This window comes from Natrinema sp. CGMCC1.2065 (assembly GCF_051225675.1).
Taxonomy (GTDB): domain Archaea; phylum Halobacteriota; class Halobacteria; order Halobacteriales; family Natrialbaceae; genus Natrinema; species Natrinema thermotolerans.
The window spans coordinates 1-111361 of record NZ_JBPJSJ010000013.1 but is presented as its reverse complement, the minus strand read 5'-3'; the positions used below and the strand labels follow the sequence as shown (position 1 = coordinate 111361).

At 65.9% G+C, this 111361-nt stretch carries 109 protein-coding genes, 1 tRNA gene and 1 pseudogene (1 of these 111 cut by a window edge); 48 read left to right on the top strand and 63 right to left on the bottom strand.

Annotation, left to right across the window (positions count from 1 at the left end; all coding sequences use genetic code 11):
* Window positions 1–1102, bottom strand: partial view of a hypothetical protein gene (locus ACSBP4_RS14045; RefSeq protein ID WP_435552568.1) — the 5' portion only. It extends 1037 nt beyond the left edge of the window; the window shows 1102 of its 2139 coding nt (coding positions 1–1102); it begins with the start codon at window positions 1100–1102; the stop codon falls past the left edge of the window.
* Window positions 1103–1265: 163 nt separating this feature from the next.
* Between ACSBP4_RS14045 and glyA the strand changes: the two genes are divergently transcribed.
* From glyA to ACSBP4_RS14030, 3 genes are all read left to right on the top strand, one after another.
* The gene (glyA, locus tag ACSBP4_RS14040; protein WP_435552567.1) at window positions 1266–2513 is read left to right on the top strand and encodes a serine hydroxymethyltransferase; all 1248 of its coding nucleotides are present in this window, start codon (window positions 1266–1268) and stop codon (window positions 2511–2513) included.
* 198 nt (window positions 2514–2711) lie between these two features.
* The gene (locus tag ACSBP4_RS14035) at window positions 2712–3524 is read left to right on the top strand and encodes an alpha/beta fold hydrolase (protein WP_435552566.1); all 813 of its coding nucleotides are present in this window, start codon (window positions 2712–2714) and stop codon (window positions 3522–3524) included.
* Between the two features lie 95 nt (window positions 3525–3619).
* Entirely contained in the window at window positions 3620–4513 is an 894-nt protein-coding gene (locus ACSBP4_RS14030) for a bifunctional methylenetetrahydrofolate dehydrogenase/methenyltetrahydrofolate cyclohydrolase (RefSeq protein ID WP_435552565.1), read from the top strand.
* Window positions 4514–4579: 66 nt separating this feature from the next.
* Here ACSBP4_RS14030 and ACSBP4_RS14025 read toward each other — a convergent pair whose 3' ends face one another.
* The 3 genes from ACSBP4_RS14025 to ACSBP4_RS14015 form a co-directional block, all read right to left on the bottom strand.
* On the bottom strand, window positions 4580–4945 hold the full coding sequence (locus ACSBP4_RS14025) for a PqqD family protein (RefSeq protein WP_006648876.1): 366 nt from the start codon (window positions 4943–4945) through the stop codon (window positions 4580–4582).
* A 34-nt stretch (window positions 4946–4979) separates the two neighbouring features.
* Entirely contained in the window at window positions 4980–6962 is a 1983-nt protein-coding gene (locus ACSBP4_RS14020) for an OPT family oligopeptide transporter (protein WP_049964374.1), read from the bottom strand.
* Between the two features lie 350 nt (window positions 6963–7312).
* Window positions 7313–8023, bottom strand: coding sequence for a DUF7117 family protein (locus ACSBP4_RS14015; RefSeq protein WP_435552564.1), 711 nt, complete (start codon window positions 8021–8023; stop codon window positions 7313–7315).
* Window positions 8024–8267: 244 nt separating this feature from the next.
* On the opposite strand from ACSBP4_RS14015, the gene ACSBP4_RS14010 reads away from it, so the two are divergent.
* From ACSBP4_RS14010 to ACSBP4_RS13985, 6 genes are all read left to right on the top strand, one after another.
* A complete protein-coding gene (locus tag ACSBP4_RS14010; RefSeq protein WP_435552563.1) occupies window positions 8268–8909 on the top strand; it encodes a hypothetical protein in 642 nt (213 codons plus the stop codon).
* Between the two features lie 91 nt (window positions 8910–9000).
* Window positions 9001–9147 (top strand): hypothetical protein, encoded by a 147-nt coding sequence (locus ACSBP4_RS14005; RefSeq protein WP_006181694.1) that lies wholly within the window; start codon window positions 9001–9003, stop codon window positions 9145–9147.
* Between the two features lie 474 nt (window positions 9148–9621).
* Window positions 9622–9897: a PadR family transcriptional regulator gene (locus ACSBP4_RS14000; protein ID WP_006181693.1), complete on the top strand. Its 276-nt coding sequence runs from the start codon at window positions 9622–9624 to the stop codon at window positions 9895–9897.
* A 119-nt stretch (window positions 9898–10016) separates the two neighbouring features.
* On the top strand, window positions 10017–11315 hold the full coding sequence (locus ACSBP4_RS13995; RefSeq protein ID WP_049964371.1) for an MgtC/SapB family protein: 1299 nt from the start codon (window positions 10017–10019) through the stop codon (window positions 11313–11315).
* A 279-nt stretch (window positions 11316–11594) separates the two neighbouring features.
* Window positions 11595–11843 carry an AbrB/MazE/SpoVT family DNA-binding domain-containing protein gene (locus ACSBP4_RS13990; RefSeq protein ID WP_006648871.1) on the top strand — a complete coding sequence of 83 codons (249 nt, stop codon included), beginning with the start codon at window positions 11595–11597 and terminating at the stop codon, window positions 11841–11843.
* On the top strand, window positions 11843–12271 hold the full coding sequence (locus tag ACSBP4_RS13985) for a type II toxin-antitoxin system VapC family toxin (RefSeq protein WP_435552562.1): 429 nt from the start codon (window positions 11843–11845) through the stop codon (window positions 12269–12271). Before ACSBP4_RS13990 ends, ACSBP4_RS13985 begins: the two co-directional genes overlap by 1 nt.
* Window positions 12272–12299: 28 nt before the next feature.
* On the opposite strand, the gene purD is transcribed toward ACSBP4_RS13985, so the two are convergent.
* From purD to ACSBP4_RS13965, 4 genes are all read right to left on the bottom strand, one after another.
* Entirely contained in the window at window positions 12300–13592 is a 1293-nt protein-coding gene (gene purD / locus ACSBP4_RS13980) for a phosphoribosylamine--glycine ligase (protein ID WP_435552561.1), read from the bottom strand.
* 126 nt (window positions 13593–13718) lie between these two features.
* Window positions 13719–14486, bottom strand: coding sequence for a hypothetical protein (locus tag ACSBP4_RS13975; protein ID WP_233274298.1), 768 nt, complete (start codon window positions 14484–14486; stop codon window positions 13719–13721).
* A 136-nt stretch (window positions 14487–14622) separates the two neighbouring features.
* The gene (locus tag ACSBP4_RS13970) at window positions 14623–15234 is read right to left on the bottom strand and encodes a hypothetical protein (protein WP_049964367.1); all 612 of its coding nucleotides are present in this window, start codon (window positions 15232–15234) and stop codon (window positions 14623–14625) included.
* Window positions 15231–15812, bottom strand: coding sequence for a hypothetical protein (locus ACSBP4_RS13965; RefSeq protein ID WP_006648867.1), 582 nt, complete (start codon window positions 15810–15812; stop codon window positions 15231–15233). Before ACSBP4_RS13965 ends, ACSBP4_RS13970 begins: the two co-directional genes overlap by 4 nt.
* 321 nt (window positions 15813–16133) lie before the next feature.
* Here ACSBP4_RS13965 and ACSBP4_RS13960 point away from each other — a divergent pair, with 321 nt between their 5' ends.
* The 7 genes from ACSBP4_RS13960 (at window position 16134) to ACSBP4_RS13930 (ending at window position 26127) form a co-directional block, all read left to right on the top strand.
* Window positions 16134–16634 carry a hypothetical protein gene (locus ACSBP4_RS13960; RefSeq protein ID WP_435552560.1) on the top strand — a complete coding sequence of 167 codons (501 nt, stop codon included), beginning with the start codon at window positions 16134–16136 and terminating at the stop codon, window positions 16632–16634.
* Window positions 16635–16796: 162 nt separating this feature from the next.
* Window positions 16797–17813, top strand: a complete 1017-nt coding sequence (gene thyA / locus ACSBP4_RS13955; RefSeq protein ID WP_435552559.1) for a thymidylate synthase — start codon at window positions 16797–16799, stop codon at window positions 17811–17813.
* On the top strand, window positions 17810–18370 hold the full coding sequence (locus tag ACSBP4_RS13950) for a dihydrofolate reductase (protein ID WP_435552558.1): 561 nt from the start codon (window positions 17810–17812) through the stop codon (window positions 18368–18370). The genes thyA and ACSBP4_RS13950 overlap by 4 nt, the downstream gene beginning before the upstream one ends.
* A gap of 704 nt (window positions 18371–19074) precedes the next feature.
* Window positions 19075–19641, top strand: coding sequence for a twin-arginine translocation signal domain-containing protein (locus tag ACSBP4_RS13945; protein WP_211249078.1), 567 nt, complete (start codon window positions 19075–19077; stop codon window positions 19639–19641).
* Window positions 19642–20093: 452 nt separating this feature from the next.
* Window positions 20094–22856 carry an aconitate hydratase AcnA gene (gene acnA / locus ACSBP4_RS13940; protein WP_049964359.1) on the top strand — a complete coding sequence of 921 codons (2763 nt, stop codon included), beginning with the start codon at window positions 20094–20096 and terminating at the stop codon, window positions 22854–22856.
* Between the two features lie 187 nt (window positions 22857–23043).
* Complete coding sequence (locus tag ACSBP4_RS13935; protein WP_435552557.1) at window positions 23044–23670, top strand: CHRD domain-containing protein; 627 nt, start codon at window positions 23044–23046, stop codon at window positions 23668–23670.
* A 216-nt stretch (window positions 23671–23886) separates the two neighbouring features.
* A complete protein-coding gene (locus ACSBP4_RS13930) occupies window positions 23887–26127 on the top strand; it encodes a thioredoxin domain-containing protein (protein ID WP_435552556.1) in 2241 nt (746 codons plus the stop codon).
* 83 nt (window positions 26128–26210) lie between these two features.
* Here ACSBP4_RS13930 and ACSBP4_RS13925 read toward each other — a convergent pair whose 3' ends face one another.
* A complete protein-coding gene (locus ACSBP4_RS13925) occupies window positions 26211–26585 on the bottom strand; it encodes a TlpA family protein disulfide reductase (protein WP_435552555.1) in 375 nt (124 codons plus the stop codon).
* A gap of 417 nt (window positions 26586–27002) precedes the next feature.
* Window positions 27003–28523, bottom strand: coding sequence for an aldehyde dehydrogenase family protein (locus ACSBP4_RS13920; RefSeq protein WP_049964354.1), 1521 nt, complete (start codon window positions 28521–28523; stop codon window positions 27003–27005).
* 567 nt (window positions 28524–29090) lie between these two features.
* On the opposite strand from ACSBP4_RS13920, the gene ACSBP4_RS13915 reads away from it, so the two are divergent.
* From ACSBP4_RS13915 to ACSBP4_RS13900, 4 genes are all read left to right on the top strand, one after another.
* Entirely contained in the window at window positions 29091–30815 is a 1725-nt protein-coding gene (locus ACSBP4_RS13915; RefSeq protein WP_049964353.1) for a Na+/H+ antiporter NhaC family protein, read from the top strand.
* Window positions 30816–30961: 146 nt separating this feature from the next.
* Complete coding sequence (locus ACSBP4_RS13910; protein ID WP_435552554.1) at window positions 30962–32347, top strand: aspartate aminotransferase family protein; 1386 nt, start codon at window positions 30962–30964, stop codon at window positions 32345–32347.
* A gap of 89 nt (window positions 32348–32436) precedes the next feature.
* Window positions 32437–33417, top strand: coding sequence for a PLP-dependent cysteine synthase family protein (locus ACSBP4_RS13905; RefSeq protein WP_435552553.1), 981 nt, complete (start codon window positions 32437–32439; stop codon window positions 33415–33417).
* Window positions 33418–33548: 131 nt separating this feature from the next.
* The gene (locus tag ACSBP4_RS13900) at window positions 33549–34331 is read left to right on the top strand and encodes a hypothetical protein (RefSeq protein ID WP_435552552.1); all 783 of its coding nucleotides are present in this window, start codon (window positions 33549–33551) and stop codon (window positions 34329–34331) included.
* Window positions 34332–34355: 24 nt separating this feature from the next.
* Here the strand turns inward: ACSBP4_RS13900 and ACSBP4_RS13895 are convergent, their stop codons facing one another.
* The 6 genes from ACSBP4_RS13895 to cyaB all read right to left on the bottom strand — a co-directional run bounded on the left by ACSBP4_RS13895 (window position 34356) and on the right by cyaB (window position 40585).
* Window positions 34356–34946 carry a DUF5804 family protein gene (locus tag ACSBP4_RS13895; protein WP_435552551.1) on the bottom strand — a complete coding sequence of 197 codons (591 nt, stop codon included), beginning with the start codon at window positions 34944–34946 and terminating at the stop codon, window positions 34356–34358.
* 181 nt (window positions 34947–35127) lie between these two features.
* Window positions 35128–36306, bottom strand: a complete 1179-nt coding sequence (locus ACSBP4_RS13890) for a tRNA sulfurtransferase (protein ID WP_435552550.1) — start codon at window positions 36304–36306, stop codon at window positions 35128–35130.
* A gap of 83 nt (window positions 36307–36389) precedes the next feature.
* On the bottom strand, window positions 36390–37643 hold the full coding sequence (locus ACSBP4_RS13885) for an MFS transporter (protein WP_049905557.1): 1254 nt from the start codon (window positions 37641–37643) through the stop codon (window positions 36390–36392).
* Window positions 37644–37770: 127 nt separating this feature from the next.
* Window positions 37771–38640 carry a hypothetical protein gene (locus ACSBP4_RS13880; RefSeq protein ID WP_435552549.1) on the bottom strand — a complete coding sequence of 290 codons (870 nt, stop codon included), beginning with the start codon at window positions 38638–38640 and terminating at the stop codon, window positions 37771–37773.
* Window positions 38641–38734: 94 nt separating this feature from the next.
* Window positions 38735–39940: a methionine adenosyltransferase gene (locus ACSBP4_RS13875; RefSeq protein WP_006648847.1), complete on the bottom strand. Its 1206-nt coding sequence runs from the start codon at window positions 39938–39940 to the stop codon at window positions 38735–38737.
* A 102-nt stretch (window positions 39941–40042) separates the two neighbouring features.
* A complete protein-coding gene (cyaB, locus tag ACSBP4_RS13870) occupies window positions 40043–40585 on the bottom strand; it encodes a class IV adenylate cyclase (RefSeq protein ID WP_006648846.1) in 543 nt (180 codons plus the stop codon).
* Window positions 40586–40673: 88 nt separating this feature from the next.
* On the opposite strand from cyaB, the gene ACSBP4_RS13865 reads away from it, so the two are divergent.
* Window positions 40674–41630: an FKBP-type peptidyl-prolyl cis-trans isomerase gene (locus ACSBP4_RS13865; RefSeq protein ID WP_049964346.1), complete on the top strand. Its 957-nt coding sequence runs from the start codon at window positions 40674–40676 to the stop codon at window positions 41628–41630.
* A gap of 181 nt (window positions 41631–41811) precedes the next feature.
* Here the strand turns inward: ACSBP4_RS13865 and ACSBP4_RS13860 are convergent, their stop codons facing one another.
* The 3 genes and pseudogenes from ACSBP4_RS13860 to ACSBP4_RS13850 all read right to left on the bottom strand — a co-directional run bounded on the left by ACSBP4_RS13860 (window position 41812) and on the right by ACSBP4_RS13850 (window position 43272).
* Complete coding sequence (locus tag ACSBP4_RS13860) at window positions 41812–42438, bottom strand: RAD55 family ATPase (RefSeq protein WP_049964345.1); 627 nt, start codon at window positions 42436–42438, stop codon at window positions 41812–41814.
* Between the two features lie 202 nt (window positions 42439–42640).
* Window positions 42641–42715, bottom strand: a pseudogene (locus ACSBP4_RS13855) (IS6 family transposase); the annotation flags it as partial.
* 206 nt (window positions 42716–42921) lie between these two features.
* Entirely contained in the window at window positions 42922–43272 is a 351-nt protein-coding gene (locus tag ACSBP4_RS13850; protein ID WP_233274296.1) for a hypothetical protein, read from the bottom strand.
* Between the two features lie 244 nt (window positions 43273–43516).
* Between ACSBP4_RS13850 and ACSBP4_RS13845 the strand changes: the two genes are divergently transcribed.
* On the top strand, window positions 43517–43711 hold the full coding sequence (locus tag ACSBP4_RS13845; RefSeq protein WP_049964343.1) for a hypothetical protein: 195 nt from the start codon (window positions 43517–43519) through the stop codon (window positions 43709–43711).
* Between the two features lie 372 nt (window positions 43712–44083).
* On the opposite strand, the gene ACSBP4_RS13840 is transcribed toward ACSBP4_RS13845, so the two are convergent.
* A complete protein-coding gene (locus ACSBP4_RS13840; protein WP_144240363.1) occupies window positions 44084–45268 on the bottom strand; it encodes a hypothetical protein in 1185 nt (394 codons plus the stop codon).
* Window positions 45269–45680: 412 nt separating this feature from the next.
* On the opposite strand from ACSBP4_RS13840, the gene pyrB reads away from it, so the two are divergent.
* From pyrB to ACSBP4_RS13820, 4 genes are all read left to right on the top strand, one after another.
* Window positions 45681–46625 (top strand): aspartate carbamoyltransferase, encoded by a 945-nt coding sequence (pyrB, locus tag ACSBP4_RS13835; protein ID WP_006648843.1) that lies wholly within the window; start codon window positions 45681–45683, stop codon window positions 46623–46625.
* Window positions 46618–47106, top strand: coding sequence for an aspartate carbamoyltransferase regulatory subunit (pyrI, locus tag ACSBP4_RS13830; RefSeq protein WP_006648842.1), 489 nt, complete (start codon window positions 46618–46620; stop codon window positions 47104–47106). The genes pyrB and pyrI overlap by 8 nt, the downstream gene beginning before the upstream one ends.
* Before the next feature lie 245 nt (window positions 47107–47351).
* On the top strand, window positions 47352–48194 hold the full coding sequence (locus tag ACSBP4_RS13825; protein ID WP_049964340.1) for a hypothetical protein: 843 nt from the start codon (window positions 47352–47354) through the stop codon (window positions 48192–48194).
* 292 nt (window positions 48195–48486) lie between these two features.
* Window positions 48487–49764: a hypothetical protein gene (locus ACSBP4_RS13820; RefSeq protein ID WP_435552548.1), complete on the top strand. Its 1278-nt coding sequence runs from the start codon at window positions 48487–48489 to the stop codon at window positions 49762–49764.
* Window positions 49765–49939: 175 nt separating this feature from the next.
* Here ACSBP4_RS13820 and ACSBP4_RS13815 read toward each other — a convergent pair whose 3' ends face one another.
* The 18 genes from ACSBP4_RS13815 to ACSBP4_RS13730 form a co-directional block, all read right to left on the bottom strand.
* Window positions 49940–50482 carry a hypothetical protein gene (locus ACSBP4_RS13815; protein ID WP_049964338.1) on the bottom strand — a complete coding sequence of 181 codons (543 nt, stop codon included), beginning with the start codon at window positions 50480–50482 and terminating at the stop codon, window positions 49940–49942.
* Between the two features lie 101 nt (window positions 50483–50583).
* Window positions 50584–51345, bottom strand: a complete 762-nt coding sequence (locus tag ACSBP4_RS13810) for an enoyl-CoA hydratase/isomerase family protein (RefSeq protein ID WP_435552547.1) — start codon at window positions 51343–51345, stop codon at window positions 50584–50586.
* 179 nt (window positions 51346–51524) lie between these two features.
* A complete protein-coding gene (locus tag ACSBP4_RS13805; protein ID WP_435552546.1) occupies window positions 51525–52193 on the bottom strand; it encodes a helix-turn-helix domain-containing protein in 669 nt (222 codons plus the stop codon).
* A 133-nt stretch (window positions 52194–52326) separates the two neighbouring features.
* Window positions 52327–53229, bottom strand: coding sequence for an ABC transporter permease (locus ACSBP4_RS13800; protein WP_435552573.1), 903 nt, complete (start codon window positions 53227–53229; stop codon window positions 52327–52329).
* A gap of 26 nt (window positions 53230–53255) precedes the next feature.
* Complete coding sequence (locus ACSBP4_RS13795; RefSeq protein WP_435552545.1) at window positions 53256–54206, bottom strand: extracellular solute-binding protein; 951 nt, start codon at window positions 54204–54206, stop codon at window positions 53256–53258.
* A gap of 163 nt (window positions 54207–54369) precedes the next feature.
* Window positions 54370–54921, bottom strand: a complete 552-nt coding sequence (mobB, locus tag ACSBP4_RS13790; RefSeq protein ID WP_435552544.1) for a molybdopterin-guanine dinucleotide biosynthesis protein B — start codon at window positions 54919–54921, stop codon at window positions 54370–54372.
* Window positions 54922–54987: 66 nt separating this feature from the next.
* Window positions 54988–56259 (bottom strand): P-loop NTPase, encoded by a 1272-nt coding sequence (locus tag ACSBP4_RS13785; RefSeq protein WP_435552543.1) that lies wholly within the window; start codon window positions 56257–56259, stop codon window positions 54988–54990.
* 1 nt (window position 56260) lies between these two features.
* Window positions 56261–56911 carry a hypothetical protein gene (locus ACSBP4_RS13780; RefSeq protein ID WP_049964331.1) on the bottom strand — a complete coding sequence of 217 codons (651 nt, stop codon included), beginning with the start codon at window positions 56909–56911 and terminating at the stop codon, window positions 56261–56263.
* Window positions 56908–57792 (bottom strand): HEAT repeat domain-containing protein, encoded by an 885-nt coding sequence (locus tag ACSBP4_RS13775; RefSeq protein ID WP_435552542.1) that lies wholly within the window; start codon window positions 57790–57792, stop codon window positions 56908–56910. Before ACSBP4_RS13775 ends, ACSBP4_RS13780 begins: the two co-directional genes overlap by 4 nt.
* On the bottom strand, window positions 57789–58820 hold the full coding sequence (locus tag ACSBP4_RS13770) for an ethylbenzene dehydrogenase-related protein (RefSeq protein WP_435552541.1): 1032 nt from the start codon (window positions 58818–58820) through the stop codon (window positions 57789–57791). Before ACSBP4_RS13770 ends, ACSBP4_RS13775 begins: the two co-directional genes overlap by 4 nt.
* Window positions 58817–59518, bottom strand: coding sequence for a TorD/DmsD family molecular chaperone (locus tag ACSBP4_RS13765; RefSeq protein ID WP_049964328.1), 702 nt, complete (start codon window positions 59516–59518; stop codon window positions 58817–58819). The genes ACSBP4_RS13770 and ACSBP4_RS13765 overlap by 4 nt, the downstream gene beginning before the upstream one ends.
* Before the next feature lie 4 nt (window positions 59519–59522).
* Window positions 59523–60704: a 4Fe-4S dicluster domain-containing protein gene (locus tag ACSBP4_RS13760; RefSeq protein WP_006648828.1), complete on the bottom strand. Its 1182-nt coding sequence runs from the start codon at window positions 60702–60704 to the stop codon at window positions 59523–59525.
* On the bottom strand, window positions 60704–63865 hold the full coding sequence (locus tag ACSBP4_RS13755; RefSeq protein WP_435552540.1) for a molybdopterin-containing oxidoreductase family protein: 3162 nt from the start codon (window positions 63863–63865) through the stop codon (window positions 60704–60706). Before ACSBP4_RS13755 ends, ACSBP4_RS13760 begins: the two co-directional genes overlap by 1 nt.
* A 230-nt stretch (window positions 63866–64095) precedes the next feature.
* Complete coding sequence (gene hemA / locus ACSBP4_RS13750; protein ID WP_435552539.1) at window positions 64096–65391, bottom strand: glutamyl-tRNA reductase; 1296 nt, start codon at window positions 65389–65391, stop codon at window positions 64096–64098.
* 4 nt (window positions 65392–65395) lie between these two features.
* Complete coding sequence (locus ACSBP4_RS13745) at window positions 65396–66616, bottom strand: radical SAM protein (RefSeq protein ID WP_435552538.1); 1221 nt, start codon at window positions 66614–66616, stop codon at window positions 65396–65398.
* A complete protein-coding gene (locus ACSBP4_RS13740; RefSeq protein ID WP_435552537.1) occupies window positions 66613–67746 on the bottom strand; it encodes a hypothetical protein in 1134 nt (377 codons plus the stop codon). Before ACSBP4_RS13740 ends, ACSBP4_RS13745 begins: the two co-directional genes overlap by 4 nt.
* Window positions 67743–68885, bottom strand: coding sequence for a hypothetical protein (locus ACSBP4_RS13735; protein ID WP_049964324.1), 1143 nt, complete (start codon window positions 68883–68885; stop codon window positions 67743–67745). The genes ACSBP4_RS13740 and ACSBP4_RS13735 overlap by 4 nt, the downstream gene beginning before the upstream one ends.
* Window positions 68886–68911: 26 nt before the next feature.
* On the bottom strand, window positions 68912–70738 hold the full coding sequence (locus ACSBP4_RS13730; protein WP_049964323.1) for a cytochrome D1 domain-containing protein: 1827 nt from the start codon (window positions 70736–70738) through the stop codon (window positions 68912–68914).
* Window positions 70739–70989: 251 nt separating this feature from the next.
* Here ACSBP4_RS13730 and ACSBP4_RS13725 point away from each other — a divergent pair, with 251 nt between their 5' ends.
* On the top strand, window positions 70990–71415 hold the full coding sequence (locus ACSBP4_RS13725) for a hypothetical protein (protein WP_211249077.1): 426 nt from the start codon (window positions 70990–70992) through the stop codon (window positions 71413–71415).
* A gap of 12 nt (window positions 71416–71427) precedes the next feature.
* On the opposite strand, the gene ACSBP4_RS13720 is transcribed toward ACSBP4_RS13725, so the two are convergent.
* On the bottom strand, window positions 71428–72093 hold the full coding sequence (locus ACSBP4_RS13720; protein WP_049964322.1) for an MBL fold metallo-hydrolase: 666 nt from the start codon (window positions 72091–72093) through the stop codon (window positions 71428–71430).
* A 102-nt stretch (window positions 72094–72195) separates the two neighbouring features.
* On the opposite strand from ACSBP4_RS13720, the gene ACSBP4_RS13715 reads away from it, so the two are divergent.
* The gene (locus tag ACSBP4_RS13715; protein WP_049964321.1) at window positions 72196–72684 is read left to right on the top strand and encodes a DUF411 domain-containing protein; all 489 of its coding nucleotides are present in this window, start codon (window positions 72196–72198) and stop codon (window positions 72682–72684) included.
* Window positions 72685–72851: 167 nt separating this feature from the next.
* Here the strand turns inward: ACSBP4_RS13715 and ACSBP4_RS13710 are convergent.
* Window positions 72852–72925 (bottom strand) — tRNA-Lys (locus ACSBP4_RS13710).
* A 158-nt stretch (window positions 72926–73083) separates the two neighbouring features.
* On the opposite strand from ACSBP4_RS13710, the gene ACSBP4_RS13705 reads away from it, so the two are divergent.
* On the top strand, window positions 73084–74538 hold the full coding sequence (locus tag ACSBP4_RS13705) for a DHH family phosphoesterase (protein ID WP_006648818.1): 1455 nt from the start codon (window positions 73084–73086) through the stop codon (window positions 74536–74538).
* A gap of 21 nt (window positions 74539–74559) precedes the next feature.
* Here the strand turns inward: ACSBP4_RS13705 and ACSBP4_RS13700 are convergent, their stop codons facing one another.
* From ACSBP4_RS13700 to ACSBP4_RS13685, 4 genes are all read right to left on the bottom strand, one after another.
* Complete coding sequence (locus ACSBP4_RS13700; RefSeq protein ID WP_006181638.1) at window positions 74560–74853, bottom strand: PRC-barrel domain-containing protein; 294 nt, start codon at window positions 74851–74853, stop codon at window positions 74560–74562.
* A 499-nt stretch (window positions 74854–75352) separates the two neighbouring features.
* Window positions 75353–76498 carry a phosphotransacetylase family protein gene (locus ACSBP4_RS13695; protein WP_435552536.1) on the bottom strand — a complete coding sequence of 382 codons (1146 nt, stop codon included), beginning with the start codon at window positions 76496–76498 and terminating at the stop codon, window positions 75353–75355.
* A complete protein-coding gene (locus ACSBP4_RS13690) occupies window positions 76495–78606 on the bottom strand; it encodes an acetate--CoA ligase family protein (RefSeq protein WP_435552535.1) in 2112 nt (703 codons plus the stop codon). The genes ACSBP4_RS13695 and ACSBP4_RS13690 overlap by 4 nt, the downstream gene beginning before the upstream one ends.
* 26 nt (window positions 78607–78632) lie before the next feature.
* Window positions 78633–78983 (bottom strand): hypothetical protein, encoded by a 351-nt coding sequence (locus tag ACSBP4_RS13685; RefSeq protein WP_233274294.1) that lies wholly within the window; start codon window positions 78981–78983, stop codon window positions 78633–78635.
* 188 nt (window positions 78984–79171) lie between these two features.
* Between ACSBP4_RS13685 and ACSBP4_RS13680 the strand changes: the two genes are divergently transcribed.
* Complete coding sequence (locus tag ACSBP4_RS13680) at window positions 79172–79618, top strand: hypothetical protein (protein ID WP_435552534.1); 447 nt, start codon at window positions 79172–79174, stop codon at window positions 79616–79618.
* A 6-nt stretch (window positions 79619–79624) separates the two neighbouring features.
* Here the strand turns inward: ACSBP4_RS13680 and ACSBP4_RS13675 are convergent, their stop codons facing one another.
* The 6 genes from ACSBP4_RS13675 to ACSBP4_RS13650 form a co-directional block, all read right to left on the bottom strand.
* On the bottom strand, window positions 79625–80644 hold the full coding sequence (locus ACSBP4_RS13675; protein ID WP_435552533.1) for a metal ABC transporter permease: 1020 nt from the start codon (window positions 80642–80644) through the stop codon (window positions 79625–79627).
* A 2-nt stretch (window positions 80645–80646) separates the two neighbouring features.
* On the bottom strand, window positions 80647–81384 hold the full coding sequence (locus tag ACSBP4_RS13670; protein ID WP_006648811.1) for a metal ABC transporter ATP-binding protein: 738 nt from the start codon (window positions 81382–81384) through the stop codon (window positions 80647–80649).
* Complete coding sequence (locus ACSBP4_RS13665; RefSeq protein ID WP_435552532.1) at window positions 81381–82409, bottom strand: metal ABC transporter substrate-binding protein; 1029 nt, start codon at window positions 82407–82409, stop codon at window positions 81381–81383. Before ACSBP4_RS13665 ends, ACSBP4_RS13670 begins: the two co-directional genes overlap by 4 nt.
* A 254-nt stretch (window positions 82410–82663) precedes the next feature.
* Entirely contained in the window at window positions 82664–83086 is a 423-nt protein-coding gene (locus ACSBP4_RS13660; protein ID WP_435552531.1) for a hypothetical protein, read from the bottom strand.
* A gap of 308 nt (window positions 83087–83394) precedes the next feature.
* Window positions 83395–84558 carry a YhjD/YihY/BrkB family envelope integrity protein gene (locus ACSBP4_RS13655; RefSeq protein WP_435552530.1) on the bottom strand — a complete coding sequence of 388 codons (1164 nt, stop codon included), beginning with the start codon at window positions 84556–84558 and terminating at the stop codon, window positions 83395–83397.
* A 60-nt stretch (window positions 84559–84618) separates the two neighbouring features.
* Window positions 84619–85578 carry a carbohydrate kinase family protein gene (locus ACSBP4_RS13650; protein ID WP_435552529.1) on the bottom strand — a complete coding sequence of 320 codons (960 nt, stop codon included), beginning with the start codon at window positions 85576–85578 and terminating at the stop codon, window positions 84619–84621.
* A 98-nt stretch (window positions 85579–85676) separates the two neighbouring features.
* On the opposite strand from ACSBP4_RS13650, the gene ACSBP4_RS13645 reads away from it, so the two are divergent.
* Window positions 85677–86813 (top strand): hypothetical protein, encoded by a 1137-nt coding sequence (locus ACSBP4_RS13645; protein WP_435552528.1) that lies wholly within the window; start codon window positions 85677–85679, stop codon window positions 86811–86813.
* A gap of 61 nt (window positions 86814–86874) precedes the next feature.
* Here ACSBP4_RS13645 and ACSBP4_RS13640 read toward each other — a convergent pair whose 3' ends face one another.
* The gene (locus tag ACSBP4_RS13640; protein WP_435552527.1) at window positions 86875–88344 is read right to left on the bottom strand and encodes an aldehyde dehydrogenase family protein; all 1470 of its coding nucleotides are present in this window, start codon (window positions 88342–88344) and stop codon (window positions 86875–86877) included.
* A 204-nt stretch (window positions 88345–88548) separates the two neighbouring features.
* Between ACSBP4_RS13640 and dpsA the strand changes: the two genes are divergently transcribed.
* Complete coding sequence (gene dpsA / locus ACSBP4_RS13635) at window positions 88549–89094, top strand: DNA starvation/stationary phase protection protein DpsA (RefSeq protein WP_006181623.1); 546 nt, start codon at window positions 88549–88551, stop codon at window positions 89092–89094.
* 115 nt (window positions 89095–89209) lie between these two features.
* Here dpsA and ACSBP4_RS13630 read toward each other — a convergent pair whose 3' ends face one another.
* The gene (locus ACSBP4_RS13630; RefSeq protein WP_006181622.1) at window positions 89210–89377 is read right to left on the bottom strand and encodes a hypothetical protein; all 168 of its coding nucleotides are present in this window, start codon (window positions 89375–89377) and stop codon (window positions 89210–89212) included.
* A gap of 197 nt (window positions 89378–89574) precedes the next feature.
* Here ACSBP4_RS13630 and ACSBP4_RS13625 point away from each other — a divergent pair, with 197 nt between their 5' ends.
* The 3 genes from ACSBP4_RS13625 (at window position 89575) to ACSBP4_RS13615 (ending at window position 91072) form a co-directional block, all read left to right on the top strand.
* Window positions 89575–89898, top strand: a complete 324-nt coding sequence (locus ACSBP4_RS13625; protein WP_049964309.1) for a hypothetical protein — start codon at window positions 89575–89577, stop codon at window positions 89896–89898.
* 59 nt (window positions 89899–89957) lie between these two features.
* Window positions 89958–90473, top strand: coding sequence for a macro domain-containing protein (locus ACSBP4_RS13620; RefSeq protein ID WP_049964308.1), 516 nt, complete (start codon window positions 89958–89960; stop codon window positions 90471–90473).
* Between the two features lie 176 nt (window positions 90474–90649).
* Window positions 90650–91072 (top strand): universal stress protein, encoded by a 423-nt coding sequence (locus ACSBP4_RS13615; protein ID WP_435552526.1) that lies wholly within the window; start codon window positions 90650–90652, stop codon window positions 91070–91072.
* 98 nt (window positions 91073–91170) lie between these two features.
* Here the strand turns inward: ACSBP4_RS13615 and purM are convergent, their stop codons facing one another.
* The 3 genes from purM to ACSBP4_RS13600 form a co-directional block, all read right to left on the bottom strand.
* On the bottom strand, window positions 91171–92163 hold the full coding sequence (purM, locus tag ACSBP4_RS13610; RefSeq protein ID WP_373630636.1) for a phosphoribosylformylglycinamidine cyclo-ligase: 993 nt from the start codon (window positions 92161–92163) through the stop codon (window positions 91171–91173).
* A gap of 62 nt (window positions 92164–92225) precedes the next feature.
* Window positions 92226–92855 (bottom strand): metalloprotease, encoded by a 630-nt coding sequence (locus tag ACSBP4_RS13605; protein WP_006648800.1) that lies wholly within the window; start codon window positions 92853–92855, stop codon window positions 92226–92228.
* Window positions 92852–94624 (bottom strand): TraB/GumN family protein, encoded by a 1773-nt coding sequence (locus tag ACSBP4_RS13600; RefSeq protein ID WP_435552525.1) that lies wholly within the window; start codon window positions 94622–94624, stop codon window positions 92852–92854. Before ACSBP4_RS13600 ends, ACSBP4_RS13605 begins: the two co-directional genes overlap by 4 nt.
* Before the next feature lie 157 nt (window positions 94625–94781).
* On the opposite strand from ACSBP4_RS13600, the gene ACSBP4_RS13595 reads away from it, so the two are divergent.
* Window positions 94782–95231: an acyl-CoA thioesterase gene (locus tag ACSBP4_RS13595; RefSeq protein ID WP_006648798.1), complete on the top strand. Its 450-nt coding sequence runs from the start codon at window positions 94782–94784 to the stop codon at window positions 95229–95231.
* Between the two features lie 135 nt (window positions 95232–95366).
* Here the strand turns inward: ACSBP4_RS13595 and ACSBP4_RS13590 are convergent, their stop codons facing one another.
* The 4 genes from ACSBP4_RS13590 to ACSBP4_RS13575 all read right to left on the bottom strand — a co-directional run bounded on the left by ACSBP4_RS13590 (window position 95367) and on the right by ACSBP4_RS13575 (window position 97986).
* Window positions 95367–95594, bottom strand: coding sequence for a hypothetical protein (locus ACSBP4_RS13590; RefSeq protein ID WP_049905552.1), 228 nt, complete (start codon window positions 95592–95594; stop codon window positions 95367–95369).
* Window positions 95595–95720: 126 nt separating this feature from the next.
* Window positions 95721–96506 (bottom strand): HAD-IIA family hydrolase, encoded by a 786-nt coding sequence (locus ACSBP4_RS13585; protein WP_049964305.1) that lies wholly within the window; start codon window positions 96504–96506, stop codon window positions 95721–95723.
* 44 nt (window positions 96507–96550) lie between these two features.
* Entirely contained in the window at window positions 96551–96955 is a 405-nt protein-coding gene (locus ACSBP4_RS13580) for an SHOCT domain-containing protein (protein WP_049964304.1), read from the bottom strand.
* Window positions 96956–97035: 80 nt separating this feature from the next.
* The gene (locus ACSBP4_RS13575; protein WP_435552524.1) at window positions 97036–97986 is read right to left on the bottom strand and encodes a hypothetical protein; all 951 of its coding nucleotides are present in this window, start codon (window positions 97984–97986) and stop codon (window positions 97036–97038) included.
* A gap of 119 nt (window positions 97987–98105) precedes the next feature.
* Here ACSBP4_RS13575 and ACSBP4_RS13570 point away from each other — a divergent pair, with 119 nt between their 5' ends.
* The 3 genes from ACSBP4_RS13570 to ACSBP4_RS13560 all read left to right on the top strand — a co-directional run bounded on the left by ACSBP4_RS13570 (window position 98106) and on the right by ACSBP4_RS13560 (window position 99590).
* Complete coding sequence (locus ACSBP4_RS13570; RefSeq protein ID WP_435552523.1) at window positions 98106–98534, top strand: hypothetical protein; 429 nt, start codon at window positions 98106–98108, stop codon at window positions 98532–98534.
* 45 nt (window positions 98535–98579) lie between these two features.
* Window positions 98580–99029 (top strand): hypothetical protein, encoded by a 450-nt coding sequence (locus ACSBP4_RS13565; RefSeq protein ID WP_006648792.1) that lies wholly within the window; start codon window positions 98580–98582, stop codon window positions 99027–99029.
* A 93-nt stretch (window positions 99030–99122) separates the two neighbouring features.
* Window positions 99123–99590, top strand: coding sequence for a hypothetical protein (locus tag ACSBP4_RS13560; protein ID WP_049964303.1), 468 nt, complete (start codon window positions 99123–99125; stop codon window positions 99588–99590).
* A 74-nt stretch (window positions 99591–99664) separates the two neighbouring features.
* Here ACSBP4_RS13560 and ACSBP4_RS13555 read toward each other — a convergent pair whose 3' ends face one another.
* Window positions 99665–99802 carry a rubrerythrin-like domain-containing protein gene (locus tag ACSBP4_RS13555; protein ID WP_136396849.1) on the bottom strand — a complete coding sequence of 46 codons (138 nt, stop codon included), beginning with the start codon at window positions 99800–99802 and terminating at the stop codon, window positions 99665–99667.
* A 386-nt stretch (window positions 99803–100188) separates the two neighbouring features.
* Window positions 100189–100371, bottom strand: a complete 183-nt coding sequence (locus ACSBP4_RS13550) for a DUF7501 family protein (protein ID WP_006181606.1) — start codon at window positions 100369–100371, stop codon at window positions 100189–100191.
* 201 nt (window positions 100372–100572) lie between these two features.
* Between ACSBP4_RS13550 and ACSBP4_RS13545 the strand changes: the two genes are divergently transcribed.
* Window positions 100573–100701, top strand: coding sequence for a rubrerythrin-like domain-containing protein (locus ACSBP4_RS13545; protein WP_006181605.1), 129 nt, complete (start codon window positions 100573–100575; stop codon window positions 100699–100701).
* 63 nt (window positions 100702–100764) lie between these two features.
* On the opposite strand, the gene ACSBP4_RS13540 is transcribed toward ACSBP4_RS13545, so the two are convergent.
* On the bottom strand, window positions 100765–104193 hold the full coding sequence (locus ACSBP4_RS13540; protein ID WP_435552522.1) for a chromosome segregation ATPase: 3429 nt from the start codon (window positions 104191–104193) through the stop codon (window positions 100765–100767).
* 323 nt (window positions 104194–104516) lie between these two features.
* On the opposite strand from ACSBP4_RS13540, the gene ACSBP4_RS13535 reads away from it, so the two are divergent.
* The 4 genes from ACSBP4_RS13535 to ACSBP4_RS13520 all read left to right on the top strand — a co-directional run bounded on the left by ACSBP4_RS13535 (window position 104517) and on the right by ACSBP4_RS13520 (window position 107375).
* Window positions 104517–106028: a phosphoenolpyruvate carboxykinase (ATP) gene (locus ACSBP4_RS13535; RefSeq protein ID WP_435552521.1), complete on the top strand. Its 1512-nt coding sequence runs from the start codon at window positions 104517–104519 to the stop codon at window positions 106026–106028.
* 216 nt (window positions 106029–106244) lie between these two features.
* On the top strand, window positions 106245–106433 hold the full coding sequence (locus ACSBP4_RS13530) for an HEWD family protein (protein ID WP_049964300.1): 189 nt from the start codon (window positions 106245–106247) through the stop codon (window positions 106431–106433).
* A gap of 58 nt (window positions 106434–106491) precedes the next feature.
* Window positions 106492–106794 carry a divalent-cation tolerance protein CutA gene (cutA, locus tag ACSBP4_RS13525; protein WP_435552520.1) on the top strand — a complete coding sequence of 101 codons (303 nt, stop codon included), beginning with the start codon at window positions 106492–106494 and terminating at the stop codon, window positions 106792–106794.
* 92 nt (window positions 106795–106886) lie between these two features.
* The gene (locus ACSBP4_RS13520) at window positions 106887–107375 is read left to right on the top strand and encodes a 50S ribosomal protein L11 (RefSeq protein ID WP_006181600.1); all 489 of its coding nucleotides are present in this window, start codon (window positions 106887–106889) and stop codon (window positions 107373–107375) included.
* 164 nt (window positions 107376–107539) lie between these two features.
* Here ACSBP4_RS13520 and ACSBP4_RS13515 read toward each other — a convergent pair whose 3' ends face one another.
* A complete protein-coding gene (locus tag ACSBP4_RS13515) occupies window positions 107540–108145 on the bottom strand; it encodes a hypothetical protein (protein ID WP_371827945.1) in 606 nt (201 codons plus the stop codon).
* A gap of 276 nt (window positions 108146–108421) precedes the next feature.
* Between ACSBP4_RS13515 and ACSBP4_RS13510 the strand changes: the two genes are divergently transcribed.
* The 4 genes from ACSBP4_RS13510 to ACSBP4_RS13495 form a co-directional block, all read left to right on the top strand.
* The gene (locus tag ACSBP4_RS13510; RefSeq protein ID WP_006181598.1) at window positions 108422–109054 is read left to right on the top strand and encodes a 50S ribosomal protein L1; all 633 of its coding nucleotides are present in this window, start codon (window positions 108422–108424) and stop codon (window positions 109052–109054) included.
* Window positions 109055–110104 (top strand): 50S ribosomal protein L10, encoded by a 1050-nt coding sequence (locus ACSBP4_RS13505; RefSeq protein ID WP_435552519.1) that lies wholly within the window; start codon window positions 109055–109057, stop codon window positions 110102–110104.
* A gap of 18 nt (window positions 110105–110122) precedes the next feature.
* Window positions 110123–110470, top strand: a complete 348-nt coding sequence (gene rpl12p, locus ACSBP4_RS13500; RefSeq protein WP_435552518.1) for a 50S ribosomal protein P1 — start codon at window positions 110123–110125, stop codon at window positions 110468–110470.
* Window positions 110471–110629: 159 nt separating this feature from the next.
* The coding region (locus tag ACSBP4_RS13495; protein WP_435552517.1) for a tripartite tricarboxylate transporter permease at window positions 110630–111361 on the top strand (732 nt) is incomplete at its 3' end.

The following is a 111361-nucleotide window of genomic DNA, read 5'->3' as shown; positions in this document are numbered from 1 at the left end:
CGAGTTCGGAGGTTCGTGGCGTATAGACCATGCTCAGCCGGTCGAGCAAGAACGGCAGGGTCTCGACGCTATCGTACTCGGGTGCGACGTACGTCGAGAGATGCCAGTCGGGGAGGCGATGCTTGATCGCCGCGTAGGGTACGTCGAGATACGCGGCGAGACGCTCCCGCGGATCGGCGTCGTACAGGCGCTCGGCGTCGAGTTCGAGGGCCTCGAGCAGGCTACGTTCCGCGAGGGCCGTCCCGTAGGGACCGACGTTGCGAACGAGGCAATCGAGGAAGAAGGTCTTTCGGAGCAGCCGCTCGACGTCGCCCTCGAGGTCGGGCATCGTGGCGAGTTCGACGTCGATCCCCCGGTCGGGAATGCGGAGCCGCGGTCGGTTGGGGGCTGCGCCGGTGTGGGTTCCGAGGACTTCGTCGGTCGTCCGAACGGTCGCCTGCAAGTAGTACGCCAGCGGTGCCGTGACGAACAGCGACTCGTAGTCGGGCGGGACGACGAGTTCGATCCCGTGATCAGGGGTTGCGACCCGGAGACAGTCGGGAATCTTGAGTTCGGTCCCGCGTTCGATCAACGAGGGGTGACCGCGGAGCGTCGGATAGCTCCGATCCGGGCCGTCGGTTTTGTGCGAGCCGGCCATGTGGGTGATGGCCTCCGCGATCGCCGGCGGGGAGTCGGGGACGGTGATCGTTCCGGCGGGGAACTCGTGTCGGCACCGGACTCCGAGGATGACCCGAGTTCGCTCGGGGAAGGAGACGACGATCTCCTCGTAATCGTCGGTCTTCGCGATCGTCGCGGCCCCCGAGAACCGCAGATAGGACTTGATCTCCGTATCGATATCGACGACGTACTCGTCGGGGGACAACGGGAGGGGCTCGCCGCTGGGGTCGAGTTCGTGACCGTCCTCGACGCCAACCGAGAACGCGTAGACGACCGCGTGCGGGAACCGGAGTTCGTCAGTCGTCACGACGATGGTGTCGTCGACCGGGCGCGGGATGTCTTCCCCGGAGCCGTCGACGACGAGTTCGTCACCGGTGACCGTCAGCTCGGCGTTGTCCGCGTCGGTGACGTGGAGGGTGTCGCCGTCTACCGCCCACTCTATCATTCAGTTGGCTGAATGTCACTCCGACAAGTTAGTTGTATCGGGGCGTGATATCGTCACAAACCCGGCCGGTCGAAGGGCAGGGGCCGGTCGCCGGCAGCCGGTATTGCGGCGCGTATTACCGAGGAAAGGTACACTTATGCGGCCGCCAGTCCCCACTTCGAACATGGACCACGACAAGGTACGGGACGTCGATCCCGCCGTCGCCGACGCACTCGAGGGCGAGGTCGATCGCCAGCGCGAGACGCTCCAGATGATCGCCAGCGAGAACCATGCCAGTGAGGCCGTCATCGACGCGCAGGGCAGCGCCCTGACCAACAAGTACGCCGAGGGCTACCCCGGCGAGCGCTACTACGGCGGCTGTGAGTACGCCGACGAAGTCGAGGAACTCGCAATCGAACGCGCGACGGAGCTGTTCGGTGCCGACCACGTCAACGTACAGCCCCACGCGGGCACGCAGGCAAACCAGGCGGTTTACTTCGCGATGCTCGAGCCCGGCGACAAGATCCTGTCGCTGGATCTCAACCACGGCGGCCACCTCAGTCACGGTCACCCGGCGAATTTCACGGGGCAGCTCTACGAGGTCGAACAGTACGAAGTCGACCCGGAGACGGGCTACATCGACTACGACGACCTCGCGGACCACGCCGCCGAGTTCGACCCCGACATCATCGTCTCGGGCTACTCCGCCTACCCGCGCGAGATCGACTTCGAACGCATCCAGGCGGCCGCCGACGACGTCGGCGCCTACCACCTCGCGGACATCGCCCACATCACCGGACTCGTCGCCGCGGGCGTCCACCCCTCGCCGGTCGGCATCGCCGACTTCGTCACCGGGTCGACCCACAAGACGATCCGCGCCGGTCGCGGCGGGATCGTCATGTGCGACGAGGAGTACGCCGACGACATCGACGCGGCCGTCTTCCCCGGCGGACAGGGCGGCCCGCTGATGCACAACGTCGCCGGCAAGGCCGTCGGCTTCAAGGAGGCGCTCCAGCCCGCATTCACCGAGTACGCCGAGCAGACGGTCGCGAACGCGAAGGCGCTCGGTGAGAGCCTCTCCGAGAACGGCTTCTCGCTGGTCTCGGAGGGAACCGACAATCACCTCGTCCTCGTCGACCTGCGCGAGAGCCATCCCGACACGTCCGGCGGCGACGCCGAGGAGGCCCTGGAGGAGGCCGGCATCGTCCTCAACGGGAACACCGTCCCCGGCGAGACGCGCTCGCCGTTTAACCCCAGTGGGATCCGCGCCGGCACGCCGGCGCTGACGACCCGTGGCTTCGACGAGGACGACTGCCGGAAAGTCGGTGATCTGATCGCCCGTGTCATCGACGCTCCCGAAGACGAAGCCGTCATCGAGGACGTCCGCGCCGAGGTCGCCGACCTCTGCGACGCCAACCCGCTCTACGAGTAGTCGACGACCGCGTCGACTCGGTCGATCCGGACTCGACCACCGTTCTCCCGTTTTTCGGCGCGTTCTTCCTGCAGGCTCGAGGCTGTCGAGATCCGCGACCGCGTTGTACTCGCCCTCGCGTCGCCGGCCGCCGTCCGTTTCGAGCGGGATCGCGTCGGACCGAATACCTTTTGTCACTTACTAATGTGGGTTGGTAGCATGAGTGATGAAACGGCGACGGCGATGTACCGCGCCAGAACCGACGCGCTAACGACCGACGTCGGAGAGGGCCGGCCGGTCGTCTTCGCCCACGGCACGTTGATGGACCGGACGATGTTCGCGCCCCAGCTCGAGGCGCTGCGAGACGAGTACCGGGCGGTCGCCTACGACCTGCGGGCGCGGACGGACCGGTACGCGCCGGGCTACGACCTGTGGGATCTCGCGGACGACTGCGACGCACTGCTCGACGGGATCGGCGAGGACAGCGCCGTCATCGCCGGCATGTCGATGGGCGGGTTCATGGGACTGCGCTTTGCCCTCGAGTATCCCGAGCGGGTCGACGGACTGATCCTGATCGATTCGATGGCGACGCCCCATCCCGAGGACGAGCGGGCGGAGTACGAGGCTCTCGTCGAACCCTATGAGGACACCCTCGAGCCGATGCCCCGCGAGATCGCGGAGGGCTCGACTGCCGAACTGTTCGGCGAGACGACCCACGAGGAAACCCCCGAACTCGTCGAGGCGTGGGTGGATCGCTGGGCCACCTATCCCGGCCGAGCGGTCCACTACGAACTCAACTCGTGGCTCGGCCGCGAGGACGTGACCGACCGGCTCTCGGCGATCGACGTGCCGGTCCTGATCGTCCACGGCGAGGAAGATCCCTCGATCGCACCCGCACAGGCCGAGCCGATGCTCGAGGAACTGCCCGACGCCGAGATGGAACTGATCCCGGAGGCTGGCCACACCTCGAACCTCGAGGGACCCGACGAGACGAACGAGGCGATCCGGTCGTTCCTCGACGAGCGGTTCTGAGGTATATCCATGGACGTGTATATTCCGGTCTGCTCTGTGCCGGTTCTAGGCACGAATCCGGGGATTAATGAGCCTCGCGGCCGCCCACTCGAGTAATGACCGAGATCATCGACGGCAACGCCGTCGCGAGCGAGATCCGAGACGAGCTGACCGAGTCGATCGAGCGGCTCGCCGACGCGGGCGCGCGGCCGGGGCTGGCGACCGTCCTCATGGGCGACGACCCCGCGAGCCAGACCTACGTGAACATGAAACAGCGCGACTGCGAGGAGGTCGGCATCGAGAGCCACCACGTCGACGTCGACGGCGACGCCCCGCCCGAGGAACTGTTCGACACCATCGCCGACCTCAACGGGAACGACGACGTCCACGGCTACATCGTCCAGGCCCCCGTGCCGGACCACGTCGACTACCGCAACGTGATCCGCCGGGTCGACCCCGCGAAGGACGTCGACGGCTTCCACCCCGAGAACGTCGGTCGACTCGTCGCCGGCGACGCCCGGTTCCGTCCCTGCACGCCCCACGGGGTACAGAAACTGCTCGAGTCGGCCGGCGTCGACACCGAGGGCACGGACGTGACGATCGTCGGCCGCTCGGACATCGTCGGGAAGCCGCTGGCGAACCTGCTGATCCAGAAGGCCGAGGACGGCAACGCGACGGTGACGGTCTGTCACTCCCGCACGGACGACCTCGCCGAAAAGACCCGCAGCGCCGATATCGTCGTCGCGGCCGCCGGCGTCCCCGAACTCGTCGACGGGTCGATGCTCTCCGAGGACACGGTCGTCATCGATGTCGGCGTCAACCGGGTCGACGCTGACAACGACAAGGGATACGAACTCGTCGGCGACGTCGAGTTCGAGAGCGCCAAGGCAAAAGCCAGCGCGATTACCCCTGTCCCCGGCGGCGTCGGGCCGATGACCCGCGCCATGCTGCTGTACAACACTGTCAAAGCCGCCGGCCTGCAGGAAGACGTCGACGTCGACCTTCCCTGAACGGGTCCAGGTCGATTCGCTGACAGTCTTTTTCCCGGTCGACGATCCCGTCGAGTCCGGCGTGACTCACTCCCCGGGCGCTCCGCTCGCTTCGAACCGGACGAGGCCCCGTTCCTCGAGTTGCATGAGGAAGTGCGCGAGCGTCTCGTCGACGGGAGCGACACGGTCGGCGTCGTGAGACGCCGCGACGCGCTCGGCGATCTCCGCAACGGTGTGGTCGCCGTCGCAGTGTCGCCACACGGTCGTCCCGACGGGATCTAGCTCGAGTTCCCGCTCCCGATCGGTCCCGAGGAGATCGAACAGGAACCGATCGAGCCGGTTGTGTGGCCGCTTCGTCCAGTGGATCGTGACCCGTGGCTCGCCATCGACGGTCGTTACCTCCCAGTCGTCGGCGTCGCGTCTCGGAACCGCGGTCGGGCCGTGTTCGGTCATGTGGCGACGTTCTCGGTCGTCGTGTCGGACTCGATCACTGGTCGGACGCCTCGGTGTCGGGTGCGTTCCAGAGGACGCTCGCGGTGAAGAGCCCGACGAGCGCGACGAGCGCGACGACGCCGAGGATCGACTGCGTCCCGGCCTCGAGGCCGAGCGGGAACGGCGCGCCGTCGGCGTTTCCGGTCCCGGTGATATAGAGCGCGCCGATGACGATCCCCATGATCGCCTCGCCGGTGATCAGCCCGGCCGCGACGATCCGACCTCTCGAGGTCGCGTGTTCGGCGAGCGTGCCGTCCTCGTCGTCGCGTCGCGCGACGTAGCGGTCGATTCCGGCCCGGAGCAGGCCGCCGAGGAAGATCGGCGTCGCGAGCGTGATCGGGAGGTAGATCCCGACTGCAAAGGGCAGGACGGGGACGTCCATCAGGATCAGGACGATCGCGAAGACGGCACCGATGAGGATCATCCCCCACTGGGCGGTGCCCGTGAGGACGCCCTCGGAGATCAACGCCATCATCCCGGCCTGCGGTGCGGGAATGGGCTCGTTCCCGATCCCGTAGGCCTGATCGAAGAAGGACAGGACCCACCCGGCGAACAGCGCCGAGACGGCGATCCCGATCACCTGTGCGAGCTGTTGGTTCCGGGGCGTCGCCCCGAGGAGGTAGCCCGTCTTGAGGTCCTGTGATGTGTCGCCCGCGACCGCCGCGGCGATGGCCACGACCGACGCAGTCACCAGCACGACGACGGGGTCGGTGACACCGGTCGAGCGCAGCGCCAGCGCCGCGATCAGGACCGTCGCGATGGCCATCCCCGAGACGGGGTTCGAAGAACTCCCGACGACCCCGACGAGATAGGCCGAGACGGCGACGAAGAGGAACGCGGCGATCACCGCGATGAACCCACCCAACAGGCCGACCTGTACCTGCGGGACCGCGACCAACGCGAGCGTGATCAGAATGGCCCCGACGACGACGACTTTCATCGAGAGATCGCGCTGCGTGCGTTTCCGTTCCTCGGTGGCAGCCACCCCGGAATCGCGTATCTCCGTCACGGCGGTACCGAGCGCGTCGGCGATCGTCCCCCGCATGGAGACGACCGCGTAGAACCCGCCGACGATCATCGCTCCCGCACCGACGTAGCGGATGTACGCTTCCCAGACCTCGTTCGCCTGCGTCATCAGTGCCGCGTCGGCGGCCGACTCCGGGACGAACCCGCCCGTGATCAACAGCGGAATCAGCATCATCCAGGAGATCAGTCCGCCGCCGAAGACGTAGCCGGCGATCCGGGGTCCGACGATGTAGCCGACACCGATCAGCGCGGGCGTAAAGTCCCCGCCGATCGCGAACCCGTCGGTTTCGCCCGCCGAGAACGCCGTCTGGATCGTCGTCTGGAAAGCGGCCATCCCGTTGGCCAGCCACATGTAGACGAAACTCACGAGGAACCCGACGGAGATGAGCTTCACGCCCTCGTCGCCGCGCGAGCCGGCCTCGAGGACGTCGGCACACGCGGTCCCCTCCGGATAGGGGAGTTCCTCGTGTTTGTCGACGATGAGATACCGACGCATCGGGATCATAAAGAGGACCCCGAGCAGGCCGCCGAGTATCGCCACGACCGCGGTGTTGACGATGTTGATCGGCTGATCGAGGAACGTGACGCCGGCGATCGTGAAGATGACGCCGGCCGCCAGCGCCTCGCCCGCGGAGGTCATCGTCTGGACGATGTTGTTCTCGAGGATCGTCCCGCCGATGCCGATCCGACGGAGCCCGTAGAACACGCCCATACTGATGACTGCCGCCGGGATGGAGGCGCTGATCGTCATCCCCGAGCGCATCCCGAGGTACATGTTCGCGGTCAGCATCACCACGTTGAGCGCGAGCCCGATCAGGACTGCCTTGATCGTGAGTTCAGCGACACTCCGTCCGGCGGGGACGTACGGCGACGGTCCGTCGCCCGTCGTCTGCTCGCTGCCGATACGACTGCCGTTCGACTCCGTCTGCTCTTCTGGTGATCCGTGTGACATAGTCGATTGCAGCGAACGGCCGCGTCCGTTCGTTCCGTGCCGCTCGAGCGCCGACTCAGGTGCCGACAGTCGGCTCGTCCAGCGGGGAGGGATCGACAGACCGAGCGCGTTCCGATCCGATCTCGGAGGGTCGGTTCCTGACCGGCCGCCGGTTCGAACCGGCGGTCGACACCGGGAGAGCGAGTTCGGGCGGGGCCGTCGCTGCGTTCGTCTGGCAATAATTGGGGGGACCTATAAGAATGAAAAGATTCGGACCGACGGTTGTTGCCGGCCGCCATTCGATTCGGTCTTCGACGCGGTCGCCGGCGGTGCCCGAATGCGGTCGGCGACCCGATCGGGTTCGGCCCACGTCACTCGAGGGCGTCCAGTCGCTCCTGGGCCTGTGAGAAGGCGAACTCGTCGCCGCGGAGCCCGTTTGCCAGGTCGCGCGTCGCCTCGACGAGGCGTTCGGCGGTTCGGGGCTCGACGTCGCCATCGAGCATCCGGATCCGCTTGACGTGTTCGCCAAGCGTCTCGAGGGCCTGCCGTTCGCTGGCGGTCAGGTCGCGGTCCTCGGCCCAGGTGCGAACGTCGCGTCGGTACTCCCGGACGGCGTCGGCGTAGGCGAGCCCACGGGCCGCCCGCAGCGTCGATGGAACGTCCTCCACGGGCGGCCGCTCGCCCTGATCGGCATCGCGCAGCAGGGCGAGGAAGTACAGTTCCTCGCGGTCCTCGAGGCGGATCTCCCGGCCGACGATGTCGGCGACGTGGAGTAACTCGGCCGCGGCGAGGTAGGTGTCGTCGAGGTCCCGGAGGGTACCGGCGTTGACGAACCCGCGGCGGCGGACGTACTCGCGACAGCGTTCGCCGGCCCGCTCGGCGAGGTCGTTGGTGTCGGCCTCGTCGATGGCGTTTCGAACCGGCGTCAGGTCGAACGACACGCGCAAGTCGGTGTGTTCGGTCCGCTCGTCGACGCCGACGCTCCGGAGGCTCCCGCAGGCCGGACAGCCGACGCTGCCCGTCTCGTAGTACGACCAGCGGGTCCCACACTCCTTGCACTCGCGCTCGCCCCGGATCTTCATACGCCGTGGTAGGGTCGGGACCGCAAAAGGCCCACCGGACCCGACTCGCGTACAGTCCCGCACCACCGAATCGGTTCAGTGCTGTCGGGCGGGCAGTGGCGCTGGCGTCAGTTTCGTCTCACAACGGACTGTTGGGTTCCGAAACCGATGACCGTCATCGTTCCCTGGGTGGCGTTCAAGAGGCAATTAACGGCTAGCAGGTGCAGGCCACATCCGGATCGAGGAGACCGTCCAACGAACGGATATGTCCCATCAGCGACTGACCCGACGGACGTTCGTGACCGCAAGCGGAACCGCAGGCGTCGCCGCGCTGGCCGGCTGTGCGAACAGCGGTCCCGGCGACGACAACGAGACGAACGATACCGACGACGGGACGGGCACCGACGGGAACGGCGACGACACGTATACGCTGACGGTCACGGTCGAGGGCGACGACGGCCCGGTCGAAGGCGCGACCGTCACGCTCGAGCAGGCCGGTATGGGCGACATGGACGACGAGGCCGGTGGAACGGAGAACGAGTCGGACAACGGGACGGACGATGCGATGGGCAACGAGTCGGAGAACGAAACCGACGCCGGTGGCATGGAAAACGAGACCGAGGACGGCGGAACGGGCAACGAGACGGCCACGGACGGCGAAGGCACGGCGTTCCCGATGGAGGACGAGACCGACGGTGACGGCGAGGTCGAGTTCGAGGACCTCGAGGACGGCGAGTACACCGTCTCCGCCGAGAACGAGGGCGACGAAACCGAGGACGACGTCGAGATCGACGGCGACGACGCGGACGTCACGCTCGCGTTCGGCGACGCCGACACCGGGGACGACGGAACCGGAAACGAGACCGAAAGCGGCGACGAGAACGCCACCGAAAGCGACGACGCCTAAGCGAACCGCGCCCGCTCCGCTCGAGCGATCGGCGCCAGTGTGAGTCGAGTACGTGCCGGCTTTTTTCCCCTCTCGGTCGGTAGTGACTGGTATGCGAGACGAAGAAGAAATCCGCGAGCAGTACGAGTTCCTCACAGAACACCTCGAGAGCGACGAGATGCGCCACGACGGCGTCGAGGAGATGTTCACTTACTACAAGCGCGCGATCGGCTGGGTCCTCGAGGAAGAACACATCTGATCGCGCCCGGGCGTGGCTTCTCGGTCGACGCCGCCGAGCCGTGTCGTTACATTTAAGTAGACACAACGGAATCTTCCACGTGACGCTTCGCTTGGAGGGCCGAAGCGTCAGCGGGGACCAATTCAGGGCGGCAAGCGATCGCGTGACATTTTTCCGTCACGCGATCTGCTTTCCTGTTTCGAGACGATTGTTCTAGTCCTGACGCATCGGTTCGGACACTACTGGCCAGTCTCTCGTTTGACGAAAAACGACTGCTCGGGCACCGTTCTCGCCAATATAATTGTACGGAAACATAATAGCTGTACTGTAAACATGACCCACTCGTTATGTGTGGTCTGCCGGACGATGCGTCACCGGAGTTATGGATCCCGGTCACTCGAAACGACACCGTTCACTGGTAATACGACTCTTTCGCTCGAAACGACCCGATAGCCTTATTAAAATTCGACAGTAAATGCGATTGGTACTTCCCCAATGTACGACCTGACAGGATTTCAGCGTGACCTGCTCTACGTCATCGCTGGCGAGGAGGAGCCACACGGACTAGCCATCAAAGAGGAACTCGAGCAGTACTACGAAAAGGAGATCCATCACGGCCGCCTCTACCCGAACCTCGATACCCTCGTCGACAAGGGGCTCGTCGAGAAGGGCCGGCGCGACCGCCGAACGAACTTCTATACGCTCACACGGCGCGGCCGCCGGGAACTCGAGGCACGCCGTGACTGGGAGTCCCAGTACGTCGACCTGTAGCGCGTTCTCGATCCGGTTCGGCGTCGCACCGTCCAGTCGGTCACCGCGCATCGAACCGCCACCGAGCCGCCGTCGACGCCGGCGGGCCGCTTATATGCAACCACGGTGAACGGTCGGGAGTGAACGAGGTCCCGTTGCAACTCGCCAACGCACCCCTCGAGGAGACCGTCGTCCGGCTCGCGCTGGCCGGCGCACTGGGGATGTTCCTCGGGCTCGAGCGGGAGTGGTCACAGAAGGCCGCCGGCATTCGGACGTTCTCCCTGATCAGTCTGCTCGGGGCGGTCTTTACCGTGCTGGTCCGTGAGGGCGACGTCGGCGAGAGCCTGCTCCTGCTGGGCGGTCTGTTGGTGATCGTCCAGGGGGTCTTGCTGGCCGTCCAGGGCCTCATGGAAGGCGAGCCGGCCGAAACCGGCCTCTCGCTGACGACCTCGGTATCGATGCTCGTCGCCTACGGCGTCGGCGTGTTAGTCGCGGCCGGGTTCATCCTCGAGGGGGTCACTGTCGCGGTCCTCTCGTCGCTGTTGCTGGTGTTAAAGCGGGAACTCCACGAGTTCGCGTGGGGGCTCTCCCGCGAGGAGATGCGCTCGACGACCGAATTTGCCATCCTCGCGTTCGTCATCTATCCGCTCCTCCCGGCGACCTACGAGCCCGAAGTCGCCGGCATCACCATCCCGCTCGAGCCCCAGGTCATCTGGCTGATGGTCGTCGCCGTTGCGGGGATCGGCATCGCCAACTACGCGATCGTCTCGACCTACGGCGGCCGCGGGATCGCGATCACCGGCTTTTTCGGCGGGCTGGCTTCCTCGACGGCCGTCGTCGGGACGATGCTCGACCACGTCGACCAGCGCCCCGAGGCGGCCTCCTACGCCGTCGCTGCGATCCTGCTGGCCAACGCCGCGATGGCCGCCCGCAACCTCGCGATCGCGGTCGGCTTTACCGCCGGCGGCGAGGCCGGGATCCTCCTCGAGGCGATCGTTCCGCTCGGGGCCGTCATCGTCCTCGCGTTCGCCGTCGCGGCCGCGACCGCCGACTGGAGAGAGTCCGGACCGATGGAACTCGAGAGCCCCTTCTCGCTGAAAAACGCCCTCGGGTTCGGTGCGGTCTTTCTCGTCGTCCTCGTCTTCGGATCGCTGGCCGAGACGTGGTTCGGGACGCTGGGCTTCTACGCGACGGCCGTCGCCAGCGGCTTCGTCTCGAGCGCCGGCGCAACCACCTCGGCGGTCGTCCTCTACCGGGGCGGCCAGCTCGGGCCCGCCGAGGCGACGATCGCCATCCTGCTCGCGACCGTCTCGAGCATCGTCGTCAAGGCCCTGTTGGCCGCGACATCGACGAACGACGGCTTTCGCAACCGGGTCGCGGCCTACAGCACCGTCTTGCTCGTCGGCGGTGCGCTCGCGTCCGTACTGCTCGTCGTCTGAACTGAGACCGAGCATCGGCGGATCGACGTGAGACGGTCCTCGAGACGGCGTTCCGACGCGGGCTGTTGAGCTGGGCTGGGCTACGAGACGCTGCGACTGCTGCCGTCGCTGGACGTGACAAGCGGGAGATCGAGCTGGGGATGGAGCTGTTGCTCGAGGCGATCGATGAGGCCGCGTCCTGAAGCCCGGGTCGGAATCGGTCACGTTTCTGGAAGCCACACTCGATCACCTGAAAATTAGGAGGCAAATTATTTCCTAACCGACCGCGTAGAATCGGGTATGTCACACCGGGTCGAGGACGAAACGACCATAAACGACAGCTATTCCGTCACGGTTCCGGCAGCGGTCCGACGCGAACTCGATATCGAAGCCGGGGACAAAATCCGCTGGCGCGTCACCGAAGACGGAACCCTCTCCGTCGAAGTTGTAACGCAACGGTACGGTGCGTTTTCCGAACTCGACCCCGTTGATATCGGTGAGGAAACCGATGCGGCCGACGATCACGACCTCATCCCCGGAGACTCCTAATGGCTCGAGTCGTCGTCGATGCGAACGTTCTCATCGCCGCTCGGTTATCGCGGGACCAAAACCACGACCGTGCGGTTGCCATCTCGAGAGCGGTCGATCACGGAACTCTCCCGACTGCATACGTGTTGAGCGACGTCCTCGAGGAGGTCATCAACTACCTCCAACGAAAGGGGAAACATGACGTCGCTGTACGGACGCTCGACGCGATCATCGAAAGCAGTGGGTTCGAAATCGTCCATACGCCGAAACGCGATATCGACGCCGGACGATCGCTGTTCCGAAAGTACGAATCGCTCTCGCTGACGGATGCAGTCATCGCGGCGTCGATGGGCCGCCGCGAACTCGAGTTCCTCTACTCGTTCGACGACGGGTTCGATGCGGTCGACGGGATCACTCGTATCACGACGGCAACGAATCCGTTCGAGTAGTTTCTCTCCGTCCAGACGGGGCCGATCGCTACTCGCCGCGGAGTTCGTTCACGTGATCGATTCGCTTCTGGACGAGGTCCGCCTTGCCGATGTCGTGGCGGATCCGCAGTCCCTCCTCGCCGGCGACGGCGAGCGCGTCCTCGGCGATCTCCTCGGCCGCGGCGATCGAGTCCGCGACGCCGACCAGGGCGAACGACCGGGAGGTCGTCGTGTAGATCCCGTCGTCGCGCTCGTCCACGCTGGCGTAGTACAGCAGGGCGTCGCCGGCGCTCTCTTCATCGACCTGTACTTTCGCGCCGGCTTCGGGATCGGTCGGATAGCCGTCGGGGACGGCGTACTTACAGACCGTCGCCTGCTCGGCAAAGTCGAGTTCGGGCGGGGCCTCGCCGTCCCGCGCCGCGGTGAGGACCTCGAGGAAGTCCGTCTCGAGGACGGGCAGGGTGTTCATCGCCTCGGGGTCGCCGAAGCGGGCGTTGAACTCGACGACGCGGGGACCGGTCTCGGTCAGCATGAACTGGCCGTAGAGGATGCCGCGGTAGTCCTCGAGGGCGTCGACGGTAGCCGCGATGATCTCGACGGCGTCGGTGTAGTCGTCCTCGGTCATGAAGGGCAGCTCCGGCGTCGCGTCGGCGTAGCTGCCCATCCCACCGGTGTTCGGCCCTTCGTCGCCCTCGTAGGCGCGTTTGTGGTCCTGCACCGCGGGCGCGGTCCGGAACTCGCCGTTGGCGACGAACGCCTGGATCGTGAATTCCTCGCCGATCAGCCGCTCCTCTAAGACGATCCGGTCGTAGTCGGCGTCGCGGATGTACTCCTTGCCCTCCTCGGCGGTGACCTGATCGCCGATAACTTTGACGCCCTTGCCGCCGGTGAGGCCGGCGGGCTTGATCGCCAGATCGCCGTCGTACTCGTCGATGTAGTCACACGCCGCGTCCATGTCGTCGAAGGTCTCGAAGTCGGGACAGCCCGGAATGTCGTTTTCCGCCATGAACCGCCGCTGGAAGGCCTTGTCCGTCTCGATACGGGCATCGGCCTCTTTCGGGCCGAACGGGTAGACCCCCGCTGCCTCGAGTGCGTCCGCGACGCCGGCCTCGAGGGGCGCTTCCGGACCGATGACGGCGATGGTCGCGTCGACCGCCTCGGCGTAGTCGACGACGGCCTCGGGATCGGTCGTCTCGAGCGTTTCGAACCCGACGGCGATCCGGGCGATGCCGGGGTTCTTGTTGCCGGCACAGGCGTAGAGGTCGGCCTCGCTGTCCTCGAGCGCGCGGGCGATGGCGTGTTCGCGGCCGCCGCCCCCGATCAGCAGCACGTTCTCTCGCATGGTCGATAGCGGAACGCACGAACCTGTAAGCGTTGCTCTTTCCAGAAGTGGAACTATCCACGGTCGTGGACAGAATTTCGTCGCGAGAGCGGTCAGCCGCCGTCACCGACTCCCCGACTCGAAACGCTATCGTAGCGAATCGTCGTCGATGGTGACCGTTTCCTCGTCGATGGGGTCGAATTCGGCAGCCACGAGGTTCCCCACCGGATCGAAGATTTCGGCTTCGTTGCGCATCACGTAGAGGTTGCCCTCCTCGGTCGATGCCCCCTCTTGGGGGAAAAAGAGGAAGCGCCGATTCGTGCCGAAGTACTCCGCGTGGACGGAGTTGTAATCGGTAAAGAGGCCGCTCTGTGCGATGTCGTTGGGCACCCAGCCTTGCGGTCCCGAGACGATCTCGAACGGCGCGCCCGGGAAGAAGTTATCCGGCCGGACGGCGGCCTCGCCGCCGCCGTCGTCGAAGATCTCGAAGGTCTCCTCGGTCTCGAGTTCCAGCGGCAACTCCTCCTCGGTGAGCGGCCGGTACTCGACCCGAACGAGATCCTCGGCCGCCAACTCGTCTTCGATCGGCGACGAGAACCGATCGTCAAAGACGTACTGTTCGCCCTCCTCGATCGCCGTTCCCTCGGGGACGAAGAGGTACTCTTCTTCGTTCGTGTTGAAATGCTGGATGACGCGTACGCTGTAGTTCTGCAGGACCGACGGTGGGTCCGCGATCGGTGCGTCCTCGAGCGGCGGCGAGACCACTCTGAACAGTACTCCCGAGACGTACGCCGACCCCGTCGCGATCGCCTCACGGAACCGGCCGTCGCCGCCGTCGCTTCCCGACTCTTGGGCCCCCGCGTTCCCGACTGCGCCGAGGCTCAGTACGCTCGCTGTAATCGATCCCACCTTCATGAACCGTCGTCGAGACGTTCGATCATACATGGACTTTCGGTGCCTCTCGGACGGTCGGTCGGTTTGCCTCGGCCGAGGATAGTTTCCGTGCCGGCCTTTGCAGCCTCCACCGCAAGTACTCGCCCAGTTCGACCGCCTACCGACCGTCAGAGGGGAGCCGTCGTCGGAAAAAGCCGACGAGCCCGCTGACGTATCCCGTCCCCCAGATCGCCACGAGTACCGCGCCGACGGCGTTGAACACGAAGTCCGTCACGATGTCGTCGATCCCGTAGACGGTGACCAGCCCGCCGAACGCGAATTCGAGGACCTCCCAGACGACGCCAGCCGCGAGGACGAAGACGACGATGAACACCGATCGGAACGCCGGCGGGACATCGATCTCGTCGGAGTGCAACTCGAGCGCCCGGAATGCCGCGTAGCCGACGCCCGCGACGATCGTCGCCGAGACCGCGTGGGTGATCTCGTCGTACCACTGGAACTCGACGTACAGCCAGAGGGAGCCGGCGGTGTGGAGGACGACGGCGACGGCGATCCAGCAGACGAGTCCGGGATCCATCGAGTAGCCGTACTCCCGGCGCAACAGCGCCGGCAGGAGCGTGACTGCGAGCGCGAGCGCTGCCGTCGTCGCGACCGTGAACTCCCCCGTAACGAGGCCGTACCCGACCAGAACGAGCAAGACGAGCTGCAGGGCCCGCGTGATCGCTCGCTCCTGGGCGTCCGAGAGCCCCAGCACGTCGCCGAGCGTCATGGCGACCCCGTTCCGTTTCGGGAGACGCCGCCCGCGGGCTCGAACCGGGCGAAGTACACCTGGAGGAGCGCGCCGAGGACGAGGCCGAGGCCCGTCACGACGACGAAGTCCCACTGGAGTTCGGTCTGGGATCGCAGGTACGCCGTCCCAAGCCACTGGTCCGCGTAGAACTGGACGACGGTCCACAGCGCCTGCAACGCCAGGGTCGTCATCACCGCGAAGACGATGGCGAACCGGCGGCTCAACTCGACCGAGGTGAACGCCTCGAGTTCAGCGACGACGAGCAACGCGAGCGTCGCGATGGCGAGATACGCCACGGGTTCGAACGACGCGCCGGCCGCGCGGGCGACCGCGGCGAACGCCGCGATCGCCATCAGCGGCCAGGGGACCGTCGCGGTCCAGTCGCGGGTCGCGACCGCCGGAATCGACGCCACGGCCACGACGAGCAGCTCGAACCCGCCCCACAGGGGCACGTCGCGCAGGACGCCCTCGAGCCCGTCGACGGCGACGACGGCCGTCAGTAGCCAGCAGACGATATCGCCCCGCCGCTCGTCGTGGCCGAACCGCTCGCGGGTCACGATCGGAGTGGTCACCGCGCTCGCACTAAAATCCGAACCACGATTGCAGCGCGTTAGAACGCTCTAGAACCACTTAATCGGCATTAAAGAACGTCAGTCCGAACAGAACGTTCGGATCGGCGGCGGATCTCGGACCGCCGGTGAATCGACCGGGGACGAACGGTTTCCCAAGGGGTTGCGCCCATCACATGGATCCCGAGCCGATCGATACGGAAGCGTCCGTCTCGGGAACGACTGTGCAGCCCGTTCAGCGGAGGTGGGCACAGTCGTGATTTCAGCTATACGAACAATTATACTTCTTCTTCTCGAGTCCACAAATAGATGCGGACAACAGCGGTAATCGTCACGGTATACGTCGTCGCTGTCGTACTCGTCGGACTCGTCCTCGGGGGGAGTATGGTATTAGACGGTGACGCGTCGGCGGCCGATCCCGTCCACGTCGAGCGGGTTCCGGTCGCGCCGGAACGGCCGGCGGATCTGAACGCGACGAGTGCCGCGGACTACGGGACCGAGTACGAAGAGACCCGTCTCTACAACGACGTCATCGCGAGCCACAACCACACGCTGGACGTTGACGAGAGCGTGCGCACCCAGTGTACTGCGATCTCAGTCGCCGAGACGGGGGCGGACCGGTTTTCCGTCCGCCTCGAATGCAGGGGTGGACTCGAGGTGACGGACGCCCCCGCCGAGTCGGAGGCGTTCATGTATCCCGTCACGTATCGCATAACCGAGACCGAGACGAATCAGACCGGTATTCGGGACTATCCGTTCGGTGAACGCGATACGCTCGAGACCGTTCGTTCGCGAACGCTGGGGCACTGAAATCACGCCCGCACCGTCCCGTCCGCGAAACGGTCGCCCGTGACCGACTCGAGCCACGCGAAGCGGCCGACGACGACGACCGACCCCTCGTCGAACCTGTTCCCAGCGAGATGGGTTCCGGATCGTGCGTTATTATAGTCGTCCGGTCGCACAGTACGAGCAATGCGACAGTACCTCGATCTCGTCGAAACGGTCCTCTCGGAGGGTACCCACAAGCCCAACCGGACCGGCGTCGACACGATCTCGTCGTTCAGCGAACACTACGAGGTCGACCTGCAGGAGGGGTATCCCCTGCTCACGACCAAGGAGATGGACGGCTACCGCTGGAACTCGATGCTGCATGAAGTCTGCTGGTATCTCTCCGGCGAGGAACACATCCGCGACCTCCGCGAGGAGACCAAGATCTGGGACGCCTGGGCCGACGACGAAGGCCGTCTCGATACCGCCTACGGTCGCTTCTGGCGGCGGTTCCCGGTCCCCGAGGACGACGCCCGCCTCGAGGGCGAGTCCTGGCCCGACGAGACCCAGCAGTGGGTCACCGAAGAAGCGGACGGCCGGCGGACCTTCGACCAGTTGCAGTACGTGATCGACACGCTCTCCGATTCGCCGAACTCCCGGCGACTGGTGGTCAACGCCTGGCACCCCGCCAACGCGGCCGTCTCGACGCTGCCGCCCTGTCACTACTCCTTTGTCTTCAACGTCCAGGGCGACCGCCTGAACTGTCACCTGACCCAGCGGTCGGGCGACACCGCCCTCGGCATTCCGTTCAATATCGCGGCCTACGCGCTCCTGACCAAAGTCATCGCCCAGCAGACCGGCTTCGAACCCGGCACCTTCGCCCACACCGTCGTCGACACGCACGTCTACTGCGGCCGCGGCGACCGGGGCGACTGGTACGCCGACAACCTCGAGGCCCTCCAGTCGCGGCTGGCCGGCGTCGACGATCGAGCGGACTACCTGGAGGTCAAGGACTGGCTCGAGTCCGAAGCCCCTGCCGAGGCCGAGGGTGACGAACGCCTCGATCACGTCCCCGGCCTGCTCGAGCAACTCTCGCGGGAGCCGCTGGAACGGCCGACGCTCGCAGTCGCCGACGTCTCGATCGACGAGCTGTCCTACGAGGACGTCGAGCTTCGGGAGTACGAGTCCCACGACGGCATCGAGTTCTCGGTGGCCGAATGAGCGAGGACCGAGACGCAGCCGAGGCGGCAGCCGCCCTCGAGCCCGCCCGCGAACTCGTCGGCATCGTCGCCGTCGCCGACAACGGCGTCATCGGCAGGGACGGCGATATGCCGTGGCACGTTCCCGAGGACCTCCAGCACTTCAAGGAGGCCACGATGGACCACCCTGTTATCATGGGCCGGGTAACGTACGAGGGCATCCTCGAGACGCTCGGCGAACCGCTGCCCGGTCGGACGACGGTCGTCCTGACGAGACGGGACCTCGAGACGCCCGAGGGAACTGTGGTCGCCCACGATCTCGAATCGGCCCTCGAGCGGGCGGAGACGGCCGCGCGCGAGCGCCACGACGACGCCGACCGGATCTTCCTCGCGGGCGGCGCGACCGTCTACGAACAGTTCCTGCCCGCGATCGACCGGCTGATCGTGACCGAGATCCACGACGACCCCGAGGGCGACACCTCCTTTCCGGAGTGGGACCGGTCCGAGTGGGACGTCGTCTCCCGAGACGATCGGGACGGGTTCTCCTTCCTGGAGTACGCGCGTCGGGAAGGGAAGTAGCGCCGTCGGAACCGTCACACAGCTGTTTCTGACCCGCGTCTATCGCCGTAATCCGGGTTTGGTCGATGGCAGCGGCGTATGAGGGGGGCGTGGCGGGACCGCGTTCACGACGCGTGACAATACACGAGCGGAATCCCGGACACCGCCTCTCGCGGGCCAGTTCGCACCTCTGGCCCTGTCACCGGCCTCTGCACTCGAGCCCACAGTAGTCACGTTCGACGGCTACGACCGTGAACAGTCCGAGCGGTCGTGATCGGGGACCCAGTACGGACAGTCACGAAGCGCGAGGAGTAGCGGCTGCTGACTTCCTGCCGAACAGTCCACGGAAAGCGTTTGTTTCGCTATATGGTCAGTTTCAGGTCGCCACTCGCTATCGCAAAACCACGAGAGGGCGGCGCTATCGCCGTCGACTCTTGGAACGAACGACGGTGACCGGCACCCAGTGAGGAGCCATCCACAACCTCACACGTGACGGGGTTTAACGAAACCGAACGACGCCATCGGAATTCCGTTGCGATGAATAAACAATCATTTCTGATAGGTTCCCGCCGGGTCCCGTAACCCGGCGAAATAGGCCACTAAATACCGTATTAGCGGGTCTGTTCGTAGAAAATTCGAAATAGAGTGTGAAACGATGGTTCCGACTTATGCGAAAATCGGGCCAAGGAACGTCTACCCCGAACAGGGGACTCAGAGTGAGAGACATGACAGAAGAAACTGACAGCGGACTATTCGGCGACTCGCGGCGATCGTTCATGAAAAAGAGTGCGCTCACGGCGGGCGCAGTAGCGCTCGGGACTGCGGGCGCGGGGACTGCGACCGCTCAAGACGATGGCGGGAGCGGAAGCGTGGTCGTGTTCGGCGACGACTACGAGCCCGGCGTCGACTTCACCGTCGCGTCGGCGCTGAACGACGGCACGAAAGACGAACTGTTCCAGGAGATCGGTGCCGAAGACGAGTTCGACACGCCCGACGACTGGGACGTCTACCTCATCAACTACGACGTCGGCGGATCCGCGCCGTCGCTGGGCTTCCTGATGACCGAAGACGTCGACCTCAGTGCCGGCGATAGCGAGACGATGGGTGCGGACGGCCAGTTCCGCAACGCCGAACTGGACATGGTCGAGGCCACGCCAGGTGAAACCGGCGGTGGCGGCGACGGCGGCGACGGCGGTGACGGTGGCGACGGCGGCGAACCCGCGGCGGACGAAGAAGACGGCGGGATGGGCGGCGGCAACGAGACCGACGGCGGTAACGGCGGCGGCAACTAAACCGCCCGTTTTTCGATTCACTCCCTTTTGTTCACAGTCGGTAACGGTTCCGGCCGTCGCCCTCGACGCGGAGTTCCGTAGACGAGAGCCCAAGCCGATGCCGAGTCCACGTTCGGTCGAGCGCCCGGTCTTGGACGATAGAGCAGCCGGCGATCGCCATCGTTTCGAAGAAACGGCCCGTTTCACTCCGGCATCGACGAGTCGGTGAGACGACTCTGCGGGAGCCGATTCGCGTACGTTCGTGTCAACGCGACGGGTGTCACACAGCCGATTCGGAGCTGTCGTGGCGGACTCCGATTCGATTCGTTCCCCGACCGATCCGTCCCGGCGACTCGCGACTCCCGTTGCCACCGTCCGGCAGTGGTCAACCGGCACGCCGACAAATAACGGGTCCAGGCCGACATACTTGCGGTTCTCGACGGATTCAAATCACGGGGGCCCCAATTCCGGTCATGGCAACCGACGATTTCTCGGACGCGATCCGGGAGTTCGAACACGACGGCGAGACGTACAAGATGGCCGATCTCACGGTCCTCGAGGAGAAAGGGCTCTGTGACCTCGAGAAACTGCCGGTGAGCATCCGGATCCTGCTCGAGTCGGTGCTGCGTAACGCCGACGGGGAGACGATCGACGACGACGCCGTCCGGGCGGCGGCCTCGTGGGAACCCGACGTTCCGGACGCCGAGGTGCCGTTTACCGTCTCGCGGGTCGTCCTGCAGGACCTGACCGGCGTGCCGGCGGTCGTCGACCTCGCGGCGCTGCGCTCCGCGGCCGATCGCAAGGGCGTCGACCCGACGGTCGTCGAACCCGAAGTCCCCTGTGACCTCGTGATCGACCACAGCGTCCAGGTCGACCACTTCGGCAGCGACGACGCATACGAGAAGAACGTCGAAATCGAGTACGAACGTAACGAGGAGCGATACCGTGCGATCAAGTGGGCCGAACAGGCGTTCGACGAGTTCAACGTCGTCCCGCCGGGAACCGGGATCGTCCACCAGGTCAACCTGGAACACCTCGGCCGCGTCGTCCACGAGCGCGAAGTCGACGGCGAGCAGTGGCTCGTGCCCGACACGCTCGTCGGCACGGACAGCCACACCCCGATGATCGGCGGCATCGGATCCGTCGGCTGGGGTGTCGGCGGTATCGAGGCCGAGGCCGCGCTGCTCGGTCAGCCGATCAACATGTCGTTGCCGGAGGTCGTCGGCGTCCGTCTGTCGGGCGACCTCCCCGACGGCGCGACCGCGACGGACCTCGTGTTGCACATTACCGAGCGGCTCCGTGAGGTCGGCGTCGTCGACAAGTTCGTCGAATTCTACGGTCCCGGCGTCTCGGAACTCTCCGTGGCGGACCGGGCGACCATCTCGAACATGGCGCCCGAACAGGGGTCGACCATCAGCATGTTCCCCGTCGACGAAAAGACCCTCGAGTACCTCGAACTCACTGGCCGCGACGAGGACCACATCGAACTCGTCCGCGAGTACCTCGAGGCACAGGGGCTGTTCGGCGAACAGGAACCGGAGTACACGGAGACCGTCGACTTCGACCTCGGCGACGTCGAACCCAGCCTCGCGGGCCACAAGAAGCCCCACGACCGAATCCCGATGGGCGACCTCGACGACCACTTCCCGGCCCTGCTCGAGGAGGAGGGCGTCATCGGTCCCGGCGGTGAGCCGGCGATCGGCGACGGCAGCGGCGCGAGCGCGGCGGACGCGACCGACGCTGGACCGGGACTCCCGCTCGACGAGAAAGTACCCGTCGAACTCGAGGACGGCACCGAGATCGAGATCGGTCACGGTGACGTCCTCGTCAGCGCGATCACGTCCTGTACGAACACGTCGAACCCGTCCGTGATGGTCGGTGCCGGCTTGCTGGCCCGTAACGCGGCCGAACGGGGACTCGAGGTGCCCGACTACGTCAAGACGAGCCTCGCGCCCGGGAGCCGCGTCGTCACGGAGTACCTCGAGCGCGCGGAGCTGCTCGACGATCTGGAGGAGTTGGGCTATCACGTCGTCGGCTACGGCTGTACGACCTGTATCGGGAACTCCGGGCCGCTCCCGGAGCCGATCGAGAACGCCATCGACGAACACGACCTCTGGACGACGAGCGTCCTCTCCGGCAATCGGAACTTCGAGGCCCGTATCCACCCGAAAATCAAGGCTAACTATCTCGCCAGCCCGCCGCTGGTCGTCGCCTACGGCCTCGCGGGACGGATGGATATCGACCTCGAGAACGAGCCGATCGGCACCGGCGACGACGGCGAACCGGTCTACCTCGAGGACATCTGGCCCGACACCGAGGAGATCCGCGACACGATCCACGACAGCGTCTCGCCGGAGATGTTCGAGGAGAAGTACGCCAGCGTCTACGAGGGCGACGAGCGCTGGGAGGCACTCGACGCACCGACCGGCGCGGTCTACGACTGGGACCCCGAATCGACGTACATCCGCGAGCCGCCGTTCTTCCAGGACTTCCCGCTCGAGAAACCCGGCGTCGACAACGTCGAGGACGCCCGCGCACTGCTGACGCTCGGTGACACCGTCACGACCGACCACATCAGCCCCGCCGGACCGTTCGGCGAGGACCTGCCAGCCGGCCAGTGGCTCAAAGAGCGCGGCGTCGAACCCTACGAGTTCAACACCTACGGCTCGCGCCGTGGGAACCACGAGGTCATGATGCGCGGTACCTTCGCGAACGTCCGCATCAAAAACGAACTGCTGGACGGCAAGGAGGGTGGCTACACCGTCCACCACCCGACCGGCGAAGAGACCACCGTCTTCGAAGCCTCCGAGCGCTACCGCGAGGAAGACACGCCGCTGATCGTCATGGCCGGCGAGGAACTCGGGACCGGCTCGAGCCGTGACTGGGCCGCGAAAGGGACCGACCTGCTCGGTATCCGCGCGACCATCGGCAAGAGCTACGAGCGGATCTACCGTGACAACCTCATCGGCATGGGCGTCTTGCCCCTGCAGTTCCAGGACGGCGAGGGCTGGGAGGAACTCGGCCTCGAGGGCGACGAGTACTTCGAAATCGAGGGCTTGGAGGACGGCCTCGAGCCCAACGCCGAGTTGACCGTGACCGCCGAAGCCAACGACGGCACCGTCACCGAATTCGAGGTCACCGCACAGGTCGACACGCCGATGGCTGTCGAATACGTCGAGAACGGTGGCGTTCTCCACCTCGTACTCCGACGACTGCTGCAGGAAAAGACGCAGTAGCGACCTCGAGACCGACGGATTCGGTCTTCAGTTTGCCGTTCGGTCACCGCAGTGGCCCGTCTGGCCGCAGACGGCGATAAACGGGCGATTGCAGCGCGGAGACCGTCGGATTACTGTCGGACGTATCGCGTCGATGTGTGAGTACTATGGTGTCCCACGTCGTTCGTTGCCGGGAGGTGCCAACGCGATGCACGAACCCGATTCCACTCGACGGACAGCGCTGAAAGGACTCGCCCTTCTCGGTGCCGGTACGACCGGTATCGGCGTCGCAGCAGCCGAGGACCACCGTAACGGCGACGGGAACCACGGTGACGACCCCGGAGACGGCCAGCGGTCTTCCCCCTCCGGCCTCTTCGTCGCCACTCTCGAGCCCCGAGAGGGGGTCGAGACGGACGCACGAGGAACGGCGTTGGTCCAGGAACGTCAGGACGGGCTGAAGTTCGTTCTCCAGGTCTCGAACCTCGAGAACGCGTTTATGGGCCACGTTCACGAGGACGAGACCCTCGGCCCGATCGCCGTCTGGCTGTACGATTTCCTGACGCAGGACGAGCGCCTCGAGGAGGGCCGTTTCTCCGGGATCTTGGACGCCGGGACGATCACCGACGAGGCCGTCGCGGAGGGACGCGTGTCGGAGGCCGAATCGGAGACCGTCGACGATCTGCTCGGCAAGCTCGAGGCCGGCGAGGCGTACGTAAACGTTCATACGGAAGCACATCCCAGCGGCGAAATCGCCGGGGCCCTCGTCCCGTTCGATCCGTCGGACATGATGTGTCGCGGTGATTTCGACGACGGTTCCGAATCGGACGATCCCTGATCCGAATCCGACACGTCCAGCGCGGGGCCGCGAACGGAGGCAGCGGCACCGTTTCGGAGCCGGTCGATATCGGGCGCCGAACTGGCGATGTTTGCGCGAGCGAGTCGTGATCGGTAGGTAAATCGTTTCAGTGGCTCCGATAGCGATGCCGTCCGCCAGTCGCCGACGAGCGGCGGGCACGCCGGCCTTTTACAGCGGCCGGCCGTAGGGCGAGCCATGACCGACCCGACACGGCGCAACCGGCTCGACGAGGAGGAAAGCCCCTACCTGCGCCAGCACGCGGACAACCCCGTCAACTGGCAACCGTGGGACGAGCAGGCCCTCGCGGCCGCGAAAGAGCGTGACGTGCCCATTTTCCTCTCGATCGGCTACTCGGCGTGTCACTGGTGTCACGTGATGGAGGAAGAGAGCTTCGCCGACGAGGCCGTCGCCGAGGTACTCAACGAGAACTTCGTCCCGATCAAGGTCGACCGCGAGGAGCGTCCCGACGTCGACAGCATCTACATGACCGTCTGCCAGCTCGTCCGCGGACAGGGCGGCTGGCCGCTCTCGGCGTGGCTCACGCCCGAGGGCAAACCCTTCTTCATCGGGACCTACTTCCCGCGGGAGGGCAAGCGGGGCCAGCCCGGGTTTCTGGACCTCTGCCAGCGGATCAGCGACTCCTGGGGAAGCGAGGAGGATCGCGAGGAGATGCAACACCGCGCCCAGCAGTGGACCGACGCCGCGACAGACCGCCTCGAGGAGACGCCGGATTCCGCGGGGGTCGACGCCGGCGGCGCCGCGGAACCACCCTCGAGCGACGTTCTCGAGGCGGCAGCCGACGCCGTCCTCCGGAGCGCCGACCGCCAGTACGGCGGCTTCGGGACCGGGCAGAAGTTCCCCCAGCCCTCGCGGCTGCGCGTCCTCGTGCGGACGTACGACCGCACCGGCCGCGAGGAGTACCGCGAAGTACTCGAGGAGACGCTGGACGCGATGGCCGCCGGTGGACTCGCCGACCACGTCGGCGGCGGCTTTCATCGTTACTGTGTCGACCGGGACTGGACGGTCCCCCACTTCGAGAAGATGCTCTACGACAACGCGGAGATCCCACGGGCCTTCCTCGCGGGCTACCAGCTCACCGGCGAGGACCGCTATGCCGAGACCGTCGCGGACACGCTGGCGTTCGTCGATCGGGAGCTGACCCACGACGAGGGCGGCTTCTTCAGCACCCTCGACGCCCAGAGCGAAGATCCCGAGACCGGCGAGCGTGAGGAGGGCGCGTTCTACGTCTGGACCCCCGAGGAGGTCCACGACGTCATCGCGGACGAGACCGACGCCGCGCTCTTCTGTGCCCGGTACGACATCACGGAATCGGGCAACTTCGAGGGGCAGAACCAGCCCAACCGTATCGCCCGGGTGTCTGAGCTGGCCTCGCAGTTCGACCTCGCGGAGAGCGAGGTCTTGAAGCGACTCGACTCGGCCCGGAAGCGGCTGTTCGAGGCCCGCGAGGAGCGGCCCCGGCCCGCCCGCGACGAGAAGATCCTGGCGGGCTGGAACGGGCTGATGATCTCGACCTACGCCGAGGCGGCGCTGGTACTCGGCGAGGACGAGTACGCCGAAACCGCCGTCGACGCCCTCGAGTTCGTTCGGGATCGGCTCTGGGACGACGAGAGTCAGCGCCTCTCGCGGCGCTACAAAGATGTCTCCGAGCCGCGCTCGGAGGCTCGTGAGACGCAGTCTCACGGTGGCGACGTCAAAGTCGACGGCTACCTCGAGGACTACGCCTTCCTCGCGCGGGGCGCACTCGATTGCTATCAGGCCACCGGCGACATCGACCACCTCGCCTTCGCGCTCGAGTTGGCCCGGGTCATCGAGACCGAGTTCTGGGACGCCGACCGCGGAACGCTCTATTTCACGCCCGAGAGCGGCGAGTCGCTCGTGACGCGACCGCAGGAACTGGGCGACCAGTCGACGCCCTCGTCGACCGGCGTGGCGGTCGAGACGCTGCTTGCCCTCGACGAGTTCGCAGCGAGCGAGTTCGGCGACATCGCCGCGACCGTCCTCGAGACGCACGCGAACAAACTCGAGGCAAACGCGCTCGAACACGCGACGCTGTGTCTCGCCGCCGACCGACTGGCGGCCGGCGCGCTCGAGGTGACCGTCGCGGCCGACGAGTTGCCGACCGAGTGGCGCGAGGCGTTCGCGTCGCGGTACCTGCCCGATCGGCTGTTCGCGTTGCGGCCGCCGACCGAGGCGGGCCTCGAGACGTGGCTCGAGACGCTGGGGCTCGCGGACGTGCCCCCCATCTGGGCCGGCCGCGAGGCCCGCGACGGCGAGCCGACGCTGTACGTCTGTCGCGATCGGACGTGTTCACCGCCGACCCACGACGTGGACGAGGCGCTCGAGTGGCTCGGCGAGAACACCGCCGACGTCGGTTCGGCCGAGCCGACCGCCGACGAATCGGGGAGTCCGTTCTAGGGCTGTCGTACAGTCGGTTCGCAGTCAGTATCGGGGACTCCCGACCGAGACGGACGATTCGACCGACTCCGCACCCGCCCTCGTTACGCGAGTTCGTTCTCGAGTTGGTCGGCCAGCCAGACTGCCGGCGGCACGTCTTCTTCCTCGACGAACCGAACGATCTCCTCGCCGTCGTCGGTCTCGACGACGATCGTCGGGATGTACTCGATGTCGTACGCCTCGACGCCCGGTCCCTGCTTGTCCTCATCGACGTTGACCTCCTCGATACGGTCGTCGGGGACCTCGGCTGCCTCGAGTGCCGCACCGAAATCGGGCAGCAGGGCGCGACAGTCCTTGCACCAGTCGCCGCCCCAGATCTTGTACACCAGTTCGTCGTTGTGTGCTTCGAGCGTGTCGACCGCCTCCTCGTAGGACGCCGCGTCCCACGTGGGGTTCGGCCGCATGGTCTCGAGACTCATACGCACGACTTGTCGGTCGGTGGGCTTAACGGCGGTGTTTCCGACGGGAGACTCGCTCGAGGGTCCGTCCCACTGATCGGCACTATTGGAAGTACAGTTATTGGACAACTCCTGCCTCGAACGAAGGGGGATGTGTGTATTGACTGATTGCTTCGGCAGGGATCCCAGCGCGCGTATTTTCAGGTGCCGACTGTCGGCTCCCGCGTTCCGTGGCGGCCCCGCCTTGGTGACGTTGCCGGGGTCCCTGAACGAACGCCGATCGGGGGAGTACAACTCGAATCCACGCTTCGCCATCCGGCCGTTGGCTCGCTTTCTGGCCACACGAAAGCAACCGATATCCCCCGCAATCGACTCCCTGCTCGAATAGCGGTATACTGAGCCGTGAAAAGACGGAATCGTGGCTGTCGGACGCAGTCGCTATAGCTCGGGCTCGTCGAGTCGCATGTTGACCGTTTTCGTCTGCGTATAGTGATCGAGCGTTTCTTCAGCGCATTCACGGCCGATTCCAGAGCGTTTGTACCCGCCGAACGGAACACCGAGGTCATCGCCGGGGTATTTGTTAACTGCGATCAGACCAGCTTCGATATCCGAAGCAGCCTGATGGGCGAGGGATGCGTTTTCGGTGATCACGTATCCCGCGAGACCGTACTCGATATCGTTAGCCATCTCGATCGCTTCGTCGTAGTCGGAGAACGTGAGGAGACACTCGACTGGTCCGAAGATCTCCTCCTGTGCAATTCTCATATCGTTACTGACGTCGTCGAAGATCGTCGGCTCGATGAACCACCCGTCCTCGAGGTCCGGATCGTCTGGAGCGCTCCCCCCAGTCAGTACGGTTGCGCCTTCCTCCGTCCCGAGTTCGATATAGTCCGTGACCTTCTCGTACTGGCCCTGATGTGCCAGGGGGCCCATCATGGTCCCCTCTTCGAGGGGATCGCCAACGGTGTAGTCGGCTGCGTGGTCGAGGAATGCCTCCGTGAACTCCGCCTTAATGTCCTCGTGGAGGAGGATACGCGACGCGGCGTCACACGCCTGGCCGGTGTTGTAGAAGATGCCGTCCGCGGCCGCTTCGGCAGCGGTTTCGACATCTGCATCGGGGAACACGATCATGGGACTCTTCCCACCGAGTTCGAGCGTCACCGGTGTGATGTTGGCCGCGGCTGCCTTCATAATCGTCTCCCCGGTCAGATCCTCGCCAGTGAACGCGAGCTTGCGAACGTCTTCGTGTTCCGTAAGTGGAGCGCCGGCCTCTTCGCCGTATCCGGGAACGACGTTCAAAACGCCGTCAGGAAGAATGCCCTCGGACAGTTGAGCAGCGTATAGAGCAGTCAGCGGTGTGAGTTCTGCGGGTTTTATCACGACGGTGTTCCCGGTCGCTAGCGCGGGGCCGACTTTCCACGATAGAAGATAGAGGGGGAAGTTCCACGGCGTGATCTGTCCACAAACTCCGTAGGGTTCGCGTTGTGTATACACCAGGGAATCCCCGTCAACGGGGATCTGCTTTCCGCCGTGTGACCGTGCGATATCCGCATAATACGAGAGGAAAGCGATCGCACCGTCGATCTCTTCTTTTGCGAATTCGAGCGGTTTCCCCGTGTCGAGGCTCTCGAGAAGACCGAGTGTGTCACGGTGTGCCGAAAGTTCATCGGCCCACTCGTTTAGCAACGCAGACCGCTCAGAGACTCCGAGACTGCCCCATTCGCCCTCGAAAGAGGATTGTGCAGCGTCGACGGCAGTCTCGATATCCTCGCTGGTACATCGTGGGACTTCCGCGATCGTTTCGTCGATCACCGGGTCCGTCGTCCGGAAGGTCTCCCCGGTGCTTGCCGATCGCGTTTCGCCGTCAATCCAAGCGCCGAAGGTGATCTCCGCAGTTGCTTCGTCGATCGCGCGGCGGTGTCGCTGCCGGATCTCTCCGTGGGATTCCTCGTTATCCATACACGGTGTGATTGCTTCCAATCTTATTAAACGTTGTTCATAATTCTCTTATTAAGTTGGCTCTGGGTCGATAATGGGGGTGAAATAGAAACCGATGGCAGCGGTACTGTGTCGGAAATCTCCCGCCTATGTGGTGGGGCATGAGGAACGTCGGGCGCTGTCCGTTCGAGAAGTGAGTGGACCACCGCGAGAAACACGGTTTCCCCGTCGTCGGGTTTCTCGTCGGCCGATCCGGTTCTCGGACTGCTTGCCCTCGAGTCGATCCGGACGACCCAACGATATCGACCGAAACGCGTCGAACAGGGTTCCCCACCGTCAAATTCGGATCGGACGGTTCCGGGGTAGACGAGCGGACGAGGACTCGAGAGGACGATCGAACGGTTGGTGTCGTACTACGATCACCGTCGGCCCCATCGGCGCTTGACGGACGAAGCAAGTCGTGGAGGGACGGTCCCCGACCTCCCCGTTGTTGTATACTGTTCAAATAGAATCAGGTTTGTAGAATATAGACCACATATTGTGCGCTAGTAGTAAACTATATAGTGTGAAACTCTCATATGTTGGACCATGTCAGCCACGACATACGGTGCATGGTCTCTGTTGCCACTGATACTCGCGATCGGTGTCGCCATCAAAACTCGGAAAGCGATTATCGGGCTGTTTTTAGGTGTCTGGTCCGGAGGCGCGATTTATCGCTACTTCGACGGGGTCGATCTCGCCGCAAGTCTCTTTAGCGGGGTCGGACTCCCGTCCTACGAACCGCTCAATATTGTCGTTGGTATCATTATCGCTGGATTCTGGGGTTCGATCGACGCGCTTCAGTGGATCTCGGAGTCAGTCGGTGAAAGCGTGTTCAACATGCAGATCATCCTCTTAGTTCTGTTCTTAGGTTCCGCTATTGCGATGATCTGGAAGTTGGGTGGGACACTCGCCGCCGCAGAGAAGGTCACTGAGTACGTCGATAGCAAACGAAAAGCCGGTCTGGCAGCGTGGCTAATGGGAATCGGGTTATTTTTCGACGATTACGCCAACGCGGCGATCGTTGGGACGACGATGAAAGACATATCGGACGAGCTTAATATGTCTCGCGAAAAGCTGTCCTATATTGTCGACTCTACGGCCGCGCCGGTTTCGACTCTTGCATTATCTTCGTGGGTCGCCTTCCAGATGTCAATGATCAACACCGGCTACGAAGCAACGGATATTCCGGCCAGTGAAGTCCCGTCTTCTTTCTTAATATTTATCAAATCCATCCCGTTCAACATGTATTCTATCTTGGCGATCGTCATGGTTGGGATTATCGTGGTCACCCAGCGCGACTTCGGTGCGATGCTGTCCGCGGAACATCGTGCCCGTGAAACCGGGAAGGTCAACGGGGAAAAGGCGCAGCCGATGCAGGACATAAAAGGAGAACTGGGAGAGCCCATCGAGGGAGCGCCGAGAATGCTCCGGACGTTTTTCGTTCCCGTCCTCGTTCTTCTGGGTGTCGTCACGGTCGGTGCAATCATAACGGGATACGAACCCGGACGAACACTGCGAGAGATACTGATCAACGCGAACTACATTTTCACCATCGTCGTTGGTTCGTTCGCTATGGTCGGGTCGACGTGGTACTACGCATACTTCTACGACTATATGTCAGTCGGGGAGAGCGTGGACACCTCCGTGAAAGGATTTAAAATTATGCTGACGCCGCTGACGATCCTCGTGCTGGCGTGGACTATTGGCTCTGTCGTCGAACAGCTGGGAACTGGCGAATACGTTGCAACGTACGCGACGATGGTATTGACGCCTGAAACGCTCCCCATCGTGGTTCTGCTGATTGGATCGTTCATGGCGTTTACGATGGGCGACTCTTGGGCCGTTATGGCGGTTCTGACTCCCATCGCAGTTCCGCTCGCCTGGGAGCTTACCGCCAGTCACACGATGGTCGCTGTCGTCGTCGGCGCAACGTTCTCAGGAGCCATCTTCGGAGATCACTCTTCGCCAGTTGCTCCAACGACAGTACTTGCAGCGACGTTCACCGGAGCGGACCTGATAGACCACGTCCGAACGCAGGTTTACTACGCGCTCACCGTCGTCGCAGTTTCCACGGTCTTACTCCTGACGTGGGGATACGGTTCCCCCATTTGGGGACGCTCGATCTGGGCAGCCGTCGCACTACTTCTCGTTGGGAGCGTCCTCCTGACCGGTATCGTTTATTTCCTCTCAGGATGGGACGCGAGGCGAAAGAACATCTCGGCTACCGTCACGAATCACGAAACGCATAGCTTGGAGGCCGGTGATGACTGACGCATCTCAGAGAGCTAGTTAGTCGGCCCTCGATCCGTCTGGCCGTAGCCGATCATCTCGTTTGAACAGAGTGCAACTAAAATCCTATTACTCGTCCAATATCCTATATAAGAAAGTTTTATTATATTTGAGTCCAGATAACGCGTATGGACCTGGACAATCCCGACCACAAAGAACTGTACCGTGAACGCACACAGGGTAACAAGGAATTTTTCGAACGTGCGAAGCAAGTGACGCCGCTCGGTGTCGAATCCAACGTGCGACATTTCGATCCGTATCCGATCTACGTGAATCGCGCGGAAGGATCGTACGTTTACGACGTCGACGGGAACGAATACCTCGACTTCTTGATGGCTCTTGGTCCCAAAATCTTGGGTCACAATCACCCTGCTGTTACCGAAGCAGTGAAAGAACAAGCAGAGAGGGCTGATCTAACCGCCACTCCACAGGTCATCAGTATCGAACTGATGGAAAAAATCGTCGAGTGGGTTCCCAGTATCGAGAAGGTCCGTTTGACAAACAGCGGTTCGGAGGCGACCATGCACGCTCTCCGCGTAGCTCGATCGTATACTGGCAACGACAAGATCGCCAAACCGGAAGGTGGCTACGGCGGTGCACACGATTATCTTCTCCAGAGCGTCCTCGCTGACGAAGACGCATTGGGAGACGAAAAACGGCCGAATACGGTGTCATACGGGTCGGGAATTCCAGACCAAATCAGCGATCTCACTGTCGCGTTCCCCTTCAACGATAAGGAAGCGACGGAGGAAATCCTCCGAGAACACGCCGATGACTTAGCCGCAGTCATCATCGAGCCGGTTATGTTTTCAGCTGGCTGTCTGAAACCGCAGGACGGCTACCACGAATTCCTACGTGACCTGACGGACGAGTTGGACATCGTCCTGATTTGGGACGAAGTCATGACCGGCTTCCGTCTCGCTCCGGGTGGCGCCCAAGAGCGGTTCGGGATCGAACCGGACATGACGACGTTCGCGAAAGCGGTCGGCGGGGGATATCAGATGGCCGGGTTCGGCGGAACGGCCGAAATCATGAACGAGATTATCCCACCGGAAGAATCCAACGCACAAAAGAGTTGGCAGACGACGGCGTTCCACGGTGGAACGTACAACGGCCACCCTGTCTCGGCAGCCGCCTCGCTAAAGACTCTCGAGGTCCTCGAGGAGGAGGACGTCTACGCCGACATCGATCGAAAAGGGGAACTGCTCTTCGATGGGTTACAGGACGTCATCGACGACATCGGAATTCCTGCCCACGTCGAGTACATCGGTTCGGCGGGTCAGGTCCTCATGATGGATGACGACCTGGACGGGTTCCGTGATCTGTTCGGCGCAAACGGCGACCAGTTCAACGACTGGTTCGTCGAGGCCGCTGCTCGCGGAGTTCTCTTCGGCATTCCGCCGCAAGGCGAGCGGTTCTTTACTGCGTATAGCCACACCGAGGACGAAATCGAACGCGCCCTCGAGGTAGCCGAAGATGCGTTCAAGGCGGTCGACCACGAGTACGACGAATAAATCGCATCTGTAGGTCCCCGCCTCTAGTAGCCGGCACGTCCTGCCTCTGTCCAGCACGGGTTTACGTCTCGAATCCATATTGTGGGTCAATGAAAGGGAGTATCCTGGACACGATCGGCTCGCCGCTGGTCCAGGTCGACTCGCCGGAGGGCGCGACGGTCGCGGCCAAGATCGAATCGTTCAATCCCGGCGGCTCGGCCAAGGACCGGCCGGCCCGCGAGATGGTACGGGCCGCCGAACGCGACGGGCTGATCGAACCCGGCGACTGGCTCGTCGAACCCACGAGCGGCAATACGGGGATCGGCCTCGCGCTCGTCGCGGCCGCCCGCGACTACGACCTGACGATCGTCATGCCGTCGGACAAATCGAAGGAACGCCAACAGGTCATGGCGGCCTACGGGGCCGACCTCGAGTTGGTCGACGGCGACATGGCGGACGCCCGCGCCCGCGCCGAGGAACTCGAGGCCGAGGGTGCGGTCCAGCTCGGCCAGTTCGAGAACCCCGCGAACCCAGAGGCCCACTACAAGACGACCGGGCCGGAGATCATCGAGCAGGTCGGCGACCGCGAGATCGACGCCTTCGTCGCCGGCGTCGGCACCGGCGGCACCATCTCGGGGATCGGCCGACGACTCCGCGAGGAGTACCCCGAGATGGAGATCGTCGCCGTCGAACCCGAACGAAACGCCGTCCTCTCGACCGGTGAATCCGGCAACGACGAGTTCCAGGGGATGGGGCCGGGTTTCGTCAGCGACAACCTCGATCTCGACCTGCTCGATCGCGTCGAGACGGTGGCGCTCGAGGACGCCGAGGCGGAGTGTCGCCGCCTCGCGCGCGAAGAGGGAATCCTCGTGGGCCAATCGAGCGGCGCGACCAGCCTCGTCTCACAGCGGATCGCCCGCGAGATCGCCGACCCCGCCCTCGAGTGTCCGGAGGTCCCGACGGCGTTCGACGAGGGAACCCAGCCGGCCTCGCCCGAGACCGACGGCGGACGGGCCGACGACTGCCCGCTCGTCGTCACGGTCTTCTGGGACAGCGGCGAGCGCTACCTCTCGACCGGTCTCTTCGACTGACCGGCTCGAGCGGGGCGATTTCGCCAGAGGTCCCATGACCACGTCGACCGCCGCTCGAGTACGGGCTGGTGAAAACGGCTCTTTCACCTAGCCGAACCGCCTTTAGGTACCCCTTCGTACGGTCAGGTAGAATGACACGCCCCTCCAGGCGGACGCTACTGAGTAGCACTGCGGGACTGCTCGCGCTCTCGGCCGGCTGTATCGCCGACGGCACCGACGACTCGCCCGACGACAACGACGAGAGTGACGATCCCAGCGAAGACGACCCCGGATCGGATGACGGAAGCGAGGACCTCCCCGAGGAGGTGACCGGCTACGAGACACAAAACTACCAGTTCTCCACGGATACGGAGACGTCATCTGTCGACCTCGTCCGGGACGCCGACGACGCGACCGAGTGGCTCGAGACGCGTACGCTCTCCAACGTCGACCCCCTCGCCAGCTTCGTCGACGACACCGACTTCGAGACGTCGATCCTGGTCTCGCTCGAGTCCGAAGCACCGAACCCCTGTTACGAGTTGGTCCTCGAGTCGATCGACGTCCGTCCGATCGAGGACGACGAGACCGACGAGGAGTACGAGACCGACGGGGACGGCGACCCCAGCGGCAGCAGTACCGGCGGCGACGGCGAGACCGACAGCGACGGGACGGACGGAAGCGCCGACGAGGAACTCGTCCTCGAGGCAGGTGTACGGGACACGGCGGACGAGAACGAGGCCTGTACCCCGGTGATCACGACCGTCGGCCGGCTCGTTCGGGTGACCTTCGAATCGGAGCCGCTGACGGCGCTTTCCGCGACGGTCGTCGATCACGAGGGCAATACCAGCGGTGCCTCGATGCGCAGCGACAGCGCCAGCGCGTCGGAGAGTACGAGCGTCGAGTCGGACGACGGGACGGCCGAGGACGACTCGTAACCGCTCGAGCGAACGACGGCCCCGCTACGGCGTATATTCCGTCTCGGTCAGGCGGACGACCAGCGTCTCCGCGACGTCCCGGAGGTCGTACTCCGGAAGATCACCGTCCGTTCGCCGGACGTACAGCGGTTCGACGAGCCGATAGGTTGGTTCCCCGCCGGCGCCGCTCGAGGCTGCAGCGGCTCCGTTTTCTTCACCCTCGCTCGCGGCCGCGGACTCGTCAGTCTCGCTCGAGGCCGCCGCATCGGGTTCGGTGCCCTCGTCCTCGACGGCAGGGGCGACTCGCTCGAGGCCGTAGATCTTGCAGAACTCGCCCGTCTCGTCGGCGTCTGCCTCGCCGTTCCGGAGTTGCGTCGCGAGCGAGCGCGACAGCCATTCGTCCCCGCTGACGCTCGGCTCCTGTACCAGCACCTCGTCGACGAACCGGACGAGATACCAGTTCAGGTCGTTCAGCAGCGAGACGGCGGCCCCGACGCTGACCGTCCGCAGGGCCAGCGAGTTCTCGAACGGCCGCTCCAAGTCGTAGGTCGCGAGCGCCTCGCGGGCCGTCTCCCGCGAGAGGAGTTCGTACTGGAGGTCGCTCCCGGCCTCGCCGATGAGACAGACGCGGGTCACTGGTTCGTGGTGTGTCCGACGGCGTAATGGGGGTTTCGGCTTCTCTGCGATGAAGACACGAGTAAATCTGCTGTCGGAGACGCCACGACTACGAAAGCGCGCCAGCCCATTCCAGTCCCACCCGGCCGTGGGTAGGTGAGGTGTCTACGAGCGGCGGGAAAACGGGCGGTTCGAAGCCGACTCAGGGTTCGACCAGAGTCGCGTTTTTCGCCGCTTCCTCGGCCCGCTCGAGCAGGTCGTCCGGTTCGTGCTCGAGCAGGGGCTTCAGGCGGGCGTTGGTCTCGACCTGATCGGGAGTGACGCGGTTGCAGCCGGCGTCGATCGTCGAGTCGCTGAAGGTGCCGATCTCGCGGGCGCGGGCGACGATGTCCTGCTTGTCCCACGTCAGGAGCGGCCGGTGGATCGGGAGCCGGGTCGCGCGGCTGGTGACCCCGAGGTTGCGGACGGTCTGGCTGGACTTCTGGCCGGCGGCCTCCCCGGTGACGATGCCGTCGGCGTTGACGCGTTCGGCAAGCGTCTCGGCGGCCCGGTAGAAAAAGCGCCGCAGGGAAAGCATCCGACCCTGCTCCATCTGCCGGACGAGCAGGTCGACCGTGTCGCCGCCAGGGATCCGGTAGACCTGCATATCGAAGTTCGGCGCGTAGTCCGAGAGGAGCCGGACCGTCTCCATGGCGCGGGCCTCGTGGTCGATCCCGCCGTAGTCACCGAGGTCGACGTAGGCCGGGACGATCGGGCTGCCGCGGCGCATCATCTCGTAGGCCGCGACCGGCGAGTCGATGCCGCCGCTGACCAGGGCGATGACCGGCTCCTGGGAACCCAGCGGGAGCCCGCCCGGGCCATCGCGCTGCTCGAGGTAGTGGAAGGCCGCGTCCTCGCGGACCTCGACGCCGAAGGTCAGGTCGGGATCGTCGAGATCGACGTCGGGTTCGAACTCGTCCTCGACGGCCGCCCAGATGGCGTTGCCCGCCTCGCGGCCGAGGTCCTCGCTGTCGTAGGGGAGGCTCTTGTCGGCCCGGCGGGCCTCGACGGCGAACGTCCCGCCGTCGTAGTGTTCCCGGGCCGTCTCCGCGAGGGCCTCGAGGATCCGTGCTTTCTCCGTACTGGTGGTCAGGGCAGGGCTGGCGGAGACGACACCGAAGGTGTCGGTCGCGGCGTCGGTGGCGGCCTCGACGGCGTCGCTCTCGGTGTGGATCAGCGGCCGGCTCCACCGGCGCTCGACCTCGCCGGGAATCGACCGCGCGGACAGGAGGGCCTCGAGGTTCTCCGCGAGGAGGTCCTCCATGTACCGCTTGACGGTGTTGCTTTTCGTGTTGACGTCCCCGTGACGGACGAGGACGGTGTCGGCTCCCGGGGGGTGCATGGACTGTGATAGATGATCGGAGCTATAAGGGGGTTGCGAGGTACGGTTCGGCCTCGAGCGATCCCGACGAGTCGCGGACGGTCTCAGACGATGGATTCCTCGACCGTCGGGCTCAGGCTGCCGGTGTAGGTGTAGATCCCGACCACGAGAATCGCACCGGCCAGCAGCGGGATGGTCGCGCTGAGCGCGTACAGCACGTCGAAGCCGATCGCCTCGGCGAAGGGCAGCGAGAGCAGCGGGCCGACCGCGCCGCCGACGTCGCCGAAGACGTTGTTGGTCCCCATCGCCCGCCCCATTCGGTCCTCGGGCGTGAGATCGGCCAAGAGTGCGGTCAGCGGACCGCCGACCCCGCCCTGTCCCGCGCCGATCAGGGCGCAGGCCCCGACGACGATCGAGAGCGACGGCGCGAGCGTCAGGACGGCGAACCCGAGACAACTCGTCACGAGGAAAACGAGCAACACCGGGACACGAGCCCCGACGGCGTCGCTGATCTTTCCGCCGAGGATGGTAAAGAGCGCGCCCGACAGCGCCGAGACGGCCATCAGCAGCCCGGAGGTCCCCTGCTCGCCGTACTCGAGGCCGACGCCGGCGAACTCGAGGGTGAGGACCGTCGACTCCGCGTCGAGGTACAAGACGAGCGTCGAGAAGAGGACGCCGAAGTACGCGAAGTAGAGCCCGAAGTTGACCAGGCCGACGGTCAGCGCGGGGAGGGTGGTCTCGAGGTCCCACGGCTTGATCGAGGCGTCGGGGCTGTCGACGTGGGTCTCGGGGACGATGAAGTAGGCGATGACGCTCGCCAGCCCGGCAAAGCAGGCAGCGAGGACGAAGGCCGTCGCGTTGCTGTAGACCTCGCTGACGATCCCGCCCAGTACCATGCCCGCGGGGAAGCCGAACGTGATCCCGGCACGGACGATCCCCATGCTCTCGCCCCGCGATCCGGCGTCGCTGACGTCGGCGGTGATGGTGTAGGCCGTCGCGAACACGAGGGCGCTGCCGACGCCCCAGCAGACTCGCGCGAGGACGAACCAGAACTCGGGCACCGACGACGTGATCGCGACGACGTAGCCCGCGGTCGCGGCCCCCTCGATCGCCAGCCCCGCGACGAACGGTTTCCGGGTCCCGATCCGGTCGACGAGCGCGCCGGCCGGCCCGTTCGCCACCAGCCGCGTCCAGCGGTTGGCCGAGAGGATGACGCCGACCATAAACGCCGAGATCCCGAGTACCTCGCCGAGGTTCGGCAGGATCGGGAAAACGACGCCGCCGCCGAAACCGACGAAGAAGGTACTCGCGACGACGGCGTAGACCACGCGATTCGAACCGCTTGAGGGGAGGTTCACGGATGATCGTTCTCGAGGGATGCCGATTCGTAACGTGCTATCAGTGTTACACACTGTCGTCGCCAAAGGGTCTGTCGAACCCGGCGATCACCCGACGTGGCGGCTCTCGGCCGGTAGCACCGAGCGGTCAGCCCTGCTCGCTCTCGGAGTCGGCGATCACGTACGAATACTCGAGACGTTCCCGCAGCTTCCCCAGGGCGTCGGTAGCCGCGCGCATCGTGTCTCGGTCGGGGAACGCGATTCGGGTCGGGGGAGCCACCGATTCGGGATCGAGCAGGTACCGCAGAATCCGGCGTGGCCACGTATCCGCGGCCGACGGAGCCCACCGGAGGACGAGTTCCTCGCGGTTCGGGACGGGACGAACGCGTCGGAGTCGATCTAGTTCGAACGCCGACCAGCGGTCTCGATCGGCGTCTCCCTCACGCCGGCGCAGTACGTCCCACGACAGTTCGTACCGGTCGCCGTTCGATCGCCACGTAACGAGTCCGTCGACCGGAACGACGGTCGAGCGAGGAATCGATTCGAGTGCGTCGGTGACGGCCTGCAGGAGCGCGTCACAGCCGTCCGCGTGCAGTTCTCGAATATGGGCGTGATGGGGAACCGACCGATAATACCACGTGGCGTCGGTACGGACGACGAACTCCTCGAGGGAGAACACGCGATCGACCCACACGTCGGTATCGTCCGGATCGACGGCCAGCACCGACCGGACGACGTCGGCGTCGTCGGGGAGCGTCGCCCGATACTCCGGCCCGGCACCCGTGAGAACCCGATCTGGTCCGCGGACGCGCTCCAGTCGTCCGTCGGGGTCCAACCGAGAAGCCGCCCCGTCCTCGAGACGCAGATGGACTGCGGTTCCCAAGGACGCCACGGCGTCGACGACGCGGTTCTCGACGGTGATCCAGCCGGCCCCGTCGTCGTCGGCGACGCCGGACGGTTGCCGCGTGATGACCCGGTGGGTTGCCGCGCGCTCGTCGAACGGCTTGCGGAGGGCCATTACCGGACGGCACGCGATCCGTGGACAAAACGTCACCCATCCGACGTGGCGCTATCGGGTCCGGGACTGGGCCGCAGTTCGGATCGAGGCCCGATCAGAACGTCGAGAGTTCGCCGTCGATCACGCTGCGCGTGATTCCGGTGACATCGGCGAGTTCGGCGTCGACGATGGCCGCGACGTCGTCCTCCACGTCCGCGACCGAGACGCCGTCGTCGGTGACGACCTGGACGTCGGCGACGTGGGGCTGATCGATCGGCCGGCCGATCTGGGAGAGCAGTCGCACGCGCAGGTCGCGGATGCCGTCGACCTCGCCGACGACCTCCTCGGCGATCGCCGTCGAGAGCAGGTTGTAGATCTTCCCGATGTGATTGACCGGGTTCTTGCCGCTGGTCGCTTCCATCGACATCGAGCGGTTCGGCGTGATGAGTCCGTTGGCGCGGTTGCCGCGACCGACGGAGCCGTCGTCGCCCTGTTCGGCGGAGGTGCCCGTCACCGTGAGATAGATCGAGCCCTCGTCGTAGTCGTCGGCCGTGTTGACGTGGACATCGACCGCGCGGTCGGTGTGGTCGCGCGCGACGCCGTCGACGAACTCGCGAACCGATTCGACGGCCTCGACGTACTCGTCGAGGTCGGCGACGTACTCGTCGACCATCGCGGCCGCGACGGTGACGTCGATCTCGTCGCCCTCGCGTTTGCCCATGATCTTCACGTCCGGCCCGAGTTCGGGGTGTTCGTCGGCGTACTCGCCGTTCAGCCGTCGCTCGGCCTCGAGGACGATCCGCTCCGTCTCGGTCAGCGGCGCGTGGCCGACGCCGAAGCTGGTGTCGTTTGCCATCGGGACGCTGACTTCGTCCTCGCCGAAGACCTCCTGCAGGTCGCCGCTGCCCTCCCCGAGTTTGACGTCGACGACGACGTCCTCGCCGACGGTCAGCTGGGGGATGTTCTCCTCGAGGTACTCCCGTGCCGCTCGCAGGGCGATCGTCTCGGCGGGGATCGTTTGGCCCTCGTAGTGTTTGGTCGCGCGGCCGACGATCAGTAGATAGATCGGGTCGACGACCTCGCCGCCGCCGAAGGCGGGCGCGGCCTCGCCCGCGACGAGCTGGGTCTCGTCGGTGTTGAAGTGCAGCACTTCGCCGACGCGGTCCAGATACTCGCGGGCAAGCGCCCCGGCGACGCTCTCGGCGATGCCATCACAGATGGAGTCGGGGTGACCGATTCCCTTTCGTTCGACGATTTCGACCTCCTGATCCTCGACCGCCTGCCGGTCGATGGATTCGATACGGATGTTCCGCTCGCTCATTGGCGGTTCTTGACGGACCGCGTTCGTATAACTTGCGGAAACAGATACGGGCCGTAAAATGCCTGTAAGTTATGGATTCGCCGGCGTCGCTTTCGCACTCTCTCAGGACTCGAGCAACAGGCCGAGATACGATGTTCGGAGCTGCTCGTCGGGATCCAGCCCCAGTCGCTCGAGGACGTCGTAGGCCCCCTCGCGGGCGGCCTCGAGTTCGGCTTCGGACTCGAGTTCGGTCTCGACCTCGACGTAGTCGCCGACGTCGGCGACCGAATCGAGGGTGACGGTATACCCCTCGAGCGAGAACCGCTCGCGCTCTTTCCGGACCGTCGCGGCGGGCTCGAAGCCGAGGTTCGTCAGGATCGCATCGACCTTCTCGCCGTCCGCGACGGCGGTCTCGACCTCCTCGCGGGTCTTGGACTCGTCGTCGACGAGCGGCCCCTTGTAGGTAATGTGGGTCTCTGCCTCGCCGTCTTCGGGTCGCTCCGACCGGATCCGCAACGCCTCGTCGGTCTCGACGAACGCCCGATGGGGCGCGTCGTAGTAGGTATCGACCTGCACGACCGCACCCTCGGGCGTCGCCTCGAGGGCCACGAGCCGCTCACGGACGGCCGCGAGGTCGGCGGGGACCTTTGCTTCGACCTCGTACATGCTCGAGTCGACGCGGGGGGATCGTAAGTATCGGTCGCTCTCGCCCGAAAACGTCGTACTTAAATGTAGACGGCCGGACGTACAACGTATGACCGAGGAACAAGAGGCCGAGCTAGACGAGCAGGCCGATGACGTCGACGAAGAAGTAGCCGACGAAGCCGCCGACGGACTCCAGACCGGCGACTTCGTCGAACTCGAGTACACCGCCTACACCGTCGAGGACGACCAGCTGGTCGACACGACCGACCCCGAGGTCGCCGAGGAAGAGGGCGTCGACGAGCAGGGCCAGGAGTTCAAGCCCCGAACGATCGTCGTCGGCGAGGGCCACATCTTCGAGGCCGTCGAGGACGACATCGTCGGCGCCGAGCCCGGCGACTCCGGCACCGTGACCGTCCCCGCCGAGGACGCCTTCGGCGAATACGACCCCGACGACGTCCAGACGGTCAGCGCCGAGAAGATCGACGAGGACGACCGTTACCCCGGCGCGAACGTGCAGATCGAGGGCCAGCAGGGCTACATCAGCACGATCATCGGCGGCCGCGCCCGCGTCGACTTCAACCACCCGCTTGCCGGCGAGGACGTCGAGTACGAGTACACGATCGTCGAGGAAGTCGACGACCGCGAACAGCAGGCCGCCGGTCTCTTCGAGATGTACCTCGGGATGGAGCCCGAACTCTGGATCGAGACCGACGAGGTCGAGGAAGAGGTCCCCGTCGAACCCGATGACGACGACGAGGACGCAGAGCCCGAGTTCGAGACCGAAACCGTCGAGAAGGAGACGCTCTACCTCGAGGCCACGCCCCAGATGACCATGAACCAGCAGTGGATGATGGGCAAACAGCAGATCGGGCAGGACATCATCGAGAAGGTCGGCGTCGACCGCGTCATCGTCCAGGAAGTCATCGACGGCATGGGCGGCATGGGCATGGGCGGTATGATGGGCGGCATGGGCGGTATGGGCGGCGGCGACATCGAGGAGGCCCTCGAGGACGCCGACGTCGATGCCGACGAGATCGTCGACGAACTCGAAGGCGCGGAAGAGTAAGCCGACGCCGCGGACCCGGCCGCTCACCGGTCGTTACCGACGGACAACGAGCATGTGCGGATCGACTTTTTTGCGCGCGTAACCGCCGAAGAGAGGGCGGCGTGTCGAATCGACGAGCGAAGCCGAGGTACAGTACGATGCCCGCACAGGAGGGGTAACGGAATCGGCCGGGCAGCCGGACTCAGGCGATATCGCGGCTCGTGTCGATCGCCACTTCCTCCGTCAGCTCGAGCTTGATCGCGTCGGTCGGCTGGCTCCCGCCGCGGAACTTCGGAATCGTGAGGTGGTTCTCGAGTTCGGTCCCCGAGATCTCGGTCCGCAGGTCGAAGACGGCGTCGGCGGCGTGGTAGGTCCGGGACCGGTTCGGCGGCTCGTCCTCTCCTTTCAGACAGTGGAGGACGGCGATGCTGCCCGTCTCCAGCATGTGCGACTTGAGTTCGTTGAGGAATTCGATGTACTCGTCGGTGTCACAGCGCTCGAGGACGTCCATCGTGTCGATGATGAGGTTCGCCCCGTCGGGCAAGGCACCGATGAGTCGGGTCGCCTCCTCGAGGGTGTCCTCACCAGTGACGTGCCTGACCGTCGGGCTGCCGACCGAGGAGGGCGAGGTCTCGATGGCGTGACGGACGGCGTCGTCGTCGCGCTCAGTGGTGAGATACAGCGTGCCGCGGGCGGCCGTGAGTTCGTAGAGGAGGAGTTCGGACTGGCTGGCCGGCTCGGCGGTGTACGCGACGATACACCCCGGGGGGAGCCCACCGTCGAGCTTCCGGTCGAGGACGTCGATCCCAGTGTCTAACCGGCCGACCATGCGGTATATGCTCTTGCTGTACTGCCCGCATAATTCTTTGCCTTCGTCGGAATGGTATTGTTCAGATTAGCTTGTTCCAACAGTATACGTGGCTCTGCAACCATGTTTCGGATTTTTAGCCCAAAATATATGAAATAGTTCCAAATTAGATGGTATATTTCTTTATCTCTTGAAAGAGTGGTTTGACAGCGTTCAGAACGGTCTAGTTCAGCACCTCCTCGGCTGGTGTTCGGCCATTCAGCGCTTGATTTAGTCGATCGTAATTGTAGTGGTGTTCAGCGGTTGCGTGTTAGAGCCTAAACCGAAGATGTCCGATCCGTGGTGTACCGCGGGACGGACAGTAGGGACAGTCGCGCTCGAGTGTCTACCCAAGTACTGAGGCGCCGTTGACCAGCGGGTCTCTACGGGAGGCTGGCCTCCTATTCCGAGGCGGACTGCTCCCGTCCGTGACGGGTAGTCACCTGCTTGCATCCGGCGCTGTCCTCAGGCACCATCCCGCGAGTAGTACGCTACCACGAGTACCGTTGCGGTGAGCGCCGCAGCGTTCCCCAAGACGACCAAGACGAGTTCGTCAAGCGCTGTCCCGGACCGCAGCAGCGCCGCGCCGACGGCCGCGCTGGCGAAGAATGGACCCACGACTGCCGCCGAAATCAGGATTTGGTAGGTTCCGGTGGCGGTGACGATCGGTAGCCGGTGGGGGACGAGCAGGTCCATGGTGAGAAACGCGAGAAACGTTGCCCCGAACCCGCCCACGAAAAGTACGGGGAGAGCGCAGTCCGGCGCTCGCTCCGCGCCGACCTGTATGAGGACCTCGCCGTTAATGAGTGAGAGCAATGCTCCAACGTCCCACAGCCAGGACCGGTTCCACGCGGAACGAGCGTACAGCCAGCGAGCCGAAAGACGCATACTATCGTTACGGGCATCCGAACAAAAAATTGCGATGGATAATATTTATATCCGATAGCAGACGGCGATCTGTCGATCCTGCTCCAGGGCCTCCGGCTGCACGTACGGATGATTCGGGATTATACAATATACTGACGTAAAAAATATACACCTGGAAGGAAAATGAAAATCCATGTTTAGTACCCTCCGAACGATCCTCGTCGCGTTCGTCGGTATGTTTGTTGGCACTGTGGCGGCAGCGGCGATCGTCCCAGACCCGACCAGTCTGTTGGGAATGACGATCACGCTCGTCCTGGTCGCAGTGTTCAGTTATGCCGCCTACCATCTTGACGAACGTTTCGCCGGGAACTCGAGTACGAACGCCTAAGCTTCCGACTTCTTCACTCTGCCAGATGTGACTGCTCGCGTTCGTGGGATGCCCACGACTCATAGCGGGCCGGAGTTTCCTGTGACATCGATTCCATGCCAGGTTCCGAGGACGTCAACTGCTCGGTCCGACGCACCAGTTCCTGTCTCGCCGTTCGGAACCTCTCCAGTGGCGTCTGACGTTCACTCGCCTACGTGTTCGGCGATCGTCCACAGTGGTTAATCGCGATTGACCGCTCGCGTGGCGGCCGACAAAAGGAACCGCAGTGGGGTCCCGATACGGACTGGATAAACTCGCTTTTACTATAGTAGCAATTGAAACGATTTACACACTGATCGCAATGCCCTCGTGCGATCAGGTGTGCAATGACGTTCAGTTGCTACTATAGTCCGCTCCGATGACGTTGTACGACATGCCGAAGCCCTTGTCGAGGGGGTTGCTTGTATCGGTGAAGTTTATCGTGATCGCCCCAGGAAGCGACAGGTTGGCCAAGTCAACCGCCATTCGGATACCGAACGCGTATGTGTCACCCTCGATCAGTTCCGTGGTGAATTCGTAATCAGTATACGGGGCGTCGTCACCTGGCCCCGCACCGTCCCCTGGTCCCCACTGCTCGTCGATGATGTCGACGGCGTCATACCAATCCGAGCTTAGCGTCCCGAGATGGATCGAATCCTGTGTGTCCTTGTCGACGTTCCTGACGAACCCGAGGAAGTCCGTCCCGGCGGCCATCCCGAGGCTGGAAACCGTCCCTGCAGTATACCCATCAAACGTGATGTCGAAATCACCTGTCTTCATGTCATTGTCGACTAACGTGTAGACTTCTGCGTAGGCATCCGCCTCGATAGAGACGGCAGCGTCAGTCACCGTAACACCACACCGATTGTCGTCTTCGTCGACATCAGTTGCCCAGTTGATCCCCTGCACCCAACAGGGTCCAGGACAGTTCCGGTCACTGTCGCCGTCATCCGCCTCGGTGGCAGAGTAATCGTAGTGGGAAGACGTGGCGCTCAGGGTGGACTTCTTCGATAGGTCCGCAACTTGGTTTTTGCTGGGATTGGCGGAGGCAGCGAAGTCGGCGTCTCTCTCCGAGTGAGCGACGACCTTTTCCCGTTGGTTCTGCTTGAGGGATCCCACGTCGTCAGACGAGAGGATGGTCTTGAACCGCTGGTCATTAATCTTCTTGAGGAACGTGCTGCCGTCGCGGTCCATCGCTGTCGTGACCTCGGCCGTATATCCGTCCTCGAACTCCAATCGCTGGATCATCATCGACCGACCGTCGTCTCGGTTCGCCTTTGCCACCGACGCTAAGCGCTTGCTTGAGTGCGCTACGTTAGTCGGTCCAATCGCGGCATACTCAGTGTCGACGACCTCGCCATGTCGACGCACGGTCGACTGCCACGCCTTCTGGACCTCTTCGTTGATGTCATCAATCTCTAGCCGCTGTTCGCCCTCTGCCGTATCACCGGCAACCAGACCAATACCCAACTGCGCAGTTGCTCCGAGACCGATCGTTCGTAATGCGGTACGGCGTTTCAAACGAGGGGTATCAGACATCCCGCCCTAATATCAATGAGTTATACACATATATTTTACTGAATTAATATATTTAAGTGAACCACTCCCATTCGGTCACTCAATTGAGGTGGGGTACTGCGATCGAATACCCTACCACTGTTCCTATACGATCGTGGATAGCTGTTCGGACGTTTCGTCAACCGGCCGTGGCAGGGTCAGGACCGGCGTCCGGTGCAACTGCTCGTCGCCGTCCGACTGCGGATGGGTGCGACGGTGTGAGACGAACACGCAACGCGTTCGATCGAACGGGTCAGCTGCGGGTCAGGCTCGACTGGCGAGCCACCCGTGTTCAGAATCGAGCGGCTACCGCCTGCGGCCGAGTCGTCGATCGCTATCGACGACAAATGGCGGGATTCAAGGTAGTCCCGAGAGCGTACGCAAACGACAACGAATGCGCCACGATCACCTCATCACGAGCAAACAACTCTCGCGGCCGGACATCGAGACGGTACTCGACCGCGCGGCCGAGATCGACGCCGACCCGTCGGCGGTCGCCGATCGCCACGCGAACACGCTGCTCGGATTGCTCTTTTTCGAGCCGAGTACGCGGACGAAGATGAGCTTCGAGACCGCGATGAAACGGCTCGGGGGCGACGTCGTCGACATGGGTTCGGTCGAATCCTCGAGCGTGAAGAAAGGGGAGACGCTGGCCGACACCGTCCGTGTCATCGAGGGCTATACCGACGCCCTGGTTCTGCGTCATCCCAAGCAGGGGGCGGCGACGATGGCCAGCGAGTTCGTCGACGTGCCGCTGCTGAACGCGGGCGACGGCGCGGGTCATCACCCGACCCAGACGATGCTCGATCTCTACACCATCCGGGAAAACGCCGGCCTGGACGACCTGACGATCGGCATCATGGGCGATCTCAAATACGGCCGGACCGTCCACTCGCTGGCCCACGCGCTGACGAACTTCGAGACCCAGCAACACTTCATCAGTCCGGAGAGTCTGCAGTTGCCCCGCGAGGTCGTCTACGACCTCCACCAGCGACAGGACGGAACGGGGATCAAAGAACACGAGTCGCTCGAGGGGGTCCTGCCCTCGCTGGACGTCCTCTACGTGACCCGGATCCAACGCGAGCGGTTCCCCGACGAGAACGAGTACCAGAAGGTCGCCGGCGAGTACCAGATCGACGCCGAGACCCTTGAGGCCGCAAGCGACGACCTGACCGTGATGCATCCGCTGCCGCGGGTCGACGAGATCGCCCCGGAGATCGACGACACCGACTACGCGGCCTACTTCGACCAGGCGCACAACGGCGTCCCGGTCCGAATGGCGCTGTTGGACCTGTTGTTGAGCGACGACCGGGGGATTCGAGGTGAGACCGATGAGTGACGATCACGACCACCACGACGGCAACGACGACCACGAACTGCGGGTCAGCAAGATCCGTGACGGGACCGTCATCGATCACGTCCGTGGCGGACAGGCACTAAACGTCCTCGCGATACTCGGCATCGACGGGACCAACGGTGAGGAGGTCTCGGTCGGGATGAACGTTCCCTCCAACCGGTTCGCACGCAAGGACATCGTCAAGGTCGAGGGTCGCGAACTCAGTCAGGACGAGGTCGACGTTCTCTCGCTGATCGCGCCCGACGCGACGATCAACATCGTCCGCGACTACGATGTCGTCGAGAAACACCGCGTCGAACGCCCCGACGTCGTCGAAGGTGTCCTCTCGTGTCCCAACGCCGGCTGTATTACGACCGGCGACGAGCCCGTCACCTCACGGTTTACCGTCCTCGAGGACGGCGTCCGCTGTTCGTACTGCGAGACGATCGTCCGCGAGGAAATCGCCTCGCTGATCGAGACGTAACCGCCGCCCGCTCGGCGTCGGATTTTCACGTCCGGATCACTATCCAGAATACCTAAGTATTCGCCGGGCGTATTCTCCCCCGTACATGTCACGTACCGTCAAAGTCGTACTCGCCCTGTTCGTCATCGCCGTCCTCTACAAGGTCGCCTTCGGCGGCTCCTCGGAGGTCGAAGTCGACTACGAACCGACCGAAGAATAGCGCTCGATTCCGAACGGCTTACGGGTGCGGGGCCGGACACTGAGGTATGTACGGCGTCGTCACCCGTAACGCCGAGGAAGTACGGTGGCCGGAGTTCGACCGCGGCTTCTACGAAGTCAAGGACGTGACCGGCCGGTCCGCCGAACCGATCGAAGACGGGGTGAACATGGTCTCGTGTTTCGGCGACAACGCCGCCGCCGACGCCGACCCGTCGCTGGTCCCCGTCGACGACATGGGTCGGCCGGCCGACCGCGAACGGTCCTATTTCGACTGGGCGTATATCTGTCCCTCCCGTAAGGACTACCGGCAGGGCCTGTTCGAGGTCATCGACGACTGCGTCGCCGAAAACGAGGACGTCCGCCTCGACGACATCGGCTTTCCCCGCGCGGAATACTGCCGGTGTGGCGTCTGCGAGCAGGCATTCGCCGAAAGCGAGTACGACGACCGCATGGACTGGCGGGCGAGCGTCATCACGGATTTCGTCGCCGAAGCCGCCGACCGCATCCCCGGGACCGTCTACATGACGCTGTATCCCGATCCCTATCCCGGCCACCTCTACGAGCGCGCCGGCATCGACCTCGAGGCCGTCGCCGAACACGTCGACGAGTTCGTCGTCCCGCTGTACGACACCGCCTACGGGACGACCTACTGGCTCGAGACGATCGCGAAGGGGTTCGAGAGCGCCCTCGAGACGCCCTTTAATATCGAGTTGTACGCCGTAAACGTCGACGTCGAGAACCTGATTCACGCTCTCGAGGTCGCCGAGGAGTACGCCGAGGGAGTCTTCTTCGGCTACGACGCGAGCAAGGGCCGCGCCGCGTTGCGCCGGATGCAGGCCGACGAACGTGAGGGCGTGACCCACGGCGAACCCGGCGATCCGGACGCGTAACCGGCGACTCCGCTCGAGTCCGGCGGTTCCCGTCGCAGCTCCTACTTCTCCGCTCCAACAGACGATTACGCGTCCGTCCAGCGACGTTGTGAGTGATTACGTCTCACCGGTATCGTCTCCCGGTCGTCTGCCGGTTGTTCGCGCTCGCGTCGCCGGTCGCCCGGTTTTCGGAGTTACGAGCGATTGGGGTCGGGCTTCGGATCGGAACCGACGCCGGTCTTTATCTGCGTCTCGGTCGCGCTCTCCCGTGACCGAGGAGCGCCGACGGTAACCGCGTCCTCAGGTGCATACGATGAGAGACCACCAGAGCCAGCAATCCACGGATAGGGAGCGGATGGCGGAGTCGACGATCGAACGGAGTCAACAGACCATGGAGCGGTTGATCGACCTCCAGCGGAACATGGCGGAGATGACACTGAGTGCCCTCGAGTGGGGTGAAAGCGCCCAGCGACAGGGGATGGAGATGACCCAGTCGATGTTCGAGAGCGCGCCGGGGCCGCAGTTCACCGCCTCGATGATGGAGCGCTATCTCGAGGGAATGGAGGCGATCGTGCCGGAGATGGAAGACGCGATGGAAGCGGGAACCCGGGCGGTCACCCATCCCGGAACCCCCGGCGTCGCCGGCACGGGGTACTCGAGCGGGCAGGCGTATCAGGGCCAGCAGGGAGGCGGCGAACGCGGCGGGACGATGGAGCGACGCCAGCGGCCGACCAACCAGTCGATAGGCGAGCAGCCACAGCCGAGTCAGCAGTCGATGGGCGGACGCCAATCGACCGGCCAGCACCGGTCGATGGGAGGCAACCGACCGCCGACCGACCGGCAGCCCACCGGCGGGCAACGGTCGCCCCAACAGCCCATGAGCGGCCAGCAACGCCCGTTCCAGTCGATGGCCGGACAGCAATCGAACCAACAGCAACGCGGCCGGCAAGCCTCAAGCGGTCGCTCCCAGTCACAGTGGCCCCAGCAGTCCGCCCGACCCGGCGAGGCATATCCCGAGACCGGGGAATGGGTCACGCCACAGGAATACGGCGGCGAATCGACGGGGACGGCCGAGTACCAGCAGCGGCCCCTGTCGGCCGCGCCGAATCCGTCGCCGTCGGAGGGCTCTCGAGTGACCGAGGGGCGGCCACAGGGGGGCGAAACCGGGGACCCACAGGAGTCCCAGCGGGGTCGGTCGTCGACCGGGACCGACCGGGGACCGCAGGGACAGCCGCGAGAACCGCAGCGACGACCGACGGCCGACTCACAGCGGGGACACGGCCAGTCCGGCGAGTCGATGGCGGGCGGCGATCGATCACACGCCGCTCGAGCGGGCGACCGACCGACGGAGGGCGGACAGTCGGGGCCGGGACCGGGACGGACCGAGCAGGGTCGGATTCGGGATCAGTACGCACGACGGGCCGACACCGATCGGGGCGAGCGTGAGCAGGGCGGTATCGATCGCGGCGAGGGGACCGAACCGGATCGGTCGTCGGAGCGACGCGGGATGGCGGACACGGACGTGCCGCCCGACCAGCCCCGGCCGCCGACCGAGCGGGCGGCTACCGACGAGCCGCCGGAAGAGGAGTGAGTTCCCCGCCGGCGTGAGAACTCGCGGCTCGTGGCTCGCGGAACGGCCGCGGGCACCCGGCAGTGGTGAGTCATACTCGAGAGCGACGCTGTCGAACGACTGAAGAGAAAACGCTCGTCGTCATTACCGTCCGATAGACGGCCGGCTTCGTGGGCGGGCGGAACGCGGACCGATATTAGCGGGTGCTGCTGGTGCGGTCGTCATCGTCGTCGTCGATCAGCCCGTCATCGTCATCGTCGTCCATGAGCGGGTCGTCCTCGTCGCGACGGACCGCCCCTTCGTCGTCGGCCCCGCTGATGTCGTCCTCGTCCCGATCGATGCCGCGGTCGCTCTCCGTCCCGGAACCACCGGTTCTCGAGTGGGGTTCGGTTTCACCTGTCCCGGTGTCCGTGTCGGCATCGCCCGTTCCGGTATCCGTCATCCCGACGTCGGGATCCGTGTCGGTGGTGCCGCCCGTCCCGGCCGAGCGACCGCTCGAGCGGTCGCCCTCGAGGTGGATCGCGTCGTCGGTAACGTGACCGACCGCGGCTTCCTGCAGCGGGTAGGTATCCTCGCCGCTGTCGGTCCAACCGAGCGCCGCCTTGATCGAGTCCGTGATGCCGGGGTCGGGTTCGACGTGGGCCGTGCCGTGGTCGACGTCGACGACCATGCCGACCTCGTCGCCCGCATCGTTGACGACGTCCTTGCCGACGTCGTCGTCGGTAAACTGTGGGGACATTGCGGTTCGGTTGACGGTCGGTTCGCGCAAGGCCGTGGTGCTTGCGGGTGCTTGCGGTCAGTTCGAGGCACGGAACCGGTCCGCAGCCGCCTTCGGGCGGGTTAGAACTCCGGCTCCCTGTCCTCGAGAAGGGCGGCGACGCCCTCCTCGTGGGCCTCGGACGTCCGGGCCTGGGACTGGAGCAGGTTCTCGTAGTCCAGCGCGTCGTCCCAGGAGCGCCCGAGGTTCTCGTGCATGGCCTGTTTCATCAGTCCGATCGTCTCCGTCGGGCCGGCCGCGAGCGCGTCGACGGTGTCGGCGACGCGAGCGTCCAGTTCGTCGGCGGGCACCGTCTCGTTGACCAGTTCGAGGTCGGCCGCTCGCTCGGCGTCGAAGAACTCGCCGGTGAAGGCCAGTTCCTTGGCCGCCCGCAGGCCGACGATGTGGGGCAGCATGACCGTGCCACCGGTGTCGGGGACGAGCCCGACTCTGACGAACGCACAGGAGAAGGTCGCGTCCTCGGCCGCGTAGGCGATGTCGGAGACGGCGACGAGCGAGAGCCCGGCACCGATCGCGTCGCCGTTTACCTTCGCGACGATCGGCACTCGACACTCGAGCATCGCCTCGACGGCGCGGCCGAAGCTCGCGGTGACTTCCTCGTAGGCGTCCTGTGAGGTGTCGGGCGTCTCCGCCAGCATCTCGAGGTCGCCGCCGGCACTGAACGCATCGCCCGCGCCCGTGAGGACGATCGCGTCGTACTCCGCGGGGGTCGCGTCCTCGATCGCGTCGGCCAGTTCGACGGCCGCCTCTCCGGTGATCGCGTTGAGCGCGTCCGGTCGGTCGAACGTGAGTCGCAACACGCCGTCATCGTCAGTGATTCGCATGCGTCACACATGGGCCCCCCGGATAGTAACTGTGGGCGGTTCGCGGTCGTGTAGCGTCGCTCGAGGCGCACGGATCGGTGGTCGCGCGCTCGAGGTCGCCACTCGAACCGCGATCTCGCTGCTGCTGGCGGTTGAAAACATCGAGTCGGCCGTCACGGGACGACGCGGTCGGAGTGGAATCAGTTCGTAGGGATCGGCGGCGCGGCGGCGTCTTCCTCGGTCACGTTGAGTTCGGCGGTGACGAGCGCGCGGTAGGCCCGGCGTAGCCGTTCGGACAGTGCTTGGTGGGAGATACCGAGTTCTTCGGAGAGCTCCTGCATCGAGACCTCGCGGGGAATCTCGAAGTAGCCGTGATCGATGGCCGCGACCAACGTTTCGTACTGGCGAGCCGTCAGGCCACACTGGGAGTGACTCTCCTCCGCGAGGTCGAACAGGCGAACGATCGTCGGCGTCACGTCGTTGTCGTCGAGTCGGTCATAGAGCGAACTCACGCTCTCGCGGTCGACGACGCGAATGCTGAGCAGCCACGTGCCGTCCGAGGCCGAGGCGCTCAGGACGGTCCCCCCCTCCTCGAGGACGATCTCGAAGGGGTCGACCGTGTCCGGCTCGAACTCGATGTCGTAGAGCCAGCGGTCCTCGTCGCTGCTGATCTGGGAGTACGTTCCGATCGCGTCGGCCTCGTCGAGCGCCGCTTCGATCTCGGACTGGGACGGCCCCGACAGCCAGAGTCCGTGGCCGCTCGAGGCGATTACCCGCTCCATCTCACACGTCAGGGAGGGGACGGCCTCGAACAGTTGACCGGTTCCGGTGCCGTCGGCCGGGATCTCGATGTCTGCGATGGATGTCATGAGTCTCGTTTCTCCGTACAGCGACGATGTCCATAACCGCACTTCCAAAGCACTTAGAAGCGGTTAGAGCGAATGACACGCGATCTGATTTGTTTTCGTTCGGATTCGTCGAGAGCGCCGCCACCGCCGCCGATCAGCCCCGACGAGGGGTGCCGACCAGCAACTGAACGGCCACGACGACGACCACGGCGATCGCGAGCAAGGCGATCGCGATCGGGACGATGGCGTCGATCCCGCGAGCGATGAAGGCGACGCGGATCCGGGTCGGCATCGTCCGCGGCGTGTACGCGACCATCATCGTCGCGCCGAACTCGCCGATCGCCCGGACGAACGTCAGGACGATCCCGGCGGCGATGGCGTTGCGGGCAAGCGGCAGCGAGACCAGCCGTATCGTCCGCAGTCGGCCGTAGCCCATCGTCCGCGAGGCCTCCTCGAGGCGGGGGTCGACCCCGTCGAAGCCGGCACGGGCGGTGACGACCAGAAACGGCGCGGCGACGAACGTCTGGGCGAGGACGACGCCGGCGGCGCTGCCGGTCAGTGGCACTCCGATCGCCGCCGCCGCGGCCCCGATCGGCGTGTAACGGCCGACGACGGTCAACAGCATGACACCGCCGACGATCGGCGGGACGACCAGCGGCAACAGGACCAGCGCCTCGACCAGTCGCTTCCCGCGGAACGAGGCCCGCGAGAGGACGTAGGCCAGCGGCACGCCGAAGGCGGTCGCGACGGCCGTCGAGACCGGTGCCGTCAGCAGCGACGTCGCGATCGCATCGCGGACCGCGGGATCGGCGAGCCCGGCGACGACGTCGACTCGCCGGCTCCGGAACAGAAAGGCCGCGAAGGGGACGACGAAGTACGCGAGCAACACCGTCCCGAGCAACGCGGGGACTGCCAGTCCGCCGGGAGTCCACGGTCGATCGACGCCGAACCAGCCGCGGCCGCCGCTCGAGGCGGTCCGGCGCTCGCGGTCGGCGTCCGACGCGCGCTCGGGCCCGCGGTCCGAGGTGTCCTCGTGACTGCGATCGGGGCCCGACACCTGTTCGGGCTCGCGGTTCGGGGGGGTCACGGCGCGATCTCCTCCGGTGGATCGCCGTGGAACTGGGGGATGGCATCATCCACCCGCAGCCCGTGATCGGTCAGCAGGCCCTCGTTTTCGAGCAGGAAGGAGACGAACGCCCGACCGGCGTCCGGATCGTCGGCATCGGCCGGGATCGTCGCGTTGTAGACGACGGGCGACCCCGTGACGGTGTGGCCGCGTTCGGTGGTGTAACTCGCCCGCGCGTACCGGTCGGCGTTCGCGCGGCTCCCGAAGTTGTAGGCGTCATCCAGCCGCCGCACGGCCGCGTCGCGCTCGACCGCCATGTTGCGGTAGGCGACGACACAGGCCCGGTCGCCGTTCTCGAGTCCGGCGAGCAGTCTGGGTTCGTCGGCGACGTGGGCGACGCGGTCGGCCATCGCCGTCCGGAACCCCTCGAGGCCGTGTTCGCGCTCGGCGAGTTCGAACAGGAGCAGCGCCCGGTAGCCAAGCGGGTCGACGTCGGGGTCGCTGATCGCGATCTCGCCCTCGTCAGCGTCGGCGAAGACGTCGTACCACGGCTCGCCGGCCGCGAGGCGCTCGCCCAGCGCGGTCTCCGGGGCGTACGCGATGACGACTTCGTTGGCCGCGAACGTCACGTCCCAGTCGGCGTGATCGGGATAGAGCCGATCCCGGAGGAGGGCGGCGTCGGCCCCGATCACGACGTCGGGGTGCTTCGTTCCATCAACGACCAGTCGCAACACGGCGTTGGTCCCGTAGTACTCGCCCGCGTAGCCGAACTCGGCGTCGGACTCGAAGGCCGGACCGACCCCGTTCTCGAACGCGCTGGCCAGGCTGCCGGCGGCGAGGACGCGGACCTCGTCGGTGGCACCGAGACAGCCCGCCGTCCCGACCAGTCCCGCCGTCAGGCCGCCGGCCGTAGCGAGTAGCTCCCGACGGCTCGTCGGGTCCGTCCCGTTGCCGTCGTGACTGCGCATGCGTTCCCTTCGAACGGCCGTACAAAGAAAACTGGTTTCCATTCCTATTCCGTGGGAAAGCAATTGAATATGGTTACGCGATGCCGGCGGGGCGGACGGCGACTACGAACCCGCCGACTCTGTCCGTCCCAATCGAGTCGGCGAGCCGACCGCCGTCTCCCGGTCAGTCCGTCGACTCGTCCGTTCGTCCGCCGCCCGCCGGTACTGTGTGCCCCTCGAGCGAGCGGATCGACTCGAGGAGGTCGTCGATCGGGTCGTCGCCGCGACCGATGACGGTCCCGCCGACCGCTTCCGGGTCGCGATCGCCGACGAGGATCGTCGGGACCGATGCGTCGGCGAAGCCCTCCACGATCACGGTGTCGTAGCCCCGACCGGCGAGGCGCTCGAGGGTCCGCGAGAGCGCCCGCAGTTCGGGGTCGTCGGTCTCGAGCAGCGGTTCGTCGACGGTCGGCTCGGGCGGGTTCCGCTTCCCGCGGGCCGTGATGTCGAAGGTGAGTTCGGGCGTGACCCCGACGACGGTTTCGGCACCGGCGCTCCGGTGGCGATGGGTGTCCGTGCCGGGCGTGTCGACCTCGATGTCGTGGTGGATCGACTTGACCGTCGCGACGCGGTCGTCAGCGGCCAGTCGCGGGACCAGTCGCTCGACGAGCGAGGTCTTCCCCGCGTCGCTCGGGCCCGCCAGACAGACGACCCGTAGTCTCGAGTCCTGATTCATACGAGTTCGTTTCGGACGTGGGTACAAGCCCCGTTCGGACCGCCGCCGAAGCGACGCCAGACTCGGCTACCGGGCGACGGCCATCACCCACTCGTCGGGTGCCTGCCTGCGGACCTGATACTCCGCGAAGGCGTCGCCGGGCGCGCCCTCCCGGTCGACCGCCGAGACGAGTTCGTTGGCGAGCGGCGACGGGTCGTGGTCGTTGATCAGGTAGAACGTCTCGCCCGGCTCGGTCGCGCGGAACTCCTCGGTGGCCTGCTCGTGGCGGATCCGCTTTGGCAGCCCGCGCAGGTCCAGTGCGTGGTCGGGCACCGAGAGGTCACCGACCGCCTCGAGTCGCTCGTCGACGGCCCCAGCCAACTCGCGGGCCTCCGGCGGCACGTCGTCGAAGTCCCGAACGCGCTCGTCGAAGGGAAACTCACAGAGGACGGGTTGATCGAGTTCGGCCTCGATGTCGGTCTCTGGGAAGAGGTCGTGTTCGCGGCCGCACTCGCAGCTGAACCCGCGCATGTTGACGACCGTACCCAGCAGCGGGACGCCGTTCTCCTCGAACAGCGTGGCGCTGCGGGACGTGTCGCCGACGCTCGTCGGATGTGGGGTACTCACAAGCACTGCGCCGTCGATCGGCAGCGACTGCAGCGCCGTCAGGACGATGTCGCCGGTCCCCGGCGGGAGGTCGATCACGAGCGTATCGAGGTCTCCCCACGCGGTGTCCTCGAACAGTTCGCTGACGGCCTCGTGGGCCATCGCGCCCCGCCAGGCCAGCGGCTCGTCGTTGGCGATCAGCCCGACGCTCATCGCGGTGAGGTCACCGGCCTCGATCGGCTCGGCGTCGCCGTCCGCGTTGGCTGACACCGGCCCCTCGAGGTCCAGTAGTTCCGGGACGTTCGGCCCGTAGAGGTCGGCGTCGAAGATCCCGACGTCGCGGTCGGGATCGGCGGCCAGTGCCCGGGCGAGCTGGGTCGAGACCGTCGTCTTGCCGACGCCGCCCTTGGCGCTGGCGACGGCGATCACGGTGTCGACGCCGGCCGCGCCGTTGATGTCGTCGTCTGCCGCGCCAGTCGACTCACCCTCGACGGTCGCCCGCTCGACACCGGGCGTCGACAGCGCCCGCCGGCGCATTGCCTCGGTCACGTCCTCGGCCGTCGGCTCGTCGAACCCCGCGAGATCGGCGGCGATCCGGACGGCCCCGCCCTCGGCCGAGACGTCGATCACCAGCCCGGACTCGAGGACGTCGGTCCCCAGATCCGGGTCGTCGACGGCGCGCAGCCCCTCGCGGACGCGGGCCGCGAGGTCGTCGGTCGGTACCTCGTCGGGAACGATATCGTCTTTTGCCATGTTACCAGGCCTCGAACTCTTCTGCGTCGTCGTCGGGGTCGCGCTCGTTCATCAGAGTCCCGCCGTAGGGGCGGAAATCGAGGTTGTACGCGTTCGCGACGTCGTCCAACGCGTCCTCGCGCTCGGCGATCGCCGCCGTATCGAACTCGAAGGTCTCGACGGCGTCGACCAACTCGTCGTCGCTCACTCGGCCCTCCGCGTAGCCCGCCGCGATGCCGTCCCGGACGACGTCGGCGTTGCGACGGAGCCGCTTTGCGTCGTCGAACTGCTCACGCAGGTCGTCGTCGAGGCCACCCCGATCCAGCGGGATCTCCTCGAGCAGCGCGGTGGCTTTCCGATCGAACTGATCGGCCATCTTCAACAGCTCGATCACCTGTTTCCGCGGCTCGAGTCGGTTCCAGGCGTCGCGGGCCTCGTCGGCGACGACGGAATCGATCGCTTCCTCCCACTCGGTCGAGCGCTCGACGTCTTCGAACGCCTGCGCGACGAACGCGCCGACGTGGTCGTCGGGGATCGTCACGCCGAGTGACTCCTCGAGACCGCCGGCGGCGCTGCCGTCGGTCGTACAGCCGTCGTCATCGTGGGCCGACTCCGAGTCGGTGGTCGCGTGCGGTTCCTCGCCCGTGGGTGTGCTGTCGAGTTCGTAGGTCATCGTCGATCACGCTGTCCCTGTGTCAGGCCGTCGATCGAGCCGGCCGGTCCCCGACCCGGGCCGGGGCCCTGTTGCTCCCGTCGGGAGCCCGGCCCGCCGCCGGGCGCGGCGCCGTCCTCGAGTCCGGCATCGATCTGGTCGGGGTCGACGCCGCGGGCCGTCGCGAGCGCCCGCTTTGCCGACCGACGGACGTCGTCGCTGCGGTCGTTCAGTCCGTGGCGCTCGAGGACTGCCTCGGCGCGGTCGGTGCCGAGATCCCCGAGGCTGGTCGCGGCCTTGGCGCGGACGAACGCCTCCGGATCGCGGGCCAGGACGGCCGCGAGGATCCGGACCGCGTCTTCGATCTCGTCGGCGTACTCCCGGAGGTAGTCGGCCGCGTACTCCCGGACGCCGGAGTGGGGATCGTTCTTGATCCGTTCGATCAACAGCTCCTGGGAGGCCGCCCCGGTCTTCGAGAGGGCGATGACGGCGTTGCGCCGTACCCAGCCGCTGTCGTCCTCGAGGGCCGTCCGAAGCGGCTCTTCGTTGCCGGGTTCGGCCCGCGACTGTGCTACGACGGCCTCGGAGCGAACCCACTCGTGGTCGTCGGAAAGCGCCGCCCGGATCGCCTCGCGGGCCGGCTCGGCGTCGCCCGAACTGGCGGCCAACCCGAGGGCTTCGACGGCGAACTGTCGGACGTCCTCGGAGCTGTCGCCGGTCGCCCGCTCGGCCAGCGCTCCGATGGTCGCCGGTGCCAGCCCGCCGTCGGCGGCCGGATCGACCAGCCCGAGCGCCCCGCGTCGGCGATCGCGTTCCCGATCGGACTCGAGCCGGTTTCGAAGCGTTGCCTCGTCGTCGTCGGGTGCCCGGCCGCGGGCACTTCGGTTCGCGTAGTCGGTCATTCTCGGAGCCTCCAGTAGCTGACGAGCCACGCGGCGACCGTCGCGAGCAGCGTCACGGCGGGCCAGTTAGTCGCGGAACTGGCAAGCCAGCCGGCCGTCTCGGTCACGCTGGCCACCGCACCGCCGTCGCTCGCGTCGGTGTCGCCGTCGTCGCTCTCGTCGTCGGCCGCACTGAGCGTGCCGTCGTCGGTATCCAGCGTCAGATACTGGTACGACAGCGACTTCTGGCCGTTCGCCTCATCCGCGCTGCCGTTCCAGACGGCGTAGGTGAGATACATCTGTTCACTGTCCTCAAACTCGGCGTCGTACTCACCGCTGGCGTCGTGTTCGCGCTGGAACACGACCGCCCAGCCGTCGTCGGTCCGCTCGCCGTTGGCCGAGACGGGCTGGGTCTCCGCGTGGGTCAGCGAGCCGTACCCGGTCGCGTAGTAGTTTTGCCCGTATCGGGTGTAGCTCGACTGCGAGAGCGGGTTCCCCGCCGCCTGTCCCGGCTTCGTCCGGTCGTCCGGATGCGGATACGCGTACATGTCGCCGCCCGGATCGGACTCCGAGAACTGCCAGCTCGAGCGCCAGTACCAGATGTTGACCGGGTCGCCGTTCGCGCCCATGACGATCGGCGGCTCGCTCCCGCTGCGGAGCATGACCGCCGCGGCGTCGCTGTAGGCGTTGGGCTCGTTGATCTCGGTGTCCTCGGTCGGGTCCTCCCACTCCAGACGGAAGGCGACGTGCGTGTCGTTCGTGACGGCCTGGACGTCTACTTCGTCGATGCTCCCGCCGCCGTAGGGGGTCGCCATCTGCTGGGCGTCGAGCGACAACGTCTCGGTGTCAGCATCGTCCCACGCGTCGGCGTCGGGCTCCGCGGGCACCGAGTCCACCGAGTCCATCGGCTGCGGGCCGATCGTCAGGACCGCGACGACCGCGACCTGAACGACCAGCACGAGACACAGCACGACCGCGGCCAGCTTCGTCGCGCCGCGTGCAGCGTCGTGTTCGATCGAGATCGGCCCGATATCGGTGCGGTCGCTCACGGAGCCTCACCTCCGCTCGCCGCCTCCGCCGAGACGGTCGGCTCGGGATGTTGCCCGTTGTCGTAGGTCACCAGCTCCTCGACGAGGTCCGCCGCGGCGACGTAGGCGTCCTCGTCGGTCGCCTGCCGCAGGTCATGTGCCAGCGCCGGGACGAACTCGACGAGGTGATCGGCAAGCACCGTCGCCTCGGCCTTCGCGACCCGCTCGGCCGCGACCGGCTCGTCCGACTCGAGCGCCACCGCTCGCTGGCCGGCCAGAACTTGCGCTAACTCGAGTTCGGCGGCGACGTGGTCCTGTCGCTCGGCGAAGTCGTCGCTGGGTTCGAGGCCGAACTCCTCCAGCAGCCCGACGACGGTCGCGATCCGGCGCTGCTCGCTGCTGATCTCGTCGCGGGTCGTGTAGTGGGCTTCGTAGGGGATCACCGCGTACGTGCCGTCGTCGCTCGGGAGGCCGAACAGGTTGTTGTAGGCCACCTGCAAGTCCTCGAGGCCCGTTTCCTCGAGGGCCTCGAGCAGCGTGATCGCCTCCTCGGTGACGCCGACGGTCTCGGCGGCGCGTTCGATCCCCTCGCGGGCCGCGGGATCGAGTAGTTCGCTGACTGTCTCCTCGCTCGGATAGGTAAACGCCGCGGCAGCGCCACAGTAGAGGGTGGCCCGCGCGGCGTGGTACTCGGAATCGGGTGTGTCGTTCGGTGTCATTGGTCTATGGCTGGTTAGTCCACATCTCGCCCTCGCGGACCTCCATCTCCTCCTCGAAGGGGATGTCGACGACCTTGTTCCCCTTGCGGTCCCACCCCTTCACGCGGTGTTCTTTGACGGTGTAGGTCTCGATGAGGCGGGTGGTCGCGCCGAACAGTTGGAGGATGCCGAGGGTGTGGTGGCTCGGGTTGCGGACCCGATCCTGGACGATCTTGACCGACTCTTCGAAGGTGCTGCCTGGCCACTCGTTTTGCTTGTCCTCGGTGTTGGGCGTGAACATCTGGGTGAGGAACTCCGGCGGCACGTGGTAGGGCGGCATGTAGAACACCTGCGGCCGGGTCCCGAACTGCGGGTACAGCGGGAGCGCGATCTTCTCGTCGCTCTTCGCGAGGTAGTTGACCGGGCTCCGGCCGGCCGCCGCCGACGTGTTTCCGCCTGGGTGGCCGGCGTCGGGACCGCGGTTGATGTTGCCGTGCAGGCGCGTCTTCCCGATACACGAGGAGACACAGCGGGGGACGTTGCCCTCCTCGATACGGGGGAAACAGCCGACCGGCTTCTCCGAGACGCCCGTCTCGGGGTTGTACATCGGCTTGTGGTACGGACAGGACTTCACGCACTTGCGGTAGCCCCGACACCGCTCCTGGTCGAGCAGGACGATCCCGTCCTCCTCGCGCTTGTAGATCGCCTTGCGCGGACACGCAGCCAGACAGGCGGGGTTCTTGCAGTGGTTACAGAGCCGCGGCAGGTAGAACTGCCACATGTCGTGGTACTCGTCTTCCTCGAGGTCGCTCTCGACGACGTCGCCGGTGGGGTACTCGCCGTGGACCTGGTCGTCGCCCAGGGCGGGGTACTCCCATTCTTCCTTCTGGGCGATGTAGCCCTTGGCCGCCTCGCCGTCCTCGGCGGCTTCGAAGATGGTCTCGTTCTCGCCTAAGTCGTCGAGCAGGCGCATGTCCCACCCCATCGGGTAGCCGCCGTAGGGCTCGGTCTCGACGTTCATCCACCACATGTACTCCTCGCCCTCCCCGCTCGTCCAGGTGGACTTGCAGGCAAAGGAGCAGGTGTTGCAGTTGATACACCGGTTGATGTTGATGATCATCCCCCAGTGCCAGTCGCGTTCCTCTTCGCGGTGTTCGTAGGGGTAGCTGTGCTCGCGGCCGAGTTGTGGGTTGTAGGTCTCCGGCATCAGCTGTCACCTCCCTGCAGCGATCCGCTCACGTAGTCCTGGAACAGTTCGTCCTTCCGCGCGTCGCCGGGCCACCAGTCCGCCTCCTCGTATTTCTCGACTTCCACGAGGTCGTCGCGGTTCGTTCCCGTCGGTGCCCAGACGGTCTCCTCGTAGCCATGCTCGAGTTCAGCCCCCTTCCAGACGATGTCGTCCTCGACGTGTTCGGAGATGTTCGGATCGCCGAAGACGGACTTGTGGACGAGGTCGTCGGTCTCCTGGGCCGGGTCGAGCCAGATATTGGTCGTCACGTTGTATCCCTTGACGCCGTCGCCTTGCTCCTCGTCGTCGGGGAAGTGCTGGGGCCACCAGCCGTGCCAGATGGTCAGCTGGCCCATGTCGCCGGCCGAGCGGGGGCGCTGGCGCTCGCTGACCATCACGCGCACGACGAGGTCGCCGCGCTTGCCGGTGATCCGGACGTAGTCGCCGTTCTCGACGTCGATGTCCGCGGCGTCCTCGGGGTGCATCTCGACGAACGCCTCGCCAAGCGGCGGGGTCTCCTCGGTCTCGCCCTCGCCCTGCGGGAACGAGAAGTTATCAACTAGCCGCTCGGTCCCCTCGGGATCGGCGTTCGTCGAGCCGAAGTCACGCGACGACCAGATCAGGTTCCAGTCGGTCATCCCCCACGAGGAGTGGGTCCGGTACTTCGGGTGGGGCGTGTTGTAGTAGAACTGGTACTCCTCGTCGTGATACAGCGGGTTCTCCTCGTCTTTGGCCTCGTCCCACTTCTTGTTCACCCCGTAGGGCGTCCCCTCGGGGCTCTCGATGTGGTCGAGGTCGGCCCGGCCCAGTTCGAGGAACCGGTCCTCCTCCTTGTGGAACTCCATCCGGCCGGTCTTGGTGTAGAACGGCCGGTCCTCGTTGATCTGGGAGTAGAAGGGGATCCGCGGATACGTCTTCAGCTGGAGGCGTTCGGGGCCGTCCTCGATGTCCTCGACGTCGATGTCGCGGGTCGTCATCCCCGCGTCCAGCGTCTCCTGGATGTAGTCGCGGACGTCCTTGTCGTCGTCGAGGAACTTCTCGAAGTACGCCCGGTAGGAGTCGACGTTGCGCTCTTCGGGCGGGATCTTCTCGTCTAACTTCTCCGCGACCATCGCGACGGCCTCGCCGTCCTGTTTCGTGTCGTAGAGCGGGTCCATGACCCCGTGGTCCATGTGGATGAAGGGGTTCTCCGGCCCGACCGTGATGTCCGGATACTCACACTCGAGCCAGGAGGGGACTGGGAGTACGATGTCCGCGTGGCGCGCGGAGTAGGTCATGTGCATGTCCGAGACGATCGAGAGCTCGTTGCTCGTGTCCGGATGTTTGACGAAGTTCTCGATGACGTGCTCCTGATGTTTGGTCTGGTTCAGGAGGTTGCAGTTCATCGTCCACAGGACCGTCGGCTTCGACATCGTGTACGACTCCGCGTTCGTCGGCATCACCGGCTCCTCGGCGTCGCCCTGTGGGACGAGGTCGAGTTCGCGGTCGAAGTCCCCGCGGATCTCGTGGGCGTCGAGCTGTTCGCCCCCGAAGAACGCGAACGCGTAGCCGGGATACATCCCGTGGGCCGCGTTGCCGTCGGGGTTGACGTACTCGGGGTAGCCGTCCAGCAGCTCGATCTTGTACTGGCCGGAGTAGTTGTAGTAGCCGGCCCCGCGCTCGCCGATGTTGCCAAGCATCGACTGGATGAAAAAGATCGTCCGCTGGAGCGAGTCGTTGGAGTGGAACCAGTGGTTGATCCCCTCACCGGTGAACCACTGGGCCTTCTCGGCGTCGGCGAACTCGCGGGCGGTCGTCCGGAGCCCGTCGGCCGGGATCGTCGTGATCTCCTCGACCGTCTCCGGATCGTAGTTCTCGAGGATGTTCGACTTCTGGCGGACGAAGTCGGTGTGGACGCCGACCGACTCGCCGTTTGCCAGCTCGAGGTCGGTGTCGACCTCGAGCTGCGGGGTCGCGGGCGTCTCCTCGCCGACCTCCTCGCGGGTGACGGGGACGGGATCGCCGTTCTCGTCGAGGGCGACGAAGTCGCCCCAGTCGTTTTCCTCGTGGCGTTGCTCGCTGTCCTCGGCGGGCGGCTCGTGGTCCTCGAAGACCTCGTGGGCGCGGAGGTACTTCCCGTCGTCCTGCCGGATCAACAGCGGCAGGGTCGTGAACTTCCGCATGAACTCCTCGTCGTAGAGTTCCTCGTCGATGATGACGTGGGCCACGCCCAGGGCAAAGGCGGGGTCGCTGCCCGGGCGGACGGGGAGCCAGCGGTCGCACTTCTGGACCGTCGGCGAGTAGTCGGGGTAGACGCCGACCATCTTGCCGCCGCGCTCGCGGGTCTCCTGTAAGAAGTGGTTGTCCGCGAGCTTGTTGTGGATCAGGTTCTTCCCCTGCATGATCGTGTAGTCGGCGGCCCGCCAGGCCGACGCGTCGGCGTCGCTGGTCTGATAGCCCGTCGTGATGACGTGACCCGGCGGGAGGTCGGCGTACCAGTCGTACTCGGTCCACTCACAGCCGCCGAAGATCGAGGCCAGCCGCCGGCCGGCCCCGTGGCGGGTGATCAGCCCGTCGGACTTGATCGCGTTGAAGATGTGGAACCGCTTCTCGTCTTCCAGACTCGCCATCTTCTCGGCGATCAGGTCGATCGCTTCGTCCCAGGAGACGCGCTCGAACTCGTCCTCGCCGCGACCCTCGGGGTTGGGATCGTCGGGACTCCACCCCTTGCGGACCATGGGATACTTGATCCGGCTGGGCTCGAACGTCCGGCGGTGCAGCGTCAGCCCCTTCATGCAACCGCGCGGGTTCCAGTGGCGGGTGACCCCCGCCTCCTCGTAGCCGCCGGGGCCGCCCGGACCGGGGCTGCCCTCCTCCTCGTGATAGATCTGTTCGGCCCTGATCGGGACCCCGTTTTTCATGTAGAAGTTCAGGGCACACGACTGCGTACAGTTGGGGTGGCAGACGGTCCAATCGACCGAATCGTACTCGTAGATGTCGTGGTAGACCTCCTCCCAGTCACGGTTGGGATAGGCCTTGAGCGGGTTGTCGACCTGTGTGATGGTGTCGACGGATTGGGTCGCTCCCCACGCGGAGCCGAGCAGGGCACCGACCGTCCCCGTCCCGGCAGCCGCCAGGAAATCGCGACGCGAGAGACTCATCGTCGACCACCTCGTGTGGCGGAGCGTTTCGATAGCATACATGACGGCGTTGCTACTCGATTCTTTAACCCGGTCCGCCTGTTCCCACGCGTTGGGGACGCTACCGCCAGAATCCCGCTAATGAGGGGTCTTCAAGTGGGGGCGAGAATGCGTGGCCCACCCTTCCGACGACCCGCCCGCGGTAACCGGCGGCCGCGAACCGACGCTGCCGCGGGCACCAGCACCCGCAGTCACTCCGACCCCTCGCAGTCGAGGTCGAACAACCGATGGGTGGCCTCGATGACCGCGTCGTCGCCGTCGCGGGCGGCCGCCCGGAGGCGCTCGGTCGGCGTGCCAAGCAGCGATCCGGTCAGTGCGCTCGCGAAGTCCTCGAGGACCGCCTCGGCGTCGGCCCCGCTCGCGAGCCGGTCACGGGCCCGCTCGAGTTCGCTCTCGCGGATCGCGGCCGCCGTCCGGTGGAGTTCGCGAAGCGTGTCCTCGGCGCGGTTCTCGCGTTCCCGATCGACGAAGGCTGCGACCGCGTCAGTGATCGCGTCCTCGACCGCCGGCACCGCCGCCCGCCGTCCCGCGACGGCGGCCGCGATCCGGCGCTGGATCGCGTCGAGGGACACGACCGGCACGGCCGATCGGCGGACGGGTTTGGCGACGTCCGGCGGGGTCGCCAGGTCCACGACCGGCGTCTCGGACGCGACCCCCTGTATTGCCTCGAGCGTTACCACCGGGTCCGGCGCGCCCGTCGCCGTTACGATCGCGTCGGCGTCGGAAAGTGCGGCTTCGAGGGCCTCGAGCGGCCAGTACCGACCATCCTCGGTCGGGAGCTGGGACGCGGCCGAGCGGTTGACGGCGTCGACGCGGCAGCCCCAGCGGTGGCCGGCGGCGCTGGCCACTTCGGTCGCCATCTCGCCGGCACCGACGACGACGAGTCGGTCCGGGACCCCGCCCGCCTCGGCGATGGCCTCGCAGGTCGCGCTCCCGTAGCCGACCGTTCCCTCGTCGATGTCGGTCTCGTCGCGGCAGCGCCGCCCCACCGAGACGGCCGCGTCCGCTGCCCGAGTCACCACGCCGCCGGCGAGGTCCGCCTCGAGCGCCGCATCGAACGTCCGCCGGAGTTGGCCGAGGACGTGTGCCTCACCGACGACGGCGCTCTCGAGGCCGCAGGCGACCCGGAACAGGTGTTCGACGACTGCGAGTCCGGTCTCGGTCCGTGCGCCGTCGGGATCGCCCAGTGCCTCGCGTGCGGCCTCGAGCCCCGCGTCCCGGTCGGCGGGCGTCCGCGTGCTGAGATACGCCTCGACGCGGTTGCACGTCGAGAGGACGACCGCCTCGGTGACGCGGTCGTGGGCCGCGATCCGCCGGGCGGCGGCGACTGGGTCGTCCGGAGCGACCGCGCCCAGTTCTCCGGTCGAGCGGCTCTCGTGGTCGAGCCGGTAACACGCGAGTCGGCGGACGCTCTTCGGCACCGCCGCGACCGGCGACGGCTCGGGCTCGGTCCGCGCGTCCGGGGGCGCTGAATCGGGGGCGTACATGGACCTACTCGAGCGCTGCGGTCGCGTCGACCGGTGGCGCGTGATCGGTCGGCAGTTCGTCGGTGCTGTACTCGGCCTCGGTGAGATAACACCGGGGATCCTCGGCCCAGAGGTCGTCGTGGACCGCCGCGGCGCGGGCTCGGGAGTTCCCGCCACAGACCTCCTTCCACGGACAGCGGCCGCATTTCCCCTTCAGGTTGTCGGTCGGTTCGGCCAGTTCGTCCCAGAGGTCGCTGTCGGCGAGGATCTCGTCGAGTCGGCGCTCGCGGACGTTCCCGAGCGTGTACTGCGAGAGGAACATGCTCGGATGGACGTCCCCGCGGTGGTCGACGTTGACGACCTTGGGGCCCGCGTCGCCGTTTTTGACCACACGACCGGGGCCGTCGTCGAACAGGAGTTTTCGAGCCCGGTCCGCGTGGGCCGGCATGTCCTCCCGAATCCGGTGGTAGAGATAGACCGCGTCGGCGTAGTTGCCGGCGGTCAGGATCTGCATGTCGGGATGGGTGTCGGCGAGGGCTTTGGTGCGCTCGTAGAGGGCATCGACGACCGCCCGCGTGCGTTCGAACGACAGGTCGGCGTCGGTGATGTCACCGCCGCGCCCGGAGTAGATCAGGTGAAAGACGTTCACCCGGTCGATCCCCTCCTCGACGGCGAGGTCGATCACGTCGGGGACGTCGTCGACAGTCCCCTCGGTCATCGTACACCGGATGCCGGTCCCCATCCCGGCGTCGCGAGCGTTGCGGAGCCCGTTCCGGGCCCGCTCGAACGCGCCGTCGACGCCGCGGAACTCGTCGTTGGTCGCCCCGACGCCGTCAAGCGAGACGCCGACGTACTGCATCCCCGCGTCGGCGACCGCTTGTGCGCGCTCCTCGGTGAGGAAGGTCCCGTTGCTCGAGGCGATCGGCCGAATCCCCTGCTCGGACGCGTATCGGGTCAGTTCGGCGATATCGTCCCGGAAGAACGGCTCGCCGCCGCTGAACACGAGTACCGGGACGTTCACCGCGGCCAGCGAGTCGATGAACGATTTGGCCTCGGCCGTCGACAGTTCCTCGCTGTCGCGCTCGTCGCAGGCCCCGAAGTAGCAGTGCTTGCACTGTAGGTTACAGGCGGGGGTCGTGTTCCAGACGACCAGCGGAACGAGCGCGTCGCTCGCGTGGCGCTTCTCGTATCGGATCTGTTCCGGTCGGTTGTCGAGTCCTCTGATGAGTCGTGTGAGATCGATCATTGGTCCACCTCCGGGCGGAAGATGCCGCTCGGTTTCGCGCCGAGTCCGTCGATCCGGCGGCCGACGGTAACGTCCGTCGGCCGATCGTCGGCCAGCGGCCGCGTGTCGAGTACTGCGAGATCGGTCCGTTCCATGTTCCCGACGTAACACTCCTCGCCGTCGGGTCCGAAGACGACGTGGAGCGGTTCGCCACCGACTTCCACGCGGCCGGCGACGGTGAGATCGGTCAGGTCCAGCATCGTCACGAACGGTTCCTCGTAGGAGTCGACGACGGCGTAGCGACCGTCCGGCGTCGTCGCGGCGAAGCCGGTCGTCGTCCCGACCTCGAGCAGCCGTTCGGTCGGCGAGTCGTCGCCGGCCGCGACCGCCTCGAGGTCGACGACGGCGACGCGGTCGTCCTCGCGGGCCGGGAACAGGCCGTACCGGTAGTCCGGCCCGTCGGCGACGGCGAACCCGTGGGGGTTCACTCCCGTCTCGGCGGTACAGCGGACGGTCGTAGCGGTCGCATCGACGAACGACGCCGACGATCCGCCGGCGTGGTTGGCGACCACCAGCCCGTCGTCCGCGAGGACGTACAGGTCGTGTGGCTCCGCGCCGACCGGAATCTCGGCCTCGAGGTCGAGCCCGGGATCGGCACCGAGGACGGCGATCTCGTTTTCCGTCTTCTGGCCCACGTAGAGCCGATCGTCCGGCCCGATTCGCATCCCGGAACTCCGCGAGAGCGGGCGCGTTCCCGCGGGGTCGAGCCGGCCGTCCTCGCCGATCGCGAACGCGAGGACGCCGGGATCCGACGACGCCGGCAGGTCGACTGCGGTCCCGACGAACAGCACGTCGCCGGCCGGCCCGAGCGCGCTCCCGACGGGCATCGTCCCGAGCCGCTCGATCCGCTGGACCGTTTCGAGCGCCTCGAGATCGACCACCTCGAGGTGGGCGCTGGCGATGTACAACAGGTAGGCGACCGGCTCGGTCGGGTGAAACAGCGCCGTGTGCGGGTATCGACCCTCGCCGAGGTCCGCGACGACCTCGCCAGCGGCGAGATCGACCGCGCTGAAGTGGCTGCTGGCGGCGTTTTTGACGATCGTCGGCACACCGGACGAGCGGGCGCTCGCGGTGTCGGTGTCTGGTGTCATTGGTAGCTCCCTCTATCGGTACGAAAACAGCCCGCAGGGGCCGCCCCGTCGGGCACGTCGATGGTCGCCGCGATCGGGTTGGAGTCGCCGGCTCGAACGCCGTCGACGTCGACGACGGTCACGGTGTCGGCGTCGACGCTGGGGACGTAACAGACCCGGCCGTCCGCGCTGAATCGCGGGTGACGCGGCGTCGACCCGGTCTCGACGCGCGCGATGACGTCCAGGCTCGCGGGGTCGAGGAACGCGACGCGGTCGTCGTCGTACGCGTCGACGGCGAGCAAGGAGCCGTCGGGGGTAACGTCGGGAAAGGCCGTGGGCGTTCCCAGCGAGACGCGATCCGTGGCTGTCGCATCGGTCTCGCCGCGGCGGACCGACTCGAGGTCGACGACCGTGAGGCCGTCGTCCTCCGTGTCTCCGACGACCCAGCGGTCGCTGCCCGGGACGGCGGTCCCGCCCCTCGGGTTCGGGGCCGGGACCGTCCCGAGGACCGTCGCCTCGAGCGTGTCGACGACGGTCACGCTGTCCCCGTCGGCGTTGTTCACGCCAAGCAATCCCCGGGTCGGTTCGTGGGCCAGGTCCTGTGGCCCGGCACCGACCGCGAACCGATCCAGGACATCGAACGGGGGCGTTGCGCCGATCCGGAGCAATTCGTCGTCGTCTCGCAGCGCGACCCACACGTCGTTGTCGGCGTCGACGGCGAGGCCGGCCGCCTTCCCGATCGGGAGTTCGGCGACCGGTTCGATCCGCTCGCCCGCCGTCCGAAAGACGGCCAGCCCCGGGCGGTCGTCGCCCGGGAGCCCGCCGTAGGTACTGACGAACAGGTACCGTCCCGTCCGACTCAGCACCGCTCCCACGGGCGCAGTCCCGACCGCGTCGACGCGATCCGCGACGGAGAGCGTCCAGCAATCGAGGATCTCGAGCGCGTTCGACCCCATGTAGGGGACGTACGCCCAGCGGCCGCCGGGACGGACGGCCAGCGCGTGTGGCTGGCGGCCGTCGCCGATCCGGCCGAGCGGCTCGTGGGTAGCCGCGTCGATCACCGTCAGCCCCTCCCCGCGGAGGTGCTTGACGAGTGCGAGCGGTCCCGCCGGTCGTCGGTCCGTCCGCGTTCGCGGGGTCGCGTTACTGGTATCGGACATGTGCCTGTGGGAACGGTCGATCGCAGTCAGTGCCCCTCCGCGCGGACGCCGAGGAACTTGCCGGTCGGTGCCAGCAGGCCCTCGATCTGGGTCAGCAGCTCGCCCGTGTTCGGATCGAACACGAGGATCGATTCGTTCTCGCCCTGCCAGACGCTAATGTAGACCTTCTCGCCGTCGCGGCTGAACTCGGGGTGGATCGCGGCCGCGGCACCCCACTGGCTACAGTCGATCTCCTGATCGACCTCGAGGGTCTCGGGATCGATGGTATAGACGTAGGCGTCGTCCTCGCTGTCGGTGAGGATGACGTCGGCCCAGACGTAGTCGCTGTTCTCGTGTTTCCGGATGAACAGCCCGGAGCCCCTGACGTCGATCATCTCCTCCGTTTCCCAGGTTTCGGTGTTCCAGACGCCGACGCTCGGCGCACCGGCGTGGGTGGTAAAGGCGAGGTCTTCGTCGGGATACAGTGCGCCCGGGCCGGGGTGGGGAACCCCGTCCATCGGGATCGCGGCGACGTGGCTCCGTTCTTGCGTGTCGATGATGTCCATCTGGTTGTCCGTCTGCGAGGCGATCATGAAGTAGCGACCGTCCTCCGTGAAGAAGCCGTCGTGGAGGGTACGCCCGCACTCGATGGTCGCGACGACCGGGAACTCGTCTTGCGTGTAGTCGATGAGCCACACCTCGCCGCCCTCTTTCAGCCCCGCGAGGAAGAGTCCCTCCTCGGGGACGTCGTACAGCGAGCAGACGCGGCTCCCCAGACTCTCACCGTCCGGGTTGACGGTGTGGGTCGGGATCCGCTTGATCGGCTCCATCGTCTCGGCGTCACAGATGACCAGATGGTTCGGGTTGTAGAACCCGCCGATCACGTAGTCCCCGTCCCGAGAGACGGCGATGTCCCGGGCGTCCGTCCCGGCGTCGGCGACGGCGACCCGCTCGAAATCGAACAGATCGATCTTGTACATCTCACCCTGTCTAGATTGGGTGTAGACGTACGCGCCCTCGCGCGTTTGCTCCGGCAGGTCGGGGTGGAAGTCGTGGACGTGGATCGCCTTCCCGACGTTCTCGACCCGCTCCATGAACTCGTCGTTGACCGTATCGATCATCGCGACCGAGCCGTTGTTGCGCTCGGTGACGACCATGATATCGCGCAGGTCGAGGTCGTGGCTGGGCTCCTGGGCCAGTTCGCTCTCCTCTTTGAGGATTTCGTGGCGCTCCGTCAGCGTCTCCATGTCGGTAAAGTCCACCTCGTCGACGGACTCACCCTCGGGGACGACGTACAGCTGCCCGTTCATCTGGGCGTGGCCGTCCCCGCAGTAGACCGAACACTCGAAGTCGAAGGTCCCCTCCTCGTCGGTCACGAACGTTACCGAATCGATGACTTCGTCGTCCGTACTCTCGGGCAGTTCGACCGGCCCGACGTCGTAGGGGTCCTCGAGGTAGAACGTGTGCATCGCGAAGTCCTCGTTCTCCTCGAAGGTCGACTGCGTGAACTCGATCGTGAGTTCCGTGTTCGGTGGGACCCGGATCTCCTGGGGATCGAACTCGTATTGCTTGGCGGCCAACTGGACGGTTTCGCTCCGCTCGGCCGACGGCGTCTCTCCGTCGGACTCCCCGTCGTCCGACGAGTCATCGTCATCGTCATCGTCGCCGGCACAGCCCGCCAGCGCAGCCGACGCCGCGACGACGCCGCTGGTCTTGATGAACGTCCGGCGGCCCGGACTGGGCAACCCCATTTCGAAACTGAGGTCGTCATCGAACTCCAGGGTCTCCGCGATCTCCCTCGAAGCGCTCAAGTGACGCTTGATTCGTTCCTCGTGTTCCGCAACCGACTCGGCCGGTGACTCGGATCGTGACATACTGGGCACCTCTCCGGTCGAACGTCTGGGACCCACACCTATAACCCGGCAGCAACGTTTCGAGTTCGCGAGAGGTCACGGGAAGATGTTCGTAGCGGGTTTTTTCAGTCGTGAAAGCATGTCGAACTGCCGGCGAAAACCTGCTCCTTACGCCCTCTAAACTCCATTTTGATCGGTAGCGTTCGATTTCGGTTCCCAGCCCGTAGGATTCGTCGGTACAGCCATTTATAAGGTAATAGATAGTTGAGACCATGACGTCTGACAGTTCCGAGTCGAAACCCCGCGGCGATCGAATGACCACCGACTTCTTCGAGGACGTCCTGACCGAGTACCTCGCGGACGGCCGGATCGAGTCGGGCGTCGTCAGACTCCGGCTGGACGACGGGCGAACCCGCCGGTTCGTCGTCGGCGACGACACCGAGTCGATGCACGCCTACGAGTACGTCCGACGGGAACTCGCGGAGGCACAGCGCCTGATCGAGGGCAACGACGATCGGTTCGACCAGCCCGTCGAGTTCTCGGTGCCGGTCCGCGACGAGGACCGACTCCTCACCGAACTCGAGGACGAGGGTGCCGTCACCACCTGGATCAAACCGGACGGGTTCGGCCTCCTGCTCGAGCATCTCCGGGCGATGGCCGACGAACCCGCGCCTGATCCGTCCGACGCGACCGAGTGAGACGACGGCCGATCAGAACAGTTCGACCCGGATCCCGTCGGCCTCGAGGTCGTCGGCGAAGGCCTCGGCATCGGTCTCGATCGGGTCGAACGTGTCGTAGTGTTCGGGCAGGACCAACTCGGGCTCGACGCTCCGGGCGAAGGCGGCGGCCTCGTGGCGATCCATCGTGAAGTGCCCACCGATCGGCGGGACGAACACGTCGGCCGTAACCGACTCGTGATGGGGCAGGAAGTCCGTGTCCGAGGGGAAAAACACCGTCGTCCCCTCGAGGGCAAGCACTACCCCGATCACCTCCCCATCTGCGTGGAACGGCTTCCCGTCCTCGTCGACGTGGTCGCCCGTGGGGTCGTTGTACGCCGGCACCGTCCGCACGTCGATCCCGTCGACGGTCGCCTCGCCCTCGTAGGGCAGGTCGACGACATCGAACGCGAGGTCGTCGGTGTCGATCTCCTCGTAGGCCGCGACGGTCACGTCCGGCCCCGCGACGGCCTCGATCGCGGCCGCGTCGTAGTGGTCCATGTCGTCGTGTGTGACAAAGACCACGTCGCCGTCCGCGGGTTCGCCCGCGAGGACCTCGCCCCACGGATCGACGTAGATCACGGTCCCGTCGTCAGTTTCGATGCGGACGCTCGCGTGGCCGGGTCGCTCGAACTCGAGTCCCTCGTAGGTGACGGTCATCGTGGCTCGAGAGTACGGTGCGGGTCGTCTTATAGACCGGTTCCCACCAGTCTGGAACGACCACTACGGAAACGAACCCGCGGCGCGACGGTCCGAGTACCCGTGACTCATACGTCGAGACGGACGCTGCTGACGGCCGGTGCGAGTACGATCGGGCTCACCCTCGCTGGGTGTCTCACCGACGGTGCCGGTGAACGGACGCCGGACGAACCGATTCCGGCCACTACCGCGACGATGTACAAGGGCCCGAACTGTCGCTGCTGTGATTCGTACGGAGAGCATCTCGACGCGTCCCTCGAGACCGACCTCGAGACCGTCGTCGCGGACGATCTCACGGCGGTGAAAGACGACCGCGGGATCGACGCCGACCTTCGGAGCTGTCACACGGTGGAACTGGACGGCTACCTCGTCGAGGGTCACGTCCCGGCCGCGACCGTCGCCACGCTGCTCGAGGACGAACCCGAGATCGCCGGGATCGCGTTGCCGGGAATGCCGTCGGGGTCACCGGGAATGGGCGGCGAGAAACGCGGCACGTGGCAGGTGTACGAACTCCGTTCCGGCGACGAGCCGGCCGTCTACGCGGAGTTGTGATTCCCGCTCGATCGGCGTCCACGGATTCGAATCGCTGTCGCCGGGCGCGATTATGAACTACGCCGAGACGTTCCAGTTCGCTCGCTACGCTCGCTCACGGGCTGCGACTCGTCTAGTTCAAATCGCTCTGGCCGCTTTGCTCCTCACGAAAGTGTTCGTCGCAAAAGCGGGCCGGGCGCGATTTGAACACGCGACCGTCTGATTAAGAGTCAGACGCTCTGCCGGACTGAGCTACCGGCCCTGTACCTCCGACTTTCCGTCGGTCCTTCAAATACGTTTCCCTTGGTCGGTGCCGTGGCAGTGATCCACGAGCGTACATCCCTCGAGTCGTGCAGGTCGGCTCTCAGGACGTACCACTCTTCGGGAGGGTTAAGTGCGGTGGGTCCGACCACTCGGGCAATGAGTACGGGGGTTACGATTTCGTCCATCTCCGATTACGCTATCTTGGGTTGCGGGAGCGTGGGATACGCCGTGGCGGAGGAACTCGTCGAACAGGGCAAGGACGTGCGGATCATCGACCGCGACGAGAGCCGCGTCGAGTCGCTGCGCGATCAGGACTTAGACGCCCGTCGGGCCGACATCCGCGAGCCCGAGGCCGCGGAACTGGTGGCCGATCGAGACGTGGTCCTCATTCTGGCCTCCGACGTCGAATCGAACAAACGCGCCGTCGAACACATCCGCGCGGCCGACGACAGTCAGTTCGTCGTCGCACGCGCGAGCGACCCCGTCTCCGGCGACGAACTCTCCGAACTCGGGGCCGACATCGTCATCAACCCCTCCTCGGTGATCGCCGAGTCCGCCCTGCGGGCGCTGGAATCGGGCGAACTCGAGTACAACGCGGGCAAGCTGGCGGATCTCGTCGAGGAGACGGCGACGCGGCTGGCGATCGTCACACAGGACAGCCCCGACCCGGACTCGATCGCGTCGGCGGCGGCCCTGCAGGCGATCGCCGACCACCTCGGCATCGAGTCGGACATCATCTATCTGGGTGACGTGGGCCACCAGGAGAACCGCGCGTTCGTCAACCTGCTGGGGATCGATCTGGTCCAGTGGGACGAGATCGAGGACCAATCGGTCTACGACACCGTCGCCCTGGTCGATCACGGCACCGCGGGCGAGATGGAACTGCCCGTCGACATCGTCATCGACCACAACGAGTCCGAATCCGAGTCCGAACCCGAGTTCGTCGACATTCGGCCGAACATGTCCTCGACGTCGACGATCATGACGAAGTACATCCAGGAGTTCGACATGAACGTCTCCGAGGAGGTCGCCACCGCCTTGCTCTACGGCATCCGCGCGGAGACCCTGGATTTCAAACGCGACACCACCCCTGCCGACCTGACCGCCGCGGCCTATCTCTACCCCTTCGCGAACCACGACACCCTAGAACAGGTCGAGTCGCCGTCGATGTCACCCGAAACCTTAGACGTCCTCGCGGAGGCGATCACCAACCGCGACGTTCAGGGGAGTCACCTCATCTCCAACGCCGGCATCGTCCGCGATCGCGAGGCACTGACCCAGGCCGCCAGCCACCTGCTGAACCTCGAGGGCGTGACCACGACCGCGGTCTTCGGGATCGCCGACGAGACGATCTTCCTCGCCGGTCGCTCGAAGGACATCCGCATCAACATCGGGAAGGTACTCGAGGACGCCTACGGCGAGATGGGCGAGACTGCGGGCCACTCGACGCAAGCCAGCGCGGAGATCCCGCTTGGTATCTTCACCGGGATCGAGATCTCGGAGGACACGCGAGATACCCTGCTCGAGCTGACCGAAGAAGCGGTCAAACGGACGCTGTTCGACGCGATGGGCGTCGAGGGCGGCGGGAGCGAAGGCTCGAACGGAAGCTAAGCGCCGCGAAACGGAATCCGATCAGGCCAGCAGTTCGTCTTCTTCCTCGTCCGGTTCGCGAACCCGTTCGACGACGTCGTTGATCAGGATGATGTCGCCGACCGAGCGGACCCAGCGGTAGGGGACGATGATGCCCTGTCCGGTCCGAGCTTCCTCGGCGAACAGTTCGCTGTTCAGGTTCGCAAGCGCGAGGCCGGAGACGGCCTCGCCGTCGATGTTCAGTCGGAGATCCTCGACTTCGCCCACGAAGACGCCGTTGTTCGAGTAGACCTCGCGGCCGACGAGGGAGGTGATCTCTTGGGGTGTGTCGTCCATGTCAGAGTGCATGCGTGGCGGACTCTTAATTCTTGGTCAGACGTGACAGTCACCGTCCGATACTTGTGGCACGTCATGGACTACCGGCGGCGAATCCGCGTCGCGTGTCACGCCGCCCAGACTGCGACCCCGATAGCAAGAGTGAGGGCAACGAGCCCAAGGATTGCATAGTACAGTTCCGACCGCTCTTCCGAGACGGCCCGAAACCGATCCGAGAAGAGTCTGAGCCCGGAAAGGAGTCCGAGACCAAGAAAGCCGACCGTCAACAGTATATTGCCGTTCGAAAACAGACACAGCCAAAGGACCATGAGTAGCGACGAAACGAGGGCGAGTAGATCACTAACAGGACGCTGCGTCATACTTCGAGCGTATGTTTGAGCGACTATAATAGAACCCATTCAATATGATTAATTAATGCCTCTCATCGATGCGCATCGAAACCGACGAATACGGATCGATAGATCGGCAAGGCGAGCGCCGCTGGGAATCCTCCGGTGGCTTATCCCAGGATCGAGTCGATGTCGGCGTGGTCCGACAGCAGCCGCTGCATGCGGTCGACGGTGTCGGCGGTGTGGGTCCGGCCGCTGCGGACGACGTCTTCCGCGCGCTCGACGGTGGTCAGCGTGTCCGTCCGGACCGACAGGATCGGGACGCCCTTTTCCCGGGCTTTCCCGGTGATCGCGCTCGAGGGCCGGTGACCGCCGGTGAGGATGAGACAGCGGACGCCGGGGGCCTCGAGCGCCGCGGTGTGGATCTCGGCTCGATCGCCGCCGGTGATGACGGCGGCGTCTCGCGTCCGGCGGAAGTGTCGCAGGGCGCTGTCGGCCCCCATCGCGCCGACGGTAAAGCGCTCGACGTAGCTCTCGGCCCCGTCCGCGACGAGCGTCTCGGCTCCGAGTTCGTCGGCCAGGTCCGCGACGGTCACGCCCGACAGCTCCCGCTCGCTCGGGAGGACGCCATGGACCGGAATCCCCCGTCCCTCGAGGAACGGGACGACGTCCGTCTCGAGCCCGTCGTAGGCCGCATCGGAGACGCCGTTGAAGACGACGCCGGCGAGCCGATCGCCGAACCGGTCGGCGGCGGCGATGATATCGTCGACGTCCGCGGGGATCTCGTAGGGGGCGACCAGCAGGACGCGGGCGTCGAGCAGTTCCGCCACGTCGGGGTCCGCGAGGTCGACGATGCCGCCGACGTCGTAGCGGCCGCCACCCTCGACGAACATGCGGTCGCGGTCGGCCGCAAGCGTCTCGAACGCCTCTTGGACCCGCTCGCGGAGTTCGTCGGGGTCCTCGCGGCCGCGGATCGCCTGCTCGATGAACGTCGGCGAGTAGACGACCGGCTCGAGGTCGTGGAGTTCGGCCGCCAGCTCGAGCAGGTCGCGGGCGAGCAGCGGGTCCTCGTCTAAGGTCTTCCCGACGTTGCTCTGGAGGCGGGTCCCCTTGGGTTTCATGTAGCCGACGCTGTCGCCCTCGTCGTCCGCCGCGAGACGGGCCAGCGCCAGCGTGATCGCCGTCTTGCCGGCGCTCGCCTCGAGCGAACTGACGAGCAGCGTGTCGGGGTCGCCGCGAACGGCGGTGGTCGCGTCGTCGGTGTCGGTGGTCGTCTCGCTGTCAGCGGTCGTGGGATCGGAGTCTGGATCGGTCATGGGTCTGTCGTGTCGAGATCGTCCGGATCGACCGTGAGCCGCAGGTCGATCGCCTGTACGCCATCGGGGCCCGCCACGAGCGGGTTGATGTCGAGTTCGAGGATCGACGGGAAGTCGGTCACCAGCTGTGAAAGCCGCTGGATCGTCTCGACGACGCCGTCGATATCGGCCGGCTCGCGGCCGCGTGCGCCGCGCAACAGCGGCGCGGCCTGGATCTCGTCGACCATCTCGCGGGCCTCGGCCTCGCCGAACGGGGCGACCCGAACCGACGTGTCCTCGAGGATCTCGACGAAGATACCGCCGAGCCCGAACAGGACGAGCGGACCGAACTGCGGGTCGCGGTTCATCCCGACGATCGTCTCGGTCGACGCCTCGAGATCGAGCATCTCCTGGATCTGGACGCCGACGATCGTCGCGTCGGGCTGGTAGTTTCGCGCCCGTGCGACCACGTCCTCGTAGGTGTCGGCGACGTCCGCGTCGCTGACGCCGACTCTGACGCCGCCGATATCGGATTTGTGGGAGATGTCGGGGCTGACGATCTTCATGACGACATCGCCCTCGATCGATTCGGCGACCTCGCGGGCGCGGTCCGGATCGTCGACGATCTCGCTCCGCGGCGTCGGGATCCCGTAGGCCTCGAGCAACTCCATCGACTCGACGCCGAGGCGGTTGTCGTCGCGGCGTTTCGTCCGGGCGAGGATCTCGTGGGCGCGCTCGCGGTCGACGTCGAACGTCGCCGGCTCGTCGGCCGTCCGCTCGCGGATATCCCGGAACCGCGCGAGCGCGTCGAGTCCAGAGACCGCCCGCGAGGGATCGAAGTAGTTCGGGATCCCCGACTCGCGCAGCGTCGCCTCGGCGTCGCGGGCCCGCTTGCCGCCCATCAGGCACGTGACGACCGGCGTATCGTGGGTCTCGAGCTTCTCGATGACCGTCTCGGCCAGGTCGTCGTAGGAGAGAACAGCGGTCGGCGCGGCGACGACGACCGCGCTACCGACGTTGGGGTCCTCGAGGGCGATCTCCAAGGCCTCGCCGAACCGTTCGACGTCGGCGTCACCGATCGCGTCGATCGGGTTGTAGACGTTGGCCTCGTCGGGCATCGCCGCGGCGAGTCGATCGATCGTCTCGTCGGCAAAGCTGGCCATCTCGAGGGTCGAGTCGCCGACGGCGTCGGTCGTGAGGACGCCGGGGCCGCCGGCGTTGGTGACGACGGCGACGCCGTCGGACTCGGGTTCGGGCAGGCCGGCCAGCGCCCGCGCGGAGTCGAATAGTTCTTGGACCGAGCGAGCCCGGAGGACGCCAGCCTGCTCGAGGCCGGCCTCGTAGGCCCGCTCGCTGCCGGCGATCGCGCCGGTGTGTGAGGAGGCCGCCTGCGCGCCGGCATCGGTGCGGCCGGACTTGACGAGGACGATCGGGGTGTCGGCGGTGACCTCGCGGGCGGCCTCGAGAAAGCCCTGCCCGTCGTCGATGTCCTCTAGATAGCCGATGATGACGTCGGTGTTCGGATCCGACCCCCACTCGCGGACGAAGTCCGTCTCGTCGAGAACGGTCTTGTTGCCCAGCGAGACGACGTCTCGAAAGCCGATCCCCTGTTCGTTGGCCCAGTCCAGCACGGCGGTGATGAACGCCCCGGACTGACTCATAAAGGAGATCGAGCCCTCCCGGGCGTCTTCGGGGCCGAAAGTGGCGTTCATCCCGTTTTCGGTGGCCATGATACCGAGGCTGTTCGGGCCGACGACGTTGAGGTCGTGTTCGGCGGCGATCTCGCGCAGTCGCCGTTCGCGTTCGGCACCCTCGCCGCCCGTCTCCGAGAAGCCGGCCGTGATGACGACGACGTTCTCGGTACCGGCGTCGGCCACGTCCCGAATCGCCTCGATGACGATGTCGGGCGGTACTACGACCACCGCCAGATCGATCGGCGGCGCGCTCGTCGCGTCCTCGTAACACTCGAGTCCGAGAACCGTCTCGCGCGAGGGATTGATCGGAACGACCTCGCCGTCGAACCCGTCTCGCAGGTTCTCGAGGATCGCCCGGCCGACCGCGCCCTCGCGGTCGGTCGCGCCGACCACGGCGACGGTCTCGGGATCGAAGAGTGCGGATAACCGTCCCATCGATTGATGGTTGTCCGGGTAGCGTGTTAAGCATATGGCGTGTTCCCGCCATCCGGTACCGGGCGTCGGAACGCCGCGCTCGAGAGGCGACCCTCACTCGGGGCGGCCGGAACTGGTGGCTCATCGTCGTGGGGTGACCGTCCGACCGCGTAGGCGATCACACTGCCGGCGACGAGTTCGGCGAGTGGGACCGCCAGACGGAGGGTGGTGACCGCGCCGCCGGCCGCGGCGAGTAACGCGACGAGCGCGAGGGTCAGCGGCTCACCCAGTACGTCCGCAACTCGAGTCCAGTAGACGTACCCGGCTGGCCAGAGAACGTAGCCGCCGGCGAACGCGAGGACCGCGCTCGTGAGGACGCCGGTCGATCGACTGCGCATACGAACGTATCGGCGCAGGATCACGTAATTACCGGGGTCGAAGCCGACTCGAGCCCCGGTGACGGACCGTGTTCGGGCCGGTCTCCCGAGTCGGAATCGATGCCGTGTCTCGAGCGGGCGATACATCGAGACCGGCCGGGTCGGTACAGTTATCAGTTCGACATGTCAAATGGGCTTATATCCCTCCGATGTCTCAGCCACGTTCCCGACCGATCGCCGCCATCACCGCATTGCTGGCCGTCCTCAGTTTCGTGACCGCGGTACTGTACGTCGAAACGATCCCGGAAAACCCGCCCGGTGACGGGTTCGCGGCGGGCCTCACCGGACTCTTCGTGCTACTGTGTGTCGCCGTCGGGATCGTCACGCTCGCGGAAGCGGGTCTGTTGTTCCTCGTCGACCGCGTCCGGGAGCCGTCGGAACGGTCGCGACAGTTGCTCACGACCGGGGCCGTCGTCGGGAGCCTCTCGGTCGTCGTGCTGGTCGTCCCCATGCTGATCGCGCACGTGTTCGACGTCTTCGTTCCCGGATACGGGCTCGGGATCGGTCTCCTGCTCGTTCCGATCGGCATCCTCTGTTCCGGCGTCGGCGCGCTCGCACAGCTCGTCGACGAGGTGCGCGCGAAATCCGGTTCGTGAACGGGCTCAGTGCGTCGAGATCGCGGCCGTCGAGCGACTCGAGGCGAAGATTGCGAGCAGGTAGCAGGCGATCGCGACGACGACGATCGAGCCGCCGGTGGGCAGCCCCTGCGAGATCGAGAGGGCGAAGCCGCCGATGACCGCGACCTGTCCGACGAGGATCGACAGGGTCAGCGTCTCGCGGAAGCTGTGGGCGACCTGCGTCGCGGTCGCGACGGGAACGACCAACATTGCGGCGACGAGGATCACGCCGAGGATCTGCATCGCGCCGACGACGACGACGGCCGTCATCACGATCAGTAAGGTGTTGTACCAGGTGACGTTGAGTCGCGCGACGCGGGCGGCCTGCTCGTCGAAGGTGATGAAAAGCAGTTGTTTGTAGGTCGCGACGGTGACGAGGACGACGACGACGCTGATGACGGCCATCAGCCGCGCCCCCGAGGGGGTGACGACCGAGATGTTCCCGAAGAGATAGCCCTCGACGTTGAACCCGGTCATCCCGCGGCCGTAGCTGATGATGAGCGTGCCGACGGCGAAGCTCCCGGTCAGCATGATCGCGATCGGGACGTCACCGTAGGTGTCGGTCCGCTCGGCCAGCCACTGGACGCCCAGCGCCCCGAGGATGCCGACGACCAGTGCGACGAGCATCAGTGAGCCGCTCCAGCCGGTCATCGAACTCACCACGAGCCCGACGGCAACGCCGGCGAACGCAGTATGTGCCAGCGTCTCGCCGATCAGGGCCATCTCGCGGTGGACGAGATAGGTCCCGACAAGCGGCGCGACGACGCCGATCAGGATCCCCGTCGCGATCGAGCGCCACATGAAGGGATGGTAGAAGACGTTCGTCCCCAGGTAGTGATCGAGCCACCAGCCCGCGATCCGGGCCTGCTCGTAGATCACGTCCACGACCGGATACGAACGGAGCGCATCGATCGCCAGTAGGCCGACCATCGCCACCGCCAGAACCGCGGTCAGACCGATCCCGATACGCTCGAGCCGTCGGCGAAGGGAAGAGCGAGTCGACATCGTCAGTGGTGGTGGTGAACGACCTGGCCGCTCGCGCCGTAGGCCTCGGTCAACGCGTCGCTTTCGACGAACGATTCCGTGTCACCGTGGTGGTAGAGTTCGGTGTTGATACAGGCGATCCGGCTCGCCCGGTCGGTGACCACGCCGATGTCGTGTTCGATCAGGATGATCGTGATCCCGTCCTCGTTGAGCGACTCGAGCAGCTGGTAGAAGGCGTCGCGGGACTCGGCGTCGACGCCGACGGTGGGCTCGTCAAGCGCCAGCAGGTCGGCCTCGGAGGCCAGCGCCCGCGCGATGTAGGCCCGCTGGCGCTGGCCGCCCGAGAGCGCGTTGATCTGCCGGTCCGCGAGGTCGGTGATGCCGACCGTCTCGAGGGCGTCGTCGACGGCCGCGTGATCCGCGTCGGTCAGTCGGCCGTGGCCCGCGTGGGCGAACCGGCCCATGGTGACGACCTCGCGGACGGTGACCGGCATCGAGCCGCCGCCGCTGGTCGCCTGCTGGGAGACGTAGCCGATCCGCTCGCCCTCCTCGAACGACGACACCGGCTCGCCGAACAGCTCGATCGAGCCGCTATCGGGGCTGCGCAGCCCGAGCATGAGCTGCAGCAGGGTCGTCTTGCCCGAGCCGTTCGGGCCGATCAGTCCCAGGAAATCGCCCTCCGCGACGGTCAGCGAGACGTCGCGGACGGCCGGCTGCTCGCCGTAGGCGAAGGTCACGTTCTCGAGGTCGACGACGGTCACTGTGCGTCTAATACCTCTCTGAGCGCGGGGAGGTTTATTTCTTCCATTTGCTCGCGGTACCCCCACCCCTCGTCTTCCCACGCCGAGAGGGTCCCCGAGAGGTGACTCAACGGCATCGCGTCGGTCGCCGTGCTGTCCCGCAGCAGCGTCTCGACGAGTTGTGGGTACTCGTCGGTGGGCGCTTCGAACGGATCGTAAAGGATCGTCTCGATCCCCTCGTCGTCGATGAGCGAGATCGTCTCGGAGATCTCCCCAGACGACGGGGTCTCCTGGGGCGAGACGCCGACGGGCGTGTGCAGTTCGAACCCGTATCGATCCTGCAGATAGGTAAAGGAGTCGTGGCCGGCGAAGACGGCGGTCCGACGATCGGCCGACTCGAAGAGATCCTGCAGTCGCTCGTCCAGCGACTCGAGGTCGGCGACGTACGCCGCGGCGTTTTCCTCGTAGGTGTCGGCGTTGTCCGGATCGGCGTCGGCCAGCCCGGTCGCGATCGTGTCGACGATCTCCCCCGCGATGACGGGATCGAGCCAGACGTGGGGGTCGTAGTCGGTCTCGTCGTGATCGTGGCCCTCGTGGTCGTCGCTTTCGGTCTCGTCGTGATCGTTCCCGTCGTGACCCCCGGTGTCGACCTCGTGGCCCCACCTGAGGAGGCGGTCTTCCAGTCCCTCGAGGCCGTCGATCACGGCGACGGTGTCGTAGTCGGCCTCGAGGGTCGCCGCGAGGTCCTGGGCCCACGAGAACTCGGGCGTATCGAGGTAGACGAAGGCCCCGGTGTCGGCGACGTTCCGGGTGAGGTCCCCGCTCGGTTGCCAGCCGTGGCCGGCCTCGCCCGTGCCGACCGGGTTCTCGAAGTCGATCGCGTCGCCGCTTACCCGCTCGGCCCAGTCCCAGAGGGTGAAGAAGGCCGCGTAACCGTCGTCGGTCTCGGCGCTCGCCGGGTCGATATCGTCGAGACAGCCGGCGATCGCACCCGTCGCGACCGCACCGGCTCCCGCTTTCACCAGCGCGCGTCGTGTCAGCTTCATACCCGAACGTCGGTCCGTCGGGGTATAAGAGTTATTATCTCATTGGCCAAAGTTATTAACAAGCGGCGTCGGTGACGACGTCTGTTAACAAATCGTGGTGGAATAGCGGTCTGAGTTACTAGCGTCGAGTTGCGGACGGTGCGAATCGAGGGCGGTGAGCATCGCGTCGGTCAGACGGTCCGCTGTACGTCATTTCCGGTGCCACCGCAAGCCGTGGTCGCGGTCGCACCGGTACATCGGTACAGCGAACCGTCTCACTCGAGCGAGACGGCGAGTTCGACCCCGTCGCGGCGGCGGTAGGCGGGCGGGTGACCCGGTTCGAGATCGCGAACGACCTCGAAGGCGTCGAAGCGGATCACCAGTCGCCCGGAATCGATGGTCGCCCGGAGGACGGGGCCGCGGCTCGTCACGACGACGTAGGGCGGCCCCGCGACGGGACGGGCCCGCAGCTCGTGGCCGGTCGCGTCGACGGCACCGGCGAGAACGCCGGGCAGGGACTCGAGGATGCCGGTCTCCTCGAGCGCCTGGTGGAGCCCGTCGGTGACGGCGTCGGCGTCGGTGGTGCGGGCGGTATCCCAGGGCTCGGCGACCGCGTCGGCACAGGCGTCGATCCCGCTGACGATCGACGCGTGGTCGCGCTGGACGTACCGCCGGGCGGCCCGGACTGGATGGGACACGGGTTGCGGTGGGGCGGGAAGCCACTAATGCGTCTCGACTCCGGTTACGAACGCCAAGCATGACCGTTTGCGTGACGATTCGGCCGGTGACCGTCGAAAAGGAGCCCTGCTATCGTGGCAACAGGGCGTTGCCACGCCCTCCCCAACCGATTCGCTCACTCGCTACGCTCGTTCGCTCATCCCTCGCGCAGTGTCATCGGTCGACCTCGCTAGCGCTTCGGTCGACCGACAGCGCGCGCCACCGCATATGCTCGGTCAGTTCGAAACGAGACGGCGGTCTCTTCCGAACTGTAGCCCAGCCGTCGAGCCTATTCGCGCCGGTCCTCGAGGACGCCGACGTTCAGCGTCCGGACTCGCGAAAGCGCGCCCCGTAGCCGTCGTCGCCACGGTCCCCGGCTGGCCGCGAGTTCGCGCCGGAGCCGCTCGTTCTCCGCGGCGAGGTCGCGGTTTTCGGTCTCGAGGGAGTCGACCCGCGCCTCGAGGTCGTCGACGCGGTCCTCGAGCCGGTAGCGACGGCTGCGCTGGGCCTTTCGATCGTTCCGAAGTTGGTCCCGTTCCCGCCGGAGGGCGGCCAGTCGCGCCTCGAGGCGCTCGCGTTCGCGCCGGCCGTCGTCGACGAACGGCTCGCGCTCGACGTCCTCGGGGATGCCCTCGAGCGACTCGTCCCCGCTCTCGTCGGAGTCGATCTCGATGTGGCCCGAGTGCGTCGCGTTGACGACGGCCCCGACCAGCAGGATCAGCCCGCCGAAGTACAGCCACGTCAGCAGGAGCAGGATCGCGCCGATCGGCCCCGCCGACTCGGAACTGCTCGAGAGGGCGACGTAGACCTGGAAGAGCGACTGGAGGAGCGCCCAGCCGACCGCGGCGACGACGACGCCCGGCAGCACCTGCCGGACGGAGAGGTCGGCGTCGGGAAAGCGGTAGTACATCGGCAGGAACGCGAGCGTCAGCCCGACGACGAGCAACAGCGGGTTCAACAGCCCGAGGAAGGGGATCGTCGGGAAGACGGCGAAGGCGATGGTCGTCAGGGCCGCGGCGACCAGCGCGATCCCGACCGCGCCGAAGACGACGGCCCCGTCCTGGAGCTGATCGACCAGCGAGTTCTCGTCGGTCGTCGCGTAGATCTCCGAGAAGGCGGTGTCCAGCCCGCGGAAGATCTTCAGCGACCCCCACAGGAGCGCGACGAGTCCGATGATCGACGTCCCGACGCTGCCGGTGTCGCCCTCGATCCCCTGCTCGAGCATCACCTGTCCGCTCTCGGGGAGAAAGCCCTCGGTGATCGACGACACCTGCTGGGCCAGCGCCTCGTCCCCGACGAAGGCGACGAGGAAGAACACGAGGACGAGCAACGGGATCAGCGAGATGAATGCCTGATACGCGATACCGGCGGCCATGAACGTCACGTTCTTCTCGCTGATCCCCGTCACGACCGACTTCGCGAACGGGACCGCACCGCGGACGTTGATACCCATACTCGTTGTCCGACGCAAACTCGGATACCACTCCGGCTTGCAACCACACGGCGCCGGCGCTCACTCCGCCTCGAGCAGCGCGGCGACCTCGGCGCGGGTCGGCAACGCCGTCATCCCACCGGCAGCGGTAGTCGCCCGCGCCCCGACCGCGTTCGCGACGGTTACCGCGGCCTCGAGGTCGTCGCCGTCTCGCAGGGCGGCGATCGCGCCGGCGACGAAGGCGTCGCCCGCACCCGTGGTGTCGACCGTCTCGACTGCGAATCCCGGATGCTCGACCGTCGCCGCCGGCCACGGTGCGTCCGCGCTCGCGACGGCGACAGCCCCCGCCGCGCCCCGGGTGACGACCGCCGTGTGGACCGGCCCCCGCTCGACCGCCGCCCGCGCGATCGCCATCGGGGAGTCGCCGTCGAACCCCAGCGCCGCCAGTTCCGGCCCCGTCGCGAGACAGACGTCGACGTAAGCGAGCGCGTCGCCGACCACGGTCGCGAACGTCTCTTCGTCGGACCACAGTTCGGACCGCAGGTTCGGATCGAACGAGACGGTACAGTCGGCGGCCGCGGCCCGTTCGAGCAAGTCCAGCGTCGCCTCACGCGCGGAACCGCTCGAGAGGGTCACGCCGCCGGCGTGGACCCACTCGCAGTCCGAAAGCGTCGCATCGTCGACCCGCCCGGGCTCGAGGCGGGTGTCCGCGGTCCCGTCCCGGTAGAAGGTAAACTCGCGGTCGCCGGTCTCGTCGTGGGTCACGAACGCGAGGGTCGTCTTCGCCCCGGAGTCCCGCTCGACGAACCGGTCGGGAATCCCGAGGTCGACCAGCGTCCGCTCGAGATACCGGCCGAACGGATCCGCCCCGACCCGGGTCCAGAACAGCGGCGGCTCCTCGAGGCGGGCGAGCGCGACGGCGACGTTCGCCGGCGCACCGCCGGGTCGGCGCTCGAAGCCGGCAACGTCCTTGAGCGACCCCGCCCGTTCGGGGACGAAATCGATGAGCGTCTCGCCGGCGACGAGTACGTCGTGGGGCATGCCCGCGTCTTCATCCGCAGTGGGGTAATTCCTTCGCCGTTCGTCGGCGGGATCGGGATAGTTATATATGCCAATGATTTCGACTCGTAGTCATTAGTATGGAACGCACTCACCGACGGAAACTACTCGCGACGACCGGCACGGGACTCGCAGCGCTCGGTGCCGGGTGTCTCGGCGGGTTCGGCGGCGAAGACGACGAGAGCGACGACGCCGAGTCGCCGACCGAGGACGGCGACTCGACTGGGACCGCGACGCCGCTCGAGCGATGGGTTCCGACGTCGGGAAGCGAGGAACTGCTGTTTCACTACCGCGATCTCACCGCGCTCGAGACCCACGAGGACGCCCTGCAGCCGTCCGTGATCGAGGCCGTACCGACGCTACCGGACGGCGATAGCGCCGCGGTGGTCGAAGACGCCGCCGACGGGACGGACGCGATCGACTCCGTCCTCCGGTTCGGCTCGGAGGGCGTCGTCGGCAACGTCGTCGTCAGCGGCTCGTTCGACCCCGACGCGCTCGAGACGGACGGCGACTCGTCGGTCGGCGCGTTCGAGACCTTCGGGCGCGACGATGTCTCGGTCGCCGTCTCCGAGGAGACGATCGTCGTGAGCCCGGCCGACGGCGCGGACCTCGAGGCGATCCTCGCGGCCGGTATCGAGGGGACCGATCGGCGGGTCGATTCGCACGGGAACTTCGCGCAGTTGACCGACCGACTCGGAGACAGCACGTTCCTGTGGGGCGAATACGAGGGAAGCGACGATGGTGTCGGAGCCGCCTTCTCGTGGGAACTCGGTGCCGAGAGGGCGACGTATTCGGGAATCGCCGTCTATGCCGACGCCGACGGGACGGACGAGTTCGAGGACGCGATGGCGGATCGGTCCGCCGACCTGACGGTCGAAACGGACGGCGACGTCGGTGTCGCGACGAGAACCGTTCCGATCGAGGAGTACGAGTATCGAGACCTGTTCGCCGAGCGCGGAAGCCAGTCGACGGAGCCGTACGCGGGGGTGAGCCTCGATACCGACCGGAAGCCGAACGCGGTCGTCGTGATCTATCACTCGAGCGGCACCGCCGATCGGGTCGAGGTGCGCGACGAGAGCGGGGTTCGCGTCGAGTTGACCGAGGTCGGCCAGGCCGAGACGATCGAGTACGAGTCCGGGACGTCGGCGACGATTACCGTCGTTGCAGTCAGCGGCGGCGAAGAGAGCGTCCTCGTGACTGAAACCGTCTCGTTCTGAGGGGCGGCGGGAGCTTGCGGGACGGGGACGGAGCGGACAGCGATCGATAGCGGTCGGTCGACTACAGCACGATGCTCTTCTCGCGCATCATCGCGTGGATCGAGGCGTCGAGTCCCTCGCGGCCGATCCCCGAGTCCTTGTTGCCGCCGAAGGGCACGTCCCCCAGCCCGTGGCTCGGCGCACCGTTGATTCGGACCGCGCCGGCGTCGATACGCTCGGCCATCCGCATCGCGCGCTTGTAGTCGTTGGTGAAGACCGCGGCGTCGAGTGCGAGATCGGAACCGTTCGCGATCTCGAGGGCCTCGGCCTCGTCCTCGAAGGTGGTGATCGCGGCGATGGGGCCGAACTGTTCCTCGTCGACGATGCGGGCGTCGTGGGGCACGTTCGCCAGCAGCGTCGGCTCGAAGAACTGGTCGGCGAGTTCGTCCGGGACGCCCTCGGGAGCGCGACGGCTTCCCCCGCGGACGATCTCCGCGCCCTTTTCGACGGCGTCCTCGACGAGTTCCGCGACCCAGTCAGCTTGGTCCTCGCTGATGAGCGGGCCGACGGCGGTGTCCTCGTCGAAGAGGTCGCCGGCCTGCCAGGCGTCCATCTGGCCGTCGATCAGGTCGACGAGGTCGTCGTGGACCGACTCGTGGGCCAGGACACGGGAGATCGCCGAGCAGCGCTGGCCGGCGTACTTGAACGAGCCCTTGGCGCAGTCCCCCGCCACGTCGGTCAGGTCGGCGTCATCGAAGACGATCGCCGGGGCGTTGCCGCCCAGTTCCATGTGGAGGTTGACCATCCCGCTCTCGCGGGCGACGTGTTTGCCCGCGCCCGAGGAGCCGGTCATCGCGATCGCGTTGACGCGGTCGTCGCCGGCCAGCAGGTCGCCGATCTCGCTCGCCTCGCCGGGGACGAAGTTGAACGCGCCGTCGGGGATCCCGTCGACGTCGGCGATGACGTCGGCGAGGATCGCGGCCGAGACCGGCGTCTTGCTCGCGGGCTTGAGCAGGACGCTGTTGCCGGCTGCGATCGCGGGCGCGACCTGCAAGGCCGTCGTCGCCAGCGGATAGTTGTAGGGGGTGATACACAGCACCGTACCGATCGGTTCGTGTTTGACGATCGCCTGCCAGCCCTCGTGGCCCGCCGTCGAGCCCTCGCGGTACTCGCCCTTACTGACGATGGTGCGTGCCTCCTCGGCCGCCCGGTCGAACCGCTCGGCCGCCTGCCCGACCTCGCCGCGGGCCGACGAGATCGGCTTGCCCGCCTCGCGGACGATCACTTCTGCGAGTTCCTCCTCGCGCTCGCGGAGCCGGTCGGCGATCGTCTCGCACCACTCGGCGCGCTCGACGACGGTCGTCTCCCGCATGCGCGGTTTGATCTCGTGGGCGGCCTCGAGTGCGGTGCGCACGTGGTCCGGCCCCGCGGCAGCTACCTGTGCGAAGGCCCCGCCGTCGGCGAGGTCCGAGACCGACAGTGCGTTCTCGGTTTCGATCCACTCGCCGTCGACGTAGAGCCGCTCCCGCCGCTGTGCGATTCCGGTTGCCATACGCGTCCCTTCGCCCTCCCCACTGAAAATGTTTACTCAGGCTCGAAAAAATAGAGATTCGCTTGACGGTGTCGTTCGATGATACGTTTCGTAGCTACTGAGGGAACCGTAGTGCCCTAATCAAAAACAGATCTTTAGGTATACCAAAGAAATGTTTTCTCAAGGGAAGTCTTTAAGTGGAACGCGTCCGTACTTGGGAGTAGGATGAGTACCCAAAAGACCGTTCGCCAGTCGGCCGACACCGTCGAGGAGAACGAGCTTCGCCTCGAGCAGGAGAAGGCCGAACAGATCGTCGACGCACTGAACACGGAACTGGCTAACGCCTACGTCCTCTACCACCAGCTCAAAAAGCACCACTGGACCGTCGAAGGCGCGGAGTTCCTCCCGCTCCACGAGTTCCTCGAGGAGGCCTACGAACACGTCGAGGAGGGTGCGGACATCATCGCCGAGCGCGCGCAGGCGCTTGGCGGCGTCCCCGTCTCCGGGCCGGCGAACCAGGAGGAGCGCGCCACCGTCGAGTTCGAGGGCGAGGACGTCTACGACGTCCGCACGATGTTCGAGAACGACCTCGAGATGTACGGCGACATCATCGAGTCGATGCGCGATAGCATCGAACTCGCGGAGAACCTCGGCGACCACGCCACCGCCGAGATCCTCCGGGAGATCCTCGTCGACCTCGAGGAGGACGGCCACCACTTCGAACACTACCTCGAAGACGATACGCTGGTCCTCGAGGAAGCGACACACTGACGACGGCTCCGACGCGGCGGCGGCTATCGGACCGGGAACCGCGTTTTTTCCAACGACGAAGAACGGAGAGCAGTCAGTAGTCGATACCGATCGTCGGTCCCGAGCGTCGACGACTTCACCGCTCGAGGTCGACGGTCAGATCGGTCGCGATCCAGCCGTCGCTGTTGTCGCGTTCGGTAAAGACGGTCTTTCCGGGGCGGGTCTCGTGGCTCGTCACGACCGCCGCCGGTTCCTCCTGGTCCTCGTCGAGTTCGGGCTCCTCCCTGCGGGCGGGTACGTCCATCACGAGGAGTTAGGTGAGCCTAAATCTAAAAAGGTTTTGGTCGGCCTAAGATATCGGGAGCGGGGCGATCGGTTCCTGGTCTCGAACGCGATCGAGAATTCGACGCTGTGGCGGCCTATCGTAGCGTTTCTGGACGACCACAGTACCGTCACGCGAATATAGTGTCCTTTTTCATGCTCGAGTGAAACGTTGTTCTCATGAGCTTACACGGGGATCGATCACAGGGGGCACGGGACCGGCGCGGTCGCGAACTGATCGCTCACCTGTTCGATGTTGATACCGGCCGCATCGAGTCGTTGAGTTGGTCGCTCGGCAACCGCGTCACCGTCGAGGCCGACGCTGAGCGGCTCTTCGCGCTCGAACACCGCCGGTCCTCACGAACGGTAACGGCGTTCTCGGTCACGGACTACACCTGCGTCGTCCGACTGCGCTCACCGGTCGGCCGCGAGAAGTTCTACGGGATCGCGGACGCCGACCTCCCGACCGAGCCGGCGGGCCCGGAGTGGGGCCGGACCGACTGAGGCGAGCCCACCTCACACCCACGGTCAGTTTCATTGCGCTCGATCCGGAACGCCCGAATATGGAGTACGAGGTCGTTCAGGGTGACATCGCCGCACAGTCAGCCGACGCCGTGGTCAACGCCGCTGGGACGACCCTCCGGATGGGATCGGGCGTCGCCGGCGCGCTCCGGCGCGGGGCGGGCGAGGAGATCAACGAGGCGGCCATGGCGAAGGGGCCGGTCGACCTCGGTGCCGTCGCGGTCACCGACGCCTACGACCTCGATGCCGACTACGTTATCCACGCCGCCGCGATGCCCCACGGCGGGGACGGACGGGCGACCGCCGAGAGCATTCGAGACGCGACGTACAACAGCCTCGAGACGGCCGACGAACTGGGTTGTCGATCGCTCGTGATCCCGGCGCTTGGCTGTGGCGTCGCCGGCTTCGACCTCGCAGACGGGGCCGCGATCATCGGTGCGGCACTCGAGCGCTACGATCCCGACTCGCTCGCGGACGTCCGGTTCATCGCCTACAGCGACGCGGAGTACGAGACGGTTCGTGCGGCGACGGCCACGGGGAGCGACGCGGACCGGTGACAGGAACACTCGGCCGACGGGGATTCCGACCGCGCCGGGGAGTCCCGCTCGGTCGGACTGCCACGCAGTGAACGACGGCTGTCGGGGGTAGGAACGTCGAGGATGGTTTCGACGTACTGAGAACGGCTGCTAGTTTTACCACTGCTGCCATCGAACCATCAGATGAGTGATAGCTGATGTACGATACGATCCTCATTCCGACCGACGGAAGCGAACAGGCGAACCGCGGGGTCGAGCAGGGGTTAAGCCTCGCCGAGAACTACGGCGCAGACGTCGTGCTGCTCTACGTCGTCGACGAACGCCGGCACGGACGGCCGCCGGCACTGGGTAGTACCGAGATCGAACACGTGAAAGTCGAGGACGAGGCCATCGAAATGCTCGAGGAGATCGCGGACCGGGCCCGCGGTCGGGGACTCGACGTCGACCGCGAGTGCCACCGGGGGCTCCCCTGGGAGGAGATCACGTCACTCGCGAAACAGCGTGACACCGATCTGATCGTGATGGGGCGACGCGGGGCGACTGACGACCGACGAACGCCGCTCGGAAGCGTCGCCGACCGGGTGATGCGACACACCGATATCCCCGTTCAGGCGGTCTAACCGTCACGGCCGTCCGTCGGTCCCCTGATTTCGTGTCGTCCGCGCCGCGTCTTCCCACCCAACCGGGGACACCGCCGCGCTTTTCGAACGGTCCGAGTTCAGGACAGCGAGCAGCCGCGGATCTCGACGCCGTCGCCGTCCGTAACGCGGCCGATGATCCGTCCGTCGGTCTCGGCGACGAGGTCGGCGGCCCGGTCTTCAGGAACCGCGACGACGAAGCCGGTGCCCATGTTGAACGTACGGTGCATCTCCTCGTCGGAGACGTTGCCCTCCTCCTGAACGAACTCGAAGATCGGCTGGGCCGGCAGCGGATCGTCGACGACGTACTCGTACTCGCCCATCCGCAGCAGGTTCGTCCAGCCGCCGCCGGTGACGTGGGCCGCCGCCCGGACACCGCACTCGCGCATCGGCTCGAGCAGATCGGTGTAGATCCGGGTCGGCCGCAGTAGTTCCTCGCCGATCGTCGTCTCGGGGTCCAGCGGGAACGCGTCGGTGTACTCGTGGTCGCGGGTGACGGCTTCGCGGGCCAGCGTCAACCCGTTCGAGTGGATGCCGTTCGAGGGAAACCCGACGAGCGCGTCGCCGGCCGCGGCCTCCCCGGCGAAGATCTCGTCTTTGGCCGCGAGGCCGGCACAGGTGCCCGCCAGATCGAACCCCTTGACGACCTCCGGCATGACTGCCGTTTCACCGCCGAGCATCGTGAGATCCGCCTGCTCGAGCCCCACCGCGAGCCCCTCGCCGATCCCGTTGGTCAGGTCCTCGTCGGGTTCGTCGATCGCCAGGTAGTCGACGAACGCGACGGGCTCGACGCCCGCGGCCACGAGGTCGTTGACGTTCATCGCGATGCAGTCGATCCCGATCGTCGAGAAGTCCTCGACGGCTTCGGCGACTAACAGCTTGGTCCCGACGCCGTCGGTCGCCAGCGCCAGATACCGGTCACCGATGTCGATCATCCCGGCGTACTCGGTCCGCAGGCCGCTCCCGAAGGCCTCGAGCAAGGCCGCGGTCGCGTCCTCGCTGGCCTCGATGTCGACGCCCGTCTCCGCGTAGGTGAGCCCCTCGTCGTCCGCGTCGTCGGCTGAGTCGGTCATGTCTCAACGACCTCCCGGGGCGAGCAAAAGATCACCGGTCCGCTCGAGCGAGCCGTCCGCGATCAGAACAGTCCGACGTAGAAGATGATGATTGCCGCCAACAACACGCTGGGAACGAACACCAGCGCAAAGACGCCTTTGTGCCACTTGAGAACGGATTTGCCGTCGAGTGGACCGAAGGGGATCATGTTGAACGCGGCGAGCACGATGTTGATCCCGACGCCCATCTGGCCGATCGTCCCGAGGTAGGTCGGGAAGACCATCAGCGGGAGAAAGAGTAGCGCAAGCAGGAGGTTCGTCACCGGTCCCGCAAGCGAGATCAGTCCGTTCTCCCGCTGGGTGATCCGGCCCCGGTGGTAGACGGCCCCGGGCGCGGCGAAGAGGAAGCCGACGAGCGCGCCCATAAGCGCCAGAAACAGCATCTGATAGTCGGCCCGGAACTCGGCGACCTGCCCGAACTCGACCGCGACGACCTTGTGGGCGATCTCGTGAAGCAGGAAGGCGACGCCGACCGTGACGAGGCTCAACACGACCATCGTGAGGAAGAGGCCGACCGCCTCGCCCCGGTGGACGGGCGCGAAGATCAGGGCGAAGGCGACGCTGAGGGTGACCCATGCGATCGCGAGATCGCGTTGCTCCCGGTCGCTGAACGTGAGTTCGGGCTCGGAACTGGCCCGCGTTCGGTGGCTCATAGCAGCCCCCGGAGCAGCTCGAGACTGTTCTTCGCCCCCTCGAACAGTTCGCCCATCAGCGCGTCGACGCCGCCGATCTCGGGTCCGGCCAGCCACGGCAACACGACGAAGGGGAACAGGAAGGTCGCGATCATGCTTCCGACGTTCGTCAGCGCGACGATCATGATCAGCCGGAACAGCGGCACGTCGAACATCGCCGACATGGCCTCGTCGATCGGCCGCTCGGTGTCGTCGACGATCTCGTTGAGCGTCTGGATGTCCCGGACGTTGACCGGCCGGTGTTTGAGTTCGACGTAGCCCGCGAACCAGCCCGGCGCGAGCAGGGGGTTGATGCTCGTCAGCCACGCGACCGCGCCGCCGACGCCCGCGCTGGTCCAGCGTGCGCCGGCCAGCCGCGCCAGCGTAAAGGCGAAGATCCCGTTAAAGAGGAACCAGGCGGCGAACACCTTCAGCAGGAAGACGTTCCTGACGCCGGCCATGATGAGCAGGAAGAAGAACGCGAGGAAGCCGACCATGACGAGATAGCCGAGGACCTTCAGCGGGGAGAACCGGCGACTCGAGGCGGTCCCCGAGATCGACTCCCGCGAGGGGATCTCCGCCGGGTTCTCGAGGTGGCGTTCGATGCCGGCTCTGTGGCCGGCCCCGACGACCGCGAGGACGTCGTACCCCTGCTCGCGAAGGTCATTGAGATGCGATGCGATGTAGGCGTCGCGCTCGTCGATCAGGGCGTTCGCGCCGCTGGGGCTGAACTGCCGGAACTCCTCCATCATAGCGGCGACCACGTCGCCGTCGGTCATCTCCTCGATATCGATCTCGTCGATCTCCTCGACGTCGGCACCGGCCGCGTCGAGGAAGAGGCCGACGACCGCCCCGATCGTGACGCCGACGCCGAGCCCCGCCAGCATTCCGGCACTCCCGCGGACCGCATAGATGCCGGCGCTCTCGACACTTGCCGCCGAGAAGGGGCCGACGAAAGTGTCGGTCGCGACCAGCCCGAGACAGGCGACGACGCCGAGGACGATCCCCCCGAGAACTCGTATCGAGAACCCCGAGAGGAGACCGCCGGTGTACTCTTCGGCCGACTCGAGCGGCGGGAGGACGAGCAGGCCGGCGACGGCACCGACCAGCGCGCCGATGGCGGCGCCGCCGGCGTACTGCAGCGTTGCGGCGTCGGTGATCCCGAGCAGCAAGACGTCACCGACCCCGAGCAGCGGGGCGATAAACGCGGCGACCAGAAAGCCGACGAGCAGGCCGCCGATCGCGCCGAACGTCAGCCCGAGCGTCCGGGGATCGGTGATGCCGAGCGCGAGGCCGCCGACCATCTTCAGTTTCTCCGTGAACGTGAGCCGACTCCAGAACCGCTGGATCGTCACCTGAATGTCGCGATCGACCAGGGCGACGCCGCTGCCGTGTTCCTCGGCGGCCTCGATCGCGGCACGCATGTCCGCTCCGGGCTCGATGTCGAACTGGTCGCCCAGCCGCGACTGGACGTACGACAGCATCCAGTAGGCCAGAAACTGGAAGACGGTGTTGCCCGAGAGCAGGTCTTCGGCCTCGACGTCGTCGGGCGTGCCGCCCTGCATCTGGTTGTACCGGCCCTCGTCGAGTTCGACCGCGACCACGTCCGGTCGCTCGCGCTCGATGGTGTCCCGTACCTCGTCGACGCTCGCCTGCGAGACGTGTGCCGTCCCGAGAACCTGGACGGAGCCACGCTCGCGGTCGGGTGGCTCGGGCGGCTCCGGCACGTCGGCCTCGCCTGCATCGCTCATTACTCGCCCCAACTCGGCGGCGACTTTTACCAGTATCGGACCACGAACCCCTGTAAAATATCTACGATGAGCGCTCCGGAACCGGCGACACGTCGCTCGAGTCGTCCGCGGTCCGCCGAGAGTAAGACTGATTGTCGCCGTGGGAAAACGTCCGCCGATGACGGACCTCATGGAGACGGTAATCGAGAACCGGGAGATGGTCCAGCCGAACCACGCCAATATGTTGGACGTCGCTCACGGGGGCAATGTGATGAAGTGGATGGACGAAGTCGGCGCGATGTCGGCGATGCGGTTTGCCGGCGAGATGTGTGTCACCGCCCGCGTCAACCAGATGAACTTCGAGCGACCGATCCCGGTCGGCGATACCGCCTACATCACCGCCTACGTCTACGACGCCGGGACCTCGAGCGTGAAGGTCCGGCTGATCGCCGAGCGCGAGAACCTCCAGACCCGCAAGCGCGAACGGACTACCGAGTCGTACTTCGTCTACGTCGCGATCGACGACGACAACACGCCGACGACCGTCCCCGAGCTGACCGTCAGTACCGAGGAGGGCGAACAGCTCCGACAGGAAGCGCTGGCGGACGATCTGGGCCGGGCGGACTGAGCCGGGCGGCCGAAACCAGTTCCGGTTTCGGTTCTCCACACTCTCGTCTATCACGCGGTGACAACGCCGTTCGCTATCCGGCGCGAACGAAAAACGGGTCCGTGGGTCCCCGAAACGAGGACCGTCCCGGTCGCGTTACTCCTCGCTGCCGTCGGTCGACCGCGGGTCGAGTTCGCCGAGGTCCTCGAGGGTTCCCTCGAGCGTGCCGCGGGTGTCGGCGACGGTCGCGCCGACGAGCCCGCCGATCGCACCGCCCGTACTCGCGGCGTTGCGGCTGAACAGTCCGCCGATCGCTGCACCGACGGCTGCACCGATGGCCGCGTATCGAGCGCGCAACAACACTGCTGTGATTCGTTCTCTCATGTGTCGTACATGGATACAGTCACGGATAAATATACCTCCCGAGGCGTCGCAGACGGCCCGCCGGAAGTCGCTCCCGCGCAACCGCGACCACCCTGCGGTTGGACCGGCAAATTGGGACAGATCGTCTCAGAGAAGCGTGTCGACGGCGGCCAGCGACTCGAGGACGTGATCGGGTTCGGCGTCGGCCCCGACGTCGGCGAGGTCCGCCCGATCGGTGACGCCAGTGAGGACGAGTGCAGTTTCCATCCCCGCTCGATTCCCCAGCGCGATGTCGGTATCGAGCCGGTCGCCGACGACCAGCGTGTTCCGGGGGTCGGCCGCGAGCCGGTCCATCGCGGCCGTGGCCGCGACCGACGAGGGCTTCCCGAGGATCGCGTCGGGCTCGCGGCCGGCGACGGCCTCCATCGCGGCGATCATCGCGCCCGAACCCGGAATCTCGCCGTCGTCGATCGGAACCGTCGCGTCCGGGTCGGTGCCGTAGAACGGCACGTCTCCCTCGAGCGCCCGCAGGGCCGACCAGAGGGTGCCGTAGGAGAAGGTCTCGTCGAACGACCCCAGTACGACCTCGGCCTCGTCGGGCTCGGTCGTCAGCGCGACGGCCGCGTCCGCGAGGATCGACTCGAGCCGGTCGCTGCCGACGAGATAGACGCGCTCGCCGGGGTGGGTGGCGGCGAGGTACTCGGCAGACACCGTCGCGGAGGTGAGGACGGTCTCGGGATCGACATCGATCCCGTGGGGCGCAAGCGTTTCGCGGTAGTGATCGCTTCCCCGCGTCGGGTTGTTCGAGAAGAGCAGTCGCGAACAGCCCGCGGCCTCGAGCGCGCGTAAGCCGTCGGTCGCGCCGGGGAGCAACTCCTCGCCCCGGACGATCGTCCCGTCGACGTCGAGGATCGCCGCCTCGTAGTCGGTCATCGGCCGTCCCTAGGACCGGCCGGCGATTGAGTGTTGGGATGGCCTCAGCGCTCGCGCTCGAGTGAGAGGTCCGCCGTCTCGACGTCGGCATCGGCAGCCCGTTCGTCGGCCGCGAGCAGTCGGTCCAGCTTCGCCTCGAACTCGGCGTCTGAGAGTTCGCCGGCGGCGTATCGCTCCTGTAAGGTCGTCACGGGGTCGGTTTCAGCGGCGGCCGCATCGGACTCGGCGGCCGAAGCGGACGATTCGGAAACGGCGGGCTCGTCGCCCCCGCCCTCGGCGAGATACCACAGGAGCAGTCCCCCGAGGACGATCACGGCAGTAGCTAGAATAGCGTAGATCGGTCCAGCCAACAGCAGTAAAGCGATGATGAGGACGTCGGCCAGGACGAACTTCATGGCGAACAGTTCGACGAGGGAATACTCCCGGCCGCCGGCGTTTCCGCTGGCCATACGCGCTAGTTGTGTGGCGGCTGAAATAACTGTACGGGACCGCGATCGCAGGTCGGCCGCGACCGGCAGACAGCCCGCGATCAGTCCGCCCGGACCTGATCGAAGAATCCGTCGCTAGTGTCGTATCCCTCGCCGTTCTCGACGTAGTGGAAAACGGTCGAGTACCCGTTGTCGTCCCAGGCGCTCGAGGCGGCCTCGCGGGCCTCGGCGAAGTTCCAGGGCGGGCCGTCGTGGAGGACGGGATCCTTGTGCGCCTGGCCGGCGACCGCGATGTTCTCCTCCTCGTACTGGGGGAGGTCGTACGCGCGGACGTGGTACTGAGTCGTCGGCGTCGACAGCCCCTTGACGATGTGTTCGTCCTGTTTCGTGACGTAGGGCAGGGAGGCGTCCTCGTCCATGATGACGTATCTGTCGCCGGGGCTGCCGGCGTACAGCGACGTCCACCCCCACGACTCCATCTGCGAGTTGATCGACGCGGCGTCGCGATCGAGGTCGCGGTTCCAGCCGACATTGATCGGGCCGGTCGCCTCGCCCAGGTCCTCCTCCTGTGGGTTGTCCACGTCGGAGTTGTAGACGTACAGCGGTCCGGTGTAGTCCGGGATCGACGCCGTCCCGACCGCCGCGTCCGCGCTTCCCGCGTCCCGCTGTTTTGTCTCGAGTCGATCGAACTCCCGGAACCGGCCGATCACTGCCGTGTCGCGATAGTTCAGGGTGAACGCGCGATCGGGGTCGGTGTACTCGTCGGGGACGGCACGTCGGTGGATCGTTCCCTCGTCGTAGACCAGCGTCGCTTTCCCGTAGTAGTCCCGAAGCTCGGGGCTGACGAACCGCTGTTCGTGTTCGAAGAAGTCGCCGTCCGGTCGGTACTTATGGATGCGGCGACCGGAGACGGTCACCGGCCCCGCGTCGTCGTCGCTCGCGGCGCTTCTCACGCCGACGAGTCCAGCGAGCAGGCCGCTGCTCGCGATCGATGCGAGGAATCCGCGCCGCCCGAATCGTGTCGGATCTTTCGCGTCCATGATCCGGATCATCTTCCATCTGGGACTGTAACGTAATTTTATAATATCGCTCCGTACCGGATCGACTGTCAGCGTCTCTCACAGAGGAGTATTGAGGTAGGATTATCGGGCTAGCGGCCGTCGTCCGCCCCGTGACATCGGCCGTCCCCTCGGTACTACTCGGTGGCGATCGCTTCCAGTTCGTCGCGCTCCGCTGGACGCTGCTCGCACTCGCCGGCGGCACGATCGCCGGCGGACTGCGTCTGGCCTACGTGACCGGAACCGTCGACGCGAGCGGGTACCACGCGCTGTCGGAACCCGCTCTGTACGCGATTCTCGCCCTCGGATTCCTCGTTGCAGCCGGAACGGGATATGTGGGCCAGGGCCTGCCACGGGGGATGCTGTTCGGTCTCGCCGCCCCCATCGGCGCGGTGCTGGCCCTGCTGGCGTCGGCGGCCGTCGGCGTCTCCCGGTTCGATTCGGACCCCCGGACGTGGCTCGTCGCAACCGTCGCCGTCGGCCTCGCGGTCGGGCTACTCGGCTGGGGAACCGGTCGACTGCTCGGAACGCTCTGGGGGTAGTCGACGGCGGGGAATCCTTATCCGGATACTCGACGTAAGCCCAGTATGTCACTCGATGTCGAGGTTCCCGATCCCCCGTCGCTTCACGGCTCCCAGCACCTCGGCGACTACGACGCCGTCGAAGAACCCGACGAGCGAACCGGGGACAACGTCCGCCGCGAGGCGCTTGCCGACTTCCTCGAGGGAGGCGCCTGGGAGGACGCCTTCAGCCAGTGGGCGCGGGAGACGTCCCTGACCGACCGGGAGTTCCGGCTCGTCCGAGAGTACGGGCTGTTCGACGCGTTCGACTTCTACTGGAACCAGTCGGCGGAAGACGTCGGCTACCGAGTGCCGTCGGTGCCGACGGACGCGGTCGCTGCTCACGACGATCTCGACGACGTGGACATCGAGACCATCGAGGAGGAACTGGAGTCGCTGGGGTGGATCGTCAGCGAGGTACTGGAGACCGACTACATCCACCGCGACGGCGAGGAGTTCGGCTATACTTGGGAGTAGCGACCGACCGCGTGGCCGCGGGCTCGGTCGCTTCCCGGTTCGAAACCGACCGCGGTGGGAATTCTTATCCGGGAACCCGACCTACGGCCGGATATGACACTCGAGGTCGAGCCCCCCGAGCCGCCGGAACTGGAGTTCGTCGACCCCAACGAGTACGAGGACGCGACCATCAGCGCCGGCGGCGAGGAGATCGACTACCGCCGCGAGGAGCTACAGGCCTTCCTCGAGGAGGGAGCCTGGACGGAGGCGTTCGACGAGTGGCGCGCCGACACCGATCTCGAGGACCGGGAGTACGGGATCGCGCGGGACCTCGATCTCTTCGCTGGCTTTGACTTCTTCTGGGACGACTTCGCCGACCGCGTCGGGTATCACGCGCCCGGCATTCCCGAGGACTGGCAGGCCCGGGAGTACCACCCGGACCTCGACACCTGGGGGACCGTCTCCTCGATCAACGCCGAACTCACCGAGTTCGGCCAGATCGTCTCGGTCACGCTCAAAGAGGAGTACGTCGACTGGGAGGCCGAGTACGAACCGCCCGAGGACCTGCCGGACTTCGACTGAGTCCGGACGGCGCCGACCGACGCTACGACCGCGACTCGGCAGGTCCGGACGGGAGATGACTGCCCGCAACGGCGTTACTCGCGAGCCACGGCGATGTTCCGTGTACGGCCATTGCACTTCGGACAGCGACCGAGCGAGTCCGCGACCTCGCGGTGGCCGCAGTTCCGGCATTCGTAGTACGATCCGTCGTCCGCGTGTGGCGCTGGGTGCATGCTGGCCCGTGATTGACTACCACGGAAGAACGGTACGAGAAGACAGTATGAGTCGATAGAGACAATACTAGTGCGCAGAATGCGGTTTAGGACTGCACAGTCGTCCATCTATTGGGGCGTCCGTCGTTACCTCGAGCGCGAATCGCTCGACGCTTGAGTACCCGGAGACACCGTCGTCGTCAGCCGAGCGGTCGACGGTGAGAGTCGCCGATCGTTTCGTGTTGCGCGACCGTTGGTCTGGTCCCTATCGGTCGTCGTCGGCGACAGCAGACGGTGGCGAAACGGGTTCCGCGACGCTCAGTCGGGTCGGGAGTCGGTGGATCGGAAAACGCAGTTACTCGCGGCCGTCGACGGGGTCGATACTCGAGTCGGTCGTCACCGGGTCGCTATCCGGCCCATTCGCCGGCGAGGTCGCCGGCGATGTTCTGTCGCCACTGTTCGAACCCCTCCTCGCAGTCGGTTTTCTCGTCGATATGGTCGACGAAGCCGGCACCGGGCGACGCGAGTTCGTCTCCGCAGAACGGGCACGTGACAGGGTCGGACCAGTCCGTCGTCGTGTTCACAGCCATGCACCGATATCTATCAGGAACTATCATATAAGTCTCGCCCGTTAGGATCTATTACAATTCATATGCCATATAATGTCATTAGTTATGATGTTGGTAGTTCGAACGATACCGGTCCCGTACCCCGATTCGTCGTTCAACTGGTTGGTTCCCGACGTGTTTACAACGCCAAGAGTTAACCCGACTCGTGAAGTATGACAACACATGGCATTCGAGGAGCAACGCGAGTACGAGTGCGTCGACTGCGGGCGGCGGGAAACGGTCGGCGACGCGCTCGTCAGCACCTGTCCGTACTGTGGGGGCGAGATGCGCAACGTCGAGTTGATTCAGTAGGACGTTCGAACGCCCCGTCTCCCGGCAGTTCCGTCAGCCTGTGGAATCGGTAGCGGACGGTAGTCAACGGTCGAGTGCCACTGCGACGCCGACCAGCAGGAGGCCGAGGACGATGGCGCCGGCCCCGACGGCAGTCCCACCGGTGAGGGCGGCGACGCCGCCCGCGACGACGCCCGCGCCGCCACCACCTGCAGCCACCGCGGGCGAAAGGGCCGTACCGTCGGTCGTCTCCTCGCGAACGGCCTCGAGGTCCGTCCGGAGCGCCTCGAGATCGTCGGTGCGGTCCGCCCGCTCGTCGACATCGTCGAGTCGCGCGTCGATGGCTTCGACCCGATCCTCGAGAGCCGCCAACCCCGTCGAAACCGTCTCGAACCGTCCGTCCATCGAGTCGATCTCGTTTTCGACCGACTGTACGTCGGTTCCGAGCGTCGCCGTCTCGTCTTCGAGCGCCCGAACGTCGCTCTCGAGCGGTTCCAGTTCGCCCTCGAGCGTTCGGACGTCGGTTCCGAGCGTTGCTACCTCGTCCTCGAGCGACGCGACCGTCGACGCCGTCGGCATCGACTCGACTGATTCGGCGAGGTCGTCGTACGCCGCTTGCAGCGACTCGAGACGATCGGCGGTCGCGGAAACGTCGTCCTCGAGAGCCGACAGCTCACGCTCGCTGGCAGCATCGTCGACCCGTTCCGAGAGCCCGTCGAGGTCGCCACCGATCGCCTCGAGTTCGGATTCGACCGCCTCGAGCGTCGCCGAAACGTCCGCGAGTCGGTCGTCGTGGTCGGCCAGCCGCTGGTCGGCGTCGTCGGACTCGGCCTCGAGCGCCGCCACCGTCTCGGTCAACGATGCGGTTTCGGACTCGAGGTCGGCCCGGAGGGCGGCGACGTCGTCCGCGAGCGAGGTCTCGACATCGTCGACACGGTCGTCGAACGACGCCCGTACGTCGTCGATCTCGTCCTCAAGCGTTGTCCGAACGTCGGCTACGTCCGCCAGTTCGTCCTCGAGGCCGTCTAACCGACCCTCGACGGCTGCGAGATCGGCGTCGATCGACTCCACGTCGTCGGCCACCGTCTCGATCCCATCGGCGGTTTCGGTCACCGACTCCCGTACCGCCGCGAGCGTCTCCGCCGTGACTGCCTCGTCGTCGAGCCGGTCGACCGTTGTCTCGAGTGTCGAGAGATCCGTAGCGATCTCGTCGGTCGTAGTTTCGAGTCGACCCTCGAGGGTCGACTCCACCCGATCGATCCGCCCCTCTAGCTCCGACGCCGCCGCCTCCACCCGCTCCGTGAGGGCATCGTCGAGCGACTCGAGGTCGGCTGTCAGCGCTGCGAGATCCTCATCGAGGGCCGTGAGATCCGACTCGAAGGCCGACAGATCGTCGGCGATTCCCTCGACCGTCTCGGTGTCAGCGGCCCGGTCCTCGAGATCGGCCAGCGAGTCCGAGACGGTCGCCACCGTCCCGTCGACTTCCTCGAGTGCCGTCTCGAGGGCCGCCAGATCGTGCGCGATCTCGGCGACTCGCTCGTCGGTCGCGGCCGCTTCCTCGAGGGTCGCGAGCGTGTCCGAGAGCGCCTCGAGATCGTCGTCGAGCGTCTCGGTCCGCTCGTCAAGCCGCTCGCGAACGGTGTCGAGATCGGCCTCGACGGCTGCGATCTCCTCGTCGATCGTGGCCTCGACCTCGTCGACCCGCGCGTCGGTCCGCTCGGACTGTTCCTCGAGCCGTCCCGACACGCCATCGATCCGGGTACGCAACTCCTCGAGTCGTCCCGAGACCCCCTCGAGTCTGGTTTCGGCGCGGTCAGTCGCCGTTTCGAGGGCGTCGAGATCCGCCGCCAACTCCGAGGTCGTCTCCTCGAGGGCCGCGAGATCCGTCTCAGTCGCCGCGGTTTCCTCGAGGGATTCGAGGTCGTCCCGAAGGTCGTCGAGGCCGTTCTCGGCCGTTTCGGTCCGTTCGGTTACCGCGTCGAGATCGCTTCCGAGGTCGTCCAGCCGCTCCTCGAGGGCAGCCCGCTCGTCGGCCGCGGTCGCGTCCAGTTCCGCCAGTTCGTCGTCGACGCCCTCGATCTCCCCCTCGAGGGCCGCGAGCGCGTCCGACAGCGCCGCGAGATCGTCGTCGAGCCGGGAGACGTCGTCCGAGACGGCCGCGACGGTCGACTCGTCGGCGTGGGTCTCGCTCTCGTCCGCGAGGTCGGTCAGTTCGTCGGCGAACGACTCGAGGCGCCCGTCGAGTTCGTCGACCGCCTCGGCCGGCGCAGTCCGTTCCTCGACGTACTCGAGGTCCTCGATCAGCCCCTCGACGTCCGCCCGGACCGACTCGATCTCCGCGTCGCGATCGGCGAGTCGGTCGAACAACTGATCGATGGCGTCGTCGCTGGGATCGGTGTGTGACGGCTCGTCGAACGCGAGTTCGGTCGGATCGCCGGTCGTCGACGCCTCGCCGCCCCCCGATTCGTCGGCAGCGGCGCTCGGGTCGGTGACGGTGTCTCCCTCGTCGCCGCCGGGCGTCGGGGCCTCCCACGTGATCGTCTCGTCGGCGTCGACGTCGTCTTTCGCCGCCGCGAGGGCCCCTCTAGCGGCACTTTCCGCGGGTGCGGGGGCGAGCCGGACGCCGCGAACCGAAAACGGGAGCGCGGCGGCGTCGAACCGCCCGCCGAACAGGTATTCGACGCCCTCGACCGCACCCGCCCCCGCGATGGCGATCGGGACGGACAGCCCCTCCTGGACATCGCTCTCGTCGGCCTCCTCGCGGATCGCCTCGGTCAATGCGGCGATCAGCCCGTCGAACGCCTCTGCGAGCGCGCTCTCGATCTCGCCGGCCGCCGCGTCCGGATCGAGCGTGAACTCCGCGAGGACGCCGGCGACCTGTGCCGGTTCGTGGCCCGTTTCGGCGGCCGCCCGCTCGACGAGCCACTCCCGGCCCTTCGAGAGCGAACAGGTCATCGCCGGGACGCCGTAGTACGCGAGCGTCGCGTTCGTGGTCCGGGCTCCGATGTTGATCCCGAGCCCGGTGTAGTTGTCGCCGGCCAATTGATCGTAGATCACCGCAAACCCCGTGCTGATCGGCGTCATCTCGAGACCACGATCGGCCAGCGCGGTCTCGACCGCCTCGCGATGCGCATCGGCCGAGGCCGTCGCGTCGATCAGCGGCCCGGGTGTCGTATAACAGAGTTGCCCGTCGGACTCCCCCTCGAGGAGGTCGCTGACGACGGTATCCAGCGCGGGTGTCGCATACGCCGTTGTCTCCGCCGCGAGGACGCCGCCGTCGAACACTGACCGGGGCGTGTCGTCGACTTCGTCAGCGACTGCCCGCGCGTCGTCGCCGACCGCGTACGTCGTTCCCTCCGCCTGGATCGTCCGGTCCTCGGAGATCCCTGCCGCCTCGAGGGCGGCGTCGTCGACCGGAACGACGACCGGCGGGACCGCGTCGATCCCCTCCCCTCCGTCCGCGTCTGTAGCGGCCCGTACCGTCCCCGGGCCGATGTCGAGACCGTATGCCATGCCCCCGGCAACTTCGACCGCCCTATTGGAAGTTTGCCCCCCAGTACCAGATGTGAAAATCGGCGCTGCCGGCGCCCGCTGACCGCCACCACTGGACACTCCCGCTATCGACGGAATGCGACTCGATTAGAATTATTTCTGACTCGAGTACTCATTAGTTCCTACCAGAAATAGTACTCTTTCGGCCCTAGTAATGAGATCGTTACACACGGCCGTCTCCGGGCTAGGAACCGCTATACGTTACTCGGTCACTGGGTAGGTCCTGACACACGACGACGAAAATCCTTCACGCTTATGCATCAGGAAGATGGTGACTTAGGTGTATGTCTGAAACCGGGACGGAGTCCCGTCCGCTGGTCCGACAGCTTCCGGATCCAACCACAGCGTCGAACGTCCGGTATAACCCGTCGCTCGAGGAACTACGGGAACTCGCCGACCACGAGGAGACGACCACCGAGTTCGGGTCGCCATCCTACGTCAGTGAGTTCCGCTCGCGGAGCGCCGATCGGACGAAAAACGCCGTCGACGACGAGTTCGACGAGCGCGATCACGAACTGATCGACGACGCCGTCAATCGTACCGACGAGACCGAGTTCGTCTGCGTCGACCGACTGATGGGCCGCCATCCCGAGGCGTCGTTTTGCTGTCGGCTCTTCGTCCCCGTCGAACACGCTCGCATCGCCTACGCGTGGGCGAACCTGTTCGAGCCCGCCGACGGCCGGGACCCGGACCTCTATACGGTCCAGCTCCCCGACTACGACGAGACCGCCATCCGCGTGCTTCCCGACACCGGCTTCACCGCGGTGTTGGGCAGCGACTACACCGGCGAAGCCAAGAAGTCGTTCCTCCGGCTGTTCATGTACCGGATCAAACAGCAGGGCGGTCTGGGGCTCCACGCGGGGAGCAAACGGGTCCGCGTCCGCGACGCGGACGGCGACCTCCGGACCGTCGGGCAGGTCTTCATGGGGCTGTCCGCGACCGGTAAGTCGACGCTTACCTCCCACGGCTGTTGGCTCGAGGACCCCGAGGACGCCTCGATGCTGCAGGACGACGTCTGTGGACTGCTCTCGGACGGCTCCGTCGCCGGCAGCGAAGGCCAGGGACTGTTCATCAAGACGATCGGCCTCGGCGAGGACGAACAGCCCGAACTCTACGCGGCCGCGACCGACGAGTCGGCGATCTTGGAGAACGTCGCGGTCGACGACGACGGTACCGTCGATTTCGACGAGGACCGCCATACCTCGAACTCCCGCGCGATCATCCAGCGCGACCAACTCGAGAGCGCCGACGAGGAGATCGACCTCGGGAGCATGGATCAGGCCTTCTTCATCACCCGGAACCCCCTGATGCCGCCGGTCGCCAAACTCGACGAGGAACAGGCCGCGGTCGCGTTCATGCTCGGCGAGTCGATCGAGACCAGCGCGGGCGACCCCTCCCGTGCCGGCGAGTCGATCCGCGTCGTCGGCACCAACCCCTTCATCGTCGGGCCGGCGGGCGAGGAGGGGAACATCTTCCACGAACTGATCGACATCCTCGACGTCGACTGCTACGTCATCAACACGGGGTATCTCGGCGACAAATCCAAGGACATCGGCGTCACCGAGTCAGTGACGATCCTCACCGAGGCCGCTCGCGGCACCATCGAGTGGACGGACGACGAGCGGATGGGCCTGACCGTCCCCGAGTCGATCCCGGAACTCGACATCGAGGACTACTACGTCCCCGACCACGTCGACGATTACGAGGACGCACTCGCCGAGTTGCGCGCCGAGCGCCGCGAGTACCTAGAGCAGTTCGACGAACTCCGCGACGAGATCAAAGACGCCGTCTACTGATCGCCAGTTCCGGTCTCGGACCGGCCACAACCAACTGTCCCCGGACTTCAGACTGATACGGTCTCCCGTCCGTCATTGCCGGCGGGACCGCGACCGTCCTGCGGTTCCACCGGGAAATCGGCACGGAAAACCGTCTGACGCCCGATTTTCGAGCGGCGAGGCAGCACTTGCCGCGCACGGATACCGTTATATGTGTCGAGTTCCCACGGACCAATAATGAGTACACAGGTACGGAAACCGACCGCGAGAGTCTGCGAAGAATGCAGTCGAGTCGAACGATGGGACGAGAACCTCGAGGCCTGGCAACTCGCGCTCGAGGACGACGAGAAGCAAGTCGGTAACCCACACTGCATCCACGAGTGGGACATCAACGGTACGTTCAATCCGGTCAACGACGACGGGTAGCCCGGGCAACGTGTCCCGTGACGGGACGTTTTTGCCCACCTCGAGCGTAGCGTCGGATATGCCGACCGTCTACGTCACAGCGCCGCCCGAGGCGGCTGCGGAAATCACCGAGACGCTCGTCGAGGAACGGCTTGCGGCCTGCATCAATCGCCTCGAGGCGACTTCGACGTACCGCTGGAAGGGAGAAATCCACCGCGACGAGGAGGTCGTCCTGCTGGCGAAGACCACCGACGACGCCTACGACGACCTCGTCGACCGCGTCCTGCAACTGCATCCCAATGACGTGCCCTGTATCGAACGCTTCGACGAGAGCGACGTCCTCGAGTCATTTGCGACGTGGCGCGCCGATAGCGTCGAGTAGTGACGGGCGATCGGACCCGCACGTGAGACGGTCACAGACGATGACTGCGCGAATTAGCAACCCTTAAAACTCGCGCACGGGTTGTGACGGATATGGCTGGAACCATCGAAGTGCTCGTTCCGGGTGGCCAGGCCAATCCTGGCCCGCCGCTCGGTCCCGAGCTTGGACCGACCCCCGTCGACGTGCAGGCCGTCGTACAGGAGATCAACGACCAGACCGAAGCGTTCGACGGGACCGAAGTCCCCGTCACCGTCGACTACGACGACGACGGCTCCTTCGAGATCGACGTCGGCGTCCCGCCGACGGCCGAACTCGTCAAGGACGAGGCCGGCTTCGAGACCGGCAGCGGCGAGCCCCAGAAGGACTTCGTCGCCGACCTCTCGGTTGATCAGGTCAAACAGATCGCCGAGCAGAAACACCCCGACCTGCTGGCCTACGACCTCCGCAACGCGGCGAAGGAAGTCGTCGGTACCTGTGCCTCGATGGGCGTCACCATCGAGGGCAACGACGCTCGAGAGTTCAAAGAGCGCGTCGATGACGGCGAGTACGACGACGTACTCGTCGACGAAGCGGCAGCGTAATCACGGGCCGACCGAGTTTTGTCGTTTCTCGATGTCGCGTGCGTAGCCGCGCGCGTCGTTGCGAACCCTACAGTGCTATCTTCTGTAGCAGGCGTTCACGCGAGGCTACGAGTCGTCGGAACGGTATAGAGGACGCGAAGCGCCGGCGGGGGTGGCGGGCCGATTCAGATCTTGTTCGCGGGCGGGACGGTCCGGTCGTCGGGGCGGGCCGCGCCGACGCCGCCGACCAGCACGCGGACGCCGGCACCGATGCCGAGCGCGCCGGCGAGGGCGGCGACGGCCACCGTCGCCGGGAACACCAGGCCGGCGGCCCCGTGGATGAGCCCGCCGACCAGAATACCGGTCCAGAGACGATCGCGGCCGACGATCGCGGCCGCGTTGCGCCCGAGCGCGGTGAATCCGATCGCGATCGCGGCCGGCAGGACCGTCACCCCGAGGATGACAAGCGGGATGCCAAAGAACGTCCCGACGCTCGTGTCGACGATGAGATACCCCGTCCCCGCGAGCCCGGCGACGACGAGCAGGCTCGGCAGTCCGAGACAGATCGAGATGACCGGGCTGCGGCGGGACTTCGCGATCGCTCGCGTCCCGAAGTTCTGGAGCAGCCCCAGCACGACCATCGCGACGAGGACCGTCCCTGCGAACTGAATCCCCGCCCGCAAGAGCGGGTCGAGCGATCGATATGCCTCGAGTTCACCGCCGGCCGCCGGCATGGCGATCGAGCCGAGTACTGCCGGCCCAATACTGGTATATAAGTCTAATGGCCACATAGACGAATGGTATACGACAACGCATAATAGAACTTTCGGTGAAATGGACTGTAATGATTCCTTACGAAACTGATAGCTGCGCTGACGGAACGGACTCGCGGCCCGTTCATCGACTACGATCCGAGTACGCGTCGGAGATCGCCGCGTTCGGCCCTGACGCGAGCGCGCGGGTAGTTCGACGGGTTTAAGTCCAGCATCGCACTTGGTTCAAAAGAGACAGGCATCGCCTGTTTCACTGACCCGTAGGAGCAGTCCTGCGTACTACGGAGGTGAACGATGGCAGATTCGGATATTGAAACAGCAGTAGCCCGCGCACTCGAGGACTCGCCGGACCGGAACTTTACCGAGACGGTAGACCTCGCGATTAATCTGCGCGACTTAGACCTGAACGAACCGTCGAACCGCGTTGACGAGTCGATCGTCCTGCCGGCCGGAACCGGCCAGGAGACCCGCATCGTCGTCATCGCCGAGGGAGAGACCGCAGTCCGCGCCGAGGAGGCGGCGGACGAGGTTCTCTCGGCCGATGACGTCGCGGATCTGGACGACGACGAGGCCAAAGACATGGCCGACGAGACGGACTTCTTCATCGCCGAAGAGGCGATGATGCAAGACATCGCCCGGCACCTGGGTACCATTCTCGGTCCCCGAGGGAAGATGCCGGACCCGCTCTCGCCCGACGACGACGTCGTCGAAACCGTCAACCGGCTCAAAAACACCGTGCAGCTTCGCTCCGGCGACCGACGAACGTTCCACACCCTCGTCGGTGCCGAGGACATGGACGCCGAGGACATCGGCGACAACATCGACGTCATCCTGCGACGCCTGCACGCCGACCTCGAGAAGGGCCCCCAGAACATCGACGCCGTCTACGTGAAGACGACGATGGGGCCGTCCGTGGAGGTGGCCTAAATGAGCGCACAGGCCGAACGCAAGACCGAGAACCTTCCCCAGTGGAAGAAAGAAGAAGTCGCGGAGCTCGAGGAGATCATCGAGCGCTACGACAGCGTCGGCATCGTCGGCATCGCCGGCATCCCCTCGAAACAGCTCCAGGACATGCGCCGGGACCTGTACGGCACGGCCCAGCTGCGGGTCAGCCGCAACACGCTGCAGGCCCGCGCGCTGGAAGACGCCGGCTTCGGTGACCTCGTCGAACACGTCGAGGGCCAGGTCGGTATCGTCGGCACGAACGAGAACCCGTTCTCGCTGTACAAGGAACTCGAGGCGTCGAAGACGCCGGCACCGATCAACGAGGGCGAGGTTGCGCCGAACGACATCGTAATCCCCGAAGGGGACACCGGTGTCGATCCGGGGCCGTTCGTCGGCGAACTCCAGAGCATCGGCGCGAACGCGCGCATCGAGGACGGCTCGATTCAGGTCATGGAGGACTCGACGGTTCTCGAGGCCGGCGAGGAAGTCTCCGCGGATCTGGCGAACGTCCTCAACGAACTCGGGATCGAGCCCAAGGAAGTCGGGCTCGACCTGCGCGCCGTCGTCGCCGACGGCGTTCGCTTCGACCCCGAGGACCTCGACATCGACGTCGAGGCCTACGAGAGCGACGTGTCGACGGCCGCCGCCCGCGCACGGAACCTCGCGATCAACGCGAGCTTCCCGACCGCGAGTACGGCGCCGACGCTCATCGCCAAGGCCACGGGCGAGGCCAAGAGCCTCGGCCTGCAGGCCGCCATCGAGGACGAAGAACTCATGCCCGACCTCGTCAGCAAGGCCGACGCACAGCTGCGTGCGCTCGCGGCCCAGATCGACGACGAGGACGCCCTGCCCGAGGAACTGCAGGACGTCGACGCGGCCGCCCAGCCGGCGGCCGCCGATGAGGGCGACGCTGACGACGAATCGGCAGACGACCAGACAGAGGAGGCCGAGACCGAAGACGCCGACACCGACGACGATGACGACGAAGACGACGGTGACGGCGCGGCCGGTCTCGGCGAGATGTTCGGATAACTAACGGAGGACCCAACAATGGAATACGTATACGCTGCACTCATCCTGAACGAATCGGGCGAAGAGATCAACGAAGACAACCTGACGAACGTACTCGACGCCGCGGGCGTCGACGTCGAGGAGTCCCGCGTCAAGGCCCTCGTCGCCGCGCTCGAGGACGTCGACATCGACGACGCGGTCTCCGAGGCCGCAGCCGTCCCCGCCGGCGGGGCCGCCGCGGGCGGCGCTGCAGGTGCCGAGGAAGCCGACGACGACGGCGACGATGAGGAAGAGGCCGAGGAGACCAGCGACGTGCCGGACACGACGGACGACGACGACGATGACGACGAGGCCGACGGCGAGGGCCTCGGCGAACTCTTCGGATAACGTCCCGTCGATCCGGTTTCGACGACATCCGATCCCGACTTTTTATTGACGCTCGAGGGCGAGTGGCGACGCCGTCGCGGTGACCGTATCGAGGATCCGCTCGAGCGACGCGACCCCCGACCCGAGACCATTTACGGGAAGCCGCGGCCAGAGCCGGGGATGCCCGCGCCAGTCGAGGTGGTGAGCGAGCCGGTGGTGACCCTCCAGTTGCTAGGTTGGGTGCTGGCGGGCTCCCTACTGGGGTGTTGTAGCGGGCTCGTGCCGGGACTGCACGCCAACAACTTCGCGTTCCTGCTGGCCGGCGTCGTGCCGTCGGTGCCAGGCCCACCGCTGTTCGTCGGCTGTGCGATGCTCGCGGCCGGCGTCGTCCACACGTTCCTGAACGCCGTCCCCGCGATGGCGCTGGGCGTCCCCGACGCCGAGATGGCCGTCACCGCCCTCCCCGGCCATCGACTGGTCCTCGCGGGGCGGGGCTACGAGGCGATCCGTCTGTCGGCGCTGGGGAGCCTGCTTGCCGTCCTCGTGGCAGTCCCGCTCGCGCTTCCCGTGACCGCGGTCGTAACGGCCGCGTATCCGACGGTTCGGGCTCACCTCTCGCTCGTCCTCGCGATGGTAGCAGTAGCGCTGATCGCCTCGGAACCCACCCGACGCGGCCGGATCGGCGGTCTCGTTTCCTTCGCGCTGGCGACCGGACTCGGCGCGGTCGCGCTGGATCTCTCGCCGGACGCCCCGCTCGAGGCCGGCGGCACCCTCGCACCGCTTTTCGCCGGGCTGTTCGGCGCGCCGGTGTTGATCGACGCCGTCCGCGGGGGTGGCGTCCCGCGCCAGGAGGGCACGGCGGTCACGACCTCGCGGCGGTTCGTCGGGACGACGGCGGTCGCCGGCGCGCTC

What these genes read in the sequence shown, in the direction of transcription:
- glyA (WP_435552567.1), top strand. Translation starts at nt 1,266, where the DNA reads ATGGACCACGACAAGGTACGGGACGTCGATCCCGCCGTCGCCGACGCA.
- ACSBP4_RS14035 (WP_435552566.1), top strand. Translation starts at nt 2,712, where the DNA reads ATGAGTGATGAAACGGCGACGGCGATGTACCGCGCCAGAACCGACGCG.
- ACSBP4_RS14030 (WP_435552565.1), top strand. Translation starts at nt 3,620, where the DNA reads ATGACCGAGATCATCGACGGCAACGCCGTCGCGAGCGAGATCCGAGAC.
- ACSBP4_RS14025 (WP_006648876.1), bottom strand. Translation starts at nt 4,945, where the DNA reads ATGACCGAACACGGCCCGACCGCGGTTCCGAGACGCGACGCCGACGAC.
- ACSBP4_RS14020 (WP_049964374.1), bottom strand. Translation starts at nt 6,962, where the DNA reads ATGTCACACGGATCACCAGAAGAGCAGACGGAGTCGAACGGCAGTCGT.
- ACSBP4_RS14015 (WP_435552564.1), bottom strand. Translation starts at nt 8,023, where the DNA reads ATGAAGATCCGGGGCGAGCGCGAGTGCAAGGAGTGTGGGACCCGCTGG.
- ACSBP4_RS14010 (WP_435552563.1), top strand. Translation starts at nt 8,268, where the DNA reads ATGTCCCATCAGCGACTGACCCGACGGACGTTCGTGACCGCAAGCGGA.
- ACSBP4_RS14005 (WP_006181694.1), top strand. Translation starts at nt 9,001, where the DNA reads ATGCGAGACGAAGAAGAAATCCGCGAGCAGTACGAGTTCCTCACAGAA.
- ACSBP4_RS14000 (WP_006181693.1), top strand. Translation starts at nt 9,622, where the DNA reads ATGTACGACCTGACAGGATTTCAGCGTGACCTGCTCTACGTCATCGCT.
- ACSBP4_RS13990 (WP_006648871.1), top strand. Translation starts at nt 11,595, where the DNA reads ATGTCACACCGGGTCGAGGACGAAACGACCATAAACGACAGCTATTCC.
- ACSBP4_RS13985 (WP_435552562.1), top strand. Translation starts at nt 11,843, where the DNA reads ATGGCTCGAGTCGTCGTCGATGCGAACGTTCTCATCGCCGCTCGGTTA.
- purD (WP_435552561.1), bottom strand. Translation starts at nt 13,592, where the DNA reads ATGCGAGAGAACGTGCTGCTGATCGGGGGCGGCGGCCGCGAACACGCC.
- ACSBP4_RS13975 (WP_233274298.1), bottom strand. Translation starts at nt 14,486, where the DNA reads ATGAAGGTGGGATCGATTACAGCGAGCGTACTGAGCCTCGGCGCAGTC.
- ACSBP4_RS13970 (WP_049964367.1), bottom strand. Translation starts at nt 15,234, where the DNA reads ATGACGCTCGGCGACGTGCTGGGGCTCTCGGACGCCCAGGAGCGAGCG.
- ACSBP4_RS13960 (WP_435552560.1), top strand. Translation starts at nt 16,134, where the DNA reads ATGCGGACAACAGCGGTAATCGTCACGGTATACGTCGTCGCTGTCGTA.
- thyA (WP_435552559.1), top strand. Translation starts at nt 16,797, where the DNA reads ATGCGACAGTACCTCGATCTCGTCGAAACGGTCCTCTCGGAGGGTACC.
- ACSBP4_RS13950 (WP_435552558.1), top strand. Translation starts at nt 17,810, where the DNA reads ATGAGCGAGGACCGAGACGCAGCCGAGGCGGCAGCCGCCCTCGAGCCC.
- ACSBP4_RS13945 (WP_211249078.1), top strand. Translation starts at nt 19,075, where the DNA reads ATGACAGAAGAAACTGACAGCGGACTATTCGGCGACTCGCGGCGATCG.
- acnA (WP_049964359.1), top strand. Translation starts at nt 20,094, where the DNA reads ATGGCAACCGACGATTTCTCGGACGCGATCCGGGAGTTCGAACACGAC.
- ACSBP4_RS13935 (WP_435552557.1), top strand. Translation starts at nt 23,044, where the DNA reads ATGCACGAACCCGATTCCACTCGACGGACAGCGCTGAAAGGACTCGCC.
- ACSBP4_RS13930 (WP_435552556.1), top strand. Translation starts at nt 23,887, where the DNA reads ATGACCGACCCGACACGGCGCAACCGGCTCGACGAGGAGGAAAGCCCC.
- ACSBP4_RS13925 (WP_435552555.1), bottom strand. Translation starts at nt 26,585, where the DNA reads ATGAGTCTCGAGACCATGCGGCCGAACCCCACGTGGGACGCGGCGTCC.
- ACSBP4_RS13920 (WP_049964354.1), bottom strand. Translation starts at nt 28,523, where the DNA reads ATGGATAACGAGGAATCCCACGGAGAGATCCGGCAGCGACACCGCCGC.
- ACSBP4_RS13915 (WP_049964353.1), top strand. Translation starts at nt 29,091, where the DNA reads ATGTCAGCCACGACATACGGTGCATGGTCTCTGTTGCCACTGATACTC.
- ACSBP4_RS13910 (WP_435552554.1), top strand. Translation starts at nt 30,962, where the DNA reads ATGGACCTGGACAATCCCGACCACAAAGAACTGTACCGTGAACGCACA.
- ACSBP4_RS13905 (WP_435552553.1), top strand. Translation starts at nt 32,437, where the DNA reads ATGAAAGGGAGTATCCTGGACACGATCGGCTCGCCGCTGGTCCAGGTC.
- ACSBP4_RS13900 (WP_435552552.1), top strand. Translation starts at nt 33,549, where the DNA reads ATGACACGCCCCTCCAGGCGGACGCTACTGAGTAGCACTGCGGGACTG.
- ACSBP4_RS13890 (WP_435552550.1), bottom strand. Translation starts at nt 36,306, where the DNA reads ATGCACCCCCCGGGAGCCGACACCGTCCTCGTCCGTCACGGGGACGTC.
- ACSBP4_RS13880 (WP_435552549.1), bottom strand. Translation starts at nt 38,640, where the DNA reads ATGGCCCTCCGCAAGCCGTTCGACGAGCGCGCGGCAACCCACCGGGTC.
- ACSBP4_RS13875 (WP_006648847.1), bottom strand. Translation starts at nt 39,940, where the DNA reads ATGAGCGAGCGGAACATCCGTATCGAATCCATCGACCGGCAGGCGGTC.
- cyaB (WP_006648846.1), bottom strand. Translation starts at nt 40,585, where the DNA reads ATGTACGAGGTCGAAGCAAAGGTCCCCGCCGACCTCGCGGCCGTCCGT.
- ACSBP4_RS13865 (WP_049964346.1), top strand. Translation starts at nt 40,674, where the DNA reads ATGACCGAGGAACAAGAGGCCGAGCTAGACGAGCAGGCCGATGACGTC.
- ACSBP4_RS13860 (WP_049964345.1), bottom strand. Translation starts at nt 42,438, where the DNA reads ATGGTCGGCCGGTTAGACACTGGGATCGACGTCCTCGACCGGAAGCTC.
- ACSBP4_RS13845 (WP_049964343.1), top strand. Translation starts at nt 43,517, where the DNA reads ATGTTTAGTACCCTCCGAACGATCCTCGTCGCGTTCGTCGGTATGTTT.
- ACSBP4_RS13840 (WP_144240363.1), bottom strand. Translation starts at nt 45,268, where the DNA reads ATGTCTGATACCCCTCGTTTGAAACGCCGTACCGCATTACGAACGATC.
- pyrB (WP_006648843.1), top strand. Translation starts at nt 45,681, where the DNA reads ATGCGCCACGATCACCTCATCACGAGCAAACAACTCTCGCGGCCGGAC.
- pyrI (WP_006648842.1), top strand. Translation starts at nt 46,618, where the DNA reads ATGAGTGACGATCACGACCACCACGACGGCAACGACGACCACGAACTG.
- ACSBP4_RS13825 (WP_049964340.1), top strand. Translation starts at nt 47,352, where the DNA reads ATGTACGGCGTCGTCACCCGTAACGCCGAGGAAGTACGGTGGCCGGAG.
- ACSBP4_RS13820 (WP_435552548.1), top strand. Translation starts at nt 48,487, where the DNA reads ATGAGAGACCACCAGAGCCAGCAATCCACGGATAGGGAGCGGATGGCG.
- ACSBP4_RS13815 (WP_049964338.1), bottom strand. Translation starts at nt 50,482, where the DNA reads ATGTCCCCACAGTTTACCGACGACGACGTCGGCAAGGACGTCGTCAAC.
- ACSBP4_RS13810 (WP_435552547.1), bottom strand. Translation starts at nt 51,345, where the DNA reads ATGCGAATCACTGACGATGACGGCGTGTTGCGACTCACGTTCGACCGA.
- ACSBP4_RS13805 (WP_435552546.1), bottom strand. Translation starts at nt 52,193, where the DNA reads ATGACATCCATCGCAGACATCGAGATCCCGGCCGACGGCACCGGAACC.
- ACSBP4_RS13795 (WP_435552545.1), bottom strand. Translation starts at nt 54,206, where the DNA reads ATGCGCAGTCACGACGGCAACGGGACGGACCCGACGAGCCGTCGGGAG.
- mobB (WP_435552544.1), bottom strand. Translation starts at nt 54,921, where the DNA reads ATGAATCAGGACTCGAGACTACGGGTCGTCTGTCTGGCGGGCCCGAGC.
- ACSBP4_RS13785 (WP_435552543.1), bottom strand. Translation starts at nt 56,259, where the DNA reads ATGGCAAAAGACGATATCGTTCCCGACGAGGTACCGACCGACGACCTC.
- ACSBP4_RS13780 (WP_049964331.1), bottom strand. Translation starts at nt 56,911, where the DNA reads ATGACCTACGAACTCGACAGCACACCCACGGGCGAGGAACCGCACGCG.
- ACSBP4_RS13775 (WP_435552542.1), bottom strand. Translation starts at nt 57,792, where the DNA reads ATGACCGACTACGCGAACCGAAGTGCCCGCGGCCGGGCACCCGACGAC.
- ACSBP4_RS13765 (WP_049964328.1), bottom strand. Translation starts at nt 59,518, where the DNA reads ATGACACCGAACGACACACCCGATTCCGAGTACCACGCCGCGCGGGCC.
- ACSBP4_RS13760 (WP_006648828.1), bottom strand. Translation starts at nt 60,704, where the DNA reads ATGCCGGAGACCTACAACCCACAACTCGGCCGCGAGCACAGCTACCCC.
- ACSBP4_RS13755 (WP_435552540.1), bottom strand. Translation starts at nt 63,865, where the DNA reads ATGAGTCTCTCGCGTCGCGATTTCCTGGCGGCTGCCGGGACGGGGACG.
- hemA (WP_435552539.1), bottom strand. Translation starts at nt 65,391, where the DNA reads ATGTACGCCCCCGATTCAGCGCCCCCGGACGCGCGGACCGAGCCCGAG.
- ACSBP4_RS13745 (WP_435552538.1), bottom strand. Translation starts at nt 66,616, where the DNA reads ATGATCGATCTCACACGACTCATCAGAGGACTCGACAACCGACCGGAA.
- ACSBP4_RS13740 (WP_435552537.1), bottom strand. Translation starts at nt 67,746, where the DNA reads ATGACACCAGACACCGACACCGCGAGCGCCCGCTCGTCCGGTGTGCCG.
- ACSBP4_RS13735 (WP_049964324.1), bottom strand. Translation starts at nt 68,885, where the DNA reads ATGTCCGATACCAGTAACGCGACCCCGCGAACGCGGACGGACCGACGA.
- ACSBP4_RS13730 (WP_049964323.1), bottom strand. Translation starts at nt 70,738, where the DNA reads ATGTCACGATCCGAGTCACCGGCCGAGTCGGTTGCGGAACACGAGGAA.
- ACSBP4_RS13725 (WP_211249077.1), top strand. Translation starts at nt 70,990, where the DNA reads ATGACGTCTGACAGTTCCGAGTCGAAACCCCGCGGCGATCGAATGACC.
- ACSBP4_RS13720 (WP_049964322.1), bottom strand. Translation starts at nt 72,093, where the DNA reads ATGACCGTCACCTACGAGGGACTCGAGTTCGAGCGACCCGGCCACGCG.
- ACSBP4_RS13705 (WP_006648818.1), top strand. Translation starts at nt 73,084, where the DNA reads ATGAGTACGGGGGTTACGATTTCGTCCATCTCCGATTACGCTATCTTG.
- ACSBP4_RS13700 (WP_006181638.1), bottom strand. Translation starts at nt 74,853, where the DNA reads ATGGACGACACACCCCAAGAGATCACCTCCCTCGTCGGCCGCGAGGTC.
- ACSBP4_RS13695 (WP_435552536.1), bottom strand. Translation starts at nt 76,498, where the DNA reads ATGACCGATCCAGACTCCGATCCCACGACCGCTGACAGCGAGACGACC.
- ACSBP4_RS13690 (WP_435552535.1), bottom strand. Translation starts at nt 78,606, where the DNA reads ATGGGACGGTTATCCGCACTCTTCGATCCCGAGACCGTCGCCGTGGTC.
- ACSBP4_RS13685 (WP_233274294.1), bottom strand. Translation starts at nt 78,983, where the DNA reads ATGCGCAGTCGATCGACCGGCGTCCTCACGAGCGCGGTCCTCGCGTTC.
- ACSBP4_RS13680 (WP_435552534.1), top strand. Translation starts at nt 79,172, where the DNA reads ATGTCTCAGCCACGTTCCCGACCGATCGCCGCCATCACCGCATTGCTG.
- ACSBP4_RS13675 (WP_435552533.1), bottom strand. Translation starts at nt 80,644, where the DNA reads ATGTCGACTCGCTCTTCCCTTCGCCGACGGCTCGAGCGTATCGGGATC.
- ACSBP4_RS13665 (WP_435552532.1), bottom strand. Translation starts at nt 82,409, where the DNA reads ATGAAGCTGACACGACGCGCGCTGGTGAAAGCGGGAGCCGGTGCGGTC.
- ACSBP4_RS13655 (WP_435552530.1), bottom strand. Translation starts at nt 84,558, where the DNA reads ATGGGTATCAACGTCCGCGGTGCGGTCCCGTTCGCGAAGTCGGTCGTG.
- ACSBP4_RS13650 (WP_435552529.1), bottom strand. Translation starts at nt 85,578, where the DNA reads ATGCCCCACGACGTACTCGTCGCCGGCGAGACGCTCATCGATTTCGTC.
- ACSBP4_RS13645 (WP_435552528.1), top strand. Translation starts at nt 85,677, where the DNA reads ATGGAACGCACTCACCGACGGAAACTACTCGCGACGACCGGCACGGGA.
- ACSBP4_RS13640 (WP_435552527.1), bottom strand. Translation starts at nt 88,344, where the DNA reads ATGGCAACCGGAATCGCACAGCGGCGGGAGCGGCTCTACGTCGACGGC.
- dpsA (WP_006181623.1), top strand. Translation starts at nt 88,549, where the DNA reads ATGAGTACCCAAAAGACCGTTCGCCAGTCGGCCGACACCGTCGAGGAG.
- ACSBP4_RS13630 (WP_006181622.1), bottom strand. Translation starts at nt 89,377, where the DNA reads ATGGACGTACCCGCCCGCAGGGAGGAGCCCGAACTCGACGAGGACCAG.
- ACSBP4_RS13625 (WP_049964309.1), top strand. Translation starts at nt 89,575, where the DNA reads ATGAGCTTACACGGGGATCGATCACAGGGGGCACGGGACCGGCGCGGT.
- ACSBP4_RS13620 (WP_049964308.1), top strand. Translation starts at nt 89,958, where the DNA reads ATGGAGTACGAGGTCGTTCAGGGTGACATCGCCGCACAGTCAGCCGAC.
- ACSBP4_RS13615 (WP_435552526.1), top strand. Translation starts at nt 90,650, where the DNA reads ATGTACGATACGATCCTCATTCCGACCGACGGAAGCGAACAGGCGAAC.
- purM (WP_373630636.1), bottom strand. Translation starts at nt 92,163, where the DNA reads ATGACCGACTCAGCCGACGACGCGGACGACGAGGGGCTCACCTACGCG.
- ACSBP4_RS13605 (WP_006648800.1), bottom strand. Translation starts at nt 92,855, where the DNA reads ATGAGCCACCGAACGCGGGCCAGTTCCGAGCCCGAACTCACGTTCAGC.
- ACSBP4_RS13600 (WP_435552525.1), bottom strand. Translation starts at nt 94,624, where the DNA reads ATGAGCGATGCAGGCGAGGCCGACGTGCCGGAGCCGCCCGAGCCACCC.
- ACSBP4_RS13595 (WP_006648798.1), top strand. Translation starts at nt 94,782, where the DNA reads ATGACGGACCTCATGGAGACGGTAATCGAGAACCGGGAGATGGTCCAG.
- ACSBP4_RS13590 (WP_049905552.1), bottom strand. Translation starts at nt 95,594, where the DNA reads ATGAGAGAACGAATCACAGCAGTGTTGTTGCGCGCTCGATACGCGGCC.
- ACSBP4_RS13585 (WP_049964305.1), bottom strand. Translation starts at nt 96,506, where the DNA reads ATGACCGACTACGAGGCGGCGATCCTCGACGTCGACGGGACGATCGTC.
- ACSBP4_RS13580 (WP_049964304.1), bottom strand. Translation starts at nt 96,955, where the DNA reads ATGGCCAGCGGAAACGCCGGCGGCCGGGAGTATTCCCTCGTCGAACTG.
- ACSBP4_RS13575 (WP_435552524.1), bottom strand. Translation starts at nt 97,986, where the DNA reads ATGATCCGGATCATGGACGCGAAAGATCCGACACGATTCGGGCGGCGC.
- ACSBP4_RS13565 (WP_006648792.1), top strand. Translation starts at nt 98,580, where the DNA reads ATGTCACTCGATGTCGAGGTTCCCGATCCCCCGTCGCTTCACGGCTCC.
- ACSBP4_RS13560 (WP_049964303.1), top strand. Translation starts at nt 99,123, where the DNA reads ATGACACTCGAGGTCGAGCCCCCCGAGCCGCCGGAACTGGAGTTCGTC.
- ACSBP4_RS13555 (WP_136396849.1), bottom strand. Translation starts at nt 99,802, where the DNA reads ATGCACCCAGCGCCACACGCGGACGACGGATCGTACTACGAATGCCGG.
- ACSBP4_RS13550 (WP_006181606.1), bottom strand. Translation starts at nt 100,371, where the DNA reads ATGGCTGTGAACACGACGACGGACTGGTCCGACCCTGTCACGTGCCCG.
- ACSBP4_RS13545 (WP_006181605.1), top strand. Translation starts at nt 100,573, where the DNA reads ATGGCATTCGAGGAGCAACGCGAGTACGAGTGCGTCGACTGCGGGCGG.
- ACSBP4_RS13540 (WP_435552522.1), bottom strand. Translation starts at nt 104,193, where the DNA reads ATGGCATACGGTCTCGACATCGGCCCGGGGACGGTACGGGCCGCTACA.
- ACSBP4_RS13535 (WP_435552521.1), top strand. Translation starts at nt 104,517, where the DNA reads ATGTCTGAAACCGGGACGGAGTCCCGTCCGCTGGTCCGACAGCTTCCG.
- ACSBP4_RS13530 (WP_049964300.1), top strand. Translation starts at nt 106,245, where the DNA reads ATGAGTACACAGGTACGGAAACCGACCGCGAGAGTCTGCGAAGAATGC.
- cutA (WP_435552520.1), top strand. Translation starts at nt 106,492, where the DNA reads ATGCCGACCGTCTACGTCACAGCGCCGCCCGAGGCGGCTGCGGAAATC.
- ACSBP4_RS13520 (WP_006181600.1), top strand. Translation starts at nt 106,887, where the DNA reads ATGGCTGGAACCATCGAAGTGCTCGTTCCGGGTGGCCAGGCCAATCCT.
- ACSBP4_RS13515 (WP_371827945.1), bottom strand. Translation starts at nt 108,145, where the DNA reads ATGTGGCCATTAGACTTATATACCAGTATTGGGCCGGCAGTACTCGGC.
- ACSBP4_RS13510 (WP_006181598.1), top strand. Translation starts at nt 108,422, where the DNA reads ATGGCAGATTCGGATATTGAAACAGCAGTAGCCCGCGCACTCGAGGAC.
- ACSBP4_RS13505 (WP_435552519.1), top strand. Translation starts at nt 109,055, where the DNA reads ATGAGCGCACAGGCCGAACGCAAGACCGAGAACCTTCCCCAGTGGAAG.
- rpl12p (WP_435552518.1), top strand. Translation starts at nt 110,123, where the DNA reads ATGGAATACGTATACGCTGCACTCATCCTGAACGAATCGGGCGAAGAG.